The organism is Epilithonimonas sp., from assembly GCF_056329745.1.
Genome location: NZ_JBWEYV010000004.1, coordinates 1 through 115343 on the forward strand (window position 1 = coordinate 1; position 115343 = coordinate 115343).

General features: G+C 39.1%; 105 protein-coding genes, 3 tRNA genes, 2 pseudogenes and 1 riboswitch (1 of these 111 running past the window's edge). Of the genes and pseudogenes, 52 read left to right on the plus strand and 58 right to left on the minus strand.

Annotation, left to right across the window (positions count from 1 at the left end; translation table 11 throughout):
• The first annotated feature begins 97 nt into the window (after window positions 1-97).
• Window positions 98-1072: an EamA family transporter gene (locus AC00Y6_RS04205; protein ID WP_474489535.1), complete on the plus strand. Its 975-nt coding sequence runs from the start codon at window positions 98-100 to the stop codon at window positions 1070-1072.
• An 81-nt stretch (window positions 1073-1153) separates the two neighbouring features.
• Window positions 1154-2092: a glycosyltransferase family 2 protein gene (locus AC00Y6_RS04210; protein WP_474489370.1), complete on the plus strand. Its 939-nt coding sequence runs from the start codon at window positions 1154-1156 to the stop codon at window positions 2090-2092.
• Here AC00Y6_RS04210 and AC00Y6_RS04215 read toward each other — a convergent pair.
• A complete protein-coding gene (locus tag AC00Y6_RS04215; protein WP_474489371.1) occupies window positions 2089-3186 on the minus strand; it encodes a glycosyltransferase in 1098 nt (365 codons plus the stop codon). The two genes, AC00Y6_RS04210 and AC00Y6_RS04215, sit on opposite strands and share 4 nt — an antisense overlap.
• Window position 3187: 1 nt before the next feature.
• Here AC00Y6_RS04215 and AC00Y6_RS04220 point away from each other — a divergent pair, with 1 nt between their 5' ends.
• Window positions 3188-4084, plus strand: coding sequence for a glycosyltransferase (locus tag AC00Y6_RS04220; protein WP_474489372.1), 897 nt, complete (start codon window positions 3188-3190; stop codon window positions 4082-4084).
• Here AC00Y6_RS04220 and AC00Y6_RS04225 read toward each other — a convergent pair.
• The 4 genes from AC00Y6_RS04225 to AC00Y6_RS04240 all read right to left on the minus strand — a co-directional run bounded on the left by AC00Y6_RS04225 (window position 4075) and on the right by AC00Y6_RS04240 (window position 8123).
• Window positions 4075-4458: a sugar 3,4-ketoisomerase gene (locus AC00Y6_RS04225; RefSeq protein ID WP_474489373.1), complete on the minus strand. Its 384-nt coding sequence runs from the start codon at window positions 4456-4458 to the stop codon at window positions 4075-4077. The two genes, AC00Y6_RS04220 and AC00Y6_RS04225, sit on opposite strands and share 10 nt — an antisense overlap.
• A gap of 153 nt (window positions 4459-4611) precedes the next feature.
• Entirely contained in the window at window positions 4612-6048 is a 1437-nt protein-coding gene (locus AC00Y6_RS04230) for an oligosaccharide flippase family protein (protein WP_474489374.1), read from the minus strand.
• A complete protein-coding gene (locus tag AC00Y6_RS04235; RefSeq protein ID WP_474489375.1) occupies window positions 6049-7149 on the minus strand; it encodes a DegT/DnrJ/EryC1/StrS family aminotransferase in 1101 nt (366 codons plus the stop codon). It lies immediately after the preceding gene.
• Window positions 7146-8123: a GNAT family N-acetyltransferase gene (locus AC00Y6_RS04240; protein WP_474489376.1), complete on the minus strand. Its 978-nt coding sequence runs from the start codon at window positions 8121-8123 to the stop codon at window positions 7146-7148. Before AC00Y6_RS04240 ends, AC00Y6_RS04235 begins: the two co-directional genes overlap by 4 nt.
• A 185-nt stretch (window positions 8124-8308) precedes the next feature.
• Between AC00Y6_RS04240 and AC00Y6_RS04245 the strand changes: the two genes are divergently transcribed.
• On the plus strand, window positions 8309-8827 hold the full coding sequence (locus AC00Y6_RS04245) for a DUF4251 domain-containing protein (RefSeq protein ID WP_474489377.1): 519 nt from the start codon (window positions 8309-8311) through the stop codon (window positions 8825-8827).
• On the opposite strand, the gene meaB is transcribed toward AC00Y6_RS04245, so the two are convergent.
• The gene (meaB, locus tag AC00Y6_RS04250) at window positions 8824-9810 is read right to left on the minus strand and encodes a methylmalonyl Co-A mutase-associated GTPase MeaB (protein ID WP_474489378.1); all 987 of its coding nucleotides are present in this window, start codon (window positions 9808-9810) and stop codon (window positions 8824-8826) included. The two genes, AC00Y6_RS04245 and meaB, sit on opposite strands and share 4 nt — an antisense overlap.
• 88 nt (window positions 9811-9898) lie before the next feature.
• Between meaB and AC00Y6_RS04255 the strand changes: the two genes are divergently transcribed.
• Complete coding sequence (locus AC00Y6_RS04255; protein WP_474489379.1) at window positions 9899-10201, plus strand: hypothetical protein; 303 nt, start codon at window positions 9899-9901, stop codon at window positions 10199-10201.
• 20 nt (window positions 10202-10221) lie between these two features.
• On the opposite strand, the gene scpA is transcribed toward AC00Y6_RS04255, so the two are convergent.
• Window positions 10222-12345 (minus strand): methylmalonyl-CoA mutase, encoded by a 2124-nt coding sequence (scpA, locus tag AC00Y6_RS04260; protein WP_474489380.1) that lies wholly within the window; start codon window positions 12343-12345, stop codon window positions 10222-10224.
• A gap of 108 nt (window positions 12346-12453) precedes the next feature.
• Here scpA and AC00Y6_RS04265 point away from each other — a divergent pair, with 108 nt between their 5' ends.
• From AC00Y6_RS04265 to htpG, 3 genes are all read left to right on the plus strand, one after another.
• On the plus strand, window positions 12454-12918 hold the full coding sequence (locus tag AC00Y6_RS04265; protein ID WP_474489381.1) for a redoxin domain-containing protein: 465 nt from the start codon (window positions 12454-12456) through the stop codon (window positions 12916-12918).
• Window positions 12918-13442 carry a DsbA family protein gene (locus AC00Y6_RS04270; RefSeq protein ID WP_474489382.1) on the plus strand — a complete coding sequence of 175 codons (525 nt, stop codon included), beginning with the start codon at window positions 12918-12920 and terminating at the stop codon, window positions 13440-13442. Before AC00Y6_RS04265 ends, AC00Y6_RS04270 begins: the two co-directional genes overlap by 1 nt.
• 377 nt (window positions 13443-13819) lie before the next feature.
• Complete coding sequence (gene htpG / locus AC00Y6_RS04275; RefSeq protein ID WP_474489383.1) at window positions 13820-15709, plus strand: molecular chaperone HtpG; 1890 nt, start codon at window positions 13820-13822, stop codon at window positions 15707-15709.
• A 75-nt stretch (window positions 15710-15784) separates the two neighbouring features.
• Here the strand turns inward: htpG and AC00Y6_RS04280 are convergent.
• Window positions 15785-16984, minus strand: a pseudogene (locus tag AC00Y6_RS04280) (endonuclease/exonuclease/phosphatase family protein).
• Window positions 16985-17206: 222 nt separating this feature from the next.
• On the opposite strand from AC00Y6_RS04280, the gene AC00Y6_RS04285 reads away from it, so the two are divergent.
• Both AC00Y6_RS04285 and AC00Y6_RS04290 read left to right on the plus strand, forming a co-directional pair.
• Window positions 17207-20089: a carboxypeptidase regulatory-like domain-containing protein gene (locus AC00Y6_RS04285; protein ID WP_474489384.1), complete on the plus strand. Its 2883-nt coding sequence runs from the start codon at window positions 17207-17209 to the stop codon at window positions 20087-20089.
• Window positions 20090-20244: 155 nt separating this feature from the next.
• Window positions 20245-21546 (plus strand): annotated as a pseudogene (locus tag AC00Y6_RS04290) (DUF5689 domain-containing protein).
• Window positions 21547-21624: 78 nt separating this feature from the next.
• On the opposite strand, the gene AC00Y6_RS04295 reads toward AC00Y6_RS04290, so the two are convergent.
• Window positions 21625-22332, minus strand: a complete 708-nt coding sequence (locus tag AC00Y6_RS04295) for an ABC transporter ATP-binding protein (RefSeq protein ID WP_474489385.1) — start codon at window positions 22330-22332, stop codon at window positions 21625-21627.
• Window positions 22333-22397: 65 nt separating this feature from the next.
• Window positions 22398-23861: a DUF5687 family protein gene (locus AC00Y6_RS04300; RefSeq protein WP_474489386.1), complete on the minus strand. Its 1464-nt coding sequence runs from the start codon at window positions 23859-23861 to the stop codon at window positions 22398-22400.
• A gap of 184 nt (window positions 23862-24045) precedes the next feature.
• Between AC00Y6_RS04300 and dnaB the strand changes: the two genes are divergently transcribed.
• From dnaB to rnhA, 3 genes are read left to right on the plus strand one after another with little or no spacing between them, the layout of a single operon-like run.
• A complete protein-coding gene (gene dnaB, locus AC00Y6_RS04305) occupies window positions 24046-25620 on the plus strand; it encodes a replicative DNA helicase (RefSeq protein ID WP_474489387.1) in 1575 nt (524 codons plus the stop codon).
• Between the two features lie 11 nt (window positions 25621-25631).
• Window positions 25632-25982 (plus strand): hypothetical protein, encoded by a 351-nt coding sequence (locus AC00Y6_RS04310; protein ID WP_474489388.1) that lies wholly within the window; start codon window positions 25632-25634, stop codon window positions 25980-25982.
• A 3-nt stretch (window positions 25983-25985) separates the two neighbouring features.
• Window positions 25986-26462, plus strand: coding sequence for a ribonuclease HI (gene rnhA, locus AC00Y6_RS04315; protein ID WP_474489389.1), 477 nt, complete (start codon window positions 25986-25988; stop codon window positions 26460-26462).
• On the opposite strand, the gene AC00Y6_RS04320 is transcribed toward rnhA, so the two are convergent.
• From AC00Y6_RS04320 to AC00Y6_RS04330, 3 genes are all read right to left on the minus strand, one after another.
• Window positions 26459-27991 (minus strand): YifB family Mg chelatase-like AAA ATPase, encoded by a 1533-nt coding sequence (locus tag AC00Y6_RS04320; protein ID WP_474489390.1) that lies wholly within the window; start codon window positions 27989-27991, stop codon window positions 26459-26461. The genes rnhA and AC00Y6_RS04320 overlap by 4 nt on opposite strands.
• Window positions 27992-28078: 87 nt before the next feature.
• Entirely contained in the window at window positions 28079-29158 is a 1080-nt protein-coding gene (locus AC00Y6_RS04325; RefSeq protein ID WP_474489391.1) for a mannose-1-phosphate guanylyltransferase, read from the minus strand.
• Entirely contained in the window at window positions 29148-29750 is a 603-nt protein-coding gene (locus AC00Y6_RS04330; RefSeq protein ID WP_474489392.1) for a SprT-like domain-containing protein, read from the minus strand. The genes AC00Y6_RS04325 and AC00Y6_RS04330 overlap by 11 nt, the downstream gene beginning before the upstream one ends.
• Window positions 29751-29854: 104 nt before the next feature.
• On the opposite strand from AC00Y6_RS04330, the gene AC00Y6_RS04335 reads away from it, so the two are divergent.
• Complete coding sequence (locus AC00Y6_RS04335; RefSeq protein WP_474489393.1) at window positions 29855-31558, plus strand: tetratricopeptide repeat-containing sensor histidine kinase; 1704 nt, start codon at window positions 29855-29857, stop codon at window positions 31556-31558.
• A gap of 8 nt (window positions 31559-31566) precedes the next feature.
• Window positions 31567-32232 carry a response regulator gene (locus AC00Y6_RS04340; RefSeq protein ID WP_474489394.1) on the plus strand — a complete coding sequence of 222 codons (666 nt, stop codon included), beginning with the start codon at window positions 31567-31569 and terminating at the stop codon, window positions 32230-32232.
• 139 nt (window positions 32233-32371) lie between these two features.
• On the opposite strand, the gene AC00Y6_RS04345 is transcribed toward AC00Y6_RS04340, so the two are convergent.
• The 7 genes from AC00Y6_RS04345 to AC00Y6_RS04375 all read right to left on the minus strand — a co-directional run bounded on the left by AC00Y6_RS04345 (window position 32372) and on the right by AC00Y6_RS04375 (window position 38102).
• Complete coding sequence (locus AC00Y6_RS04345) at window positions 32372-32821, minus strand: GNAT family N-acetyltransferase (protein ID WP_474489395.1); 450 nt, start codon at window positions 32819-32821, stop codon at window positions 32372-32374.
• On the minus strand, window positions 32814-33437 hold the full coding sequence (yihA, locus tag AC00Y6_RS04350) for a ribosome biogenesis GTP-binding protein YihA/YsxC (RefSeq protein ID WP_474489536.1): 624 nt from the start codon (window positions 33435-33437) through the stop codon (window positions 32814-32816). The genes AC00Y6_RS04345 and yihA overlap by 8 nt, the downstream gene beginning before the upstream one ends.
• 88 nt (window positions 33438-33525) lie before the next feature.
• Window positions 33526-34287 carry an alpha/beta fold hydrolase gene (locus AC00Y6_RS04355; protein ID WP_474489396.1) on the minus strand — a complete coding sequence of 254 codons (762 nt, stop codon included), beginning with the start codon at window positions 34285-34287 and terminating at the stop codon, window positions 33526-33528.
• A 78-nt stretch (window positions 34288-34365) separates the two neighbouring features.
• Window positions 34366-34758 carry a hypothetical protein gene (locus tag AC00Y6_RS04360; protein WP_474489397.1) on the minus strand — a complete coding sequence of 131 codons (393 nt, stop codon included), beginning with the start codon at window positions 34756-34758 and terminating at the stop codon, window positions 34366-34368.
• A gap of 77 nt (window positions 34759-34835) precedes the next feature.
• On the minus strand, window positions 34836-36236 hold the full coding sequence (locus tag AC00Y6_RS04365) for a nucleoside recognition domain-containing protein (protein WP_474489398.1): 1401 nt from the start codon (window positions 36234-36236) through the stop codon (window positions 34836-34838).
• Window positions 36237-36329: 93 nt separating this feature from the next.
• Complete coding sequence (locus tag AC00Y6_RS04370; RefSeq protein ID WP_474489399.1) at window positions 36330-37343, minus strand: quinone-dependent dihydroorotate dehydrogenase; 1014 nt, start codon at window positions 37341-37343, stop codon at window positions 36330-36332.
• Between the two features lie 63 nt (window positions 37344-37406).
• A complete protein-coding gene (locus AC00Y6_RS04375; protein ID WP_474489400.1) occupies window positions 37407-38102 on the minus strand; it encodes a VIT1/CCC1 transporter family protein in 696 nt (231 codons plus the stop codon).
• A 188-nt stretch (window positions 38103-38290) separates the two neighbouring features.
• Between AC00Y6_RS04375 and AC00Y6_RS04380 the strand changes: the two genes are divergently transcribed.
• Entirely contained in the window at window positions 38291-39832 is a 1542-nt protein-coding gene (locus tag AC00Y6_RS04380) for a glycine--tRNA ligase (RefSeq protein ID WP_474489401.1), read from the plus strand.
• Between the two features lie 55 nt (window positions 39833-39887).
• Here the strand turns inward: AC00Y6_RS04380 and AC00Y6_RS04385 are convergent, their stop codons facing one another.
• The 10 genes from AC00Y6_RS04385 to AC00Y6_RS04430 all read right to left on the minus strand — a co-directional run bounded on the left by AC00Y6_RS04385 (window position 39888) and on the right by AC00Y6_RS04430 (window position 49155).
• A complete protein-coding gene (locus AC00Y6_RS04385) occupies window positions 39888-40319 on the minus strand; it encodes a hypothetical protein (protein ID WP_474489402.1) in 432 nt (143 codons plus the stop codon).
• Between the two features lie 100 nt (window positions 40320-40419).
• Window positions 40420-42540, minus strand: a complete 2121-nt coding sequence (locus AC00Y6_RS04390; protein WP_474489403.1) for a prolyl oligopeptidase family serine peptidase — start codon at window positions 42538-42540, stop codon at window positions 40420-40422.
• Between the two features lie 72 nt (window positions 42541-42612).
• Window positions 42613-43254: a tetratricopeptide repeat protein gene (locus AC00Y6_RS04395; RefSeq protein WP_474489404.1), complete on the minus strand. Its 642-nt coding sequence runs from the start codon at window positions 43252-43254 to the stop codon at window positions 42613-42615.
• Between the two features lie 115 nt (window positions 43255-43369).
• A complete protein-coding gene (locus AC00Y6_RS04400; RefSeq protein ID WP_474489405.1) occupies window positions 43370-43879 on the minus strand; it encodes a DUF6973 domain-containing protein in 510 nt (169 codons plus the stop codon).
• Between the two features lie 47 nt (window positions 43880-43926).
• Window positions 43927-44784 (minus strand): acetyl-CoA carboxylase, carboxyltransferase subunit beta, encoded by an 858-nt coding sequence (gene accD, locus AC00Y6_RS04405; protein ID WP_474489406.1) that lies wholly within the window; start codon window positions 44782-44784, stop codon window positions 43927-43929.
• An 84-nt stretch (window positions 44785-44868) separates the two neighbouring features.
• Complete coding sequence (gene fbaA / locus AC00Y6_RS04410; RefSeq protein WP_474489407.1) at window positions 44869-45936, minus strand: class II fructose-bisphosphate aldolase; 1068 nt, start codon at window positions 45934-45936, stop codon at window positions 44869-44871.
• A gap of 99 nt (window positions 45937-46035) precedes the next feature.
• On the minus strand, window positions 46036-46908 hold the full coding sequence (locus AC00Y6_RS04415) for an NAD kinase (RefSeq protein WP_474489408.1): 873 nt from the start codon (window positions 46906-46908) through the stop codon (window positions 46036-46038).
• Between the two features lie 3 nt (window positions 46909-46911).
• Window positions 46912-47565: a CBS domain-containing protein gene (locus AC00Y6_RS04420; protein ID WP_474489409.1), complete on the minus strand. Its 654-nt coding sequence runs from the start codon at window positions 47563-47565 to the stop codon at window positions 46912-46914.
• A 169-nt stretch (window positions 47566-47734) separates the two neighbouring features.
• Window positions 47735-48274, minus strand: a complete 540-nt coding sequence (locus tag AC00Y6_RS04425) for an RNA methyltransferase (protein WP_474489410.1) — start codon at window positions 48272-48274, stop codon at window positions 47735-47737.
• Window positions 48274-49155 (minus strand): bestrophin family protein, encoded by an 882-nt coding sequence (locus tag AC00Y6_RS04430; RefSeq protein WP_474489411.1) that lies wholly within the window; start codon window positions 49153-49155, stop codon window positions 48274-48276. Before AC00Y6_RS04430 ends, AC00Y6_RS04425 begins: the two co-directional genes overlap by 1 nt.
• A 260-nt stretch (window positions 49156-49415) precedes the next feature.
• Here AC00Y6_RS04430 and AC00Y6_RS04435 point away from each other — a divergent pair, with 260 nt between their 5' ends.
• The 5 genes from AC00Y6_RS04435 to AC00Y6_RS04455 all read left to right on the plus strand — a co-directional run bounded on the left by AC00Y6_RS04435 (window position 49416) and on the right by AC00Y6_RS04455 (window position 55287).
• Window positions 49416-50429, plus strand: coding sequence for a zinc-binding alcohol dehydrogenase family protein (locus tag AC00Y6_RS04435; protein ID WP_474489412.1), 1014 nt, complete (start codon window positions 49416-49418; stop codon window positions 50427-50429).
• Between the two features lie 123 nt (window positions 50430-50552).
• Window positions 50553-52091 (plus strand): helicase HerA-like domain-containing protein, encoded by a 1539-nt coding sequence (locus AC00Y6_RS04440; protein WP_474489413.1) that lies wholly within the window; start codon window positions 50553-50555, stop codon window positions 52089-52091.
• A 36-nt stretch (window positions 52092-52127) separates the two neighbouring features.
• The gene (locus tag AC00Y6_RS04445) at window positions 52128-53351 is read left to right on the plus strand and encodes a 3'-5' exonuclease (protein WP_474489414.1); all 1224 of its coding nucleotides are present in this window, start codon (window positions 52128-52130) and stop codon (window positions 53349-53351) included.
• Between the two features lie 223 nt (window positions 53352-53574).
• Window positions 53575-54774: a diaminopimelate decarboxylase gene (lysA, locus tag AC00Y6_RS04450; protein ID WP_474489415.1), complete on the plus strand. Its 1200-nt coding sequence runs from the start codon at window positions 53575-53577 to the stop codon at window positions 54772-54774.
• Between the two features lie 12 nt (window positions 54775-54786).
• Window positions 54787-55287 (plus strand): hypothetical protein, encoded by a 501-nt coding sequence (locus tag AC00Y6_RS04455; protein ID WP_474489416.1) that lies wholly within the window; start codon window positions 54787-54789, stop codon window positions 55285-55287.
• 154 nt (window positions 55288-55441) lie between these two features.
• On the opposite strand, the gene AC00Y6_RS04460 is transcribed toward AC00Y6_RS04455, so the two are convergent.
• Together AC00Y6_RS04460 and surE are read right to left on the minus strand one after the other, a co-directional pair.
• Window positions 55442-56011: a Crp/Fnr family transcriptional regulator gene (locus AC00Y6_RS04460; protein ID WP_474489417.1), complete on the minus strand. Its 570-nt coding sequence runs from the start codon at window positions 56009-56011 to the stop codon at window positions 55442-55444.
• 6 nt (window positions 56012-56017) lie between these two features.
• Window positions 56018-56782: a 5'/3'-nucleotidase SurE gene (gene surE, locus AC00Y6_RS04465; RefSeq protein ID WP_474489418.1), complete on the minus strand. Its 765-nt coding sequence runs from the start codon at window positions 56780-56782 to the stop codon at window positions 56018-56020.
• Window positions 56783-56952: 170 nt separating this feature from the next.
• Here surE and AC00Y6_RS04470 point away from each other — a divergent pair, with 170 nt between their 5' ends.
• Window positions 56953-59076: a carboxy terminal-processing peptidase gene (locus AC00Y6_RS04470; protein ID WP_474489419.1), complete on the plus strand. Its 2124-nt coding sequence runs from the start codon at window positions 56953-56955 to the stop codon at window positions 59074-59076.
• Between the two features lie 41 nt (window positions 59077-59117).
• Here AC00Y6_RS04470 and AC00Y6_RS04475 read toward each other — a convergent pair whose 3' ends face one another.
• Window positions 59118-59522: an OsmC family protein gene (locus AC00Y6_RS04475; protein WP_474489420.1), complete on the minus strand. Its 405-nt coding sequence runs from the start codon at window positions 59520-59522 to the stop codon at window positions 59118-59120.
• A 101-nt stretch (window positions 59523-59623) separates the two neighbouring features.
• The gene (locus tag AC00Y6_RS04480) at window positions 59624-60472 is read right to left on the minus strand and encodes a beta/alpha barrel domain-containing protein (RefSeq protein ID WP_474489421.1); all 849 of its coding nucleotides are present in this window, start codon (window positions 60470-60472) and stop codon (window positions 59624-59626) included.
• A 187-nt stretch (window positions 60473-60659) separates the two neighbouring features.
• On the opposite strand from AC00Y6_RS04480, the gene pepT reads away from it, so the two are divergent.
• The 4 genes from pepT to AC00Y6_RS04500 are packed head-to-tail and all read left to right on the plus strand — an operon-like array spanning window position 60660 to window position 64228.
• A complete protein-coding gene (gene pepT, locus AC00Y6_RS04485; RefSeq protein WP_474489422.1) occupies window positions 60660-61910 on the plus strand; it encodes a peptidase T in 1251 nt (416 codons plus the stop codon).
• Window positions 61911-61937: 27 nt separating this feature from the next.
• Window positions 61938-62357 carry a SufE family protein gene (locus AC00Y6_RS04490; RefSeq protein WP_474489423.1) on the plus strand — a complete coding sequence of 140 codons (420 nt, stop codon included), beginning with the start codon at window positions 61938-61940 and terminating at the stop codon, window positions 62355-62357.
• Entirely contained in the window at window positions 62358-63323 is a 966-nt protein-coding gene (locus tag AC00Y6_RS04495) for a glycosyltransferase family 9 protein (protein WP_474489424.1), read from the plus strand.
• Entirely contained in the window at window positions 63320-64228 is a 909-nt protein-coding gene (locus tag AC00Y6_RS04500; RefSeq protein WP_474489425.1) for a glycosyltransferase family 2 protein, read from the plus strand. Before AC00Y6_RS04495 ends, AC00Y6_RS04500 begins: the two co-directional genes overlap by 4 nt.
• 8 nt (window positions 64229-64236) lie before the next feature.
• Here AC00Y6_RS04500 and AC00Y6_RS04505 read toward each other — a convergent pair whose 3' ends face one another.
• Together AC00Y6_RS04505 and AC00Y6_RS04510 are read right to left on the minus strand one after the other, a co-directional pair.
• Window positions 64237-64704 carry a VanZ family protein gene (locus AC00Y6_RS04505; protein WP_474489426.1) on the minus strand — a complete coding sequence of 156 codons (468 nt, stop codon included), beginning with the start codon at window positions 64702-64704 and terminating at the stop codon, window positions 64237-64239.
• Window positions 64705-64887: 183 nt separating this feature from the next.
• Window positions 64888-64962: transfer RNA gene (locus tag AC00Y6_RS04510), tRNA-Val, on the minus strand.
• 103 nt (window positions 64963-65065) lie between these two features.
• Here AC00Y6_RS04510 and AC00Y6_RS04515 point away from each other — a divergent pair.
• The 7 genes from AC00Y6_RS04515 to AC00Y6_RS04545 all read left to right on the plus strand — a co-directional run bounded on the left by AC00Y6_RS04515 (window position 65066) and on the right by AC00Y6_RS04545 (window position 69565).
• Complete coding sequence (locus AC00Y6_RS04515) at window positions 65066-66307, plus strand: bifunctional folylpolyglutamate synthase/dihydrofolate synthase (protein ID WP_474489427.1); 1242 nt, start codon at window positions 65066-65068, stop codon at window positions 66305-66307.
• Window positions 66308-66345: 38 nt separating this feature from the next.
• Window positions 66346-66420 (plus strand) — tRNA-Val (locus AC00Y6_RS04520).
• 32 nt (window positions 66421-66452) lie between these two features.
• Window positions 66453-66527, plus strand: a tRNA-Val gene (locus tag AC00Y6_RS04525).
• A gap of 137 nt (window positions 66528-66664) precedes the next feature.
• Window positions 66665-67384, plus strand: coding sequence for a hypothetical protein (locus AC00Y6_RS04530; RefSeq protein WP_474489428.1), 720 nt, complete (start codon window positions 66665-66667; stop codon window positions 67382-67384).
• Between the two features lie 70 nt (window positions 67385-67454).
• Window positions 67455-68183 carry a beta-carotene 15,15'-monooxygenase gene (locus tag AC00Y6_RS04535; RefSeq protein WP_474489429.1) on the plus strand — a complete coding sequence of 243 codons (729 nt, stop codon included), beginning with the start codon at window positions 67455-67457 and terminating at the stop codon, window positions 68181-68183.
• A gap of 22 nt (window positions 68184-68205) precedes the next feature.
• Entirely contained in the window at window positions 68206-69297 is a 1092-nt protein-coding gene (locus AC00Y6_RS04540; RefSeq protein ID WP_474489430.1) for an AI-2E family transporter, read from the plus strand.
• A gap of 13 nt (window positions 69298-69310) precedes the next feature.
• Window positions 69311-69565 (plus strand): DUF3820 family protein, encoded by a 255-nt coding sequence (locus tag AC00Y6_RS04545; protein ID WP_474489537.1) that lies wholly within the window; start codon window positions 69311-69313, stop codon window positions 69563-69565.
• 39 nt (window positions 69566-69604) lie between these two features.
• On the opposite strand, the gene uvrB is transcribed toward AC00Y6_RS04545, so the two are convergent.
• From uvrB to AC00Y6_RS04560, 3 genes are all read right to left on the minus strand, one after another.
• A complete protein-coding gene (uvrB, locus tag AC00Y6_RS04550; protein WP_474489431.1) occupies window positions 69605-71596 on the minus strand; it encodes an excinuclease ABC subunit UvrB in 1992 nt (663 codons plus the stop codon).
• 61 nt (window positions 71597-71657) lie between these two features.
• Window positions 71658-72914 carry a M56 family metallopeptidase gene (locus AC00Y6_RS04555; RefSeq protein ID WP_474489432.1) on the minus strand — a complete coding sequence of 419 codons (1257 nt, stop codon included), beginning with the start codon at window positions 72912-72914 and terminating at the stop codon, window positions 71658-71660.
• An 82-nt stretch (window positions 72915-72996) separates the two neighbouring features.
• Window positions 72997-73368: a BlaI/MecI/CopY family transcriptional regulator gene (locus AC00Y6_RS04560; protein ID WP_474489433.1), complete on the minus strand. Its 372-nt coding sequence runs from the start codon at window positions 73366-73368 to the stop codon at window positions 72997-72999.
• A gap of 75 nt (window positions 73369-73443) precedes the next feature.
• Between AC00Y6_RS04560 and AC00Y6_RS04565 the strand changes: the two genes are divergently transcribed.
• Both AC00Y6_RS04565 and AC00Y6_RS04570 read left to right on the plus strand, forming a co-directional pair.
• Complete coding sequence (locus tag AC00Y6_RS04565; RefSeq protein WP_474489434.1) at window positions 73444-73902, plus strand: hypothetical protein; 459 nt, start codon at window positions 73444-73446, stop codon at window positions 73900-73902.
• Window positions 73903-73942: 40 nt separating this feature from the next.
• Window positions 73943-75142 carry a PQQ-dependent sugar dehydrogenase gene (locus AC00Y6_RS04570; RefSeq protein WP_474489435.1) on the plus strand — a complete coding sequence of 400 codons (1200 nt, stop codon included), beginning with the start codon at window positions 73943-73945 and terminating at the stop codon, window positions 75140-75142.
• A 15-nt stretch (window positions 75143-75157) separates the two neighbouring features.
• Here the strand turns inward: AC00Y6_RS04570 and AC00Y6_RS04575 are convergent, their stop codons facing one another.
• The 6 genes from AC00Y6_RS04575 to miaB are packed head-to-tail and all read right to left on the minus strand — an operon-like array spanning window position 75158 to window position 81681.
• Window positions 75158-77086 (minus strand): hypothetical protein, encoded by a 1929-nt coding sequence (locus AC00Y6_RS04575; protein WP_474489436.1) that lies wholly within the window; start codon window positions 77084-77086, stop codon window positions 75158-75160.
• 4 nt (window positions 77087-77090) lie between these two features.
• Complete coding sequence (locus tag AC00Y6_RS04580; RefSeq protein ID WP_474489437.1) at window positions 77091-77648, minus strand: LptE family protein; 558 nt, start codon at window positions 77646-77648, stop codon at window positions 77091-77093.
• A complete protein-coding gene (locus tag AC00Y6_RS04585) occupies window positions 77649-78923 on the minus strand; it encodes a sigma-54 interaction domain-containing protein (protein WP_474489438.1) in 1275 nt (424 codons plus the stop codon).
• Window positions 78924-78955: 32 nt separating this feature from the next.
• The gene (locus tag AC00Y6_RS04590) at window positions 78956-79756 is read right to left on the minus strand and encodes a tetratricopeptide repeat protein (protein WP_474489439.1); all 801 of its coding nucleotides are present in this window, start codon (window positions 79754-79756) and stop codon (window positions 78956-78958) included.
• Window positions 79728-80237 (minus strand): hypothetical protein, encoded by a 510-nt coding sequence (locus tag AC00Y6_RS04595; protein ID WP_474489440.1) that lies wholly within the window; start codon window positions 80235-80237, stop codon window positions 79728-79730. Before AC00Y6_RS04595 ends, AC00Y6_RS04590 begins: the two co-directional genes overlap by 29 nt.
• A 7-nt stretch (window positions 80238-80244) precedes the next feature.
• Complete coding sequence (gene miaB / locus AC00Y6_RS04600) at window positions 80245-81681, minus strand: tRNA (N6-isopentenyl adenosine(37)-C2)-methylthiotransferase MiaB (RefSeq protein ID WP_474489441.1); 1437 nt, start codon at window positions 81679-81681, stop codon at window positions 80245-80247.
• A gap of 315 nt (window positions 81682-81996) precedes the next feature.
• Between miaB and AC00Y6_RS04605 the strand changes: the two genes are divergently transcribed.
• Window positions 81997-82419, plus strand: coding sequence for an OsmC family protein (locus tag AC00Y6_RS04605; RefSeq protein ID WP_474489442.1), 423 nt, complete (start codon window positions 81997-81999; stop codon window positions 82417-82419).
• A gap of 60 nt (window positions 82420-82479) precedes the next feature.
• Here the strand turns inward: AC00Y6_RS04605 and AC00Y6_RS04610 are convergent, their stop codons facing one another.
• Both AC00Y6_RS04610 and AC00Y6_RS04615 read right to left on the minus strand, forming a co-directional pair.
• Window positions 82480-85086 (minus strand): MGH1-like glycoside hydrolase domain-containing protein, encoded by a 2607-nt coding sequence (locus AC00Y6_RS04610; protein ID WP_474489443.1) that lies wholly within the window; start codon window positions 85084-85086, stop codon window positions 82480-82482.
• Between the two features lie 277 nt (window positions 85087-85363).
• Window positions 85364-86170 carry a glucose 1-dehydrogenase gene (locus tag AC00Y6_RS04615; RefSeq protein WP_474489444.1) on the minus strand — a complete coding sequence of 269 codons (807 nt, stop codon included), beginning with the start codon at window positions 86168-86170 and terminating at the stop codon, window positions 85364-85366.
• A 171-nt stretch (window positions 86171-86341) separates the two neighbouring features.
• A riboswitch (SAM riboswitch) is annotated at window positions 86342-86446 on the plus strand.
• A 49-nt stretch (window positions 86447-86495) separates the two neighbouring features.
• Between AC00Y6_RS04615 and AC00Y6_RS04620 the strand changes: the two genes are divergently transcribed.
• From AC00Y6_RS04620 to AC00Y6_RS04660, 9 genes are all read left to right on the plus strand, one after another.
• Complete coding sequence (locus tag AC00Y6_RS04620; protein ID WP_474489445.1) at window positions 86496-87464, plus strand: alpha/beta fold hydrolase; 969 nt, start codon at window positions 86496-86498, stop codon at window positions 87462-87464.
• Window positions 87454-88992, plus strand: coding sequence for an ACT domain-containing protein (locus tag AC00Y6_RS04625; RefSeq protein ID WP_474489446.1), 1539 nt, complete (start codon window positions 87454-87456; stop codon window positions 88990-88992). Before AC00Y6_RS04620 ends, AC00Y6_RS04625 begins: the two co-directional genes overlap by 11 nt.
• An 81-nt stretch (window positions 88993-89073) precedes the next feature.
• Window positions 89074-90234, plus strand: coding sequence for an O-succinylhomoserine sulfhydrylase (locus AC00Y6_RS04630; RefSeq protein ID WP_474489447.1), 1161 nt, complete (start codon window positions 89074-89076; stop codon window positions 90232-90234).
• 273 nt (window positions 90235-90507) lie between these two features.
• Complete coding sequence (locus AC00Y6_RS04635; RefSeq protein ID WP_474489448.1) at window positions 90508-91518, plus strand: homocysteine S-methyltransferase family protein; 1011 nt, start codon at window positions 90508-90510, stop codon at window positions 91516-91518.
• Between the two features lie 98 nt (window positions 91519-91616).
• Entirely contained in the window at window positions 91617-94298 is a 2682-nt protein-coding gene (metH, locus tag AC00Y6_RS04640) for a methionine synthase (protein ID WP_474489449.1), read from the plus strand.
• A gap of 19 nt (window positions 94299-94317) precedes the next feature.
• Window positions 94318-95274 (plus strand): methylenetetrahydrofolate reductase [NAD(P)H], encoded by a 957-nt coding sequence (gene metF, locus AC00Y6_RS04645; protein ID WP_474489450.1) that lies wholly within the window; start codon window positions 94318-94320, stop codon window positions 95272-95274.
• A gap of 56 nt (window positions 95275-95330) precedes the next feature.
• The gene (hutI, locus tag AC00Y6_RS04650) at window positions 95331-96554 is read left to right on the plus strand and encodes an imidazolonepropionase (protein ID WP_474489451.1); all 1224 of its coding nucleotides are present in this window, start codon (window positions 95331-95333) and stop codon (window positions 96552-96554) included.
• Window positions 96555-96557: 3 nt separating this feature from the next.
• Complete coding sequence (gene hutG / locus AC00Y6_RS04655; RefSeq protein WP_474489452.1) at window positions 96558-97472, plus strand: formimidoylglutamase; 915 nt, start codon at window positions 96558-96560, stop codon at window positions 97470-97472.
• A 12-nt stretch (window positions 97473-97484) separates the two neighbouring features.
• On the plus strand, window positions 97485-98105 hold the full coding sequence (locus AC00Y6_RS04660; protein ID WP_474489453.1) for an HAD family hydrolase: 621 nt from the start codon (window positions 97485-97487) through the stop codon (window positions 98103-98105).
• A 177-nt stretch (window positions 98106-98282) separates the two neighbouring features.
• Here AC00Y6_RS04660 and AC00Y6_RS04665 read toward each other — a convergent pair whose 3' ends face one another.
• On the minus strand, window positions 98283-98849 hold the full coding sequence (locus AC00Y6_RS04665; protein WP_474489454.1) for a DUF2911 domain-containing protein: 567 nt from the start codon (window positions 98847-98849) through the stop codon (window positions 98283-98285).
• A 6-nt stretch (window positions 98850-98855) separates the two neighbouring features.
• Window positions 98856-100010, minus strand: a complete 1155-nt coding sequence (locus tag AC00Y6_RS04670) for a methionine aminotransferase (protein WP_474489455.1) — start codon at window positions 100008-100010, stop codon at window positions 98856-98858.
• Window positions 100011-100155: 145 nt separating this feature from the next.
• Here AC00Y6_RS04670 and miaA point away from each other — a divergent pair, with 145 nt between their 5' ends.
• Together miaA and AC00Y6_RS04680 are read left to right on the plus strand one after the other, a co-directional pair.
• Window positions 100156-101061: a tRNA (adenosine(37)-N6)-dimethylallyltransferase MiaA gene (gene miaA, locus AC00Y6_RS04675; RefSeq protein WP_474489456.1), complete on the plus strand. Its 906-nt coding sequence runs from the start codon at window positions 100156-100158 to the stop codon at window positions 101059-101061.
• 86 nt (window positions 101062-101147) lie between these two features.
• Entirely contained in the window at window positions 101148-101705 is a 558-nt protein-coding gene (locus tag AC00Y6_RS04680) for a thioredoxin family protein (RefSeq protein WP_474489457.1), read from the plus strand.
• A gap of 36 nt (window positions 101706-101741) precedes the next feature.
• On the opposite strand, the gene AC00Y6_RS04685 is transcribed toward AC00Y6_RS04680, so the two are convergent.
• From AC00Y6_RS04685 to AC00Y6_RS04700, 4 genes are read right to left on the minus strand one after another with little or no spacing between them, the layout of a single operon-like run.
• Window positions 101742-102251 carry an NUDIX hydrolase gene (locus tag AC00Y6_RS04685; protein WP_474489458.1) on the minus strand — a complete coding sequence of 170 codons (510 nt, stop codon included), beginning with the start codon at window positions 102249-102251 and terminating at the stop codon, window positions 101742-101744.
• A gap of 19 nt (window positions 102252-102270) precedes the next feature.
• Window positions 102271-103182 carry a site-specific tyrosine recombinase XerD gene (gene xerD, locus AC00Y6_RS04690; protein ID WP_474489459.1) on the minus strand — a complete coding sequence of 304 codons (912 nt, stop codon included), beginning with the start codon at window positions 103180-103182 and terminating at the stop codon, window positions 102271-102273.
• A 30-nt stretch (window positions 103183-103212) separates the two neighbouring features.
• The gene (locus AC00Y6_RS04695; protein ID WP_474489460.1) at window positions 103213-103644 is read right to left on the minus strand and encodes a deoxycytidylate deaminase; all 432 of its coding nucleotides are present in this window, start codon (window positions 103642-103644) and stop codon (window positions 103213-103215) included.
• Window positions 103645-103653: 9 nt separating this feature from the next.
• A complete protein-coding gene (locus tag AC00Y6_RS04700; protein ID WP_474489461.1) occupies window positions 103654-104421 on the minus strand; it encodes an enoyl-CoA hydratase-related protein in 768 nt (255 codons plus the stop codon).
• Between the two features lie 96 nt (window positions 104422-104517).
• Between AC00Y6_RS04700 and AC00Y6_RS04705 the strand changes: the two genes are divergently transcribed.
• The 5 genes from AC00Y6_RS04705 to ctlX all read left to right on the plus strand — a co-directional run bounded on the left by AC00Y6_RS04705 (window position 104518) and on the right by ctlX (window position 109894).
• Complete coding sequence (locus AC00Y6_RS04705) at window positions 104518-104937, plus strand: septal ring lytic transglycosylase RlpA family protein (RefSeq protein WP_474489462.1); 420 nt, start codon at window positions 104518-104520, stop codon at window positions 104935-104937.
• 130 nt (window positions 104938-105067) lie between these two features.
• Complete coding sequence (gene eno, locus AC00Y6_RS04710; protein WP_474489463.1) at window positions 105068-106360, plus strand: phosphopyruvate hydratase; 1293 nt, start codon at window positions 105068-105070, stop codon at window positions 106358-106360.
• 217 nt (window positions 106361-106577) lie between these two features.
• Window positions 106578-107864, plus strand: a complete 1287-nt coding sequence (locus tag AC00Y6_RS04715) for a citrate synthase (RefSeq protein WP_474489464.1) — start codon at window positions 106578-106580, stop codon at window positions 107862-107864.
• A gap of 177 nt (window positions 107865-108041) precedes the next feature.
• Window positions 108042-108956, plus strand: a complete 915-nt coding sequence (locus tag AC00Y6_RS04720; RefSeq protein ID WP_474489538.1) for a dimethylarginine dimethylaminohydrolase family protein — start codon at window positions 108042-108044, stop codon at window positions 108954-108956.
• A 20-nt stretch (window positions 108957-108976) separates the two neighbouring features.
• Complete coding sequence (ctlX, locus tag AC00Y6_RS04725; protein ID WP_474489465.1) at window positions 108977-109894, plus strand: citrulline utilization hydrolase CtlX; 918 nt, start codon at window positions 108977-108979, stop codon at window positions 109892-109894.
• 71 nt (window positions 109895-109965) lie between these two features.
• Here ctlX and AC00Y6_RS04730 read toward each other — a convergent pair whose 3' ends face one another.
• The 5 genes from AC00Y6_RS04730 to recJ form a co-directional block, all read right to left on the minus strand.
• On the minus strand, window positions 109966-112182 hold the full coding sequence (locus AC00Y6_RS04730) for a TonB-dependent receptor domain-containing protein (protein ID WP_474489466.1): 2217 nt from the start codon (window positions 112180-112182) through the stop codon (window positions 109966-109968).
• A 268-nt stretch (window positions 112183-112450) separates the two neighbouring features.
• Window positions 112451-113449, minus strand: a complete 999-nt coding sequence (locus tag AC00Y6_RS04735) for a 2-hydroxyacid dehydrogenase (RefSeq protein ID WP_474489467.1) — start codon at window positions 113447-113449, stop codon at window positions 112451-112453.
• A 51-nt stretch (window positions 113450-113500) separates the two neighbouring features.
• Entirely contained in the window at window positions 113501-113845 is a 345-nt protein-coding gene (locus AC00Y6_RS04740; RefSeq protein WP_474489468.1) for a DUF3817 domain-containing protein, read from the minus strand.
• 40 nt (window positions 113846-113885) lie between these two features.
• Window positions 113886-114467 (minus strand): nicotinate (nicotinamide) nucleotide adenylyltransferase, encoded by a 582-nt coding sequence (gene nadD, locus AC00Y6_RS04745; RefSeq protein ID WP_474489469.1) that lies wholly within the window; start codon window positions 114465-114467, stop codon window positions 113886-113888.
• Between the two features lie 3 nt (window positions 114468-114470).
• On the minus strand, window positions 114471-115343 hold the 3' portion of the coding sequence (recJ, locus tag AC00Y6_RS04750) for a single-stranded-DNA-specific exonuclease RecJ (RefSeq protein WP_474489470.1). The gene runs 840 nt beyond the window's last position; only the last 873 of its 1713 coding nucleotides appear in the window; the start codon falls outside the window, past its right edge; its stop codon occupies window positions 114471-114473.

Below are 115343 nucleotides of genomic sequence, written 5' to 3' on the forward strand. Positions count from 1 at the left end.
AAAGGCTTATTGTTGCTAATATTACAGGATTAGGTGATTAAACGGATAATCAGTATTTGGGATAAACTAAAAAAAGCTTGTTCGCTTGCTCAACATTATCATGGACAAAAATATATTAAAAGGAGTTCTTTTCGTAGGCCTTGGATCTGCAATTTACGGTATGCTGGCTACCTTTGTAAAGCTGTCTTACAAAGACGGTTTTACTACCTCAGAGGTTACGGTTTCTCAGTTTGTTTTGGGCTTCTTGGGATTGCTTATTTTGAATATCATCCAAAGTTCTGGCTCCAAAAAAAACCTGGCAAAACCGGATAACAAGCAGATTAGACAGTTATTGCTGGCAGGCACATCGTTGGGTTGCACCAGTCTGTTCTACTACATCTCTGTGCAATACATCAATGTTTCTATTGCAATTGTCCTTCTAATGCAGTCTGTTTGGCTAAGTGTATTGTTAGAGAGCATCATAACCCGAAAATTTCCTCAGTTAAGGAAAATTTTGGCGGTTTGTATCGTCATTATAGGGACATTATTAGCTACCAACATTATCAATATGGATATTCAGTTGGACTGGCGAGGCGTTTTATGGGGCTTGTTGGCAGCCTGTTCATTTACGGTAACAATGTTCACTTCTAACAGAATCGGGACAAATTTGCCAGTTTTGAGAAAAAGCATCATAATGGTTATAGGTGGCTCTGTGGTTGTGTTTTTATTTTTGTTTTTGATGCAAATTGGCCCTTTCTATTTTACTGGGATGAGAAATATTTACACTGATTTTGGGGGACAAACAGAACAATTAAGAGCCTTTGATTTCTCTATTTTTTGGTCATACGGTTTTGTTTTGGCTCTTTTCGGGACTATACTTCCTCCCATTTTGTTTAATCTGGGATTTCCTAAAGCAGGTCTGGGTTTAGGGAGTATTATTTCATCATTAGAATTGCCGGTTTCTGTAACGATGGCTCATATATTATTGGGAGAAAACGTACTTGTAATACAATGGGTTGGGATTTTACTAATCCTTATGGCTATTGTACTGATGAATATTTCCGTCCAAAATAAGAAGGCGCAAAATGGGTAGAAGCTTGTTGTAAATTTTTGTAAATATTGGCAATTCAAATCAATTATTAGTGTATTTTTAGCCTTAATTAAGCCTTGTAAAATGCCATTTTTCAGTATCATTATTCCGTTGTATAACAAATCTGCTTTTATTGGCAGTACATTGGAACATGTTTTGCATCAGACTTACTCGGATTACGAAATCATTATTGTGAATGACGGCTCAACAGATGACAGCCTGGAAAAAGCAAAAGAATTCTCGGATGAAAGAATACGGCTATTAAGCCAGGAGAATAAAGGCGTGTCCGCAGCAAGAAATTATGGAATGGCTGAAGCTAATGGACAATATTTTTGCTTTCTGGATGCGGATGATGAATGGACGCCGGATTATCTTGAGAATCTTTACAAGACCATTCAGAAATTCCCAAATGCAGGGATGTATTGTAGCCGGTACAAAACAAAAATTGGGAAAAACCATTTTACAGAATGCCAATTAACCGATTTGTCGGGGAATTATGAGGGTTATGTGCAGGATTTTTTCAAAAGCAGCTATGTAAACCGGGTTGCCCTCACCTCTGCCGTAACCATTGACAGGCAAGTTTTTCTGGAAATTGGTGGTTTTGACGTCGCTATTTCCAGCGGGCAAGATTTAGATTATTGGATTAGAATTGTGCTGAAGTATCCTGTAGCCATCTGCAAAGGCATTACCATGATTTATAATTATTTGCCAGATAACCAAAGTCTTTCCAAAACTAAAATTGGAAAAAAATCATTGCCAGATTTGAATCAATTCATCATGGAAGAAAAGGAGAATCCGAGTTTGAAGAAATTTCTTGACATTTATAGGGTAGAGTATGCACTGCACTTCCATATCAGTGGAGATCGTTTGCGGGCCAAACAATATTTAAAAAATGTGGATACTGAAAACAGAAGCTGCAAAACCGATATTCTTATGGCAACACCCCCTGCAATACTGCGTGTTTTCTTATTGGTTAAACGTTATTTAAAAAGGTTTGGCGTAGATTTCAGTGTTTACCATTAACTCTGTTTATCATCGTTGAAGAAAGATTTCCATTCGTTTTGAATTGCAGGGTTTGAGAACTTTTTAACTGAGTTTCGGCTATTGTTTTTCATTTTTTGATAAAGAATCTCGTCTTCTACAACTCGGTTCAAGGCTTTGATGAACGCTGTTTTGTTTTGATTTTCAACCAATAAGCCGTTATCTTCATTGTTTATAATTTCACGTGGTCCCGATTCGCAATCAAAAGAAATGACAGGTGTTCCGACCATTAGTGATTCGATTAAAATCATTCCGAGTCCTTCATATCTACTGGTAAGAACTGTGTAAAAAGCATTTTGAATGTAGTGGTAAGGATTAGCAACAAAACCTTTGAAAATCACATGCTGAGCAACCCTAAGCTCATCTGCATATTGTTTCATCTGCGGCAAACGTTCCCCGGAACCGATGATAATAAGTTGAAAACCTTTCGCCGGCAGTTTACTCTTGGAATAACACTCTAGGAGAATGTCTATTTGCTTCACGTTGCTACTGTCCATACGTGCAACAGAGAGGATGTAAGGCTGTTTTTCTGGAGTACCATTCTCAGGATTTAATTGAACAGGATTGTAAATTGTTTTGGTTTTAAGCTGCGGAAATTGGGACTTTAGTTTTTCTTCGATACCCTTCGATACACTTAGAAAGGTTCTTTGGCCAAATAAAAGTTGATTAAGCCAAGAACTTGGGAATAAATAATGGGTTATAAAAGAACTGTGGATATAATTAATTACATTTTGCCCTTTGTAAATAAAACGCTGCCAAAAAAATTCAGAAAAAAAATTCAGCCTGTAGCGATGATCTATAATGTGGTCAAAATGGCTTTCCTTAAGTGATTTTCTCAATTGGAAATATTGGCGGATTTTACCCAATTTACTACACTTGTCAATATGGTATTGATGCAAGGCTCCGGCAAAAGGGTAATCCAGCTCGGAGCGCAAAACGTACAGATGCACCTCATAGCCCATACCATGGAAAAGAATCGACATATTGGACACAACACGCTCTAGGCCACCAGAAGACAGGGTATAAACAACCAAGGCAATCTTAAGTTTTTTTTCTCTACTTTTGTTTTTTATCATTATGTCTGCTGAAAATTTACCTCTGGTAACGGTCATCTGCAATTGTTACAATCATGCGGCTTACCTAAGAGAAGCCCTTGATTCTGTCATTAATCAATCCTATACAAATATAGAACTTATTGTTATTAATAATGGCAGTACAGACCATTCGGGGGATGTTATTTGGGAATTTCTTAAACGACATCCTACTGTCGTTTTTTTGGATCTTCAGGTTTCTACCAGTCATAACAAGGCGTTCAACCAGGCATTTGCTATATCAAAAGGAGATTTTTTGATTGATCTCTCTGGTGATGATGTGCTTCTTCCCGATTGTATCACCAACCAGGTGGATTTTTTTCTGACCCAGCCAAAAGACGTAGGGATTATCTTTGGCAATGCCAAAATTATAGATGAAGAAGGAAGGTTTAAATATAATTATTTTGAGGTCGATGCTATTAATTCAAAGGTTTTGGATAAAAATCTTTTTGAAACATCGTATAAAAGCATCCTTGCCGGTGGCATGTGTATGTGCTCGGTCTCCGCTATGATGAGAAGGTCTCAGTTTGAGATGCTGAATGGTTATGATGAGCGGCTTATTTTTGAAGATCTGGATTATTGGCTACGGCTTTTATACCAATATAGGATTGTGTTCTTGGATAAATTTTTAGTAGAAAAAAGAGAACTAAGTAATTCTTTAGGCAGTTTTTTCCATCAGAAAACTGATTTTGCAAAAAAAATGAACAGATCTCTACAAATTATTTATCAGGATGCCATACTAAGAAATAATTTATCAGAGAACAGGTGTGTGCTGAAGAGAATACATTATAGCATGGAGCAATCTTATAAAAGCCGAAACTGGAAAGATCTTTTTAGGTTTTCTCTACTTGAGCTAAAATGCAGGAAAAGAATTTATTTTTGATACTTAAGAAATTCATCAAAATCACGGATATAATCATCCTCATCATATTCTGCAGGAGAAATCACCAGGCAAACCGCGCCAGAAGAAAAATTTTTAAGTTCTCGCCATCTCATTTTGGGAACATGAAGGCCTTGATTGGGCATATTAAGCCTAAATATTTGTTCTTCTTTGCCATCGTTAAGGATCACATCAAAACTACCAGAAACAGCAATTATAAAAGCGTCCTGCTCTTTATGAGCATGCCCGCCTCTTTGTGTTCCGCTTGGTACATCATACAAATAATATACGCGCCGGATTGGGAAAGGAATAGTGTCATTTTCTACAACAGAGAGATTGCCTCTCGGATCCTCTATCTTTGGTAAATTGATTATCATATCTTCTTAGTTGGAAATACGCAATGTTTCCCTTCTTTATTGAATTTATTGGCTTATAATTATAAGTTTATGATTGGTGCAATATAAGAATTTAAAATATTTTTTGAAAAAATTATTTAATTTTAACGTTATTAAAATTCTTTTGAATCTACCTTATTTTATCCATTTGAATATAAAATTGAGTTGTCTAAGTGTCCAAGCAGATGCGGTAATAGTAATCAAAGAGATGATGATTTTTTTTAGCATAAAATCTTCAATTGTAAAATTAAGAACAATGCACACAATAATTATCAAGCAACAGACGATAAAAGTTGTCATGTTTTTTGCTTCTATTTTCACACCAAAAAGCCGATTGGCCTGCCAATAATTCCCTAACAGGTAGATGAGAAAATAAACGGTATAACCTAATGCCAAACCTCTCAGCCCATCTGCAAAAAAACCACAGAAATGGCAAACCAGGAAAATACTGTTGTAAACGATACTGTTCTGGATAATCAGCCGCCTGCTTCCTTTTGCTAAAATTACAAAACTCACAGTCCAGGAAAAAAGTTTGAAAAAGATGCCCAGCATCGCAATTTGTAGATAGATTTCTGTTTCCAGAAACTCTTTTGTGTATATTAGGATTATAAATAGATGCGAAAGAAGAAGCATTAATAACAAAATTGGAAATAGGATAATGGTTCCTATAAAAAACTGTTGATTGACTTCTTCGTTAAGGCTATTTTTATCGATGTTACTTTTGGAGAGCCGTGGGAAATAATCAATACTCATTACCGTAAAAATGAGAGCAACATAAGAGTTAAGTATCGTAAAACCAGCAATGTATTGGCCCAATATTTTTAAACTCCCATAATTACTGATTAACATCTGGAGAAGGTAAGCAGCTAATAATTCGGCAAAACCACTCAGGTTATAAAAAAAACCGTCCCCCACCATTGTTCGGGATTGTGACAAAAACTCTGCTTTGTTCACTTTTTCCCTTTTTAAACGAAGTTTCTTAAAGTAGAAGTAAAAAACAACAGCCTCTACTGTTCCCACAGCAATGAGGTTGTAAACAATACCTTGCAAATGAAAATAATAATATAAAGGTACCGTAAAAAAAATTCCGACAATACTGGAGACAATATTGGCATTGGCAAGTTGGCTCAGTTTACCAGTACTTCGTAATATACTGGAGTAGATACTGGAAAATTGCTTAAAAAACACAGAAATGGCCAGTAGCCGGAACGCCCAGGTAAATTCAACAGTGTCAAATGTGGTGATGGACAACAGACGTGCAAAAATAAAACACAACACGGCACTAATAATGCCTGTGAGTATGGCAAGCAACTTTGTAACTTCCAGCTTTTTGGGTAAAGAACTCTCCGATGATCCGGACAGGTGCTTTACAACACTAGTGGGCATACCCAAGTTGAGCGCGCCAACAATAAGATTAAATGTAGTGAGAAGAAGACCCAGAAAACCAACACCCTGCGAGCCCAGCCAGATGGCAGTCACCTTCGACCGGAAAACGCCCGTTGCAAGGTTGATAAACTGCACGCCGCCAAAGGCCGTCATGTTTTTGATAATTTTTTGCTTCTTGTTGCTCACTTATTTATAATCGTTAATAATATTAATAATATAAGTAATTTCCTGATCTGTCATGATTTGGTTGCACGGCAAACTCAATATTTCTTTATGGATTTTGTCGGTGATAGGGAGATGAAGATGCGCAAATTCCTGCATGCATTGTTGGTGATGCACTGCAACAGGATAATGAATCAGCGTTTGGATTTCCTTTTCCTTAAGATAAGCCTGAAACTGGTCTCTTTTCTCTGTCCTTATGGCAAAAATATGGAAGTTTTGATTGTCTGATCTGTCCCAACATGGGAGGGTAATTGCATTATTATCAATTTCATCAAGAAAGCGTTTTGCTACAATGCGTCTTTTAAAGTTATCTTGATCCAGGTTTTTTAGCTTTTCTAATAATACAGCCGCCTGAATCTCATCTAATCTTGAGTTGATACCTTTATAAATATTATAATATTTTTTTTCGGAGCCATAATTTCTCAAGGCACGGATGCAGTCTGCAAGATCTTGATGATCAGTCGTTACAGCACCCCCATCACCCAGGCAACCCAGGTTTTTCCCCGGATAGAAACTGAATCCCGCAGCATGGCCTATGGAGCCGGCACGTTTGTTTCCGTCTTTTGCGCCATGCGCCTGTGCGGCATCTTCTACCAGCAAAAGCCCATTTTCATCTGCCAATTGTCTTATGGCCGCGCCATCTGTGATTTGCCCATAAAGATGAACCACCAGGATTCCTTTGGTGTTTTTATCCAGAGCTTTTTTTACAACTTCTATGTCCAGGTTGTAATTATCAAGATTGGTGTCAACTAATTTGGGCTTCAGTCCTGCTGTCATAAGTGCCAGAACCGTAGCAATATAAGTGTTGGCAGGAACAATAATCTCGTCTCCTTTTTGCAGTTTACCCAACTCGATATAAGCCCGGAAAATGAGAATCAGAGCATCGAGACCATTTCCTACGCCAATCGCATGTTTGGTTCCGCAGTAATCTGCAAAATTTTCCTCAAAATTTTTTACTTCATTGCCCAGAATATACCATCCGGAATCCAACAATTGCCTCGTTTTTTCGAGAAAAATTGCCTCGTAAGGGGCATTTATTTTTTTTAAATCAAGATACGGTATCATATATACATATTTTGTATCAGGTTATAGTTTTGGGTACTGATTTTATAAAAATCTTGAGAAATACCTCTGGCACCAAAGCCCTCTTTCCAATAGAGAAGTCCTTTATTCAGTTTTCGGCCGTTATTTTCATTTGATATCCCAAAATCGAAGTAATCTAAGTTGACAAATTCCTCTTTCAAAAGTTTATAAAATAATAAGTTTAAGGCCCTTGTCTGCTTATATTCAGTTTTTACACATATGTATTGGGCATGAGCAATATTTTTATCAGTAAAAACTACAGTTCCACCTATTATCGTATTACCTAGAAACACACCATATAAGTGGACGTTATCTTCAAATTTAGATTTCAGATCCTGGATTTCTTGTAGGGAGTGAACGGGCAAAACGTTATGACTGAGAAGTAATTCAGGTTCAAGAATGTTTTTCCAAAAGTCTTCCCAAAGACCACATTTTTTATAATAAATCCCCTCTTTTTCACTCGATTTCAAATACCTTTTCACAGATTTTGAAACATAATAATCTTTTCTCAAATCGATAACTGAGCACAAATCTCTACGATACATTTCAGCTTCTGTAATAAACATCAGGTATTTCCATTCTTCAGAGGGAAAACTATTATAGAAATAGGGAATCTCTTTCCAGTAAAGATGTGGGATATTTTTGTCATTTAAAAACTTTAAGACTTCGGTAAAGACTTCAAAAAAAACGGTCATCCTAAGATCCTGTTTTATAAGAATGCCGCCATAGGTTAGCCCCTGATGCGAAAAAAACTCATTATCCCGCAGGTGACCCGGCAGCAATGCAATCAATTCCGAATGGTGATAAATCATCAGAGAAAAATCCCGAAACCGCTCTTTGTGATAATCCATAAAATCCCTGTGGAAGAGAAACGTGCTATTCTTGGCTTCGGCTACAAAAGAGTTCCACTTATCAAAGTTCTTTTCTGTATAGATTTCTATATTAATATGATCCATTCGTAATGCGCACCAATATGTGGGAAAACAAATCTACAATTAATATAAGAAGCAAAAAAGGCTTTGTGTTCAAAAATTGGCTATTTATGCTACATTTTCTGCAAAAAATGTTAACTTTTGTAGCAATCGGTCATCTAATAGAATGATTGCATTATTTTTGATAATGATTACCTAAATTTACAATTATGAAAAAGTATTTTTTAATAATGATATCGATTTTCTCATTAGTCAGCTGCGGCTCACAGGTTTATGTACAACCAACAGTTTTATCAGCTGCTATCGAGAAAAAAGAATTTAATTTCAACGCAACAAGTGCTTACCCAACCAGCGGAGATGTTATTGGTGTAATGAATGCCATGCCGGGTGCCATGGCAAGCCGAATGCTGAGGTTGGATGCGGGCTATGGTTTCAATTTGAAAAAGGAGCTTTTTAGTGTTTATCTGCCTTATTTTGGACGGGCTTATAATGTTAACCCTGGCGATGCAGCGAATGGAGGATTTAGGTTTGAATCCAAGGATTTTGCTGTTAGAAAATCTTTAACCAAAAAGGGGAATACTTTGCTTAATATTATTCCCAATGATCAAAGGGCAAATTTTGTCTTTAACCTAGAGATTTTCAAAAACGGAAGTGCGTTTCTGTCCATTAGCTCCAATGACAGGCAACCCATCAGCTTTGATGGGAATATCTCTGTAGATAACTATTAACTACCTAATAATTGCCTTACAAAATCGCGCGCTTCGGAACTGGGATTAGACAACAGTTCCGAAGCGTTTTTTTTATGCAGCTGAAAGGATTTTTCCAGATGATGGTCTTTTTTAGCTTTTTCAAGAATATATTCCCTCACCCAAAATTCATATCGTTTCTGAGCCTGATTTTGTCGTGTTTCCAGGAAAGTTCCATTTCTAATTTTTAAAGAAATATAATCACTGATCTTATCAAAAACATCATTCAGACCGGTTTTTTCCAAAGCAGACCCTAGGATCACCGGGATTTTCCAATTCTTTTCTTTCGGAGTTATGAATTGCAAGGCTCTAGTCAGTTCAGTTTTTGTCATTTTGGCTTTGGAAAGGTTCTCTGCATTGACTTTATTAATGAAAATCAGATCTGCCATTTCCATAATCCCGCGTTTGATTCCTTGTAATTCATCGCCGGTTCCGATGACTTTTAGGAAAAGGAAAACATCCGTAATGTCATTCACCAAGGTTTCACTTTGCCCAACGCCAACGGTTTCGATTAAAATGTAGTCAAAACCAGCAGCTTCGCAAATTAAGAGGGTTTCAAAAGTGGTATTCGCAATGCCTCCCAAAAATCCGGAACTGGGACTTGGGCGGATAAAAGCATTTGGGTCTTTGGCAAGCTCTTCCATCCTTGTTTTATCACCAAGGATGCTTCCTTTGTTAATAGACGAACTTGGATCAATGGCCAAAACGGCCACCTTTTTTCCTTGCTCAATCGCCAATTTTCCAAAGCTTTCTATGAAGGTCGATTTGCCTGCTCCGGGAACTCCAGTAATCCCAATCCTTATTGATTTTCCTGTAAAAGGCAGAATTTCTTTCAGTAATTGATCGGCAATCTCCCTGTGCTCCGGTTTTTTACTTTCCATCAATGTAATCGCTTTTCCCAAAATCCTTTTGTCAGAAGATCTGATTCCGTTGATGTAATCTTGTAAAGTGATTGTTTTTGTCATTGGGAATTTGGAATAATTACAAATTAACTAAGGCCGATTTTATCTCCGCGTAAATTGACTATTTTTGATAAAATCAAATTCAAAAATAATGAAAAAATACTTATATAGTTTAGCATTTGTTGGAGCCATTGTCTATTCTTGTAAAACCCAATCTACACCACCCGTTCCGGCTCCTAAGGACTCTCCTGCCGTTGCTGCGAATGATATTGTCGCAAAAGGATCCGACTTATTTACACAAAGGTGTGGAAAATGCCACGAGCTGCCGTCAGCCGCAGAATTCACAAGCGAGCAGTGGAAGCCCATTATAGATAGAATGGCACCAAAGGCAAAATTAACAGAGGAAGAAACCAATTGGGTTTTGGCTTATGTGAATGCTAATGCGAAGAAGTAATTGGATACAAATTATCTGTTTTAAATCAAAAATTTCTCCAAAATCTCCACTGCGCACTTCGGTAAATTGGTTCCTGGACCGAAAATGAAATCGGCTCCGTTGGCATACAAAAATTCATAATCCTGTTGTGGGATAACACCTCCAACAACAATTGTAATATCATCTGCTCCCAATTTTTTTAGTTCTTCTACGACTTGGGGAACCAATGTTTTGTGACCGGCAGCCAAAGAGGAAACGCCTAAAATGTGGATGTCATTTTCAATAGCTTGTTTCGCCACTTCTTCTGGAGTTTGGAATAATGGTGCCACATCCACATCAAATCCCATATCCGCAAAAGCTGTCGCCACTACTTTTGCGCCGCGGTCATGACCGTCTTGTCCCATTTTGGCAACCATAATTCTTGGTCGTCGGCCTTCTTGGTCTTCAAATTTTTGGCTTAGGGAAACAGCTTTTTCAAAGTATTCGTTCTTTCCTGCATTCATAGCGTAAACTCCTGATATGGTTCTGATATTGGCTTTGTAACGCCCGAAACTTTCTTCCATCGCGTCACTCATTTCTCCAAGTGTTACTCTTCTTCTTGCCGCTTCAATGCATGATGCTAAAAGATTTCCACTTCCAGTTTTGGCGGTTTCTCGGATTTTGTTTAAAATTTCTTTGACAGATTCTGAGTTGCGGTTTGACTTAATTGAATTTAGTCTTTCAATTTGTTTTCTGCGGACTTCCGTATTATCAATGTCGAGTATGTCAATGTCTGGTTGTTTTAGGTTGGATTTGAAGGAATTAACGCCGATAATGAACTCTTCTCCACTATCGATTTTTGCCTGTTTTCTAGCGGCGGCTTCTTCAATTCTCATTTTCGGGATTCCGGCTTCGATGGCTTTTGTCATTCCGCCTTCTTTTTCTACCTCATTGATGTATTTCATTGCTTCATCAATCATTTGCTGCGTTAATGATTCGACCAAATGACTTCCGCCCATTGGGTCAACAACATCGCAAATACCACTTTCCTGTTGGAGAATAATTTGGGTATTTCTTGCGATTTTAGCGGAATAATCTGTTGGTAAAGCAATGGCTTCGTCCAAAGCATTTGTATGAAGAGACTGCGTGCCGCCTAAAGCAGAAGACAAGGCTTCAATAGCTGTTCGCGTGATATTATTGAAAGGTTCTTGTTCTGTTAAACTCCATCCGGACGTTTGAGAATGCGTTCTTAAGGCTAGAGATTTTTGGTTCTGAGGATTAAATTGTGTCAGGAGGTTTGCCCAGATATATCGTGCCGCGCGCATTTTGGCAATTTCCATAAAATGATTCATCCCGATAGCCCAGAAAAATGATAATCTCGGTGCAAAATCATCAATATTCATTCCCGCCTTGATTCCCGTTCTCACATATTCCAGTCCGTCTGCTAAGGTGTACGCCATTTCCAAAACAGGCGTGGCACCGGCTTCCTGCATATGATAGCCGGAAATTGAAATCGAATTGAATTTCGGGATGTTTTTGGACGTATATTCAAAAATATCGGCAATAATTTTCATTGATGGCGTTGGCGGATAGATGTAAGTGTTCCGAACCATAAATTCTTTCAGAATATCGTTCTGAATGGTTCCTGATAATTTATCCTGAGAAACGCCTTGTTCTTCTGCGGCTACAATATAAAAAGAGAGAATCGGCAAAACCGCACCGTTCATCGTCATTGAAACCGAAATCTCATCCAACGGAATCTGGTCGAACAAAATTTTCATATCCTCTACCGAATCAATCGCAACGCCGGCTTTCCCAACATCGCCTACAACACGCGGATGATCCGAATCGTAACCTCTGTGCGTTGCCAGATCAAACGCAACCGAAAGCCCTTTTTGCCCCGCTGCGAGATTTCGCCTGTAAAAGGCATTAGATTCTTCGGCTGTGGAAAAACCCGCGTATTGGCGGATTGTCCAGGGTTTTTGAACGTACATTGTAGAGTATGGGCCACGCAGGTAAGGCGCAATACCAGGAGAACCGGCCAGAATATTTTTATTTTTGACGTCTTCTGCAGTGTATTTTGATTTTAGTTCCAAACCGTCTTTTTCAAAAATATAGTTCTCTGAGTGGGAATCAAATTTAATATTTTGAAAATCAGGGTTTTGGTTATTGATTTTGCGACGCATCTTTTACAAGGTTGAGTTAGCTAAAGTTAATAATTTTTTAAACTTTCCGGTAAAATTGAGCATAAATCTTGCTGTGACTTCGTAACTTTAATATCTAAAAATAATATTATGTTAAACCCAGGTACGGTTGCGCCAGACTTCGAGCTGTTTGCAACACCCGATCAAAAGTTGAAACTTAGCGAACTGAAAGGTAAAAAGGTAATCCTAGTTTTTTATCCTGCGGACTGGAGCCCGGTTTGTAGTGATGAGCTTACTATTTATAACGAGGCTGCAAAACTCTTTGAAAAATACAATGCGCAGGTTGTGGGCATATCAGTAGACAGCAAATGGAGCCACACGGCTTTCTCCGAACAGCATCATTATCATTTTCCGCTCCTGGCAGATTTTGAGCCCAAAGGTAAGGTAGCTAAGCTTTATGAATCTTATGATGAGGAAGACGGCCTCTGCAAGCGCTCTATTTACCTGATAGACGAAGAGGGCAAAATTGCCTGGAATTACCTTTCACCCGTGGGTATTAATCCTGGTGTAGATGGTGTTTTGGATGCTTTGGAACAACTTAAAACCGAAAAATAATGAGTCAGTTACGACCACCTGTTAATAATCAGGATCATTTTGAAGGAAATGCCGACGAGGCAAAAGTTATTTTAACCGAATATGGTGACTACCAGTGCCCAAGCTGTGGTGAGGCTTACCCTATTGTCAAAAACCTTCAGCGCTATTTTGGGGACAAGCTTCTGTTTGTGTTCAGGAATTTTCCTTTGCAGGATTCCCATCCGGATGCTTTTGCAGCGGCGTTGGCGGCAGAAGCGGCAGGAAAGCAAGGGAAATTTTGGGAGATGCACGATGTCTTGTACGAAAACCAGCAAAGACTGGATAATGAAGCGCTGGATTATTACGCCGAGCAGATTGGGCTGGATACAGATCAATTTCAGGATGATATGCAAAGCGAGGAACTAAGGACAAAAGTGGAAAATGACATCGAGTCGGGATTGCGGAGTGGTGTAAACGGGACGCCGTCTTTCTATATTAACAATGACAAATATAATGAAGACTGGAGCGAGGATTTCTTAAAAGCCGTCCTCGAGCAGTTTTTGTAATTATTATTTGGAAGAATTGATCTTATAAATAAATGCGCTCTGTAGGAGCGCATTTTGTTTTCTGGACAGAAATTAATTTCCTGAGAAGTTGCATATTATGTGAAAACGACAATTTGTCAGTTCTCCCGGGGCTGGTATTTTTTTTGAGAAATGGTGAGTGGATGTCAAAGCCTGCGGCAGGGATGGTAGTGGTTATCCTTTTTGTTAGCAACGGCCTTGCAGCTTGGGAAACAAAAAGATATGAACGGACAGCCCAGTGACAAAACAGCTTAGGAATAGCTTTGGGTTTTGGCAGCCGCTCTAATTGTTTTGGAGGGTTTGAGAATGGAGCAGTTTGGGAGTTTGAGATTAAAAAATAACAAAAAAATAATAGCAATATGGCAACAGGAAGTATTAATGTATCGGTGGAGAATATTTTCCCGCTGATTAAAAAATTTCTTTACAGTGATCACGAGATTTTTCTGCGTGAGCTGATTTCTAACGCAACGGATGCGACAACGAAACTAAAACACCTGACAACAATTGGCGAAGCCAAAGTGGAATACGGCAACCCAATGATTGAAGTGAAAATTGATAAAGAAGCAAAAACGCTGACGATCAAGGATCAGGGAATTGGGATGACCGGCGAAGAAGTAGAAAAATACATCAACCAGGTGGCTTTTTCCGGTGCGGAAGAGTTTCTGGAAAAATATAAAGATTCTGCGAAAGATGCAGGAATCATCGGGCATTTTGGGCTTGGTTTTTATTCGGCTTTTATGGTGGCTGAGAAAGTAGAAATCCTTACCAAATCTTATAAAGACGATGCAAAAGCGGTACGATGGATCTGTGACGGAAGCCCGGAATATACGCTGGAAGATGCCGAAAAAGAAGACCGTGGAACTGAGATTATACTACACATTGCGGAAGATTCTACCGAGTTTTTGGAAGAATTCAGAATTCGTGAATTGTTGACGAAGTATAATAAATTCAACCAAATCCCAATTAAATTCGGGACCAAAAAAGAGCAGTTGCCTTTGCCTGAAGGCGAGGAAGAAGGCACAAAACCGGAAGAAGTAGAGGTGGATAACATCATCAATAATCCGCATCCTGCGTGGACGATTGCGCCAAGCGACCTTACCAAGGAGGATTATGTGAAATTCTACCACGAGCTTTATCCAATGCAGTTTGAGGAGCCGTTGTTCCATATTCATCTGAATGTTGATTATCCGTTCAATTTGACAGGGATTTTGTTCTTCCCGAAATTGGGTAACAACCTAAACATTGAGAAAGATAAAATCCAGTTGTACCAAAACCAGGTTTTTGTAACCGATGAGGTAAAAGGCATTGTCCCAGATTTTCTAATGTTGCTGAGAGGAGTGATTGATTCTCCGGATATTCCGCTCAATGTATCGCGATCTTACCTTCAGGCAGATGGTGCAGTGAAGAAAATCTCTTCTTACATCACCAAAAAAGTAGCGGACAAAATGGTTTCATTAATCAATGAAAACCGTGAAGATTACGAGAAAAAATGGAATGACATCAAAATTGTGATTGAATATGGAATGATCTCTGAAGAGAAATTCTATGAAAAATCTGACAAATTTGCATTGTATCCAACAACTGATAACCACTATTATCTTTGGAATGAACTGATTGACAAGATCAAACCAAACCAAACGGATAAGGATGGTAAAACGGTAATTCTTTACGCTTCTGACGCCAACGAGCAAGACAGCTACATCCAATCTGCAAAAGAAAAAGGATACGAAGTTCTTCTGTTGGATTCGCCTATCGTTCCGCACCTGATCCAGAAACTGGAAGGTTCTAAGGAAAACATTACGTTTGCAAGGGTAGATGCAGATCACGTTAATAACCTGATCAAAAAAGATGAGCCTAAAATCTCAAAACTGAATGATACAGAAAAAGAAACGCTGAAGAAAGATATTGAGGAATCTGTGAATGACCAGAAATTTACTGTTCAGTTGGAGGATCTTGATTCCACCGATGCGCCTTTCACCTTAACACAGCCAGAGTTTATCCGAAGAATGAAAGATATGCAGGCTACCGGAGGCGGTGGAATGTTTGCAATGGGCGGTTTCCCAGAGATGTATAACCTTGTGGTGAATGCCAACTCGCCTTTTGCAGAGGAATTATTGAAAAAGGATAATGCTGACGATAAAAAAGCGTTGGTAAACCAAGCTTTGGATTTGGCCAAACTATCGCAAAACCTTTTGAAAGGAAAAGAACTGACAGATTTTATCAAACGTAGTTTTGAGAGTTTGAAATAGAACATACTTTCGTATAATAAAAATAGCCACCTCAATGTTGAGGCGGCTATTTTTATTTTTAATTAACTCGGAAAATTAAGGTTCCTTCTGCAAAACAACAAATGCCGGGAAGTGATCCGAATAGCCTCCGGTAAAAGTATCGCCACTCCAGGAGCGGAAAGGATAACCTTTATAACTCCCTTCTTTGGTTACCAAGTAAGGCGGTGCATAAATCTCGGCTTTATAAACTGTATAATCCTTTCTTAATTCGTTATTAGGTGAATATAGATTAGCAGAAACAATAATTTGGTCAAATAAATTAGGCGCATCCTGATAGGCCAGGGAGGCCACGCCTTTTTTATAAAGCGGATACATTAGGTTGAGGTAATGGTTGTCTTCGTTAAGATCCTTTGGGTTACCCACGGCTTTTAGATAATTTTTAAGACTAGAGCTTACAGGGTCATCGTTAAAGTCTCCCATTGCAAAAAGTTTTGTGGCCGGATCCAATGCTTTTACGCTGTCCATCTGCTGTTTCAGAATGGCAGCGGCAGCATTACGTTTTGGCAGAGATGCCGCCTCACCACCTCTTCTAGAAGGCCAGTGGTTGAGGAAAAAAGCCACTTTCTCATTATCCAAAAAGCCTGTAAGGACGACAATATCTCTTGTATATTCTCTATTCCCGTTATCTCCAAATATCTTAACTTCCTTTTTCCAGGATTTGGAAGGTGTAAATCTTCTTTTCTGATAGATAAAGGCCACATCAATTCCTCTGTAATCATATGAATTGTAGTGTACGATCCCATAATCGTATTTGGCAATGGCAGGCTCTTTCACAAGATCTTCTATAACCTGGCGGTTCTCCACCTCTATAAGCCCTACAACTGCAGGCGCTGTATTGGTATAAGCGCGCCCAAGTTCTGAGATCACTTAGGCCTCGTTTTCCAATTTTTGCTTATAGACCTTATAAGTATAGTTTTTAGCACTCTTTGGGGTGAATTCTTCAGAACCACCTTGTATCCGCACTACTTTTTTACCTTTAAGGGCTTGGTCATTCCATGGTCCTGCATAATTCTTATCTGTCACTTCCAGATATTTTATAGAATCCAAAGGCACACTGCGGTGGAATGCAGGATTGCTAATGTCTTTTGTCCCATCGATGTAATCTGCAGAACGTACTGTATCCCATAGGTTTTCAACATTTAGAAAACCAACTGTTGCAGCACGCACCTGCCTTTTTTGCTGTGCAAATAAAAGGGAGATTCCCAATATTGCGATGAAGGTAAAACTGTTTTTCATTGTAAAATTGCTAATGCTACAAAAGTAATTTTTTTTACGCTCCTATAAAAACTAATGTGATATGATTTTAACAGCAACTGTTTGCTGATAATAATCGTAATATTGGCTTAAAATAAAAATAAAATGTTAATAAGTGCTAATTTGTAAAAAATTATTTACATTTGCCATCCGCGTATAACGCTCTGTATATTAGAATAAAAAGTAAACAAAACCTATAGATTTATGATTAAAAAATTATCATTAATCTCCTTATTTACAATGCTTCCTGCATCATTTTATTATGCACAGACCACGGTTTTTGCATATCTAAAAGATGCCGACGGAAAACCCGTTGAAAGGGCGCAAGTAGATCTTAAAGGAGAAGGTAATGATGTAACGGCAGACAAGATTGGATATTTCCAGTTTGTTGATCTGAAATCCGGACATTATCAGATTGTAGTAACCAAACCAAACTTTGAACCGAAAACTTTGGAGTTTGACATTACTACCGAGAAAAGAAAAGACTTGGGTGTCATTACACTTTATTCTTCATTAACAGGCGCAGACCAAGGTCTAGCTATTTTGGATAATGGCGATGACGAAGGTAGCGGACAAACTTCCACCGTAGGTTTGCTGCAGTCTTCGCAGAATGTCTTCAACAGGATTGCCAGTTATGATTTAGGGTTCTACTGGTTCAGACCAAGAGGGATTGACGGGAGAACTTCGGAAAATATGATGAATGGTGTTTCTATGGTGAAATCAGATAATGGTAATGTCGATTTTTCCAACTGGGGAGGCCTTAACGAAATTGTAAGGTATCCCGAGATTGCATCCAATCATTCTCCATCCGAATATGCGTTTGGCGGCGCAAGTGGCGTAATTTATAAAAACACAAAAGCCAGCGAATATAGAAAGGGTGTTCAGGCAACTTATTCTATTACCAACAGAAACTACAGACAGCGCGTCTCTTTGAGATATACCACAGGAATGTCTAAAAAAGGCTGGGCTTTTACGGTAATGGGAGCTAAACGATGGGCTGAAGAAGGTATCCAGGAAGGGACTTTCTATGACGCTTATGGTACTTACCTGGGTGTTGAGAAAAAACTGAGCGACAACCATACCATTACTTTTAATGCCTTTGCTTCCCCATCGCGGAGATCTACCGCAAGTCCAAATACTCAGGAAGTATTCGACTTACGAGGTGTTCATTACAATTCCTATTGGGGCTGGCAGAATGGCGAAAAAAGAAGTGAAAGGGTGAAAACCAGCTTCCAACCAATTTTCCAACTTCAGGATTTTTGGAAGATCAACAAAAGGTCTAACTTGTGGACATCTGTTTCTTATCAGTTTGGTAAAGAAAAGGGAGCAAGGCTTGACTGGCAAAATGTACCCAATCCTAACCCGACCTATTACAGAAACTTACCAAGTTATTATGCATCTTTAAACCCCGCTGCTTTGGTTGCAGATCCAAGCAATCCAGGGAATCTTATTACCGCAGTGGATGCTATAGGGCTTTCCACTCAATTGTGGCAAAATGCAGATCCAGCAGTTACTCAGATCAACTGGGACAACCTGTATGCTAAGAACATGAAGCAGCCCCCGGTTACAGCATATGGAGTAACAGGCAACAGGGCATTGTACTACCAGGTAAATGACGTGAGTGATGATAAAATCTGGAATGCCGCAACGCATTATACTTATAACTTTACAGAAACATCCAGGTTCTTACTCAATGTTTCTTATCAAAACTACAGGTCAGAATTATACAGAGAGGTAAAAGATCTACTAGGTGCCGATTTTGCATGGAACAAGGATCCTTTTGCTGCTACAAACAATCCTGGCAAATCAGGTCTTCTTAATGAGGGGGAGGGCAGTGTTGCAAAATATGTAGGGGATAAAATTGGTTATGATTATATCTTTAGAAGACAAGAAGTAAAGGTTAATCCAGGCTTTAAATTCTCTACAGGTAATTTTGATGTTTTTGTTTCTGGTATGTTGGGATACTCCACATCCAGCAGAGAAGGTCTGTTTAAACATTATTTATATGCAGATTCCTTCGGTAAAAGCGCAGACCAAAACTTTTGGAATTATGGGATCAAAGGGCAGGTGCTTTACAAGATTAATGGCCGTAATTTCTTGATCTACAATGGTAGTTTCTTTTCCCAGGCACCATTCTTGGATGATATTTATATCAACCCAAGGCTAAACGCATCAGTAGCACCTAAGTTGAAAAATACGATTGTTAATGCCAATGATTTAAGCTATGTTATCAACTCTCCACTTTACAAAATCAGGGCATCTGTCTTTTTAGTTGATACTCATAATGAGACCAGCGTTCAGCGGTTTTTTGCAGATGGTATTCAGATAGAAGACAACGGTCCTTCCGGTGGCAACGACAGCAATACTGGCGGGCAATATGTACAAAGTGCTTTTGTAACGCAGGTGATGTCTAATGTGGAAAAAAGAAACATGGGTGCCGAACTGGGAGCAGATATCAAGATCTTACCGACATTATCATTCCAGGGTGCAGCCAGCTATGGTCAGTATACCTATAAGAATGATCCCAATGTATATTTTGCATCGGATAATGTAGGGGTGTTTTCTAACGGGCTCTCTTATACCGAGTTTGGTAAATCATACATCAAAAACTACAGACAAGGTGGTACGCCGCAAACAGCATATTCTGCAGGGTTGCGATACAGCTCTCCAAAATATTGGTGGGTAGGAGCCAACTGGAATTATCTGGATAATAACTATTTGGATCCTTCTGCTTTGTTAAGATCAGAGTCTTTTGTGCAGAATGGTCAATCCCATACGCCATTTGCCAATATAGATGAAGGCAGGTTGAGACAACTTTTGGAACCTAACAAGTTACCATCTGCGTACTTCTTTAATGCCAACGTGGGCAAATCCTGGATCTTGGGTAAATATTATGTATTGATCTCTGCAAGTGTTAATAATATCTTAGATAATACCAAATATATTACCGGTGGTTTTGAGCAAACCCGTAATGGTAAGTATGACTCTTTCGGGAAAGATTTTGACAGATCTACAACGTTGTTTGCACCTAAATACTGGTATACGCAAGGACGTTCCTATTTTGTAAACTTACAGGTAAGATTTTAACTTCTAAATAACTAGCAATGAAAATAAATAACTTTTTAAAACTAACATTGGTGTCAGCCGTTATAATGACATCATTCAGCTCGTGTGTCAAGGAAGATGATTGGAACACACCAGAAATCCTTTGCAACAATAGGTTTGATGCAGCAACCACTACAATGGCAGATTTTGCGGCGTTGGCTCCTGCGCTTCCAGATGATAAAACTTACGATGCACCAACTTATAAAGTACCTGCCAATGGGGCACCGGTAATTTTTGACGGATATGTTGTGTCTTCTGATGAAAATGGTAACTTTTATAAAACAATATCTTTCCAGGATAAAAAAGAGAACCCAACAGTGGGGATGCAGATAGAAGTTGATAAGTCATCTAATTATGCAGATTATCCGGTGGGGGCACATATTCGTATCAAGGCCAATGGTCTTGTGCTTGGATGGGATAGGTCTACCCTTAAAATTGGTTCTATAGACAACAGTTATGCTATCGGAAGAATCCCAGGTGTTTTGCTAAATAGGTATGTTTCTGGTGTTTGTAATGGCAATAACAGATTAGATGTGGTACAGCTTGTTCCTACAGTACTGCCAAATCTAGGTAAAGCCTTAGACAAAAAGTATATCAATACCCTTGTGAAAGTGGCTAATGTGCAGTTTGATGAGAGTTTGGTAATTCCTACTCAAAAAACTTTCATAGACTATATCGTGGGTGTTGGATAGGATTCAGATAGAGCTATTGTAGATAAGAATAATAACAGCACCGTAATCAGAAGCTCAGGATATTCCACATTTGGGGCATCATTACTGCCAAAAGGTAGCGGAGATCTTACCTTTGTAGTAAGTAAATTTAAACAAAACTGGCAGATGCTGATCCGAGGCCTTAATGATGTTAATTTCAATAACCCTAGGTTTTCTCCAGGCGTTCCTGATAACCCAGCTGCAACTGCTGTAAAACTTTTTAATGGTTCCGATTTTGAGAGCTGGACTGACTTCTTGAGCAGTGTGAACAGTTTTGGATTGAAATCGTATGCAACACAAGGTGTAGGTCTTGGTTATAATAATACGAATTCTTTACAAATAAAAGGCACACCTACAGGTAACGATTATGTGTTTACTAGTTTGGCAACCAGTGGTTTACCAGCTACACCAAAAAGGATTACTTTTTATATCAAAGGTAAAGCCGCTTCAAAATCACTTTCCTTTAATGTTTACAGGGCAGCAGATAATACCAAGTATTATACATTTAACCTAGGAACTTTTAAAAATGGTGCAATATTAGGTTCTGTTGATGGGCAATCTAACAGTTATACTGGCTCTATAGATACAGGAGGTGAGTGGAAATTGGTTGAGCTAACGTTATCCGACCTTACCGATATCAACGTAGCAGCAGGTAAAAATATCTTTGCTATCAAAGTTGGTTCTGGTTCGCCTTATGATTTACAAATTGATAATATTACAATTGAATAATTAATCATCTGTAATAATTATAAAAACTCCCGCCAAAAAGCGGGAGTTTTTTTATAGTTACCATCAAAAAAGTTAAGGCTAGGCAAAAACCTCCCCTGCAAAATAATCTTCAAGATCTTGCAGCGTTTCAGGGGATGTGCGGATGTCTTTTACCAGCGTTCCTTTGTTAATCACTACAATTCTGTCACAGACTTCGGTGGTGTGAGCCAAGTCATGGCTGGAAATTAGGAATGTGGACTCCGAACTCTGTGACCAGTTGCGGATCAGGTTTTTCAGTTTGATTTGCGTGGTAGGATCTAGGTTGGCAAACGGCTCATCCAGGATGATGATGGGTGGCGTACCAATCAAAGCACCTACAATGCCCACTTTTTTCATGTTCCCTTTGGAAAGGTCGCGGATATATTTTTTGGCATTTAGGATTTCGCCGTTAAAAAAATCGGTGAAATTTTTCAAGAATTCGTCCACTTCCTGCTTTTTGAGCCCACGCAATTCCCCAAGAAAATAAAAATACTCTTCCGGCGTCAGGTAGCCTATCAGGAAGCTTTCGTCAATAAAAGCACCGACTTTATTTTTCCAGTTTTCGGACTCATTGACCTTTTCGCTATCAATGGAAACGTATCCTGTGGTGGGCTCTATAAGATCGAGGATGAGGCTGAATAAGGTAGTTTTTCCGGCGCCGTTGTTTCCAACCAGGCCAATGGTTTCACCTTTTTGGAAATCAAGGTTTTCTATGCTCAGGACTTTTTTGTTTTCGTAAAGTTTTGAGAGGTTATGGATTGTTATCATTTGATTTAAGAAATTAAAAATGAGAGTTTAGGATTGAGGTAAAAATAAGTTTTTAATCAGATGGATTAGTTGCCTTTAAAAGCTTTGAGGGTAGAATATTTTTCTTTTTTATATATTTTAACGATAAAAGCAAAGAACTTTTCCCTTAGCAGGAAGCCTATTAATCCCAACAAGGCAAGGATGACGACAGCTGCGGAAGTCCCTAGGAATTGTTTGGAAAGGGCAAAAACGGCCATCGGCAAAACCATCTGTGGCAGGATGAGCAATATATTCTTTAAACTGAAATTATTCTTTTTACCCATCGATTTGCTTCTTGAGTTGAGGTCAACCGGGTTTTTGTTAAAGGCTCCGGAGAACAATACAATCTGGGAATTGACGCCAATATTATATAGTCCCGCTGCCAGAAAAGTAAAATAGAGATCCCAGCTTACATACGCATAAGCCACGGCCAGAATCATACTGATAGCCACCGCGCTTACAATCAGCCACCATTTTGCTTTTAAATATTCGATATAGGGCACATTGCGGGTCATCATCAGCGGATAATAAGAACTGTCAAACGATGGCACGCGCTGGCCAAACAAAAACAGGAAACCTCCGGTGACAAATAATCCCATAAAAAACTGCATATATGATGTCCCATAGGTTTTTGAACTGAAGGTCAGCAAGCCGTAAAATAGAAACAAAAAGCTTCCCAATGCAATAGACTGTACCGCTTTGCTCCGTTTGATCATGCGGATGTCATTATTGATAAATGTCCCCAAGACACCGTATTTATCAAGGAAGCGAATGTTTTCGGTCCTCGCAACTTCTTTCTTCATCTCCAAGCCGCGGTCCAGGTAAAAATTCTTTTTGATGAACTGTTTGGTAATGGCGAAACCTGTAACAAGAAGCAAGATGGGAACTACAATTAGCCACCAATGGTGATAAAATAACATCATCATTTTACCCGATAAATGCGAAATCGAAATGATCCCATAATAATCCAACCCACCGGCAATGGCAACCACACCGGCAATTAGCCAGACCACCCAGTCTTTACCATTAAGAAGGATATTGAGGAAATTATTGCACAGGCCGAATAAAATTAAAGCAAATACCCAGGCGATACTGCCGTTTACCGAATGCCCGTTGGACAAAAGAATTCCTAAAAAAGGGATGTAAATAAAAAGGTTTCCCCAAGTGAAAAATGAACCTATGGTTTTGGCAATCAGGTAATTAACAAGGGTACTTTTTCGGATGTTCATCGTCAGAAATGGTTTGATATTCTGCGTGGGCATCTGCTGGAAAAAATACCGTACCAGCAAATCAAAAGTTAACCAGTATACCATAAAACGGCTAATGAAAGGTAACGGGTCTGTATGTAATTGTTTTTTGGTGACGTAATAAGCACCAAATGCTATGAAAACAAACATCGCAAGCATGTAGAGAATCCCGATAATCTGGAAAATCTTCATCACAATATTTGCGGCCAAAGCACTGGAGCGGAAAAAACTTTTGAATTCTAATTTGATAAAGCGTTGCAGCATAGCTAGAGTTTTATTTTTAATGGTCAGTAATAATCAGATTTTACAGTAAAGCTATATATTAAGTTGGTTCTTTGATTAAATTGTTACAATTTTTTTTTGTTTTATTAACAATCTGAATAAAAATTGTGGATGCTTTGCCAGTAACTAAAATAACAATGACTGCTAAAAATTCTATCTTTGCATAATGGCACAGAAGGACACATTATCATCGCTTATACATGGTAATTTTGCGAAGGAATTATCTATATCGGATGGCAAAATGCCACCCAACGCACTGGATTTTGAAAAAATAGTTATTGGTACTTTTCTGATAGACAGAAAAGGGCTGGATCATTCTATAGACCTGCTGACGCCGGATGTTTTTTATGATCCACGGCATCAGACCATTTTTACATCTATACTCAAACTCTACGAGAACAACTCGCCTATAGACCTGATGACGGTCATCCAAGATCTTAAGATAAACGAAAAGCTAAACCTTGCCGGCGGCGACCATTATATTATTGACCTCACCATGGGCGTAAGCTCTTCGGCGCATATCGAGTACCATGTTCGGGTGATATTGGAGAAGTTTATTCTCCGTTCGCTCATCAACGTCTCCGCTAATGTGATAGACAGCTCATACAAAGAAACCACCGATGTTTTCGAACTGCTGGACAAAGCCGAGCAGTCTTTCTTCGAGATTACCAACGGCACCATCAAAAAAGGATTCGATACTGCCAACTCATTGGTAAAAGAAGCCATTGACAAAATCAAATCCCTAAAAGATAAAGAAGGCCTTTCCGGTATCCCGTCTGGCTTTACCGCTTTGGACAAAGAAACCGGAGGTTGGCAAAACTCCGACCTTATCATCATTGCAGCAAGGCCGGCGATGGGTAAAACGGCTTTTATCCTTTCTATGGCCCGGAATATCTGTGTAGATCACCAGATCCCGATGGCACTATTCTCTCTGGAGATGGCCTCGGTACAGTTGATTACCAGGATGATTTCTTCCGAAACGGGGATTTCTTCTGAAAAACTAAGAAAAGGACAGATGGCAGATGAAGAATGGCAGCGCCTCTTCACCAATGTATCTGCGCTGGAGAATGCCCCACTTTATATAGACGAGACGCCATCGCTCTCTATCTTTGACTTCCGCGCCAAGTGCCGCCGTCTTGTGATGCAGCACGGCGTCAAGATTATTATGGTGGATTACCTGCAGCTGATGACGGCCAGTTCCGGGAAAGGGGCCGGCAACCGGGAGCAGGAGATTGCAATGATTTCCCGATCCCTGAAGGCGATTGCAAAGGAACTCAACGTTCCGGTGATTGCACTGTCCCAGCTATCCAGAAGTGTGGAGACAAGGCCGGGGAAACGCCCAATGCTGTCTGACCTTAGGGAATCCGGAGCCATCGAGCAGGATGCGGATATTGTGTCCTTTATATTCCGACCAGAGTATTACAAGATTGCCGTTTGGGATAATGATGAAGAAGGGATGGAAACCAGTACCGAGAACCAGGCAGAGATCATTATTGCCAAGCACAGGAACGGTGCAACGGCCGATGTTAGGCTGGCTTTCCATAAGAACATTGGTAAGTTTGCAGACCTTGGTACCAACTATGACTATACACCATCCAGTTTTGGGCAAAAGGATGAACCGTCCGGGTTTGATAAAATTAATATCACCATAGATCCTGGCGCAGCCTTTGGGATGCCAAGCAATAACCAAGTGTCGGGTTCTGCCATGAATAACGATGATGACGATGATATGCCTTTTTAATTTTTTGATATATGAGAACGACCAAAACAGCTGATTTTTTTATTGAAAAGGCAGATAACTATATCGCAGATATTAATTATTATTTACAAAATGATAGTTTAATTGATTTCCTAGACCGACGTTTATTAGAAGCTGACAAAAAAAATGAATTTAATAATTGCTTGTCTGAAATAAAAGAATTGAAGTTAAAAATTAGATTATTTTTTTCTGAATTTGAAAATGGAAATTTATTTACAAACAATTTAATGAATGATCCAAAAGATGCTCAAGGACTATTATCTATTAGTGAAAAAGATATTTTAAAATCTTACAAAAGAACTTTAGAGTTATTTATTGAACATTTGAAAGAATTCATATTATAAAAATTGAAAATCGAAATCTTTACAGATGGAGCCTGCAGTGGAAATCCCGGGAAGGGCGGATACGGGATCCTAATGCGCGTTCCGGGGAAAAACTATCAGAAAACCTACGCCAAGGGTTTCCGAAAAACCACCAATAACCGTATGGAACTGATGGCTGTGATTGTAGCGCTTAATCAGCTAAAAAGTAATGATAATGAGGTGCATATCTATACGGACAGTAAATATGTCTCCGATGCCATCAATCAAAAATGGATTTTTGGTTGGATAAAACGGGGCTGGAAAAATGTGAAAAACCCCGATCTGTGGCAGGTTTTTTATAAATTATACCAAGTTCACCAGCCTCAATTCCACTGGATAAAAGGCCATGCCGGCCATCCTGAAAACGAGTTGTGCGATCAGCTGGCTGTAGCGGCCGCAAAATCAGAAAACTTGGGGATTGACACTTTTTTTGAAAACCAGAATGATGGCGGGATGTTTTAAGCATTCCAGAAATCGCGGTCTAGGCTTCGGTATTGTATCGCTTCAGAAATATGCTCGCCCTGGATATTTTCAGAAGACTCTAGATCGGCAATGGTTCTTGCCACTTTCAGGATTCTGTCATAAGCCCTTGCAGAGAGATTGAGTTTTAGCATCGCTGCTTTGATGAGCAGTTGTGAGTACTCATCCAGAACACAATATTTTTCAATTTCCTTTGGTCCCATCTGGGCGTTGTAATTAATTTCCAGATCTTTGTATCGCTCAGTCTGTATATTTCTTGCATTAATCACCCTTTCCCTGATGCTGGCACTGCTTTCACCTTTGCGTTTTTCTGCCAACTGCTCATATTCTACCTTAGAAACTTCTATATGAATGTCGATTCTGTCCAATAGTGGGCCGGATAATTTGTTCATATACCGCTGCATTTCCAATGCTGAGGAGGTATTATTGGGATCGTCCGGGAAATAGCCACTTGGGCTGGGATTCATGCTTGCTACCAGCATAAAACTCGCCGGATATTCTATTGTGAATTTTGCTCTTGAGATGGTAACCACGCGATCTTCCAGCGGCTGGCGCATCACTTCCAAAACGGCTCTTTTAAACTCGGGCATCTCGTCGAGAAACAAAACACCATTATGTGCTAGAGAAATCTCACCAGGCTGCGGATAGCTGCCTCCGCCAACTAAGGCAACATCTGAAATGGTATGGTGGGGCGAACGAAAAGGACGGATGGTCATCAATGATGTCTCTGCGCCCATTTTTCCGGCAACGGAATGTATTTTTGTAGTTTCCAGAGCTTCTTTAAGGCTAAGTGGCGGTAGAATGCTGGGCAGCCGTTTTGCAATCATGGTCTTGCCACTGCCTGGAGATCCTATCAGTATAATATTATGTCCGCCGGCAGCCGCTACTTCCATGGCACGTTTTGCGGCTTCCTGCCCTTTGACTTCATCAAAATCAAAAGGGAAATGGTCTATTTTATCCTGAAATTCTTTTCTGGTATCAATCTCAAATTTGTCTAGTTCGGCATCTTTATTAAAGAAGTCAATCACTTGGCGTATATTTTGTACCCCGTAAACATCCAGGTTATTTACGATGGCCGCCTCTCTTGCATTTTGCCTTGGCAGAATGATGCCTTTGTATCCCATTTCGCGCGCTTTGATGGCAATCGGTAAAACACCTTTAATAGGTTGCAAACCGCCGTCTAGGGATAGTTCGCCCATGATTATGTAATCGCCCAGATGTTCGGATTTTATCAAGTCAGATGCTGCCAGAATGCCCAGAGCGATGCTCATATCATAGGCAGAACCTTCCTTCCGCAAATCGGCGGGAGCCATATTGATTGTAATCTTTTTACCCGGAATCTTGAACCCGGAATTTTTGAGGGCTGCTGAAATCCTATAACTGCTTTCTTTGATTGCATTATCCGGAAGACCCACCAAATGGTAGCCCACGCCCTGATCTACATTGACTTCAATAGTGATGATTTGAGCAGATACCCCATGGATGGCTGCTCCCGATACTTTTACCAACATAAGTCACTCGTTATTAGTTCTATAAAAATAAAAAAACTCTTTGATAAATACCAAAGAGTTAATATAATTTTGAAATTATTGAACTAATTACATAAATTTTTGACCATGTTTAAGATTCTTCAAATCCAATACATAGTCTTTGATTAACTGGTCATTGTCTCTTGGACAAATTAATAATGCCTTTTCTGTATCAACAACAATATAGTTTTTGAGACCATCAATTACGGCTGCTTTTTGTTGGTTCTTGATGCGGATTACATTGCCTTTGGCATTATAAGTAAGAATATTCTTGGAATTGATGGCATTGTTTTCATCATTTTTTTCGGCATTGGTATAGACCGATGTCCAAGTACCAAGATCGCTCCATCCAAGGTTGGCCGGGATCACATATACATTCTCTGCTTTTTCCAGGATACCATTGTCTATGGATATTTTACTTACAGTGGGATAGATAAGGTTGATGCATTCTTTCTCAGCATCGCAGTTATAATCGCAGCTGTTAAACTGATTGGTCATCTCCGGAAGGTATTTTTTAAATGCCGAAAGAATACTTTTGGCACTCCATATAAAAATTCCGGCGTTCCAAAGAAAATCTCCAGATTCTATAAAACTTTTAGCGATTTCAAGATTGGGTTTTTCTGTAAAGGTTTTAACCTTAGAAAAAGCCTCGTGTTTTTCGGGTATAAACTGGATATAACCATAACCGGTATCAGGCCTTGTTGGGGTAATGCCCAATGTGATCAGATAGTCATTGTTAGAGGTAAGATTAAATGCCAATTCTACCTTTTCCAGAAAAGTTTTTTCTTTTAGGATCAGATGATCCGCAGGCATCACGATGATATTGGCTTTAGGGTTTTTGTCTGCAATTTTTTTCGCCATGTAGAGGTTGCAGGCGGAGGTATTTTTCATAGCAGGCTCGCCAACAATGTTATCTTGAGGAATCTCAGGTAGCTGCTGATGTGTTAAATCGGCATACTCTTGATTGGTAATTACATAGATGTTCTCCTGAGGGATTAATTGATTAATCCGGTCAAAGGTCTGCTGAATCATCGTTCTTCCCGTACCTAAAATATCATGGAATTGCTTAGGGAATTTTTGGGTGCTCATGGGCCAAAACCGGCTTCCGATGCCACCAGCCATTATGACGCAATAATTATTACTGTTCATTAGTTTCTTTTTTCTCGACTTTAGCCAACGGGCGAAAGAGGTATTTTTTTGAATTGATCAAATTTAGGCAAAGATATAATTTTTTCTTCTTTTCGATCATTCTGTACAGGTCACCTTTATAATAGAACTCATCATTTGATGACAATTGTTCTACAAAAATTGATGATTCATCAGGATCGTCAATATGAAAATACCTTACTAACTCCGGACTTGCCATAAAGTTAGCTTTTGGATTTTTGGCAAACCGAAAGATGATAGGTTGCAAATCAGTAGTATAAATACCAATGCTTTCCAGCAACATCTCGCGGAATATAGATTTCCATTCCTGACCATGTGCGGCTATTCGACCACCAAATTTTTCAAAAGCAATCAGGTGAGCCAATTCGTGCGTGAGGACAAAGAAGAAAAGCTGACGCTCCAGAGTAGAATTGATACTGATTTCGTGTGACTTATCAGGCATTTTCCTATAATCGCCCAATTTGCTGTTCCGCTCTTTGGTAATCCTGATATGAATCTTGTGATCAGCAAACCATTTCGAGAGAAAAGGCTGAGTGTTAACCGGCAAATATTGTTCTAAGATGTTAATGGACATCAATTATTTTAAAGGCTCAAAAATAAGAATTATTGAATATTATCATTCATTAAAGCATGGATTAATATTAATTATTTTCTTAAATTTCGGATAAATTGTGAACCTTGCAAAAGTTATGGTGCTGCTTTATATTACTGCTTTCCTTGTCCTGCAAGGAGAAAAAACCGCAGCATAAAAATGCTTTGGAAGAGCACTCCAATTCGTTCTATAAAAAAGCTTTTCTATTTCTGGACAATAATGAGCAGGACAGTGCTTTTCTCTATCTTAATAAGGCTAAAGATGTTTTTCTGAGACACAATGACAATTTCGGTGTAGGGAAAAGCCTGATGAATATGGCACTTATCCAGGAAAATTATGGCGATAACTACGGCAGTATCGAAACCAGCCTTTTGGCAACCAAATACCTGAATGAGAAAGACCTCACGCAATATTCCATCATTTTTTGTAATTACAACAACCTGGGCATTACCTCCAACAATCTCAAAAATTATAATGATGCCAAAAGGTTTTACAACAAGGCACAGCATTTTATAGCGGATCCGATTGATAAAATGATGCTTCAAAATAATATTGCTATACTCTATCATCAGCAGAAAAAATATCAGGATGCGATAGCCATTTATAAAGAACTAATTGACAGTGTAGGCGTACGCAGCAAATATTATCCACGGCTTTTGCTTAATTACTCAAGGTCCAGATGGTGTTTGGATTCATCCTATAATCCTATTAATAATTATCTTTTAGCTGAAAAACTGAGCAAAAAGTATGATGACGATTGGACAAAAGATGCTGCTTACTCCTACCTTTCAACTTATTATTTGAAAAAAAATAAAGATTCTGCAAAGCTGTACGCGGAAAAGATGCTTGCGCTTTCTAAGAATCTTAATTATCCCGAAGACCAGCTGGAAGCACTTCAAAACCTGGTTAAATTATCAAATACTGAAAAATCTAAAAGCTATTTTGATAATTACATAAGGATCAATGACAGTCTTACTTCGGCAAAAAACCGCGCAAGAAATCAGTTTGCGCTTATCCGTTTTGAAAGTGAAAAAACCAAGGCGGATAATCTGAAACTTCAGAAAGAAAAAGACCTTAATGCCTATCAAGTAACGTTACAAAGAATCATTATCTGGATCATTGTGGTTACAACAGCCATCATTTGCATCATTGCATTTATCCTGATTAAAAAGCGGCGGCAAAAAATATTGATAGAAGCCCGCGAAAAGTTGCAAAAACAGCGGCTAGATTTTTCCAAAAAAGTACATGATGTAGTCGCCAACGGCATCTATGAAGTAATGGTAAGCCTGGAAACCCACACCGATATGCCTAAAGAAAAACTGCTGGACAAGTTGGAGCTGATGTACGAAAAATCAAGGGATTTGTCTTATAATCAGCAGGATAATGAACCTTTTAACGAAAAGATCACGGGTTTAATTCATACTTTTGATACTGCCGAAACACAAATTATAATCATTGGTAACGATTTTGATTTCTGGGAAGGTTTTTGTAACGAAGTTAAAGACAGTCTGTTACAGGTCATCCGTGAACTGCTGGTAAATATGAAGAAACATAGCCATGCAAAACAGGTCATTCTTAAGTTTTCCAAATCAGGTAAAGCTTATGAAATCAGTTACCGGGACAATGGCGTTGGGCTACCACAAGATTTTGAGGGAAACAATGGATTTACGAATATGAAATCCCGGTTGCAAAGTTTTGGGGCAGTAATGATTTTTCCCTCGGTAGAGCAGGGGACGCTCATTAATATAGAGTGGAATACAAATCTAGACAGAGCAATAATTAATAATTAATCATCATTATGTTTAGCAAAGTTTTGGTTGCGGAAGACCATGAGAGTAGTAATTTTTCTGTGTACAAAGTGCTAGAAGAGTGTGGAATCTATGGTGCAGATCAGGTTTATTATTGTGATGAAGCATTGAGTTGGATGAAAAAGTCTTTAGCTACAAATAATCCTTACCAGCTTTTGATTACCGATCTTTCTTTTGAGGATGATGAGCATCACCAAATCATCACTGATGGTCGCGAACTTATCCGTTGCTGTAAAGAAGTTTTGCCGGATCTTAAAATCATTGTTTTTTCCGGGGAGAGCAGGGCGGGTGTTATTGATATGCTTTTCAAAGAATTTGGTATTAATGCTTATGTCAAAAAGGCGAGGCTGGATTCTAAAGAATTGAAAAAGGCTATAAATGCTGTTTTTGGAGGAGAGGATTATCTATCGCAGAACCTCAAATTGCCAGTGAAAGGTGTCAACACTTTGGAATTCAGCAATTATGATGTCATGATTTTGCAACATTTATCGCAAGGAATCTTGCAGAAAAATATTCCTGAAGTTTTTCAAAAACTTGGTATTTGTCCCAATAGTTTGAGCAGTATAGAGAAGAGAATCAATAACTTAAAAGAATTGCTGGATGTCAAAAGCAATGAGCAGTTAATTGCACGATGCAAAGATTTAGGAATAATTTAAATTATTTTTCCATTTTACGGTTTCCCGTAAGGAAATGTGGTTTTTGCTTTATAATTTTGCAATCAGATTAATAACCGTAAAGACCAAGTTAAGAATAAATTCATTCGTAGAATGGCCCGAAGATCATCTTCGGGCTATTTTATTTTCTTACCATTTCTGTATGAGGGAGATTATCTTCCAGGTATTTTTTACCGGTGTCGCAAAATCCAAACTCGGAATAGAACCGGATAAGATAATCCTGTGCAGAAATCCTAATTTCAGTGGTTTTAAGGCGGTTTTCTATAATCTGAATAGCGTAAGAAATCATCTGCCTGCCCATTCCTGTGCCTCTGGCTTTTTGAGTAGTGAGAACCCGCCCAATACTGGTTTCAGGGTATTTAATTCCTTTGTCAAAAATTCGGCAATAAGCCCAAACCTCACCTTCTTTTTCTGCCCAGAGATGGATAGCCTTTTGGTCATAATCATCAAGGTCAGGATAAGGACAATTTTGTTCTACTACAAAAACATCCACCCGGGCCTTGATAATCTCATACAGCTCTGCCGTAGTTAATTCATTGAAAGTTTTGACTTTCCAGATCGTATCAGTCATCAAAACGGACTTTGTTTTTAGTCAAAAAATCATTGGTCTTTTGGATAAAATCCAAGATGAGGTCGCCTCCTTCCTTTTTCTCTGCCGAAGTGATGTAAAGATCCGGTAATTCCTCCCAACTCTGTAACAATTCATTTTTATAGGCAGCCACATTTTTCTCCGCAGCGCCAGGCTTAAGTTTATCAGCTTTAGTAAATACGATGGAAAACGGAACGCCGCTCTCGCCACACCATTGCATGAATTCGAGATCAATTTTCTGAGGTGTATGGCGGATATCTACCAGCACAAACAGGTTGACAAGGTTTTTTCTATTGAGGATATAGTTGGTGATCAATTTCTCAAAATCCTTTCTGATGCTTTTTGAAACCTTGGCATAGCCGTAACCTGGCAAATCTGTAAGATACCAGTTTTCATTAACGATGAAGTGATTGATAAGTTGGGTTTTACCTGGTGTTTGAGACGTTTTCGCAAGGTCTTTGTGGTTCATCATGGCATTGATGAGAGAGGATTTTCCCACATTGGACCGACCAATGAAAGCATATTCCGGCAAAGTTGGTTCCGGGCAATCCTGCCATTTTTGACTGCTTTTTACAAATTCCGCTGTTTTAATCTGCATATCTTTAGAATTAAGAATCAAATTAATTTTCATCAAAAATCCGATTTCATAATGGTTTTATAATTTTTATTATGGATTAACAGAGATTTTACATGACCTTTTGGAGCCATTTGTACAAAATCTCATTAAAATCATCCGGCTTTTCCATCATGGCTGCATGGCCACATTTGTCGATCCAGTGCAACTCGGAGTTGGGGATGTATTTGTGCATATCTTCTGCAACTTCTGGAGGTGTCACATTATCCTGTTTTCCCCAGATGATGCATGTTGGGCAAGTAATTTTTGGCAAATCTGCCAACATGTTGTGCTTGATGGCACTCCTTGCAAGCATCACGGTTTTGATACCTTTCATACGGTCATTCACCACACCAAAAACTTCGTCCACAAGTTCGTCTGTAGCTACATCAGGGTTATAAAAAACGTCTTGCGTTTTTCTCTTGATATATTCTTTGTCGCTTTTTCTTGGGAAACTGTCCCCAAAAGTTCTTTCATACAAGCCAGAACTTCCTGTCAAAACAAGATTTCTAACCAGTTCTGGTCTAGTTGTGGTAAGGATCAGTCCTATATGTCCGCCCATCGAGTTACCCACAATAGTTACCGGTTTCCCAATAACATCGTTGATAAACTTAGCAACGAATTTTGAAATGGATGCTAAATTAGTATTGAGAATAGGAAGGTCGTAGATTGGTAATTGCGGGACAAAAACCTGAAAACCTTTGTCCGAAAAAAAGTCAATCATTTTATCGAAGTTACTCAAACCACCCATTAATCCGTGCAAAAGCACCATTGGGTGACCTTCACCTGCTTCCACGTAGGTGTACTTCTTATTTTTCTTAGTTTTAAAAATCATAGTGCTTTATCGATAGCCCGCCAAAAATACGAATAAAACATTAATTTTTGTGCCAAGCTGTGTGAATCTGTATTTAAATTATTCAGTGACAGATTTCAGTTCTGCAATCCTGTTGATAATTGGCAGGGCAAAGATGCCGCTGGTCCGCAGGTATTGTTCGTAGAAGAATTTTGCTTTTTTGGCAAAATCAAGATTATTCTCGGTCCGATAGTGGAACATAAAGACATTACCGAGCATCTCGTAATAATCTGCATGGTCTTTTGGTTCTCTCTGTTTCACCATATCATCAATTTCTTCTACAGACTTTTTTGACAATTCTGCAAAATCAATTTTGAAGATATCTTTCATCAACGAGTCAAAATCCAGCTCTTTTTGCATAAGGCTTTCCTCAGGTTTTCCCAGGAGTAGTTTTTCCAAAGCCTGTGACAATTGCCTTATTAATCTTAATGTAAAATCTTTATCTTGAATCATTAGTAATTGTGTTAATATTCCAAACGTGCTGTACCACTTTGTGGAATTCTATTTTTTGTGAACACTTTAGCAAAATCTTATCCAAAGAACAAATAGGCCAAAATGATGGACGTAATGACACCCACCAGGTCTGCCAAAAGCATACAGCCCACGGTGTAACGCGTGTTTTTAATACCGACGGCGCCAAAATAAACGGCAATAACGTAAAAGGTAGTGTCTGAACTGCCCTGTAAAATAGCCGATAATTTCCCTGCAAAACTGTCTGCACCAAAGGTTTTCATCGTGTCCACCATCATTCCACGTGCTCCTGAACCTGATAGTGGTTTTATTAATGCGGTTGGTAATCCATCAACAAATCTAGTATCTAAATGCGATGCGCTGGCAACCCATTTCATGCCGTCTATAATCACATCAAAAACGCCGCTTGTTCTTAGTAATGATATTGCAATCAGCATCCCCACAAGATACGGGATAATCTTGACACAGACATTGAAGCCTTCTTTGGCGCCATCTATAAAAGCGTCAAAAATGTTGATTTTTTTATAAATAGCTCCGGCTACAATCGCAAAAAATATCAGTAGGATAATGCCGTTGCTCATCACTTTACTGAAATTATCCAATTCGTCTTTGCTCAGCTGAACCAGGTAAATGACCAATAATGCAATAATGGCAGATATTCCACCCACATAAGCCAGCACTACCGGCTGAAAAAGGTTGATCTTTTGCCGAACCGAAACAATTGTCATGGCAGCCAGGGTTGCACAAAATGTCGCAATCATGCAGGGTAAAAAGATGTCTGTGGGCGTTGCAGATCCCATAGATGACCGGATAGCGATGATAGAAACCGGAATCAAAGTCAGTCCGCTGGCATGCAGGCAGAGGAACATGATTTGTGCATTGCTGGCTTTATCTTTATTAGGATTCAGTGTTTGGAGGCTTTCCATCGCTTTTAGTCCGAACGGTGTTGCCGCATTATCAAGGCCTAGCAGATTGGCGCTGAAATTCAGCATCATATGTCCGAAAGAAGGGTGGTTTTTTGGGATTTCCGGAAAGAGTTTTGAGAAAAAAGGCTGAATCATCCGGCTTAGGAAATTGATGCCGCCGGCTTTTTCTGCAATGCTCATGAAGCCCATAAAAAGAGCCATGATGCCAATCAGCTTTAGGCAAATATTTACAGCTGTTTCACTGGTGCCAATCACGCCATCGGTCTCTTGAACTCTATAGGTATACACATTTTGCAAAGAATCCATTTTGTAATGGATGTGATTATCTTCCAATTCGGGATTCTTGGTCAATGACTGTTGTAAATCCGGCGAAATCTGCGCTAATGGCTGAGTCCCAATCTGAACAGTGTCGCCACCTTTACCGACCACCATGTCGTTAAAAATCTGACCATAATTATCAGAACTTAAATATTTTACAGATGCAACAACGATTGCAATAATTATAAAGGCGGACCAAATCCTGCTTAAAACCATTCTGACAATTAATTTTCAGTAAATGTATGAAAAAAGCAAAAAAATGATGTCGTTTTTAAAGGGAAGATAACGGACAAAGACAGAAATCGATTACTATTTTGATTCCCTTTCAAGAATGGCTTTGTTGATTTGATGAATCAGTTCCGGGCCTTCGTAGATAAAACCGGTGTAAAGCTGAACCAGGCTTGCGCCAGCATCCAGTTTATCCAAAGCATCCTGAGCGGAATGGATTCCACCCACTCCAATAATTGGAAAGGCTTTTCCACTTTTTTCTGATAAAAAACGGATAACTTCTGTAGAACGCTTTGTTAGAGGTTTTCCCGAAAGACCTCCGGTTTCAGTTCTTTTTTCTGAGACCAGACTGTCTCTTGACAAAGTTGTGTTCGTAGCAATAACGCCAGCAATTTTGGTTTCTTTAACAATGTCGATAATGTCGAGAAGCTGATCATTGGATAAGTCGGGCGCAATTTTAAGGAGGATTGGTTTGCTTTTAGGCTTTTGCAGGTTGAGTTGCTGTAGTTCTCCTAAAAGTTTCGTTAAAGGTTCTTTTTCCTGCAAGGCCCTCAAATTAGGAGTATTGGGCGAACTGACATTGACTACGAAATAATCGACGTAAGGAAATAATTTCTCGAAACAGATGATGTAATCGTTAATAGCTTCATCATTAGGTGTGATTTTGTTTTTCCCGATATTCCCACCAATCAGCACATTTTTATTGCTTTTAAGCCTTTCCACTGCCGCATCTACGCCACCGTTATTGAACCCCATTCTGTTGATAATTGCAGAATCTTCCTTTAAACGAAATAATCTTTTTTTATCATTTCCCGGTTGTGCTTTCGGTGTCAAAGTTCCAATTTCTATAAACCCGAAACCAAGCTGGGATAATTCATTGAATAATTTTGCATCCTTATCAAAACCAGCCGCTAATCCCACAGGGTTTTTAAACTTCAGTCCAAAAACTTCACGCTCAAGACGCGTGTCTTCAATGGGTTTTGGTAAAAATAATTTGGCAAGAAATCCAAAATTCTTCAGGACAGAAAATGTAAAATGATGAACTTCTTCGGGATCAAATTTGAAAAGTAGCGGGCGGATGAAGCTTTTGTACATTGGAGAAAAGTTTAGCAAAAATAGCGATATTTAATGGATAATAATGTGATTTGCCAATCTCTTTTAATGCACGTTAACACCAAATAGATGCCCGATCAATGCAGAAACAAACATGGCTACAGTTCCCCAAAAGCAAATTCTTAGCATTCCTTTCCCAATATTGGATCCACCTGTTTTTGCAGCAATGGCACCCAAAAACATCAGAAAAATAATAGAAAAACCATATTGCATGTAAACCATATCTGTAACAGGAGCAAAGATAGCGACCAAAAGTGGCAGTGCTGCGCCAGACAGAAAAGAAAAAAATGAGGCAACTGCCGCCTGCAACGGTTTTGCCACGGTAATCTCACTAATGCCTAACTCATCTTTGGCGTGAGCATCCAACGCATCATGGTCAGACAGTTCTTTAGCGACCAACAGAGCCGTTTCTTTGGAAACGCCTCGCTTCTCATATATTTTTGCCAACTCCAGCAACTCCTGTTCGGGCATCTCTTCCAGTTCTTTTTTTTCTCTTTGGATATCGGCACTTTCTGTATCTGCTTGTGAACTAACGGAGACATATTCCCCAGCAGCCATAGACATTGCACCGGCAATTGTACCGGCAAGCGCAGCCAAAAAAATAGAATGGCGCGTGGGATCTGCTGCGGCAACGCCAATCACGATGCTGGTGGTAGACAAAAGGCCATCATTAGCTCCCAGTACGGCAGCCCTCAGCCAGCCAACGCGATTAACGTAATGTTTTTCTAGTGGGTGTTTCATAGTGGAAACAAAGATAAGATATTGTTATTTTTTTGGATTCTTAATAAGGTTTTTGGTATTGGTTTATTCTGGAAGTGATTGGGTTGAATAGTTTTTAATACAACATTCCATTTGAACATAATGGGTTATCAATCCTTATTGAAAATCAATGTAAAATTTCCTACTTTTGCACATCAATTCAACACAATATGGCAAAGCAAGAAGATGTTTTCAAAAAAGTGGTTTCCCACGCAAAAGAGTATGGTTTTATTTTTCCAAGTTCTGAGATCTATGACGGTCTTTCGGCAATCTATGATTACGGGCAAAATGGTGCCGAACTGAAAAATAACATCAAGCAATACTGGTGGAAAGCCATGGTGCAGCTGAACGAAAATATCGTAGGGATAGATTCTGCGATCTTTATGCACCCAACTATTTGGAAAGCTTCTGGACACGTGGATGCGTTCAACGACCCGTTGATTGACAACAAAGATTCTAAAAAACGTTTCCGTGCTGATGTTTTGGTGGAAGATTACTGCGCCAAAATAGAAGACAAGGAAAATAAGGAAATAGAAAAAGCAGCCAAGCGTTTTGGTGATGCTTTTGACAAAGCCCAGTTTGAAGCCACCAACCCAAAAATCCTGGAATACCGGGAAAAAAGAGCGGCCATTATTTCAAGACTGGCAAAATCTCTTGAAAAAGAAGACCTTGCAGACGTTAAAGCCTTAATTGAAGAATTGGAAATTGCAGATCCTGAAACCGGTTCTAAAAACTGGACGGAAGTGAGACAATTCAACCTGATGTTCGGGACCAAATTGGGGGCTTCCGCAGATTCTGCGACAGATCTTTACCTAAGACCGGAGACAGCTCAAGGTATTTTTGTGAATTATCTTAATGTTCAGAAAACATCAAGGCATAAATTGCCTTTCGGGATTGCTCAGATTGGTAAAGCCTTTAGAAATGAGATTGTTGCGAGACAATTTATCTTCAGAATGAGGGAGTTTGAACAGATGGAAATGCAATATTTCGTTCCACCGGGAACCGAATTGGAATTCTATGAAAACTGGAAAAAAACACGTCTCAATTGGCATCTGGCACTTGGTTTGGGACAAGAGAATTATCGTTTTCATGATCATGATAAGTTGGCACATTATGCCAACGCTGCTGCGGACATCGAGTTTAATTTTCCATTTGGTTTCAAAGAATTGGAAGGAATCCACAGTAGAACGGACTTTGACCTTTCTGCTCACGAGAAATTCTCAGGTAGAAAAATCCAGTATTTTGACCCAGAGAGAAACGAAAATTATACGCCTTACGTGGTAGAAACGTCGGTTGGGCTAGACAGGTTATTCCTTGCGATTTTCTCACATTGCCTGAAAGATGAGGTTTTGGAAGACGGTTCCGAAAGAACTGTTCTCAATTTGCCACCCGCCTTGGCGCCAGTAAAAGCAGCCATTTTACCATTGGTTAAAAAAGATGGCTTGCCAGAATTTGCGGATAAGATTTTCAATGATCTGAAGTATGATTTCAATATTATTTTCGAAGAAAAAGACAGTATTGGTAAACGTTACAGAAGACAGGATGCTATTGGAACGCCTTTCTGTATCACTGTAGATCACGATTCTTTGAATGATAATACAGTTACCATCAGATACAGGGACACCATGCAGCAGGAACGGGTTCCGGTCGCTGAGCTGAGAAGGATCATTGATGAGAAGGTGAATTTTAAGACTTTGCTTTCTAAAATTTAAAATAAAGTCTACTTTATATAAACAAATCCCGATTTTTATAATCGGGATTTTTATTTTAATCTTTTATCTTAACTAAATGAATTACATTGTTACCCTGAGAAATCAATAAAGAATCGGCGGTGGCTTCCGCAGAAATACTGTTTCTTTCATACAATTCGCCTTTGGCTGTTGTCTTTAGAAAATCCAACACAAATTTGTGATTATTAGCTTCTATAGTGATAAGTTTTGACTTCCCGTCATTGGTGAAAGTAGCTTTGGCGCGGCTTCCGTCAATGGCTTTGTAAGGATAGGATACGCTGCTGGTTTTTTTACCGTCCACCTCTTTTTCAGACATTGTGGTGGTGGCACTGTCTATTTTACCATTGTTATCAACCACTTCGGTTTCTGTGGAAAATGTTTGGTTGACCATTTTGCTTTCTTCATTTTTTTTGCATGAGAAACTAATCACAGAAAGAAGAACAGAAGCGGAGAAAATATATTTTTTCATAATTTTATTTTAACTAATTGGGAAACTTTATATCAAATTGTTGTCCAAATTAAAAATCCTGAAAACTATTTTTCAGGATTTTATATTGGGAGTGAAGTATTTATTTTTTCAAAGATTTGATTCCCATTTCATAAAGTGCAAAGCTCAGGAGATCGGCATTTTCGCCAATGACTTGTTCTGTAGAACGTCCTGCGCCGTGCCCTGCGTTTTTCTCGATTCTCAACAGAATTGGATTGTTGCAAGCCTGTTTTTCCTGCAACTCAGCCCCGAATTTGAAAGAATGCGCCGGCACTACACGGTCGTCATGATCACTGGTGATAATCATGGTAGATGGGTAACAGGTTCCGGCTTTTACATTGTGGACAGGAGAATAAGATTTGAGGTATTCAAACATCTCTTTGTTGTCTTCCGCCGTTCCGTAATCATAAGACCAGCCCGCTCCGGCCGTAAACTTGTTATACCTCAGCATATCCAAAACGCCAACACCGGGGAAAGCTACTTTTGCCAAATCTGGGCGCATTGTCATCGTTGCGCCAACCAAAAGACCGCCGTTGGAACGGCCGGAAAGTGCCATATAATCTTTGGACGTGTAACCTTTTGCCTGCAAGTATTCTCCGGCAGCAATGAAGTCATCAAAGACATTTTTCTTTTGCTGTTTGGTTCCCGCGTCATGCCATTTTTTACCATACTCGCCACCACCACGGATGTTTGGGACTGCATAGATGCCGCCATTTTCCATCCAGATGGCATTCACAACAGAGAAAGAAGGCTGAAGGCTGATGTTGAAACCGCCGTAAGAATAAAGGATCGTTGGGTTTTTCCCATCCAGCTTGGTGCCTTTTTTATAGTTAATCATCATCGGGATTTTGGTTCCATCTTTTGAGGTATAAAAAACCTGCTCGGAAACATAATCATCCGGATTAAATTTGACATTCGGTTTCTGATAAACTTCGGATTTTCCCGAGTCTACATTATATTTGTAAATAGTTCCCGGGGTAATATAATTGGTGAATGAATAATAGATATCCTTTTCTTCTTTTTTACCACCAAATCCGGATACGGTGCCTTTTCCGGGCAATGCAATTTCACGGATTACTTTTCCTGTTTTGTCAAATTGCTTGACCAGGCTGATGGCATCCTTCATATACTTACCGAAAAAGTAGCCGCCGGCTTCGGAAATGCTGAGAACATTGTCCGTTTCCGGGATGACATTTTTCCAGTTTTCCGGGCTCGGGTTTTTGAAGCTGGTTTTTACCAAACGCATATTAGGAGCGTCTTTATCGGTAAAGATAAATAAGTCGTCACCTTCTGTGTCTACCACATCGGCATTGATGTCAAAACCTTTATTAATCTGGACAAAATCGCCACCATTTTTGAGGTCTTTAACGTAGAGTTCATTCCCGTTGGTAGCATTGGCAGCAGAGATAATCAGGAATCGCTGATCTTCGGAAACGCCTGCGGACAGGTATCTCCTTGGTGTTTTTTCACCTCCGAAAATCAATTGGTCTTCGGTCTGTTTTGTCCCCAGTTTGTGAAAATAAACTTTGTGCTTATCGGTCATTCCGGAAAGTACCGTTCCTTCTTTCGGTTTATCATAGCTGGAGTAGTAGAAGCCTTCATCGCCTCTCCAGGAAATACCACTGAATTTTACATCAACCAGCGTTTCATCAATTTTTTTCTTAGAAATAGCATCAATAATAATGATTTTGTTCCAGTCGCTTCCGCCTTCTGAGATGGAGTAAGCCGCAAGAGTCCCTTTTTTATTAAATGACAGGTTGGAAAGTGATGTTGTACCTTTGTCAGAAAAGGTGTTTGGATCTAGGAAAACCTCGATATTTCTGGTTTTGTTATTGGTTCTGTAAAGCACAGATTGCGCCTGCAAACCATTGTTTTTATAATAGTAGGTATAATTACCTTCTTTAAAGGGCGCTCCTATTTTCTCGTAATTCCAGATATCTCTCAACTGATTTTTGATCGATTCCCGAAACGGAATTTTTGAGAGGTAGTTTTGGCTGTACGCAACTTCTTCGTCCACCCATTTTTTAGTGGCTTGGGAGTCGTTCTCCAAATCGCGGAAAGGGTCTTCCACGGATGTCCCGAAATAGGTGTCGGTCTGGTTTCCTTTTTTGACTTTAGGATAATTGGTTTTTGTCATGGTTTGGGCATTGGAGCTCATATAGAAAACAACGGCCGCAGCAGTAAAAATTGAAGTTAGTTTCATACTAATATTGATTCTACCCAAAATTAATAAAAAATCCCGCGCGAGAGGCGTGGGATACAAACTATTTATATTCTATTTCTGACTGAGGAAATATTGCGCTTCTGCTTTTCCCCAATTAGGATCCAAGGTCGTTTTAGGTTTATAATTATTGAACTGGTCTATAGCTTTTTTAAACAGCTCTAGTCCTTTTGTTTTGCTACCACCAAACTGTTCGGGCGTATAGTAAGCATCTTCTGCCTGCAATATGGTGATTCGTGGATTGCTTGGGTCTAATTCCTGGGCTTTTTCCAAAGCCTGCTGCGCAATTGGCGACTCCTGCATGTAACGGGACATAGGATCTACCATCATACGTAGGCCGCTGGTCATTTTTTTCAGGATAAAAAGTTCTGCATTATTGGGGCTCAGAGCTTCTGCTTTTGCAATGTAACGCTCTGCATCCGCTGCCACAGGGTCTAATTCTGTTGTTTTGCCGCTCCGCATCAGAAGTCTTCCTTTGCGGATATTGGCTAGGGCTGCATAATAGTAAGGGAGCCATTGTGAGTTTTCTTTGGTCCCGATTCTGTCGAAGTCATTGGCGAGGGCTGTAAAATCTTCAGGTGTTTTTTGGTCTTCTACTTTAGCAATTTTTTCGGTCATTACTTTTTCATAGGAATTTTGTGCAAATGTGACTATTCCTACAAATGAGAAGATTAGGGGAAACAATAATTTTTTCATATAGCAAGTTTTAATTGGTTTATAAGCCAAAGATATTACAGTGCTTATCTGAACAAAATTTTATTCTCCTGAATGGTCGTTTTTATCTCCTGAATGGCAATTTTTACAAAAAGGCTTATTCTAAATACATCAAAATATCACTGTTGGTTTTTTGATCTAATGAAGTTATTAGAACCGCTTCTTCTGTCTTTTTCTGTAATTCTTTAATAAAAAAACTACTCTCGAAAAACTGCCTGTGGACTCCTGGCAAAAGACTCATGAAATAATCCATGCCCACCTTATTGTTATGGAGGTCCATCTTGGTTTCAAGAGGTTCGTTCGGGAATAGTTCCTCATGCATTTTGGTGAGTTTTTGGCACCATTTCAAGGATTTTTCAGGGGACGATACTTTGCAGAAGTACATCATAATCAGGCAACACCAATAAGCATGGCGGAAAGCGTTGCCTCTTCCGTTATTGGAATTACTTTTTGGATATAATTCGCGGGCTTTTGCAAATGCTTTAAAGCTGGCGTAAGTGTACAGTGTAGCAAACAATGGATGAAGTATGCCAATAGACAGCACTCTCACCAATTTTGTGAAAGTGAGTGTTCGCAGCGTCCGAAAAAATATGCCTATAAATCTCATAAAAAAACTCTCTCAGATTTGAGAGAGTAACTTTTTTTTTAATAAAATTAGTGATATTCGTGTACCAATAATTTTACAATCCTGCCAATTGATTTTTTGATGTCTGTTCTTTTTACAATAAAATCGACGAAGCCTTTTTCCTGTAAAAATTCTGAAGTTTGGAAACCTTCCGGCAAATCTTTACCGATTGTTTCGCGGATCACCCTAGGTCCCGCAAATCCTATAAGCGCGCCAGGCTCGGCAATAATTACATCGGCCGTCATGGCAAAAGATGCCGTAATGCCACCAAAAGTAGGATCTGTAAGGTAGGCGATGTATGGCAAACCTGCATCAGAAAGCTGTACCAGCTTGGCTTGCACCTTAGCCAGCTGCATGAGCGAGTAAGCTGCTTCCTGCATCCTGGCACCTCCGGACTGGCAGATAATCATATAAGGTAACTTATTTTTGATAGCATAATCTATTGCTCTTTTGATTTTTTCACCCATCACAGATCCTAATGATCCTCCAATAAATGCAAAATCCATACAAGAAACTACCATATCTACACCGTCAATTTTTCCGGTAGCGTTTCGGATTGAGTCGGTGAGTTTGGTTTTTGCCTTCACTTCCTTTAGACGGTCTGTGTAGGATTTAGTATCCTTAAATTTCAGGATATCGATGCTTTCTACATTGGCGTCTAATTCCGTAAATTTATGATCATCAAAGAGCATGTCAAAATACTCGCGGCTGCCAATCCTGACATGGAAACCATCCTCCGGCGATACAAAATTGTTGGCGCGGAGTTCTTCTGCTTCAATAATTTTGCCGGTAGGTGTCTTATGCCAGAGACCTTTGGGAACATCCTTTTTGTCTTCTGTAGAAGTTGTGATATTTTGGGTTTTCCTTTTAAACCAATCAAATGCCATAATCTGTTATTGATAAATGATAAATGATAATTGATGAACAAATGATTGGGTATCATTTATAAATCATCAATTATCATTTATAAATTAAAGTGTATTAATATTGTTCAGGTCTTCAAAAGCCTGTGTCAATCGTTTGATATACGTTTCTTCGCCTTTTCTCAACCAAACTCTTGGGTCGTAGAATTTTTTGTTTGGCGCATCAGCTCCGGTAGGGTTACCAATCTGATGTCTTAGGTAATCGATCTTTTCATTCATATAATCTCTTATACCTTCTGTATAACCAAATTGCAAATCGGTATCGATGTTCATTTTCACTACACCATAACCGATAGCTTCTCTGATTTCAAGCAAAGTAGAACCAGATCCACCATGGAAAACGAAGTTAACCGGCTTGTCAGCAGTTCCAAATTTTTCCTGAACATATTTTTGAGAATTGTCAAGGATTTTTGGTGTAAGCTGTACGTTACCTGGTTTATAAACGCCATGCACATTCCCGAATGCCGCAGCAATTGTAAAGTTAGGAGAAACCGCTTTAAGAGTTTCATAAGTCAATGCCACATCTTCTGGCTGTGTGTATAATAGGGAGTTATCTACGCTGGAGTTGTCTACACCGTCTTCCTCACCTCCTGTAACACCAATTTCTACTTCCAGAGTCATGTCCATCTTAGCCATTCTTTCAAAATATTTGGAAGATATTTCAAGGTTTTCTTCCAAAGGCTCTTCAGAAAGATCCAACATGTGAGAAGAGAAAAGCGGCTTACCTGTTAGCTTATAATGAGCTTCGCTGGCATCCAAAAGTCCGTCTACCCAAGGCAATAGTTTTTTTGCACAGTGGTCTGTATGCAATATAACAGTAGCACCGTAAGCTTCTGCCAATGTGTGGATATGTTTTGCGCCGGCAACAGCACCCAAGATAGATGCTTTTTGACCATCATTGCTAAGGCCTTTTCCTGCATTAAACGCAGCGCCACCATTAGAAAACTGGATAATAACTGGTGCATTAAGTTTTGCAGCAGTTTCCAAAGTTGCATTGATATTGCTGGATCCTACTACATTGGCAGCAGGAAGTGCAAATTGCTTCTCCTTGGCATATTCAAATATCTCTGTGACTTGGGAACCAGTGGCAACTCCGGCCGGAAATTTTCTGCTCATGTTGATGATTTTTTATTTTTTTGGATTGTAAAGTTACTAAATTATTAATAATTATATTTTCTATGTTGATAGTGGCTGTTAAGGATCATATAGCAATAATTAATTCCGTTTGTCATTTCCCCAAAGGAGTTTTTCGCGGATGGTCTCGTAGAAACTAAAATTCTTTGGTTTGATAAGGAAGAGTGAGAAACTTGCTTTTTCTATCACAATCTCGTTTCCCACCTGCATGTGGTACAGCCTAGAGTCTAGTGCCAGTGTAAATTCTTCTACCCGGCTTTTGACGGTAAGTTTAATTTTGGAGTCATCTTTAACGATCAACGGCCTTACATTAAGGTTGTGTGGCGCAATTGGCGTAATGACAAAGTTATCGTTGCTGGGTGATATAATGGGTCCGCCACAACTCAAAGAGTAAGCCGTAGAGCCTGTAGGTGTGGAAATAATCAAGCCGTCTCCCCAGAAAACATTTAGGAAATCATCATTAATATAAGACTCCACCGTAATCATAGATGTGGTTTCTTTTCTGGAAAGACTGACGTCGTTCAGGGCAAAAGGAAAATCGATGGCTGCATCATTATTGGTGGTGATTTGGATAACAGATCGTTTACTGATATTATAATTAGTGCCGGAAATGATGGAATCCAATTCCCCAAAAATCTCATCTTTCCTAAAATTGGCAAGAAAGCCCAACCTGCCCGTATTCACCCCGATAATAGGAATCTCCAGATCTTGGATAAACGTGAGCGCATTCAGGATTGTCCCGTCGCCACCAAAGCTGAAAACGATGCTCACTTCTTTTTCTCTAAGTTCTTCTTTCCCGGAAAAAGTATCGAATTCCTTAGCAAACTTAAGGCGCTCGGCCATTGCTGCATGCAGGACAACATCCACATCTCTAAGTGCCAGCTCAGAAATAAACTTGTTGAGATACAGGAATGTATCCAGGTCTTTTTTTTGAGAATAGATCGCTGCCTTCATATCTTAGATCTCCAGAAATTTTTGGAAAAAACCAAAACGGTCTTTCATCAGTTCATCTTTCTCGTCATCATAATGTTTGCTGACCACTGTATAGCCGTAGCGCTCAAAGGTTTCGTCGATAGAACTTAGGTTTTCGTTGCTTATTTTGAGCGTAATTTCTATCGCATCTTCTTTGATAGAATTGATAAACATCCCATAGATCTTGGCATTATTACTTTCCACAATCTGCGAAATCTCCGTCATAGAATAATGTGTGCCGCTGGTTTGAACCGTGAGTATCGCACCATTTTCCGAAAACAGTGGATATTTTGAAAACTCGTTAAAAATATCGTCGCAGGAGATGTATCCCAGGTATTTTTCTTCTTTGGAGATGACTGGGATCACATTGGCATTAAAGGTATGGAAAAGCTTTATACTGTCTAGGATGCTGCTGTCTTCTATAATGGCAAACCGCTCATAGTGCATGCTAAGGCTTTCCAGAGTTCCTTCGGGGCTGTCTTCCAAAAACGGTTGGCTCAAACAACCCTGGAAAATACCTTTTTTGATGATGAAAACATGAGAATATCCAAATTCTTTTGCAACCTCCGATGACTCTTCTATCGAGTCCCGGGAATTGAAAGCCGGATAATCCTTGGATATGTAATCTCTGATAAACATGATGCTAATGTACAAAAAATCCTTTGCGATAAATGATTTATGACTTTTTTTAAATTTTTACAACCAATCTATTGCGTTGTATTAGTTAAAAAATATATCTTTGTCGCCTTTCATTTTTACTTTTTATTAGATTTATTTCAAACTGCGGCACTTTTTGTGTTTGCAGTTTTTATTTTTTCAGGCCCATATTTTTGGCAAACTCCCAAATCACGATCCCGCCACAGACACTTACATTGAGAGAATGTTTGGTTCCCAACTGTGGTATTTCCAAAAAGGTATCAATATTAGGCAATGCCTCATCCGAGATGCCGTCTACCTCATTACCTAGGATTATGGCGTATTTTTTTTCTTGGTTAATGTCAAAATCAGAAATCAGCTGGCTATCAGAAGTTTGCTCTATCCCAATGATCTTAAAATTGTCCTTTCTCAGGTCATCAATGGCTTTATTGATGTCATTTTCGTAAATCCAGTCAACGCTTTCTGTAGCGCCCAATGCCGCTTTGTGAATCTCGCGATGGGGCGGTTGCGGCGTAATGCCACAGAGTACAATTTTCTCCACAAGAAAAGCATCTGCCGTACGGAAAACAGCGCCTACATTATGCATGCTCCTTACATTATCCAGCACTACTACCAATGGGATTTTGCTTGTTTTTTTGAAGGTTTCAACATCTATTCTTCCCAGTTCTTCCAGCTTCAGTTTTTTGGTCATCAGGCCTTATTTGAAATTAAATTGATACTTCGTTCTATATTTTGTGAGATCGATTCCATCGGGATATCATTCTCGTCATTATTAAAAGGATCCTCTATCTCTTCCGCAATCAGTTCCAGGCTCATCAATACATAATAGACAAACATAGTAATTGGAGCCATAAAGATTCCCAAGTTAACCACATTGGCCACCGGCAACGCCAATACATAAAACACGATGAACTTTTTGATAAACGATGAATAGGAATAAGGGATTGGGGTATTTTTGATTCTCTCGCAACCACCGCAGACATCCAGAAAGCCGGATAGCTGTGTGTCCAGAAACAACATTTCTGTATCCGATATTTTGTTCTCTTTTTTGAGTTGATACAGTTTCTTGGTCAGCAAAAATACCAGTTCAGCCGGTGGATGATGTTTCAGTTCTTTTTGCAAATCAGTAAAACTTTCGTCCAGCACCAGGCGTGTAGATTCTTTGGATAAATGGTTGGATAAAAAGTAAGGAAAAAACCGGACGTATTTTGCAATTTGATTTCGGTTCTTGGTATCGTTTTCCGGGAGGATACTGTTGATTTTGATGATAAAATTGCGGCTGTCATTCACCAGTTTTCCCCAGAGTTTTCGGCCTTCCCACCAGCGGTCATAGGCTGTATTGGTTCTGAAAACCAGTAAAAGTGATAATACAAACCCAAGAAGGGAGTGGATCATCCCGATGTTGCTGACGGATGATTTGGATGTCAAGTGCAGATATTCTACCTCTAGATAATACACGCCATAGGAATACAAACCTACAAGCAGGATCGAAGGGAACAGGATTTTGAGCGTGTCAGACTTGTGAAGGCTGACTAGGATTTTCAGAAAATTCTTGGTGTTGTAAACGCGCATACAATATATTCTGTACAAAGATAAAATATTATTTCCCGATAAAGATTCAAAAAAAGCAAAGGATACTTTTGCTGAAAATATTTAGAAATTATTGGTTTGTAAAACAAATACGCCGGCTGTCAAAAAGTTTTGAACTGATTTCAAAAAATGATTTTTAGACTTAAGCTTTAATGAATTAATTTGTAAAATTGCTACTAGATTATTGACATGCACATTCTGGTTATGTTAAAAATATATATTTAATCTAAAACTTAAAAAAAATGAAAGCAATTGGTTTTCGGACTTCACTTCCTATTAGTGATCAAAACAGTTTTATAGAATTTGATAAGGAAATACCGCAACCAAAAAATAGGGATTTATTGATTAAAATTGATGCAATTTCAGTAAACCCAGTTGATTATAAGGTTCGACAAGACAGCTTAAAAGACAAGACTCAAGAAATTCCCAAAATTATCGGTTGGGATGCGGTAGGCATTGTAGAAGCAGTGGGAGAACAGGCTCAATTATTTAAAAAAGGTGATCGCGTTTTTTATGCAGGTGATATTACTAGAGATGGGAGCAACCAACAATATCAGTTGGTTGACGAACGAATTGTGGGATTGGCTCCAAAAAAAATAACTTCTGAAGAAATAGCAGCCATGCCACTTACATCATTAACAGCTTATGAGTTATTAATCGATCGGCTAGAGCTTTCTTTCGAAAAGGACAAGGGCAAATCTATATTAATTATAGGAGGTGCGGGAGGTGTTGGCTCTGTAGCAATTCAATTAGCTAAAAAGCTACTGAATATGACCGTTATTACAACTGCATCACGAGATGTTACGATAAATTGGTGCCTAGAGATGGGCGCCGATTTTGTAGTGAATCATAATAACCTCATTGATAATGTGGGACAAGTTGGTTTTGAAAACGTGGATTATATCATTGATTTGGTAAATGTAAACCAGTATTGGGAGGCTTTTGTAGAATTAATAAAACCTCAGGGGAAAATAGGATCTATTAGTGACCCTACAGAAAATGTTAATCTGATTCAGTTGAAAAATAAGGCGGTAAGTTTTCACTGGGAATTAATGTTTACAAGGTCAATGTTTCAAACGGAAGACATGCAAAGACAGCATGATATTCTTAACCATATTTCTCAACTATTAGACGACGGGATTATAAAAAGTACGCTAAAACAAACTTTGGATGGATTTGATGTGGATAATGTAAAAGAAGCTCATGCTATTCTGGAAAGCCGTAAATCTGTTGGAAAAGTTGTCATCAAATTTTGATGGATAATGCAGTCAGGTTTGCAATCCATCGTAAAAGCGCACCTAACAACCTGTACCTGCCAAAAAGTTTTGACACAATTCCAAAAAATTATTTTTAAATTTAAGCGTTAAAAAAAGCATTCGATGTCAGATAAAGAAAAATTTATAACCGATCTTAACTCAAAATACAACCCCAAAGGAGACCATATAATTCTGGGAAAAGCCATGCTGGATGGCGAAGTGGTACCGGAAGTGAATGTTTCTATTCCTTTCAAAACAGTTAACAGGCACGGCCTGATAGCCGGCGCTACTGGAACCGGAAAAACCAAAACGCTTCAGGTTTTTGTAGAACAATTGTCCCACGCGGGCATCCCAACTCTTGTGATGGATGTTAAGGGCGATTTGTCCGGCATTGCAGAAGCGGGTTCCGAAAATGATATTATCAAGGAACGCTACGCCAAAACACAGTTGCCCTATTCTCCACAGAGTTTCCCGGTAGAACTGATGACGATTTCCGGAGCCAAAGGTGTCAAACTTCGTGCAACGGTTTTGGAGTTTGGTCCCATCTTGCTGAGCAAAATCCTCGGGCTGAATGACACGCAACAGAGCATCATGTCCATAGTTTTTAAATACTGTGATGATAAGGCTTTGCCGCTTGTAGATCTTCAGGATCTTAAAAAAGTGCTACAATATGTCACCGATAATCCTATTGGGAAAAAAGACTTGGCAGATAATTATGGCTCTATTGCCCCGGCATCGTTGGGTGCTATTTTGAGAAGTATTGTGGCCATGGAGCAGGAAGGTGCAGGCAGTTTCTTTGGCGAACCAAGTTTTGAAGTGAACGATTTACTACAAACCCGAGATGGTAAAGGTGTTGTGAATATCTTCCGTGTTGATGATATTCAGAACAAGCCTAATCTGTTCTCTACTTTTATGCTGTCGCTTTTTGCGGAAATCTACATGACGTTTCCGGAGGAAGGGGACACCGGAAGACCGAAATTAGTTTTGTTTATTGATGAAGCCCATTTGATTTTTAACGAGGCATCAAAAGTTTTGCTGTCTCAAATCGAAACCATGGTAAAACTGATCCGTTCCAAAGGGATTGGTATTTATTTTATCACGCAGATCCCCGGTGATGTCCCGGAAAATATCTTAAGCCAGCTAGGACTCAAAATTCAGCATGCTTTGAGAGGGTTTACGGCCAAAGACCGAAAAGAAATAGACAAAGCGGTAGAAAACTATCCTACAACAGAATACTACAAAGCGAATGAACTCATCCAAAATCTGGGGATTGGCGAAGCCTTTGTAACTGCTCTTGACGAAAAAGGTGTCCCAACACCACTGGTGCAGACTTACCTAATATCGCCGGAAAGCCGAATGGATGTTTTAACTGCTGCAGAAATTGATACACTTACAAGCAACTCTGCACTGGTGAAAAAATATGATCAAACAATTGATAGAGAAAGTGCTTACGAAATCCTTACCAAAAGGATAGAAGATTATTCCCAGACCACGATTCCCACGCCGCCAAAGGGCAGTGCTGCATCACAACCCAAAGTACAGCCCGGGATGCTGGAGCAAGTGATGGAAAGCCGTGCCGGAAAAACCTTTATGACTACCCTGGCCAGAGAAGGAGCCAAATTTGTAATGGGGATGTTTGGACTGAAAGGAGGTAGAAGGTAATAGTTTTGTCCTAAATTTGGGCTAATAATAATGTAGATGTACTCAGTAATAGATATAGAAAGTAACGGCGCACCATTCCGTAAAGAAGGCATTATAGAAATTGCAATTTATCGGTTTGACGGTCACGAGATTGTAGATCAGTTTATTTCACTCGTAAACCCGGAAGCGGAGATTACTTCTTTTGTGCAAAAGCTTACGGGAATCAGCCAAAAAATGGTCATCACGGCTCCAAAATTCCATGAGATTGCCAAGCGCGTGGTAGAGATTACCAAGGATTCTGTCCTCGTCGGTCATAATATCGATTTTGATTACCGCATGCTTCGCCAGTCATTCAAACGGCTTGGTTATGATTTCAAAATCAATACTTTAGATACAATTCCGTTAGCCAAGAAATTAATTCCCGAGGAGAAAAGTTATTCGTTGGGTAAACTTTGTAAGTCCATTGGTATTCCTTTGAGCGAGGCACACCGCGCAAGCGGCGATGCGCGTGCCACATTGGATTTGCTTAAGCTATTGATTATCAAAGATAAGGATAATGAAATCCTACAGACGCTTCAGGAAGAAAACCACACCAAATTATATATCAACAAAATCCGTCTGCTGACAGAAGATTTGCCTAACCAACGCGGCATTATGTACTTTCAGAACAGCGAAGGTAAAATTATCTATTCCGACGTTGTGGATGATTTGTACAAATCTGCTAAGAAAATCTTTGATTCTGATAAAACCAAATACAAAAAAATCCAGGACGATACCGAGAAAATTTCCTACGAACTGACAGGCACGGATCTCACCGCAAAACTGATGATGCAGAACAAAGGCATCCAAAAGAGGCTGAGTTTACCTTTCGGGTTGTTTTACCGGAAAAATAAATGGCTGGTAGAAAAAATCAGAAAAGAGCAGGGAGACAAGCCGCTGCTGAGGTTCAAAAGTTTTACCCAAGGATTAAAAGCCATCAGCTACATCAGAAGCCAAGACGACATGACCTATGAAGAACTTGCGCAAAAGATCAGCCTAAAAAACAGGGATGAGCTTTGGTCTGCGGCCGGCAGAACTCTTGGCGAAAGGTCTTTCTTGGTTTTGGAAAAAGGGAAATTGGTTGGTTTTGGCTTCTACGAATTGTTTCATCAGATCCAGACTTATGAGAAGATCAAAAAGCGCATGATGACGGTTCACCGCTTCAGCACAGAGTTGCAAAATGAACTGCAACTGTCACTTCTGAAGAATGAGTATGAGATCTCTCCGCTTCCGCAAAAATAAAAATCATTTCAAAACATTGCAGGATTTGCAGATAAATTCTAATTTTGCCCAGAAATTTTAACAAAGCACATGCAATATTTTAAACAAAGCAAAATCGGAAAAAAGGGAGCTGTAAGGTTCTCTAAGGTTTGGAATGTATAGAAGAGTTGCGTGCAAAAGATACCTATTGCGGCAGACTCTTTTTTATAAAGAATCTGCCTTTTTATTTTAAATACCCAAGATTATGACCAATCAGGACCTGCTGTCTATAGCAAAAGAATTCGGGACACCCGTGTATGTGTATGACGTTGACTCCATCCGCGAGCAATATGAAAAACTGACCTCGTCTTTCTCCAAGAATACGCGGTTTTTTTACGCGGCCAAAGCGCTAACCAACATTAATATCCTGAAGTATGTTGAGAAACTGGGTGCATCGTTGGATTGTGTGTCTATTAACGAGGTGAAACTAGGTCTTAAAGCCGGATTTTCTAACGAGAGAATTCTTTTCACGCCCAATTGTGTGGACTTGGCAGAGATAGAAGAAGCTATGTCTTATAAAGTTCATATCAACATTGATAATATCTCTATCCTAGAGCAGTTTGGGAATAAATTTGGTGGTTCTTACCCGATTTTTGTCAGGATCAATCCGCATATTTTTGCCGGGGGAAATTATAAAATCAGTACTGGTCACATCGATTCCAAATTTGGGATCTCCATTCATCAGCTTCGCCATATAGAAAGAGTGATGAAATCGACTAATCTGAATGTGGAAGGCCTTCACATGCACACCGGAAGTGAGATCAAGGATCCTGATGTTTTCATCCAGGGGCTTGATATTATGTTTGACCTTGTACAGAATTTTCCCAACCTGAAATACCTAGATATGGGAAGCGGTTTCAAAGTGCCTTATCAAGAAGGCGACTTGGAAACGGATGTGAAATCTCTGGGTAAAAAAGTGACCGCGGCCATCAAAAAATTCGAGGAAGAATCGGGTAATAAATTCCAACTTTGGTTTGAGCCTGGGAAATTTTTGGTAAGCAAAAGCGGGCATTTTCTTGTGAAATCAAATGTCATCAAACATACAACAGCAACTGTTTTTGTAGGGGTTAACTCCGGGTTTAACCACCTGATCCGCCCAATGTTCTACGATTCTTACCATATCATCGAAAATCTTTCTAATCCAAAAGGCCCGGAAAGAATCTACACCGTTGTGGGGAATATCTGTGAAACCGACACTTTTGCATGGGACAGAAAAATCCATGAAGTGCGTGAAGGCGACGTGATAGTGTTCCGCAATGCCGGTGCGTATGGTTTTGAGATGAGCTCCAACTTCAATTCCCGTTTGAAGCCTGCCGAAGTGATGTTCTTGGATGGTAAAGCGCATCTGATAAGAAAAAGGGATGAGTTTGAAGATTTATTGAAAAATCAGATAGAAGTTTTATAACTTTGGAGCTCTATGAAAACTATCCTTTTATTGTCTTGTCTGCTTATCGGTGGATTTCTTTTCGCTCAAAATGATGTTGAGGAGAGCATGGATAATTTGCCAATTATTGAGAACAGTTCCAGCGTTGTTACGTATAAATTGCGTGGTGTTTATCAGATAAAACCATCCGATTGTGATGGTGCTAGTTTCCAAAGCATGAGATTTCCCGGAGGTACAGATGTGTATATCAAGCAACTTAAAGAAAAGTTGCAGCAGAATGTTAACTGGAATAGTTATGTGATCAACGGGATGTTTTTTATCAAATTATCGATGGACAAAAATGGTAATGTCATTGGGGTTGAGGCAGGGCCTAAAGTGGCGAACAGTGATGCTTTGCTGAGGGATCTTAAATCTGCTGCTCAAAAAGTGACTGGTAAGTGGCTGCCTGCGACTTGCCATCATCAGCCCATAGAATCTAGGGCCATTGTAAAACTTGACTTTTCATCAATGACTTACGATAATTCTTTTAATTAAGAAAAGAGAAAAGAATCAATTAGCTACAGCAAAAATAAAAAAGCATTCAAGGTAAATACCACTGAATGCTTATTTTTTTTCCTCATTTGGATTCTTAATCACAATTGATGGTGCAAAACTACGGCTTAATTACATCAAATAAAATGAACCGCGGTTAACAAATTCTTTTACGGATGCGGCTGAGCGCCTGTGGTGTAATGCCCATGTAAGAGGCAATATATTTCAACGGTACAGCCTGAAAAAGTTCGGGTTGTTCCTTAAGGAGCTTAAGATACCTTTCCTCTGCACTTTCACTTAGAAAAGAAAATTCACGTTTCAGTTTTTCCACATACAAGTGCTCTATCATCAGCCGTCCAACCAGATTGCCAACCGATGATTGTTTATAAATCTCCTGCAAGTCATCATGGTGAATTTGCCATACTACCATATCGGTAAGGGCTTCTATATTGCACCGAGAAGGCGTCCGCTGTGTAAAGGAATCAAAGGCGGTAAGATACTGATGCCTAAATACAAACCTGATGGTGAGGTCTTTATTATCCTTCGCAAAGAAAAGCCTGGCTGTACCATGCTCTACAAAAGTAAGATAATTGTCGGTTTCACCGGTTTTTAGGATGACGTCTTTTTTTTGATATTCTTTTCGGAAATTTTTTTCTGCATACGGCAACCAGTCTTCATCAGGGATATTGATATTCCGGGACTTGAGGTATTGTCTTATAAACTCCATCCGCTATTACTTATAGATAGCATCAAGATCTGCCATATATTCATAAGCTGTTAAGTCAAATTTCACAGGGACAATGCTGATAAAGCCTTCTGCCAAAGCCGTCTCGTCTGCATCTTCGGATTCATCCATATTATTGAAGTAGCCGGTGAGCCAGTAGTATTTTCTGCCATGCGGGTTAACCCTTTCGTCAAAACTCTCTTCCCATTTGGCATCGGCTTGTTTACAAACCTTGATCCCTTTAATGTCCTCTTTTTTAAGATCAGGGATATTCACATTCAGTACAACACCTTTTGGCATCGGGTTTTCCAGTGTTTTTAGAATAATTTCCCGGATGTAATCTTCTGCTTGGTCAAAGTCGGCATCCCATTTAAGGTCAGAAAGTGAAAAGCCAATCGACTGTAAGCCTTCTACACCAGCCTCTACAGCAGCGCTCATGGTACCGGAGTAAATAACATTAATAGAGGAGTTTGAACCATGATTAATGCCTGATACTACCAAGTCTGGTCTTCGGGGAAGGATTTTGTCCAAAGCCATCTTGACACAATCGACCGGAGTGCCGGAACAAGAAAAGTCTTTTTGAGGGCCTTCCAGAGTGAGTTCTTCGTAGCTTAATGTAGAATTAATGGTAATGGCATGTCCCTTACCACTTTGTGGAGAGTTAGGGGCAACTACTATAACGTCACCGATTCCATTCACAATATTGATCAGTTTTCTAATCCCAGGTGCCGTAATCCCGTCATCATTGGTTACCAATATCAAAGGTCTGCTCATAATCTCTGTTTTTAATTCCTTTTAGTTTTGATGATTTTTTAAAAAATCTCTCAAAAATAACCATTTTATAGCAGGTAAAATAAAATAAGGTCTTAAATTTGGTTTCATTTTTGAAGTTTTACGTAACTTTCAAAAGAAAATATTTACTAATAGCAGTACACTTAAAAAATATGTTCAAAAAGATCAAGCTGAAGAAACTTTTGATGTTTGCGCCACTTATGACGCTGATGTTTTGTTTCAATTCCCCACAAAATGATGATGAAAAGATGCAGACCATTATGGTAAGCGTAAAAAATACGTTATCATATCTCCATTACAGTCCCAAACCTATTAACGATGCTTACTCCCAAGATGTTTATAATAAATATTTTGAGAGTGTAGATGCGTCAAAAAGGTATTTTTTGCAATCTGATATGGACGAATTCAAGAAGCATTATACCAAACTAGATGATTATCTTAATCAGGGAAACCTTATTTTCTATAAATTGACTGTAGACCGTCTTTACCAGCGTGTAGACGATATCGATAAAATGACTCAGGATATCTTTACCAAGCCCATTAATTTGGACGAAGATGATGAGCTTGTGCTTGAACCCAAAAAGAGAAAAAACCCTGCAAATGCCAAGGAGCAATATGCAGAATGGAAAAAATACATCAAGTACAATATCCTACAAGAGATAGAAACGCTCAACAGCAGAGAAGAATCTCAAAAAAAGAAAAAAGATTCGGTGGTGGTTAATAAGCTAAAAGACACCATAAAATATGAGCCCCTTTCTATGGAAAAAAAGAGGGAAAAGGCTACTGCGGAGGTAAAGGATCTGATAACAGATTCGTTTAAGAGATTTAAAAAGAGGAAGAAAACCGATTGGTTCACGGTTTATATGAATGCCTATACCGAGGTTTTTGATCCGCATACCAACTATTTTTCACCAAAAAATAAAGAAGACTTTGATATGCAGTTTACTGGAAAGGTGATTGGGATAGGCGCATTAATTCAGGAGAAAAAGGGTTACCTTTATCTTGGTGAGTTAACTATTGGAGCACCGGCCTGGAAATCCAAACAACTTACGGCAGGAGATAAAATCCTGAAAGTAAGATCCAAGCCTAATGAAGAGCCTGTAAACGTTGTTGGTATGCTGTCCGATGAGGCGGTTAGGTTAATCCGTGGCGAAAAGGGAACGCCTGTTACTCTTACGGTGGAGAAAAAAGATAAAACTATCAGAGATGTTACTATGATCCGTGAGGAAGTGAGTATAGAAGATACCTACGCACGAAGTATAGTAGTAGATTCTAAAAATGGTAAAAAGTATGGTTTTATCTACCTTCCGGGATTCAATGTAGAGTTTGACAAAGAAAACGGAGGCCGTAATGCTTCGGATGACGTAAAAGCCGAACTGATTAAACTCAAGAAGGAAAATGTGGAAGGCATCATCCTAGATCTTAGGAACAATGGTGGAGGATCCCTTACAGAAGTGGGTGATATTATGGGTCTTTTTATGAATGCCGGGCCTTATGTTCAGGTGAAGGACAGTCGGGGTAAACTTCAGGTATTATCTAATAAGACTAATGATCCTATATGGACTGGACCTCTCGTGATAATGCAGAATGAATTGTCTGCTTCAGCTTCAGAAATTCTTGCAGGTGCTATGCAGGATTATGGTAGGGCAGTGATTATTGGATCGCCAAGTTCTTTTGGAAAAGGGACGGTGCAGACTTTTGTAGAGCTTAACAGGTTTTTGAATACGACAGACGATTTTGGCGCACTAAAACTCACTATTCAGAAATTTTACAGAATCAGTGGGGAATCCACTCAAAGAAAAGGTGTGGAAGCTGATATCAAAATGAAGGACTTTTTCTCTTATGCTGAGGTAGGCGAAAGATTTGACCAGTATGCATTGCCATGGGATAAAATAGAAACGACGTCTTACAAAAAACTAACAACGCTTAACATTCCACAGCTACAGTCGGAAATTGATAAACAAATTGCCAATAACAACAGCTACAAATTGTTGCAGGAATCTGCAGAATGGAAGGAAGCTCTTGATAAAGAGGAGACCATTACACTGAATCAGGCAAAATTCAATGACGTTATGAAAAAGCGTAAAGCTCAGATTGAGAAGTTTAAAGCCTTGGATAAATTCAACAATGGCCTAAAGTTTACTCTGCATGCTGATGAAGCCGCGCGTATCAAAAAAGATGAAGCGTTTGCTAAGAAGACAGAAAACTGGAGAAAAAATTTGGAACGTGATTTTTATCTGGAAGAGACCGTAGATGCACTCTCTAAAATTAAATAAGAAAAAAGGAACTCAAAAAATGAGTTCCTTTTTTTTTCAATTTATTCTTGATATTTGAAAAGAAATATCTTTTTGATATCCTCGTTGAGGCTGAGGTAAACCGGGCAACTCTTAACCGTGGTTTCTATAAAATCTTTTTCTTCCAAAGAGTAATTGTGAGGAAAATGAAAGACGCAGAAGATTTCTCCAATCCTTCTCGGTTCAAAGTACATGGTTTTTTTCAACTCGCAGGTGGCTCCTGTGATATTGATATTTCTTTCGTTTCCCAAAACTACCAATGATGCAAAAGCGCTCTCTGCCAAAGCCGTTGCAAAAATGTCAGTTGGTGAAAAATGCTCTCTTACAGAAAAGTTATTAGAAGGAACATACGTGGAAAACACTTCCCCCGAAGCCTCGTGCACAGATTCTATTTTGGAGTCACCCAAATAAGTCGTTTTTGATGTCATAGCTTATATTTTTGATTGTTTTTCTGTACTAAAATTACATCTTTTTATCAATAATAATAACTTTTTATGATTATTATTGAGAATACATGACAAAACTTACGTCAAAAATGAAAAATATCTTTTGCCATGTTATAAGCACTTTCAAAGTGGAGGAGATTCTGCTTAATATCAATTTTTTCTGAGGACATAAAGGTGAAAACCTTCTCAGTAGGCATGTTGCCAACCAAATCATCCTTGGCCATTGGACAGCCACCCATGCCTTTGATGGCACTGTCAAACCTTCTGCAGCCTTCGTCATAAGCAGCTTTCAGTTTTTTATAAGAATCCTCGTAGCGGTTATGAAGATGCGCGCCAAAGTTGATTTCTGGGTATTTTGATGGGATTTTGTTGAAGAGAAGCGAGATTCTTTCCACATCTCCCACACCAGTGGTATCCGACAGCAGAATGTTTTGGATCCCGATTTCCGAAAAACGGTGTGCCCAAAAATCCACATCTTCCCATTTCCAACGTTCGCCGTAGGGATTTCCAAAAGCCATAGAAAAATAGAGGTTGAGCTGTCTGTTTTCTGATTTTGTAAGTTCTAGGATTTTCACCACTTCGGAGAAAGCTTCCTCCCGGTTTTTATTGGTATTCCTGTGCTGGAAAGTTTCTGAGATTGAAAAAGGAAAGCCCAGGATGTCCACCTGATCGTGACTCAAAGCTTTCTCGGCACCCCGAAGATTTGCCACCACCACAGACAATTTAGTATTAGAAAGAGATTTGTTGATCTCATCCACCACAATACCCGAATCTGCCATCTGTGGCATCGTGCGCGGATTTACAAAACTACCGCAATCGAGGACATCAAAGCCCACTTCCATCAGTCGGTTGATGTAATCTATTTTGGTTGGCGTAGGGATCATTTCTCCCCAACCTTGCATCGCATCGCGTGGGCATTCGGTTAAGAACATAAGACTCGGTTTTTATCTCGGTTTGATGTTCTAAATATAAAACTTTATAGAGATATGGCAAATGTGTGAATTTTATCGCAAAAACAGGAATTTTAAAAGTGATGGGATTAGTCATCAAATGATCAACCACATATTATTTGCCGTTAAGTCCATAAATATCTAACTTTGTGCGGATATAGAAATTGATATGGAAAACATCCAATTAGACGGAGTTTGGAGAGGAAAACTCCTTAACAGATTCTTGACTTACATTAAGATTTTCTCAACCAGCGACCCGGAAAGTGACACCACGCCTTCTACAAAAAGACAGTGGGACATGGCCAATTATCTTTATCAAGAATTGCAGGACCTCGGCTTAGAAGATGTGAGTATTGATGAAAAAGGTTATGTTTTTGGATTTATTCCTTCTAATAAAGAGGAAAAAGTTCCACAAGTTGGATTCATCGCGCATTACGATTCATCTCCGGATTTCAATGGTGAGAATGTGAATCCACAAATTTGGGAAAACTATGACGGCGAAGATTTGCTATTAAACAAAGAAACCGGATTTACCCTGTCTTCAACAAAATTTGAAACATTAAAAAAATACATCGGACAAACCATCATCACAACAGACGGAACAAGTTTGCTAAGTGCTGATGACAAAGCCGGCGTTGCAGAGATTGTAACGGCAGCAGAATTCCTATTGGCTAATCCACAAATCAAACACGGAAGAATTTCCATCGGATTCAATCCGGACGAAGAAATTGGTAGAGGTGCGCACCATTTTGATGTTAAAAAATTTGGGTCAGAGTGGGCTTATACGATGGACGGCGGAGAAATTGGCGAATTGGAATATGAGAACTTCAACGCAGCCGGAGCAGTGGTGAAAATCCACGGGTTGTCTGTACATCCGGGTTATTCATTCGGGAAAATGCTGAATGCCGGTTTGGTAGCTTCTGAGTTCATCAATTTACTACCGGCTAATGAAACGCCTGCAACCACGAAAGGTTTTGAAGGCTTTTTCCACCTGACAGATTTTGAAGGTGATGTTTCCGAAGCTAAACTTCAGTACATCATCCGAGACCATGATGATCAAAAATTTGAAGCCAGAAAGCAATTGATTGCCGAAAAAGTGGAGGAAATCAACAAAAAATATGGCGATAAAACGGCAGAAATCGAAATCAAGCCGCAATATCTCAACATGAAAAAACAGTTTGAAGGCAAAATGCATATTATTGACTTGGCAGAACAAGCCATGAAAGATTCTGGTATTGAACCGAAAATCAAAGCCATCAGAGGAGGTACCGATGGTGCGCAATTGTCTTACATGGGATTGCCTTGTCCCAATATTTTTGCCGGTGGACACAATTTCCACGGGCCTTATGAATTTGTACCTTTGGAAAGTATGTTAGCTGCCGTTAAAGTGATTGCTAATATTGCCCAATCGGTAAAATAATTTAATTTTAATTCAAATCAATTCTGAATGACAATCAAAGAAAAACAACAGGAGCTCATTGATGAATTTGCCTTTCTGGAGGATTGGGAACAGAAATACGAGTATATTATTGACCTTGGGAAAGAACTAAAGGGTCTTCCTGAGGATAAAAAGACAGACGAAAACCTCATCCGAGGCTGTCAGTCAAAAGTTTGGATTGATGCAGATTTCCGGGATGGGAAATTGTTTTTCAACGCAGATTCCGACGGGATTTTGCCAAAAGGTATAGTTTCGCTTTTGGTAAGCATCTACAGCGGACATACTACGCAGGAAATCCTCGACTCGGATTTTGACTTTATTGGCGTGATTGGCTTGCAGGAATTCTTGTCCCCTTCTAGGGCCAACGGACTCATGGCTATGACCAAGCAGATCAAATTTTACGCTGTTGCATTTCAACTAAAGAAATAGGTGAAAAGAATCCTTGCATATCGTTTTTCCGCATTTGGAGATGTGGCAATGGCTGTCCCCGTTTGCGTAGAGTTTCTGGAGCAGAATCCTGATGTGGAAATTGTCTTTGTAAGCCGCGATAATTTTAAGGATTTGTTTGATCAGCATCCGAGATTGAAGTTCCATGGTATTAGTTTCGATGATTATAAGGGTGTTCTCGGGATAAGAAGGTTGACAAAGATGTTAATAAAAACCTATCATCCGGATTATGTAGCTGACCTTCATGAGGTGATCCGCACCAAGATGGTCAACTCGATATTTAAAAGGCATGGTTACAAAGTTTTTCAGATTATTAAGGGCAAAGACGAAAAGGAAAAACTCACCAACATTTGGAATCTGGATAAATTCCCGCTCAAAAGGACAGTAGAACGCTATGCAGATGTTTTCCGTAAAATGGGATTTCCTCTGGAACTGTCATATCAGCTGCGCGGGCAATGCAATCTTAAGAAAGATATTGGTTTTGCGCCTTTTGCCCAGCACAAAGGCAAAATGATGCCTATAGAAAAGTCTTTTGAATTGGCGCGTATCTTAGCACAAACTCATAAAGTTTACTTTTTTGGTGGAGGCAAAGAGGAAAACGAAATCCTTAAACAATGGGAAACGCAAATTGCCAATACGCAAAGCCTCGCGGGGAAATTGACTTTGCGCGAAGAATTACAGAAAATTGCGGAACTCCAGGTCATGATCTCTATGGATTCTGCCAATATGCACCTGGCAAGCCTTATGGGTACGCGGTGCATCTCTGTGTGGGGCTCTACGCACCATTTCGCCGGATTTTTAGGTTATGGACAAAGCGAAGATGACATTGTGGAAGTCAAGGATTTAACCTGCAGGCCATGCTCGGTTTTTGGTGACAAAGAATGCTTCCGTGGCGATTATGCCTGCCAAGAAGAGCTGAATATCCAAAAAGTTATTGATAAGATATGAAGCTCTCAGTTTGTATTCCTGTTTATAATTTTGATGTGCTGGACCTGGTAAAGGCTCTGCAATTTGAAATCGAAAAAAATGGTCTGGATGCCGAGATCGTGTTGATAGATGATGCTTCTGATGAAACCTTCAAAAAAACCAATACAACGATTGAAAATCTTACAGATCAATTTATTTTTTTGGAGAAAAATGTGGGCAGATCTATCATAAGAAACCTGTTCCTACAGTTTGCAAAGGGCGATTATTTTCTTTTTCTGGATTGTGATTTTAGGATAACGAATCCTTCTTTCATCAGGGCTTATTTAAAAGCGATTGAACAGAATCCTGAAGTAGATCTTTTTTACGGTGGTTTTACGGTGGATAAAAACTTTAAAAACCTTAGGAACTATTATTCAATAAAAAGGGAAATTTCAACAAATTATAATAGCAAGGATTTCGATACTTTCAGGACCGCAAATTTTGTTATTAGGCAAACAGTCTTCATTGAATATCCTTTTAATGAGAATCTTGTGCAATATGGATATGAAGACTACGTTTTTGCAAAAACGCTGGAGCGTGATAAGGTAGGTTATCTTTTTATCAATAACCCGGCAATGCACGTTGATTATTCTCAAAATGACGTATTTTTAAAAAAGGCTGGCCAAGGTATGAGATCGCTATACATTTTATCCAAAGATCCCAAATATCAGGATAAAATAAAAGACACAAAAGTCTACAAAACAGCTCTTTTAATACAAAAATTGCGCTTGGAACTTGTGTTTCGGTATGTTTACGGATTGCTAGAAAAACATGTTATAAAAAACCTCACTTCTGAAACTCCCAGTATTTTTCTTTTTGATCTTTATAAACTTGGAACTTACATCAGTATAAATTATCATGAAGGAAAAATAGATAGTGAAGCATAATAAAGATATTACGATAATTTATAGGAGCTCATATCATCATAGTCAGGATCTAGCTCAAAACGAATATTCGCAAAATTAAATGTCTTCATTATTTTTAAACTAAAATAACCGATTAGCATGCCTAAAGTATTGAGGAAAACATCATCTATATCGGCCGTTCCACGGGCAGTGTAGAGCTGAGCCAATTCAATCATTGATATCCATGAGATAAATAGAAACAGAAGCAATGGGAGCTTATCCAATCGCTTATCTAAAATACCCAACCATCCAAAGGGAATAAACATAACGATGTTGCCAACAATATTTACAAGAAATGCTTGGGAAAAAAATTCGGAATCGTAAAGAAAATGTTTGATGCTTTGTAGAGGATTCAATTGCAGAATGCCAAATTCAGGATGCCTGCCGCAACCGTAAAACATCATATATAACAGAAAAAAAGTGTAGAAAAAAATTAACACCGCATAATATCTTTTCATAGGTTTCCTTTTTTGGAGGATTAGTAATCAAAAAGAAATTTACTTCATATGGTAGAACTATTGATTAACAGTTTTTCTTGGCATCAAAAATCTTTCCTTTTTTTGCATTGCTGTCTTAAAACGATTAACTTTATAATTAATTAACAGTTTTTGAAAGAGAAATCTTCAGAAATTAAAAAAAAGTGGGCGATACAGGATTCGAACCAGTGACCTCTGCGATGTCAACGCAACGCTCTAAACCAACTGAGCTAATCGCCCGCAATGAAGCCGCAATTTAGAAAAAATTTGCCAATCAATTTTTATATTCATTCATATTATCTTGTATTGGTTATTTTTAAATTTGCACTTTGATTAACCGATTATGACTTCTCAAGATTATCAGGATGCCGTAGAATGGCTGTTCATCCAAATGCCCAATTACCAAACCGATGGCGAAAAGGCCTATAAACCCGGCTTGGATAATATAAAAAACCTGTGTGCTTTTTTTGGTAATCCTCAGGATAAGATTAAAACCATCCATATTGGCGGGACCAACGGGAAAGGATCCACCAGCAATATGCTCGCATCTGTCCTGCAGGAGGCTGGTTACAGAATTGGGCTTTACAATTCTCCCCATTTAATCGATTTTACCGAGCGCATCAAAATTAATGGTAAGAACTGTGATAAGACATTTGTATATCAATTTATACAAAAACTAAAACTATTGCCAGAGGACATTCGTCCATCTTTCTTTGAGTTCACCACGATAATGGCATTCGAATATTTTTATCAGCAGAATGTGGACTTTGCTATTATAGAAGTTGGTTTGGGCGGCCGTTTGGATTCTACCAATGTTATTAGTCCAATAGTTTCTGCAATTACCAATGTCCAGCTGGATCACCAAAACATCCTTGGAAACACCATTGAAGCAATTGCAAAGGAAAAGGCCGGAATTATTAAAGAACGTACGCCAATAGTTTCCGGCGATGAGAACATCGTGGTGAAAGACATTATTAAAGAAAAAGCAGAACTGCTTCATGCGCAATATGTAGATGCAACGAGCATCAAAACCAATCTTTTATCTGATTTGAAAGGGAATTATCAGCAGAAAAACATTCGTGTGGTTGTTGCTTTGGTTGATGAATTGCGGAAAGCCGGTCTCGCTATTAGCGATGAAAACCTAAAATCTGGATTGCTGAATGTCTGCAAAAATACCAATTTTATAGGTCGGTGGTTTGAGTTCTCGGCAGATCCGCTAACGATATGCGATACAGGGCATAATCAGGCCGGTTTGGAAGAAGTTTTCCGTCAGCTAAAAGATTATTCGCAGCACAAACACATCATTTTAGGATTTGTAAATGATAAAAATATTGATGAAGTTATCCCGATGTTGCCCAAAGATGCCGATTTTTATTTTGTGAAACCCCATGTTAACCGAGGCAGGCATCCTAAAGATTACGAAGATTTGTTGAAAAAATCAGGGTTGCGTTATCATATTTTCGAATCGGTGCAGGAGGGCTATGTGGCTGCAAAAGAGAATTGTAGATCTGGGGAAATGATTTTCATTGGCGGGAGTAACTTTGTTGTAGGTGATTTTTTAGAAAAAAATTTGCTGATTTCGTAATAAGTTGTATATTTGCACCACTCTAAACGAGAATTAGAGGGTTCTTAGCTCAGTTGGTTCAGAGCATCTGGTTTACACCCAGAGGGTCGGGGGTTCGAATCCCTCAGGACCCACACAAAAGGAACGAAACCTTTTCAAAAAATTCGGGTTCTTAGCTCAGTTGGTTCAGAGCATCTGGTTTACACCCAGAGGGTCGGGGGTTCGAATCCCTCAGGACCCACACTCAAAATCTCAGATTTTTCTGAGATTTTTTGTTTTTATGGGGTTTATCCACCGGAAATAAAGATTGTCAGAATATTTCATTTTACAATCTTTTTCTCAGAACAATCTTCTATTTTTGCACAAAGTTTTTGAAAAATGAATACACAGACAAGACCCGAGATAGGAAAAGTGCTTACAGAAGCCTATCAATACTGGATGAGGACATTGCCTTACCAACTCCTTTTCTCGGTGATTTATTTTTCTTTCATCATGTTTGCTGGCGCGTATGCATTCCGGTATTATGGTTTGTTTGAAGAGGTTAATCAGTTTTCTCAATTGATGTACAACGATTTTCAAGCATTCATCAAAAAGTATGAAGCACTTATGCAGACTCAAAATGCCATCTATTTCACCATGGCTGTTGTGGTTATAAAAGCCGTCATCTTTCCTCTTAATATCGGTTTTCTAAAGATTTACAGAAAGTTAGATTTGGGAGAGCCTGTAGTTACCTCGGATTTATTTGCCGGTTTTAAAGGGTCTAACTTCTTCCTTTTCGGGATTTATGCCATGTTTTGGAATGTCATCAACAGTTATCTGCTTATATTTCCGCCGCTATGTTTGCTTTGGATTGGCTTGATGCTATTTGTGCCGGGACTGGTTTTTTACAAAGGGTTTAATTTTCTCCAGGCTTTTAAAATGAGCATGTCTGTATTCAGGCAAAATATCGGATTGGTTCTACTTGCAAGTCTTGCAGCTATTATCATTTCTTACTGCGGAGTGGTTATTTTCTTCTTTGGGATTTTTGTGTCCTTCCCTTTTTGGAATGCGATTATTTATGTTTTATACAAACATCTTGTGGCTGACTTTGGTGAATAATTTTTTTTGAGTTCATCTGTATCCTGTTTTTTTTGTGTAGATTTGGTTATCAACTACAAAAATAAACTCAATGGAAAATTTTAACGAATTTGATTCACAAGCAAAAGCACCAGCAAGAGAGGCAGGAAGCATTATTTCCCATGCATTAGAAATTTTTAAAAATACATTTCTTTATTGCTTTTTAGCTGTTGTGATCTATTTTATACTCAGCTATTCACTTCAGTTTTTGACTGGGTTTAATTCTCAGCTTTTGGTGGAGCAGATAAAGGATTCTAATGGGAATCTTGACTATAATGAGATATTGGCTACTCCCGGATTTGCAACATTTTATGGGGCAAGTTTTCTTGTCACGCTCCTGTTATCACCAATATTTGTCAGCTTAATTTATGTAGCCAATAAAGCTAATTTTAAGCAACGTATCAGCGTATCCGATATATTTTTCGCATACAAGCAAAATTTCATTAACATCGTGATTTATGCATTAATCACTCAGGTGGCGGGATCCATCTTACTAATAATGTGTGTTTTACCAGCTGTTTTCATCATGCCTTTCTTTTTCTTAGGCTACCCAATTCTGATTTTTGAGAAAGCGAGTGCTTTTGATGCACTTAAAAAATCCTTCAATATTGTGCAAAACAATTATGGCACGATTTTACTTACAGGAGTTTTAACTTTTCTAATAAGTATTGCCGGTATTGTACTATGTTGCGTAGGTATTTATCTTACATTTCCATTTGCATACATTGCTGCATATTCGGCGTACTGTGCATACTGTGGAGCGCCAAGGCAATTGGATTAATTAATAAACAACAAATATAAAAATGTCAGATTCGGGTAAACCAATAGATTCTGTGGTTATCAAGCAGATTTCATTAATTCTTATTATCTGTGTATTAGTAGGTCTTATTTGCTGGAATCTGGCATTGTTCATCCCTTCAGTTCTGGGGGCTGTGACGTTATACATTATTTGTCGCAAATATAATTTTTACCTGATAGAAGAGAAAAACTGGAAACCCTGGCTTTCGGCTACGGTTCTTATGTTGGCCTCATTGATTGTACTCATATTACCAGTTTATTTTACAGTAGATCAGTTAGTTTCAAAACTGGGGAACGCTCAGGCTTACATGCAAAAGTTCAATGTTTTTCTGGAGAAAATCCATCAGTTTGTCTATCAAAAAGTCGGGTTTGATATTCTGAGTAAAGAGAATATTACTAAAGTAACTAATTTTGCAGGAACCTTTTCTACTAAGGCTTTGGGAACAACATTTAATACGTTTACAGTCATTACATCAATGTACTTTATCCTGTATTTTATGTTTGTAAAAGCTAGAGTTTTTGAAAGGGTGGTTGCCAGGGCAATGCCTTTTAAGAGAACCAATACCCAAATGCTTGGTGATAAATTTATCAAGCTTGTAAAGGCTAATGCTATTGGTATTCCTGTAGTTGCTTTAGGACAGGGGCTTGTAGCGCTTATAGGCTATTATATTTTTGGTGCCCCTAGCCCGCTGTTACTTTTTGCGCTCACAGCACTGGCATCCATGCTACCTGTTGTTGGAGCTGCAATTGTGTATCTGCCTGTTGGTATTTTTATGATTGCAGAAGGACAAACCGGACCCGGAGTGGGGATTTTAATTTATGGACTTATCATTGTTGGTCTTACAGATAATCTTTTACGCTTTACGTTGCTTAAGAAATTAGAGGACATCCACCCACTGGTGACCGTCTTTGGAATTATTATGGGAATGAATGTTTTTGGTTTTATGGGGCTTATTTTTGGTCCTATTCTGATGTCGATTACAGTACTTCTAATACAGGTTTACAGAGATGAGTTTTCGGGAGATGATGTGCCTCCACCACTTGAGTTACCAGGAGAAAATACAAGTAGTGATAACGGTTCAAATCTTATTATCTAATATGGAAAATGGTATAACACCTGAGATATTAAAAGAAATCTGTGTCGTAAAAATGCCTTTTGGTAAATATAAAGAGACTGTTCTGGCAGATTTGCCCATCTCTTACCTCGAATGGTTTATGCGAAACGGTGGTTTCCCCAAAGGAAAACTAGGTATGCAACTCTCTACAATCTACGAAATCAAACTCAATGGATTGATGGATTTGCTAATCCCCATCCGTGGCAAAGTAGATTATCAAATGCCAAAGAACAAGACTTACAGGTTCTAAATACAAAATAGCAGATTATATATAATCTGCTATTTTTCTTTATGATTTAAGAGCTTCTATTTCGTCCCTTAATTTGGCAGCTTTTATAAAATCGAGGTTTTTGGCAGCTGCTTCCATTTCTTTCTGTTTTTTGGCAACGATTTTTAGAATATCCTCGGAGCCATAATGGGCTTTGGTCTCAGCCACTTCCTGCATGATCTCTTTGTGCGTGTATTTTTCATCAGGGAAATCTTTGCTTCTACCCACCAGGTTTTCACTAATTTTTTTGTTGAGGGCCTGTGGCACCTTGCCGTGTTCCTCGTTGTATTTCATCTGCTTTTCCCGGCGGTAGTTGGTCTCGTCAATGGTTGCCTGCATAGATTTGGTCATTTTATCGGCGTACATGATGGCTCGTCCATTCAGGTTTCTTGCAGCCCTACCTACGGTTTGTATCATAGATCTTCGGGAGCGCAACATGCCTTCTTTATCGGCATCCAGAATGGCAACCAAAGAAACTTCTGGCAAATCCAGACCTTCCCTCAACAGGTTGACGCCTACCAACACATCAAACAATCCCAAACGCAAATCCTGCATAATCTGAATCCTTTCCAAAGTTTCCACATCAGAATGAATGTATCGAGTTCTTATTCCAACTTTGGTGAAATACTTGGTGAGTTCTTCTGCCATTTTTTTGGTCAATGTGGTTACCAAAACACGTTCATCCAATTCCACTCTTTTGTGGATTTCTTCAATTAGATCATCAATTTGATTCATCGTTGGCCGAACTTCTATAATAGGATCCAAAAGCCCCGTTGGCCTGATAATCTGTTCAATGTAAGTTCCACCGGATTTTTCCATTTCGTAATCGGCAGGCGTTGCAGAAACGTAAATCACCTGATTTTGCATGCCTTCAAACTCTTCAAATTTTAAAGGACGGTTGTCCATAGCGGCCGGCAAACGGAAACCATGTTCTACCAAAACTTCTTTTCGGCTTCTGTCGCCGCCATACATGGCATGCACCTGAGGAATGGTGACGTGGCTCTCATCAATCACCATCAGGAAATCTTTTGGGAAATAATCCAGAAGGCAGAACGGTCTTGCTCCAGGCAATCGGCCATCCATATATCGGGAATAATTTTCGATACCGGAACAGTAGCCTAATTCTTTAATCATTTCCAGGTCAAGTTCCGTACGTTCTTCCAGACGTTTAGCTTCCAGAGGTTTTTCGATTTCCCTGAAGAAATCTACCTGCTTCACCATATCGTCCTGAATCTCCCGGATGGCTTTTTGCATCGTCTCCGGAGTGGTGACAAAGAGGTTAGCAGGATAAATGTTAATCGCATCAAAATTAGAAATCACATTTCCCGAAACCGGGTCAAAACTTTGGATTTTTTCAATTTCGTCACCAAAAAACTGTACCCTGATCGCGGTATCCGCATAAGCAGGATAAATATCGATGACATCACCTTTTACACGGAATGTACCTCTCTGGAACTCGTTCAAAGCCCTGGAATACAATGAACTAACCAAAGAATGTAAAATCTTGGTACGTGTTGTCTTTTCGTTTTTTTCTATGGAGATTACCGACTTGTGAAATTCTGTCGGGTTTCCGATACCATAGATGCAGGAAACCGAAGATACAATCAAAACATCTCGCCTGCCGGATAGCAAACTTGCCGACGCAGATAATCTCAGTTTCTCAACCTCTTCGTTGATGCTCAGATCTTTTTCGATATAAGTATTGGTGGATGCGATAAAAGCTTCGGGCTGATAATAGTCGTAATAGCTGACAAAGTATTCTACGGCATTATCTGGGAAAAACTCTTTGAACTCCATAAAAAGCTGAGCCGCCAAGGTCTTGTTGTGTGCCAAAACCAGCGTCGGTTTTTGCACTTGATTGACAACATTGGCAACGGTAAAGGTTTTCCCGGAACCGGTAACGCCCAGCAGGGTTTGGTATTTTTCGCCAACGTTGATGCCCTCTACCAGTTTTTCGATGGCTTTTGGCTGATCTCCAGTAGGTTGATATTCTGAATGAAGTTTAAAATCCATCTAACAAAAATACGAAATAAAAAACGTTCCGATAGTTGGAACGTTTTTGTAAGCAGTTAAATTATTTGGTAAAACTCATAGTAATAGGAAACTGAAAAACTGTTGCTGCTGCTTTTCCATCTTCTGTAGCTGGCTTCCAGGTGACGTTTTCTGTTGACTTTTTCATCGCTTTGATGCTTGCATTATTGAAGTCAGTATTAGGGCCGTCTGCTTTTACATCTGTTGTTTTACCGTTTTCATCTATTGAGATATAAAGCATGGTTTTTATTGTTCCCTTTCCGTTCAAAGTAGTTGCATCAAAATTATTTTGAAAATTAGTTCGTAATGTATTCATACCTTCCGGAAATTCTGCTGGTGTAATATCTTTTGCTGGCGGCGGCGGAGGAGGAATTTGTAATTCGTTTTCTTTTAATTCCTTTGGCGTTGGGGGTGTTTTTACTTTTTTAGAGTTTTTAAATGTTACATTGTTTTTTCCTTCAGTTCTTTGCGGAATAGTATCCAATTTTACAGAACTGCTTAATGGTACAGCTGTTTCAAGCTTACCTTCCGAAGCATAAACCTTTTGAACAAATAAAAGACTCAATCCTGCAAAAGCGGAAACTGCCATTGTTTTTTTGAGTTTTTCAAATTTTGATTTTTTAGTGGTCATCATAATAAATCGTTTTTTGGTGTTATTGTAATTGAATTGGTGTGTCAGGTTGAGGTTTTGTGATTGAAGAATCTCGGAAAGAATCAAACTTTGGTAATCTTTCACATTATCATTTTGTTGGATAATCGTTTCGTCTGCCAAAAATTCGTGGTTGTCTGTCATCGCTTTCTTATAAAAGTATAATGCAGGATTGAACCAAGAAATGGTTTTTAAGATTTCTATAAAAAGAATATCGAGAGAATGGTTTTGAGCAATATGTGTTCTCTCGTGAATGAAAATTTGGTTATCGATTTTTTGATTTTCATAATAGCGCTGGTTCAGATAGATTTTGTTCCAGAAACTGAATGGCGGAAGGTTTTGCTCAATTATTTTTACTTTCTGATTTTGATAATCAATCTCAAGTCCTTTCAAATTAATAATTTTCATAATTGAAATGATTAGTTTGATAATCAAAACAATCGAAATGATAATAGAAGCTACAAGAATTAAATTCATCCAATCAAATTGAGATGTGGAGTTAGCATTTTGAATTAATTGTTGTGTAGGATTATCATCAAAAATCAGTTGACTCTTCTCACGTGAAATTGCTGGAAGATTGATTTTCACAAACGGAATCACGTAAGAAAAAACTACAGCAAACAAAAGATAAAACCTATTAAAGCGGAACATCTTTTCCCGTTGTAAAAACAAGTAGTAAATCCCGATTAATATCGATGAGCAAAGGATTATTTTAAGAATTAAGCTTAGCATGTCAATCTTTGATTTCTCTGTCAATAATGGCTCGAAGTTCTTTCAATTGTCTCTGGGATAGTTTTGCATTGGATGTAAAAAATGATGCAAACTGGCTCACAGAATTGTTAAAAAAACGGTTAATCATAGAAGACATTTCTCCGCGGAAATAATCTTCCTTTCTCACCTTTGGGTAGTATTCTCTTGAGTTTCCAAAAGTATTGTAGGCCACCAGATCCTTATTCTGCATTCTCTTAAGAAGCGTTGCAATGGTAGTTGGCGCAGGTTTTGGTTCTTCATACTCGTCCATTATATCCTTCATAAAAGCTTTTTCATTTTTCCAAAGGATTTCCATCAGGACCATTTCTGTATCGGTTAATTTTTGTTCTTTCATTCTACAAACAATTATTTTGTTCTACAAATGTAGAATTAAATTTGAAACTTTTGTTATATTTGATAAAAATTTATCATGAAATATATTTTTTTCATTTTTATTCTGATTCTATTCTCTTGCAGGGGAAAGATCAATCAATACGAAAAGACACCGTCTCAGACTGTAGTTAAAACGGGAAAATGGATTGTGGAAGACGATTATCCGGGAGAAATGTATAGAAGTATTGGCCGTTATAAAAAAGGGGTTAAGATTGGCCATTGGAGGACATATCTCAATGGCAGAATCTTGCAGAAGGATCGCTACAAAGATAGCATGACGTTTACAAAAATCTATCATACAAATGGAAAATTAGCTCAAAAGGGGCAGTCTAAAACCATAGTGGGTTATCAATCAATTTTTTGGTTTTATGAAGGAAAGTGGTCGTATTATGATACCGCAGGACAACTAGATTATATAAAAATATTTCATCCAAATAAGGGATCTGATAGCATCAATTGTAAAATGAACAAGCCTAAATGTTTGATTATTCGTTAACTTCGGCATTATTTTTACATTGATAAAAAAAATTAATATTATGCTTCGTTCACTTGCTTTTTCATGTTTATGTCTGTTTTCTATTCTCGTATCCTGTCAAGAGAAGGATAATCTGAAAGAATCTGCTTCGCCCGAGACACATGCGCCAAATACAGATTATAAGCCTGCCTTCCCCGGGCAGACAAGAGCAAAAGCTTTTAAAACAAAAGCCGAGATTAAGGTTGATATCATTAATAATAATTTGGGCAAACCATGGGGAATGACCCAACTGCCAGATGGAAACTTTCTAATAACAGAAAAAACAGGTTTCATGAACCTCGTTTCTCAAGATGGAAAGAAGATTACAAAAATTACTGGAATACCCAAGGTTGACAGCAGGGGACAAGGCGGGTTACTTGATATTACCATAGATCCTGATTTTAAAAATAATAAAACCATTTTCTGGACCTTCTCAGAACCTTATGAAAAAGGAAATCTTACATCTGTTGCGAAAGGTATTCTAACCTCAGATAAAGTGGAAAATGTACAAGTGATTTTCCGGGCAACACCATCTTATGATGGAAGATTGCATTATGGCAGCAGACTTGTTTTTGATAAGCAGGGAAATCTTTTTGTAAGTACCGGTGAAAGGTCGGATTTGGAAACGCGACCTTTGGCTCAGGACCTTAAAGCTTATTTGGGAAAAATTATTAAGATTGATAAATACGGAAAACCCGCTGACGGCAATCCTTTTATTGGCAATAAAAATGCAAAGCCAGAAATTTATTCATACGGACACAGAAACCCACAAGGTCTTGCCATCCACCCAGTAACCGGAGAATTGTGGGAAACAGAATTTGGACCAAGAGGTGGCGACGAGATCAATTCTATAAAGGCTGGTAAAAACTACGGTTGGCCAATAATTACCTATGGTATTGAGTATTCTGGTGATAAAATTAATAATGGATTAACAAAAAAAGAGGGTCTAGAGCAACCTGTTTATTATTGGGATCCGGTGATTTCACCTAGTGGAATCACTTTTTACACTGGTAATATTGATGAGTGGAAAAATAACCTTTTCATTGCCTGTCTTAGTGGTGAAAAGATTGACCGCATTATCATAGAAAATGATAAAGTGATTGGTGAAGAATGGCTGTTAGAAGACCAGCACGAGAGATTTCGTGACGTTTTTAACGGAAGTGACGGAAATCTCTATGCGATTACAGACAGCGGCAAATTATATCGAATTTCTAAGAAATAGAAATAACACCAAGGTTTACGCTTTCTTGATGTCTTTAACTTCTTCTATTTTTTCTTGGAAATAAGCTTTTTTCTCGGGATGCTTGTTGGCTAGGATTTCGTAAGCTTTAATCGCTTTGGTATAAAGCTTTTGCTCGGTATATAGTTTTGCCAAAGTCTCGGTCATCAGGTGCGAGATGTCATCCTTTCGTTCTTTTACAACGTAAGCATTTTCTTCTTTTAACTGAGAAATCTTGGGATTGGTTTCGATAAAGTTGTCAATAATCTTCTCTTTCTTGGTGACCTTTTCTGTAGGTTGTTCAGCCCTGTCCAGTTTCAGCCAGCTTTGCCATGTATTGATAAAGTGACCGACATTACTGTCTTCTTTTGGTTGGTTTTCTTTAACGGAGATGACTTGTGCAACATCTTGGCGGTCTTCAATTTTTGAAACTTCATCACCAAAAAAAGAAACGTTAATAACGGGTAATTCTTCTTCAGGTAGTTCAGCTGATATGGCTTCATCGGGCTGTGTTGTTACCTTTTCTGGCTCTTCCTTTTCTTCTATTATTTCAGAAGGAGCTTCCTCAATGATATCAACTTTTATCGCCTCTTGCAAAACAGGTTCTTCTTTAGTTTGACCAATCAATGCATCCGGAATATTTCCCGCAAATTGCATTGGCTGCCAAGAATCATCGGTTACTGCTGGGCTTTCGTCAGTGATGATATTTTCTTCTAAAGTCTGTGTTTTTTCCTGCACTTCTGGTTCAGCAGTTTTTTCGACATTACTTAATTCAAAAGCTTGTGTCTCGGAGAAACTTATGCCATCATGATCCTCAATTTCCAAGCTCTTTGTTTCTGGCTCGATGTAAGTATCGTTTGAAGATGTCCAAACAACTTCTTTTTCAGCTAACGACTCAAATTTTGGTGGATTAAGATAATCGAAATGATTTTGTGGTACCGAAAATTTTACATCTGGCATAAAGTCCTGAATCCCGTTAAAACTAATATCGTTATCATCAGTGCTATGGTTTTCATCTTGATCAGAACCCAATTCAACCGGATCACGGCTAATGTCATCCTTTATCATAGATTCCTCTGAACGGTTTTCGTCAACAATGATTTGTATATCAACCAACTCTGATTCTGGTTGTAGGACCAGCTCACCCGTTTCATTAGTGGCCTCTAGATCCAGTTGTGGTGCTTTTTCTGACAAGAAGTTTTCCTCACCTTCGTAGAGCAACCTGTTTACTTCGCCTTCCACCACGATAAATTCGGGGTTTTCCTGAGTTTCAGATTCAATGATTTTCTCAATATCGAATTTGTTAAGCGATGGTGTTTCTTCCTGTTCTATTTCTTCGATAAGTTCTGCATTCGCGACCTCAGGATCCTCTTCAGGTTTCGTTTCTTCGTCGAAATTTTCCTGAGTAGCAACTTTAGGTATAGGGAATCCGGTTTTGTTATTGCTGTTATTGACCTGATAAACAATATTGTTGGCAGAAGTAAATGTTACCGATGGCGAAATGTTATAACTTGGCTTAACCTCTTGTTCAGCTTCTTGCTCTTTAGCTAAATCTTTAACACTGTCATCCTCTTCTTTGGTTTCCTTAGATTCAAGAGAATTTAATTCTGGTAAAACAACTTGCTCTTTTTGAGGTTCTTCAATTATATTAGTTTTCTGATTGTCAGGTTCTTTATAGTCGGTTTTGGCGATAGGCAAACTTTCTTTTTTACCTGCCTTTTCAGAATTGATAAATTGATAAAGTATTTTTTTATCCGTGGTATAAGCTGCCGTTTCCGATAGATTTTCTTTGTACTTTTCCGGCTGATAGAGGTTGATCCCGAAAAGGTAAAGCGCTCTGATACTCTGCGCATAAGGTGTTTTTTCTGATTCGGTTGCCAGGACGGCCAAATCAGATTCGGTGATAATTTTTGGATTTTTTATTAATTCTAAAACTCTCGTATTCATGTCTTTACCAGTTGGCTACAATGTCATTAAAAATTTTGTTAATGATTCTCTCATTTACAATTTTCACCTGCGAAGTTTCTATGGTATTCAGGTCAAGATCGCTGTTGAAAACAGCCTCGTCACTATAACTTCTGTCAAAATTAAGCTTTGGGTCTTTGGCGTTTTCATAATGTACTTTTACAGTAATCGTTAGTTTGTTCTGTTGTGCTTGAACAATATTTCCTGTAGTTGTGGTTGTAGAATTACCAATACTCGTGGGCGTAATGTTATAATCTGTAATTTCCCCCTCTATCAGCAGATCCGGGTTTTCTACAGCACCTTTCAGCGTAGTCCGTTGCAAAAAACGGTTCTGCATAGCTACTGTAAAATCCTGGCTCAGACTCGGGAGGTTGTTAGCAGCATTGTTGGGGAATGTATTGATCTTTACCGTTTTCATATCCTCTCCCAAAGACGACCCTGAGAAAGTGTAACAATCTGTAAGGGTAAAGAGCAAAGAGCAAAGAGCAAAGAAAAAATATCTTTTCAAACTTTTAACCGCGAATTTTGAATTTTGAATTGTCATTTACTCCTCCAGATTATATTGTTTGATTTTTCTATAAAGCGTCCTTTGCGAAATTCCCAGTTCATCTGCAGCCCTGTTTCTACGGCCTTTATGTTTTTCCAATGCTTTGATAATCAAATCTTTTTCGTTGTTTTGCAGAGATAAAGATTCTGGTTTAGCTTCCTCTATTTCCACATCTTCTACATCATTAAAATGATGATCCTCATTATCCGAAATGATGGTTGGACGATGGTTCTCATTCTCAAAGTACAGCAATGAATTGGGGTTTTGGTTATGCGTTTCAGGCGTATAAATCCTGTTAATCAAGTTTTTTTCCTGATTACTCAGGTCACCATTTCCTCTGTTCTTTATCAGCTCCGAAGTTAATGATTTTAAATCATTGATGTCACTTCGCATGTCAAACAGGATTTTGTACATAATTTCCCTCTCCGAACCAAAATCTGAACCGGTGTTACTACCAGTATTTTTTTGTACCACAGCCGGCAGGTTAGCATTCATGGGGATATATTCTGCCAATTTTATCGCATTAATTTCACGGTTTTGCTCCACCACAGTCATCTGCTCTACCAGGTTTCTGAGTTGCCTTACATTACCCGGAAACGAATAACCTTCAAGGTACGAAACGGCATCCCGTGTCAAAGTAAGTTCCGGCATCCTATACTTTTCCGCAAAATCTACCGCAAATTTCCGGAACAGCAGATGGATGTCACCTTTCCTGTCCCGCAACGGCGGCATGTCTATCTGCACGGTATTCAGACGGTAGTACAAATCCTCACGGAAACGGCCGTCTGTAATCGCCTTCATCATATTAACATTGGTTGCAGCTACGATTCTCACATTGGTTTTCTGTACTTGCGAGGAACCAACTTTCATAAACTCGCCACTTTCTAAGACTCTAAGTAGTCGAACCTGAGTCTGCAAAGGCAATTCCCCCACTTCATCTAGGAAAATTGTTCCACCGTCCGCGACTTCAAAATAACCTTTTCTGGTTGTAGTCGCTCCTGTAAATGCACCTTTTTCGTGCCCAAAAAGTTCGGAATCTATCGTTCCTTCCGGGATTGCACCGCAGTTTACGACAATATAAGGTTGATGTTTTCTACGGGATTCTGCATGAATGATTTTGGGGATAAATTCTTTCCCCACGCCACTTTCACCGATGACCAAAACCGAAATATCGGTTGGTGCCACTTGGATCGCCTTTTCCAAAGCGCGATTAAGCGCAGGATAATTCCCAATAATCCCAAAGCGGGTTTTTATAGATTGTAAATCTGCCATTTTTCTTGATTAAAATATTTAGAAATTAAATATTACAGTTCAGTAATTTCTGTTCTGTAGATTTTGTTGTAATGATGTGTGTAAACATCTTTCATGGTTTTGCCTTCATCATATGTTTTGAGGGCCAATTGTTTTAATTCTAAATAATCTTTGTTTCTAATCTTTGAAATTTTACTTTTAAAATAAATATTTTCAGCAAAATCATAGATCTTGCTTTGTTTTTCAAAATTTTCTAACGCTTTGTCATACTTTCCTGAATAAAAATATAACGACCCTAGTTGGTAATAATCGTAAAATCCAAAGTGGTAATCCTTTTGTGAAAATAGATTTTCCAGTAAATCTATTGCCTTATCTTTCTGTCCAAGTGCAAAGTAGCAAATCGCTTTGGCAACATATAAGTTGTAATCGCTATTTGCCGAATATCCGATGTCTCCTGGGTTGTATCGTTCCAATTCATCAAAGTCAGCAATAGCACCATTGTAATCTCTAAGAAACTGATATTTACACCAACCTCTGTATCCAAGATGCATTTTGGGGTTGAGGCTTACTGCTTTGTCAATTAAAACTTTCCATGTAACGAAATCGCCATTTTTAAGATACGGGACAGCTTTTTCAGAATAGAGTTCTGAAAATGATGGGCAAAGTTCTATGGCTTTGTCAAAAAGTTCCTGTGATTGCCTCGTTCCCTGTCCTACTTCCTCCAGAAAATTATAGATCTTGCAAGCTTGTTTGCAGTTTTGATCCTGCATAACATTGCAGTTGACCTGCGCCTGAAGATTAGAATAAATAACCAGTACTAAAAGGCTAAGGTAATATTTCTGAAACTTTTCCATGCTCTATTTTGTAGGTTAAATATTGGTAGTAATCTACTTTCTTGCCTTCTATTTCTTTTGAAATCCAACCATCTAATTGTTTTGTAAAAGAAAGAATTTTTGCAGAAAATTTCTGATCTTGTTCTTTCTCTAAGTATTGGTTATCCATTTGCTGCATCCTGAAAAGTCCTGTTTTTCCTTCACAGTTAACTAAAAAGCGAATGGTTATGTACCCATTGATATCTTTTGAAGACTTTATGTTTTGCTGTTCTAATTGTCTGATAATCGCTAATTTTTCACCCTTGTATTTGACTCCACTTCCACCATTATAATACTGATAAGCATAAGCTCCATCAGATAGACATTTTTTAAAGTTGGGGTCATCTATCTTTTCATCAAATTCAATATTTCCTACATGCGTGGGATATTTTGAAACAATTTTCTCTGTTTGGCAACTAATCAACAGGGGTAATACGGATAATATGAACAAGAAAGATTTCATGAATATTCTACTTCACCGTTTCCCCCAAAAGCGTTCCCTGCGTATTGCCGTGGACAAAAACGGACACAAGGTCACCAATTTTTTGCCCTTCCTGCATATCGAAAACACAAACAGCATTTTGGGAATTACGCCCTTTCCATTGGTTTTTGTTCTTTTTTGAAATGCCTTCAATTAAAATTTCATGCACTCTTCCAACGTAGCCAGCCATTCTTTTTCTGGATAATTCGCCTTGCAAAGCAATCACTTCTGCAAGTCTTCTTTGTTTGACATCTGCCGGAATATCGTCTTCCATTTTCTTATGAGCCGGCGTTCCCGGCCTTTCGGAGTAGGCAAACATATAACCGTAATCATATTCTACCTCTTTCATCAATGACAATGTATCCTGATGATCTTCTTCGGTTTCGGTACAGAAGCCTATAATCATATCTTGGGAAAAGGAAATATCCGGAACGATTTCCTTCGCTTTTTTAATGAGCGCCAAATATTCTGCTCTGGTGTGCTGGCGGTTCATCAATCCGAGAATTCTGTCGCTGCCGCTTTGTACCGGCAAGTGAACATATTTGCAGATGTTGTCATGTTTTGCCATCACTTCAAACACATTGATATTCATGTCCTGAGGATTGGATGTCGAGAAACGAATTCTCATTTCCGGGACTGCATCCGCTACTAAACCAAGGAGTTGTGCGAAATCCACAGCAGTTGCTTTCTGCATTTCAGATGCTTTGGCAAAATCTTTTTTCGGGCCGCCGCCGTACCAAAGATAAGAGTCCACGTTTTGCCCCAACAATGTGATTTCTTTGTAGCCATTGCTCCAAAGATCCTGGCATTCCTGAATAATAGAATGGGGGTCACGACTTCTCTCGCGGCCTCTGGTAAACGGAACAACACAGAACGTACACATATTATCGCAACCTCGGGTAATGGTTACAAAAGCGGTTACGCCATTGCCTCCCAAGCGGACAGGATTGATGTCGGCGTAAGTTTCTTCTTTTGAAAGGATTACGTTGATGGCATCTCTGCCGCCGTCTGTTTCTTTGAGAAGGTTGGGCAAATCTCTGTAAGCATCTGGGCCAACAACCAAATCTACCAAATGTTCTTCTTCCAAAAATTTGGTTTTTAAACGTTCTGCCATGCAACCGAGAACGCCCACAGTAAGATTGGGGTTTTCTTTTTTCTGAGTTTTAAACTGGGAAAGGCGCATCCGAACCGTCTGCTCCGCTTTTTCACGGATGGAACAGGTATTTAAAAGAATTAAATCTGCTTCTTTTACGTCTAAAGTCGTATTGTACCCCTGTTCGTTAAGAATAGATGCAACAATTTCAGAATCAGAAAAGTTCATCTGGCAGCCATAGCTCTCCAGAAACAATTTTTTACTGTTTTCCGGTTTTTCTGCAATGGCAAATGCTTCGCCCTGTTTGGTTTCGTCTATATATTTTTCCTGCACTTTGTAAATAGATATGGGTTTAAGCTTTAGATTTTAAACTAAATTCTAAACGTTGGATTAGTCCGCAAAGATACAAAATATTGTGACAGAATGGCAGGGATAAAGGATTGAGTGAAATACCAAGAATTTGCATTATTCTCGAACAATTTCAATATACAAATTTTGTTTATATCAACGCTTTTAAGAAGCTGTAAAGATTAAAATTTGACTTGGGTAGACTAAGAATACAAACTTTTTCATAATTGGTGGATTACAGAAAATCCTTTGATTTTAATTGCTGGAGAATATGTAATTTTGATAATTAATGTTTCAAAAATGAAAATTACACTTAACAGAATCAATGACGATTTTTTGTTCGAATGCTCCAACGAACAGGGAAATTCTATATTATTGGATAATACCACTTTGCCCGGGGCAAAAGGCGTGTCTCCAATGCAATCAGTTTTAATGGCCGTTGCGGGATGCAGCGGAATAGATCTGGTTTCCATTCTAAAAAAACAACGTCAAACCATTAAGGATTTCAAAGCGGAGGTAGAAGGCGAAAGAGTTCAGGTAGATGAAGCGAAACCTTTCAAAACCATCAAAGTTAAATTCTTTTTGCAAGGTGAGATAGATCCTAAAAAAGCCCAAAAAGCTGCAGAATTGTCTTTCGAAAAATATTGCTCCGTCTCTAAAACACTAGAGCCTAATGTGGAAATCACTTATGAAGTAAGCGTTAACGGTGAACTCTTATCTTAAAAGTAGAGCATACTAGAGTTTGAGAGAAAATAATATCCTCAAACTCTAACATTCTCAAGCCTATCTGTTAGCCAACCTCGGCTGAATCAACTTCGCCACGGTAGAGGTCCATCCCGTTTGGTGAGAAGCGCCAACGCCGCGGCCATTATCCCCGTGGAAATATTCGAAGAACATGATGTAATCTTTGAAATGCGGATCTTGGTTAAACTTGCTTATTCCTCCATTGAATGCTCTGTTTCCGGCATCATCTTTCAAAAATATGTTGCACAATCTGTTGCTGATGTCTTTGGAAACTTCATCCAGGTTTTTAAGTTCGCCACTGCCTTTTGGATATTCAATTTTAAGCGCATCGCCGTAAAAGAAATGGAACCGCTGCAAGCTTTCTACAATGAGGAAATTGATAGGAAACCAGATGGGCCCGCGCCAATTGCTGTTGCCGCCAAACATGCGGCTGTCACTCTCTGCCGGCGTGTAATAGACAATATGTTCCTGATCATGCACGGTAAACCGGAAAGGATCTTTTTCATAAATTTTGGACAAAGCACGGATGCCATAATCACTCAGGAATTCGGCTTCATCCACCAATCGGTTAAGGACTTTCGTTAATCGGTTTTTTCTGAGGATACTTAGGAGATGTTTGTTGCCTTCGCCTTCCACATACCATTGGGAAACCAGTTTGGTGAGATCCTGTTTATTCCTGAGCACCCATTCCATCCTTTTTTTGAAAGCCGGCAGTTTTTCCAGCAGGCTGTGTTCTACCACTTCTACAGCAAACATCGGGATCAAGCCAACAATACTCCTCAGTTTGAGGTTCACACTATCGCCATTGGAGAGCTGAAGCAAGTCATAGAAAAAGCCATCTTCCTCATTCCAAAGGCCCTGCTTGCCTTCGCCAATGTTTTCCATCGCTTCGGCAATGTAAAGGTAATGTTCAAAAAACTTGATGGCCATATCTTCGTACACGGGATTGTAAGTGGCGAGTTCCATGGCCATCCTCATCATATTGAGAGCATACATCGCCATCCAACTGGTTCCGTCAGCCTGTTCCAGATGCTCACCTTCGCTGAATTCCATATTCCGGTCAAACGCCCCAATGTTATCCAGTCCTAAAAATCCTCCTCCGAATATATTATTGCCATTATAATCTTTCCGGTTCACCCACCATGTAAAATTGAGCAGTAATTTTTGGAAAACCCGTTCTAGGAAAGCCAGATCAGGTTTGCCGTTATTTTTTTCATCGATTTTAAAAACCCGGAAAGTCGCCCAGGCATGTACCGGCGGGTTGACATCATCAAAATTCCATTCGTAGGCTGGTAACTGTCCGTTGGGATGCATGTACCATTCTTTGGTAAGAGTAACCAGCTGGTTTTTGGCAAATTCAGAATCAATCAAACTGAAACTTACGCAATGAAATGCCAAATCCCAGGTCGCATACCATGGGTATTCCCACTTATCGGGCATCGATATAATATCTTTGTTATGGAGGTGTGCCCAATTGCTATTTCTTACAAAGCCTTTTCTCTGAATGGGAAAATTTGGATCACCTTTTAGCCATTTGGCAACATTGTAATGGTAAAACTGCTTGTTCCACAAGAGGCCGGCAAAGGCTTGTCGCTGCACATTTTTTTCATCCTCGCTTTCAATATCTTTCTGGATATTTTGGTAGAATTCATCAGACTCCTGCTTTCTCCTGAAAAAAACATCATCAAAATCCATAAAGGCATCATCCATGACATGTGGAGATAGCCTAAATTCAAAAACGTGGTGGCTGTTGGCATCTATCATTTCCTCACAGCAGAACGCTGCCTTACTTCCTGTTTTTGATGGGTTTACAGTGTCAAGACCTTTGGTGACATATTGGTTGATACCATCTTTGTAAAAGCCTTCGGTTTTCGGCAGTTTATAAAGCCTGGCACGGTTGGTTTCGTTCTCACAAAACAAGGCTTCTTTATTCCGGTTTCTGGCGTATAATTTTTTGGTGCTCAGTGCATTGTGATGGATGTCGATTTCCCCTTCTCTGGTAAAATTGAGTTGCCCTTTATAATCATTATAGCCCCAAACCCAATTGTTGCGGAACCAAACGGTTGGCAGGACTATAATGGGAGCTGCCTGGTCACTTCTGTTATTCACATCTACACGTATCAGGATGTCATCTGTGCCGGCTTTGGCATATTCTATAAAAATATCAAAGTAGGCATCATTATCAAAAATCCCCGTGTCTATAATCTCATATTCCTGATCTTTGTTGGATCGGCTGGCGTTGGTAAGAACAAGGTCATCGTAAGGAAATGCATGGATGGGATACTTGTAAACCATCTTCATATAGCTGTGGGACGGCGTGTTGTCCAGATAATAAAAAATCTCCTTAATATCCTCCCCATGGTTGCCCTGGTAATTGCTCAGTCCAAAAAAACGTTCTTTGATTCTGACATCATTTTTATTCCAAAAGGATAGTGCAAAACACAACAGTTGCTTGTCATCCGAGATGCCGGCAATGCCTTCTTCTGCCCAGCGATAGGTCCAGGATTCGGCAGTGTCGTGACCCGTAAATCCCCATGCATCACCGTTGGTACTATAATCTTCGCGTACATTTCCCCACTGGCGGTGGCTAACGTATGGACCCCATTTTTTCCAGTTTGGATTTTTTAATTTTTCTTCTTCACTCATGCTTGTAATTATTTTTTTAGAATAATTATGTTGTTTTTTATCAGGAGCATCAGGCTTATACTGTGGTGTCACTTTTCATCCCGCTGTCCACTATCTCTTTTTCTCGGTGCCCGAGTGTAGCCCAAGTCAACCAAGAAAAAGGATGCCGTTCCCATCGGGGCTATGTTGAGGTTTAGTTATTCTTTCAACAAATAATGATAGTTGATAAATAATAGTTCTGAATTACAACTTTTTGGTTATCAGTAATCACTTATCACTTATCATTCATCATTTATAATTACCCGTTGTCCGAAAAGCTTTCCAAGCTAGTCATCCCGCCATCTACATAGATGCTGGCTCCGGTAATATAATCCGAATAATCACTCGCCAAAAATACGGCTAAATTTCCAATGTCTTCGGGTTTACCGATACGGTCATAAGGGATAAGCGTCATCAGCGCATCCAGTGATTTTTGATTGTCCCAAGCCGATTTGTTGATAGGTGTTTGGATGGCGCCGGGACAAATATTATTGACACGGATTCTGTTTTTACCATATTCCTGAGCCAATGTCTGCATCAGCATTCTTAGCGCGCCTTTGCTGGCAGCATAGTTGGCGTGCCCTGCCCAGGGTATAGTCTCGTGCACACTGCTGATATTGATGATTTTTCCCAAAGCGCAAGACTTATCGGTCATGCCGCGTTTCAAAAATTCTTTGATAGCTTCCTTCGAGCAGAGGAATTGCCCGGTAAGATTCACATCGATAACTTTTTGCCACTGCTCCAGTGTCATATCAATAAAGGCCGCATCCTGCTGCAATCCTGCGTTGTTCACAAGGATATCAACCGTTCCGTATTTATCAATAGTGGTTTTAAACATCGCCAACACTTCATCCTCTTTGCTAACGTCGCATTGGATAATAAAGCCTTCGCCTCCGTTTTCTTCTATGGTTTTCAAAGTATCTTCGGCCTCGGGCTTCGAATGCTCCGAAGAATGGTTGACAATAACAATGGCTCCTGATTGGGCAAGGCTGATCGCAATTCCTTTACCTATTCCGCTGCTAGATCCTGTAACAATGGCGACCTGTTTATTTAGATTAATATTCATAATTTATTTTGTGTGGTTTTTCCCAAGCAAATATTGTACACAAATGATGATATAAAATTCTTAAAATTGATTGTTAATAAAAAATTTATAATGACATTTTTCAATTTATTTGGAAAAACAGCATTTTCTTAACTATCTTTGCAGTCATATTTGTTCATTCACATATTGAAAATGTTATCGAGAAAGGTGGAGAGATTAGACTCTATGAAACCTTGGCAACCCTTTGGCAACGAAGAAGGTGCTAAATTCTACTCAGTTTTTTGAGGGAGATAACGTGCAGTTTATTCTACATTCCCGTAGCATTTTCAATTTTTTTACATCACAATTGGAAACCACGCTACAACATATTAACATTCATCAATTCAAGACTCAGAACGGAAAAGTTCTCGATATTCCATTAAGCTTTCAGCTTTTTGGGAAAGAGCTGCATTCGGCTCCCATTATATTGGTTAATCATGCCCTGACAGGGAATTCTGATGTGGCTGGCGGAAATGGCTGGTGGAAAAAAATGGTGGGTAAACAAAAAGTTATAGATACCGAGAAATATACGGTTATATGTTTTAATGTTCCTGGAAATGGATTTGATAATTATTTTGTAGAATCATACAAAGATTTTAGGGCATATGATATCGCTAAAATTTTTTTGGAAGGTCTTAAGGTATTAAATATCAAAGTTCTATTTGCGTTGATTGGTGGTTCCGTTGGCGGCGCCATTGGTTGGGAAATGTTGGCTCAAGAGCCTGACATCGCAAAGCATTTTATCCCTATTGCTACCGATTTTAAAACCACCGACTGGTTATACTCTCAATGTTTGGTGCAGGAGTTTTTATTGGAAAGTGAAGAGCAGCCGCTGCAGAAAGCCAGGACACACGCCATGCTATGTTACAGAACGCCAGAATCTCTTAATCTGAGATTTAATAGAGAGCTTTCCGAGACTGGATTTTGGAAATCTCGCGAATGGTTGGATTATCACGGTAATTCTTTAAACGAAAGATATAGTTTGAAGGCGTATCGGCTGATGAATCACTTGTTAATGACGATTGATGCAGATATAAGTAAACTGTCAAAAGATACAGCATCCATACATCTAATATCGGTAGATACAGATCTGTTTTTTCCAGCTTTTGAAATCAAAAAAACATTTCAAATATTGGTAAATCGGTGCAACGTGTCTTATCACGAGATAAAATCAATCCATGGCCATGATGCTTTCCTGATGGAGTATGAACAGCTCAACGATATTTTAAACCCAATTTTTAATTCAAAAAAATCTTCAATAAAAGATGACAAATAAAAACGCAATTAATATCTATCGAAACAAAGCCTTGGTAAATTTTGAAGGCAAAGATTTTCTGGGTCATATAGGTATTGACTCCCGAATTTTCAAGGCTTTGAATGGCGGCGGAATCAGCGTGGGCGTGATTTCACAGCAAGCGATAGAAAATGGGATTTCTGTTTTGGTAGATGACAGCGATGCAGAGGCCGCTGTATGCTTTCTTCTTGAAGAATTTAAGGAAGAAAAGGAAAAAGGTTTTGTAGAGAATATCCATAGTGTGAATAATCTCACAGTTATCGGCTTTGTCTCGGAAAATTACAGTAAGATTTTATCAGAACTTCAGCGAAACAAAATTTTCCCATTGTTGTTAAGCCAAATCGCTTCGGCTGGTAGGGTGAACATTGTTGTTACCGGAAACCAAACCGAAATTGCTAAAAATATCATCGAAACCGAAATCTACGGAAAACCCAAAACAGTGCATCTCGCTTTGATTGGCCATGGTAATGTTGGAGGTACGCTGATTGAGCAGATTCTGGACTCGGCCTACGATATCCTGAACCGCAAAAGAGTGGATTTGAAAATTGTTGCCATTGCCAACTCTAGGAAAGTGGCTTTCAATAAAGCAGGTTTCGGAAGCGACTGGCGGCAGAAAATCAAATATTCCCAAACCGAATCCAGCGTACAGTCCTTGGTGGATTTTGCAAACGAGCACCATTTGGAAAACCTCGTAATGGTGGATAATACGGCCAGCAAAGATTTTGTGAAAAATTATCCAACCTTTGTTGACAACGGATTTGACATTGTAGGGTCCAACAAGATCTATAACACATTGCCAATTGCAGAGTACCGAAGCTTTAGAAAATTATTAGAAAAAAATAAAAAGAAATACCTCTACGAAACCAATGTTGGCGCAGGTTTACCTTTAATTGATACAATTAAATTGCTGCATCTTTCCGGTGAAAACATCACAAGGATCAAAGGTGTTTTTTCCGGAACTTTGAGTTATGTTTTCAATAATTTTTCTTTGAGGAATGACCAATTTTCAACGATTATTAACGAAGCTTTGGAAAAAGGTTACACAGAACCGGACCCGCGCGAAGATTTGTCGGGTAATGATGTGGCGAGGAAACTGTTGATCCTGGCAAGAGAACTGGATTTGATTAATGAATTTGAGGATATCAATATTCAGAATCTAGTTCCGGCAAATCTCCTTTCGGTTTCAAAAGAAGAATTCCTTTCAAGATTAGGTGAGTTGGACGATGAGTATCAGAAAATCAAAGAAAATCAGAAACCTGACTACGTTTTGCGTTACGTAGGCGATTTGCACGGCGACCTTCATTCGGAAAAAGGCGAATTGGATGTTAAATTGATTTCTGTTCCTGCCAATTCAGCTTTGGGACAACTGAAAGGTTCAGATTCCATCTTCGAAATCTACACCGAAAGTTATGGTGAAAATCCTATCGTGATTATGGGCGCCGGAGCCGGAGCCAAAGTCACTGCCAGAGGTGTTTTCGGAGATATTTTAAGATTAAGCGAAACAAAATAAATTTAATATACCAATCTACCAATGTAAAATGTAACAATGACATTGGTAAATTGCTAAACCGATACATTGTTACGTTGCAATATGGAAAATTTCGAAACATTAGCCATCAGAACCCAAACCGAGCGTACTCAGTTTGACGAGCATTCTACACCTTTATACCTTACTTCCAGCTTCGTTTTCGAAGATGCAGAAGATATGCGTGCCAGCTTTGCCGAGGAAAAAGATAAAAACCTGTACAGCCGCTTCAGCAACCCCAACGTTACCGAATTTATCAACAAAATTGCCAAAATGGAAGGTGCCGAATCCGGTTACGCGTTTGCAACAGGAATGGCCGCAATTTATTCCGTTTTCGCAGCCTTGCTTAGCTCGGGAGATCACATCTTGAGCTGCCAATCGGTGTTTGGTTCTACGCATACGCTGTTTACCAAATATTTTCCAAAATGGAATATCAACACCACTTATTTCAAAGCCGAAGACGCTTCAACAGTAGAAGATTTAATTCAGCCCAATACAAAAGTCCTTTATCTGGAAACACCAACCAATCCTGCGATTGAAGTTTTGGATTTGGAATTTTTCGGTCAGGTTGCTAAAAAGCACAATCTGATTTTTATTGTAGATAACTGTTTTGCAACACCTTATTTACAGCAACCGAATAAATACGGTGCAGACATTGTGGTACATTCTGCCACCAAATTGATTGACGGGCAAGGTCGTGTTTTGGGTGGCGTGGCGGTCGGAAAAGCAGATTTGATCCGCGAGATTTATCTGTTTGCGAGAAACACAGGCCCTGCGATGTCGCCTTTCAATGCCTGGGTTTTGAGCAAAAGTTTGGAAACTTTGGCAATCCGGGTAGAGAAACATTGCGAAAACGCTGTTAAAGTAGCAGAGTTCCTAGAAAATCATCCGAATGTAGATTTGGTAAAATATCCATTCCTGAAATCGCATCCAAGCTACGAAATTGCTAAAAAACAAATGAAATTAGGCGGAAATATCGTGGCTTTCGAAATCAAAGGCGGAATCGAAGGCGGTCGGAATTTCTTAAACAGGATTAAAATGTGTTCTCTTTCCGCCAACTTGGGTGACACGCGGACGATTGTCACGCATCCCGCTTCCACAACGCATTCCAAGCTTTCCGACGAGGAGAGAAATGAGGTTGGAATTACCGCTGGATTGGTGCGTTGCTCCGTTGGATTGGAAAATGTTGATGATATAATTAACGATTTGAAACAAGCTTTAGACTAATGAAATAAAAGGGATTAGGAGCAACAAGGTTTCTTCTTCGAATAACGATTACAACCCGCTGTCCGCTATATCTTTTTTGTTTTTTACAACATTTGTCATTCTGAGTTTGTCGAAGAATCCAAAAAACAAAAAAGGATGCCGCTACCATCGGAGCTATGTTGAGGTTTTGTCTTTTAATCGATGATAAAGAGGATCCACCGAAAAACCTTATCAGGGTTTGAATCCCTGACAAGGTTAGTGAAAAAAATAAAGACTTTGCATTTAAAATGAATTATGAACAATTCAGAACAATTATATAAAGCGCTTAATGAGCGTATTCTCATCCTCGACGGAGCAATGGGAACGATGATTCAGCGTTACAATTTTACAGAAGAGGATTATCGCGGCGAGCGGTTCAAAGACTGGAAATCTCCCCTGAAAGGGAACAATGATTTGTTATCTTTAACACAACCGGAAGCGATTGCGGAGATTCACAAAAAATACCTTTTGGCAGGCGCAGATATCATAGAAACCAACACGTTTTCTGGAACTACCATTGCAATGGCGGATTATCATATGGAAGATTTGGTATACGAACTTAACTATGAATCAGCCAAAATCGCCAAAAAAGTCTGCGAAGAATTTACGGCTCAGAATCCTGACAAACCAAGATTTGTAGCAGGTTCTATGGGGCCAACCAACAGAACGGCAAGCCTAAGCCCTGATGTTAACGACCCAGGCTACAGAGCCATCACTTTTGATGAACTCAGAGTGGCGTATAAACAACAGGCAGAAGCTTTGCTGGACGGAGGTTCTGACATTCTTTTAGTAGAGACTATTTTCGATACTTTGAATGCAAAGGCCGCTCTTTTTGCGATTGACGAAATCCGGGAAGAACGACATATCACTATTCCAATTATGGTGTCCGGAACCATTACCGATGCGTCAGGAAGAACGTTGAGCGGGCAGACGGCGGATGCCTTTTTGATTTCTGTTTCCCATATGGATTTGATAAGCGTTGGTTTCAACTGCGCGTTAGGAGCAAAACAATTAACGCCTTACCTTGAGATTCTCGCCCATCATACCAATTTTGGGATTTCTGCATATCCCAACGCCGGTTTACCGAATGCTTTCGGTCAATATGATGAGTCGCCGGAATTTATGGCAGAACAAATCCGCGAATATGTAGAAAAAAGATTAATGAATATCATCGGTGGTTGTTGCGGAACAACGCCGGAACATATCAAAGCCATTGCCGATCTGGTAAAAGATTATGAACCGAGGAAACTCAATGTAACAATATAGAAATGTAGCAATTTACCAATTTTTAAAATGTGTCATTCTGAAAGAAGTGAAGAATCTCATTGTTGCATTGGTAAATTTTTACATTGATAAATTAATTTATGGAAACAGATTGTAAAAGAAGATATCTAAAACTCTCAGGCCTTGAGCCCTTAATCATAACACCAGAATCCAACTTTATCAATGTTGGAGAGAGAACCAATGTGGCTGGTTCCAAAAAATTTCTTCGGTTAATAAAAGAAGAAAAATATGCAGAAGCGCTGGATATTGCAAGAAATCAGGTAGAAGGCGGCGCTCAGATCTTGGACGTCAATATGGATGACGGCCTTTTGGATGGTAAATATGCAATGGTGAAATTCCTTAACCTTATTGCTTCAGAGCCGGATATTGCCCGAATCCCCATAATGATTGATTCTTCAAAATGGGAAATTCTGGAAGCTGGATTGCAGGTGGTTCAGGGAAAGCCTGTTGTCAATTCCATCAGTTTGAAAGGTGGCGAAGAAGATTTTATCAAACAAGCCAAATTAATCAAAAGATACGGAGCGGCAGCGATTGTAATGGCTTTCGATGAGGTGGGACAAGCCGATAATTACGAAAGAAGAATCGAAATTTCCAAAAGGTCTTACTATATTTTGGTGAACAAAGTCGGTTTCCCTTCCGAGGACATTATTTTCGACCTTAATATTTTTCCTGTGGCGACAGGGATGGACGAACACCGCAAAAACGCGATTGATTTCATCGAGGCAACAAGGTGGGTCCGTACCAATCTCCCGAATGCGTCGGTTAGTGGTGGTGTTTCCAATGTGTCGTTTTCGTTCCGTGGCAACGATTCGGTTCGCGAAGCAATGCACTCCGTTTTCCTTTACCACGCTATAAAAGCTGGGATGAATATGGGAATCGTAAATCCGACAATGTTGGAAGTGTATGACGAGATCCCAAAGGATTTGCTGGAATTGGTAGAAGATGTAATGCTCGACCGAAAAGAGGACGCCACAGAAAAATTACTCGATTATTCCGAAACGCATAAATCTACTAAAAGGGAAAAAACCGAGGATTTGTCCTGGCGGGAACAGTCTTTGCAGGAGCGGATTACTTATGCACTGGTAAAAGGAATCGACCGTTTTATCGAAGAAGATGCGGAAGAAGCAAGAAAAATGTCCAAACGACCGCTGGATGTTATCGAAATTAATCTGATGACTGGGATGGGGGTTGTTGGTGACCTTTTCGGAAGTGGGAAAATGTTCTTGCCTCAGGTGGTGAAATCCGCAAGGGTGATGAAAAAAGCGGTGGCCTATCTTCAGCCTTTCATCGAAGCAGAAAAAGACCAGACCCAAAAATCCAACGGAAAAGTGTTGATGGCAACAGTAAAAGGTGATGTTCACGATATTGGTAAAAATATTGTGAGCGTGGTTTTGGGTTGTAACAATTACGAAATTGTAGATCTCGGCGTGATGGTACCGGCAGAAAAAATTATCCAAACCGCGATTGATGAAAACGTCGATGTAATTGGATTGAGCGGACTAATTACGCCAAGTCTGGACGAGATGGTTCATATTGCAGATGAGTTGGAACGCAAAAATCTTGATTTTCCTCTGTTAATCGGTGGTGCAACCACTTCCAAAGCGCATACAGCCGTTAAAATCTCACCGAAATATTCAAATACCGTCGTTCACGTCAACGATGCTTCACGAGCGGTTGGTGTTGTAAGTTCACTTCTCAACAAAGATAAATCCAATGCTTATGCTTTGGAGATTAGGAAAGATTATGATGAATTCCGGGAAAAATTCCTGAATCGTCAAGTCGAAAAAGAATATGTCCCGATTGCAGAAGCACGTGAGAAAAAATTCAAAATCGATTGGGACAATGAGCTGATTCCGAAACCAAAAAAATTAGGAATTACCATTATCGAAGACCAAAACCTGGATGAATTGGTTGATTTTATTGACTGGTCTCCGTTTTTCAGAAGTTGGCAATTGTTTGGGAAATTCCCTGAAATTTTAACCGATAATGTGGTGGGAGAACAGGCTACGATTTTGTATAATGAAGCGCAGGCAATGCTAAAAAAAATCTTGGAAGAAAAGAGCTTCAAAGCGAAAGGTATTTTCGGGATTTTCCCGGCAAATGCTGATGAGCAAGATGATATTTTGGTTTATGATGACAATCAAAATGTTATTTCGACGTTCAGAACCCTGCGTCAGCAAAGCAAAAGGTCAGAAGGTAAAGAATATTTGGCTTTAAGTGATTTTATTGCGCCAAAAAATTCGGGAAAACAGGATTACATAGGAGCTTTCTGCGTTTGTACAGGCTTTGGAGCCGATGAACTGGCCAAAGAATATGAAGAACAAAATGACGATTACAACGCCATAATGGTGAAAGCCTTGGCAGACCGTTTTGCAGAAGCTTTTGCCGAATATCTTCACAAAAAAGTCCGAACCGAATATTGGGGTTATTCCCAAGATGAAACGTTGGACAACGAGGAATTGATCAAAGAAAAATACCTCGGAATCCGACCTGCTCCAGGTTATCCTGCTTGCCCGGATCATTTGGAAAAACTGACGATTTGGGATCTGCTAAAAGTGGATGAAAACATTGGTGTCACCTTAACCGAAAGTCTCGCAATGTGGCCGACTGCTGCGGTTTCCGGATATTATTTCGGGAATGAAAAATCAAAATATTTTGGCGTCGGGAAAATTGATGAAGACCAACTGAAAGATTACGCAGAACGGAAAAATATTGACTTGGATTACGCCCGAAAATGGCTCGCTCCAAACTTAGCGGATTAAAATTATTTAAAATTATTGAATGAAAATTACTGACCATATAAAAAACGCCAACGGCAAAACGCTTTTTTCTTTTGAGATTGTGCCTCCGCAAAAGGGCGTAGGGATTGCCGATTTGTATAAAAATATCGATCCGTTGATGGAGTTTAAGCCGCCGTTTATTGATGTCACCACTTCCCGGGAAGAATATATTTTCCTGGAAAGAGGAAATGGTCTGATGGAACGGAAAATCACCAGAATGCGCCCTGGGACTTTGGGGATTTGCTCAGCCATTCAGCACAAATATAATGTAGACACGGTGCCTCACGTGCTGTGTGGTGGTTTTACAAGAGAAGAAACCGAATATCTTTTGGTGGATTGTATGTATTTGGGAATCAATAATATTGTGGCACTGAGAGGTGATGCTATGAAGGGTGAAAAATATTTTGAACCTACCAAAGGTGGAAACCGCTATGCTTCTGACCTCGTGAAACAAATCCACGATTTGGGAATGGGCGAGTATCTCCACGGGAAAATAGAATGTAAGGATAACAGCAGCTTCTGCATTGGTGTTGCCGGCTATCCCGAAAAGCATATCGAGGCGCCGTCTATGAACTACGATTTGCAAATGCTGAAGAAAAAAGTGGATGCAGGTGCAGATTATATTGTGACACAAATGTTTTTTGACAATCAAAAATATTTTGATTTTGTGAAACATGCGCGCGAAATTGGCATTGATGTGCCGATTATCCCAGGAATCAAACCGATTGCCACCAAAACACATTTGCAGCTATTGCCACAGGTATTCAAAATCGATTTGCCGGAAACTTTAATCAATGAGGTTTTGAAATGCAGAACCAATACCGATGTTCGGGAAGTGGGAGTAGAATGGGCAATCCAGCAATGTAAGGAGCTTCTGGATTTTGGCGTTCCAGTCCTGCATTTTTACTCGATGGGTAAAAGTGATAATATCCTTAAAATAGGTCGCGAAGTTTTTTAACACAAAAGAGATGCAGTTTGTATCTCTTTTTTTAATTTTACCATTCAACAAAATTTATGAAGCTTACCGGACCTTTCAAACAAGTGATCACGCTCAACCACCTTCCCTTAAAAGGAAAATTGACGGATGAAGAATTAAAAATCACAACAGATGCAGGGATTTTAACCGCAGAAGGGAAAATCCTGCAAACAGGAAGTTTCAATTCTCTAAAACAAAAATTCCCCAATGCTGAGATTGATTTTGTTGAAGGTGATCAAATTGTGCTTCCGGCTTTTGTGGATGCCCACACGCATATTTGTTTCGGGGGAAACCGGGCGAATGACTTCGCAATGAGGAATGCCGGAAAATCATACCTCGAAATTGCGGAATCCGGCGGTGGAATCTGGAGTTCTGTTCAGCATACCAGAGATGCTTCAGAAGATGATTTGGTTAAAGGAATCCTAAAAAGGGTCGATGCTCTTCTCAAGCAGGGCATTACAACCATCGAAGTAAAAAGTGGTTATGGCCTTAATGCCAATGAGGAACTGAAAATGTTACGTGCCATCAAAAAAGCACAATCCAAAACAATGGCAACTTTGGTCCCGACTTGCCTCGCTGCGCACCTCAAACCAAAAGATTTCGAAGGTTCGTCCGAAGCTTATCTCAATTATATTTTACAAGAAATTCTTCCCAAAGTAAAAGCCGAAAATCTGGCTAATCGAGTTGATATCTTTATTGAAAAATCAGCATTTCAGTCGGAAGAAAGCAAAAATTTTCTATTGAAAGCAAAAGAATTAGGCTTTCAAATCACCGTCCACGCAGACCAGTTTACGCCGGGTAGTTCTCGGATTGCCGTGGAAGTAGGTGCCAAATCTGCTGACCATCTGGAAGCAACCATTGATAATGATATTGATTTTTTGGCGAATTCAAATACCGTTGCTATTGCTTTGCCGGGCGCAAGCCTTGGTCTAGGCGAGCCATTTTCCCCAGCCAGAAAAATATTGGACAAAGGTGGAATTTTAGCCATCGCCACAGACTGGAATCCGGGCTCTGCGCCAATGGGAAATCTCGTAACCCAAGCTTCGGTTTTGGCGACTTACCAGAAACTGACAACAGCCGAGGTTTTGGCAGCAATCACGTTTCGGGCGGCTTATGCTTTGGATTTGGAAGACAGAGGCATTTTGGCGGAAGGTAAAAAGGCAGATTTCATCACCTATGAAACCGATAATTTTCAGAATATCCTGTATCATCAGGGAAGTCTGAAACCGAAAAATGTTTACATTAACGGCGAAAAAATATAGAACATGTTTGAATGGGCAGGTCGCTTTGATGGCGAGGAAGAATCTTATCAAAGGATTTTTCAGAGAGTGGAAACAGAATCGGATTATGAGACGATTAATCCAAATGATTTTGCCTTACACGGATTCGCTGTGGATGAAGGTGTGAAACGTAACAAGGGTAGAGTCGGCGCGCAGAAAGCACCGGATCTGATCCGTAAAAATATGTGCAATTTTCCTGTGGTCAACTCAGGGTTTTCTTTGAAAGATTTTGGGAATATCCATTGCGATAATAATGATCTCGAAGGGACACAGAATCTGCTGTCTGAAAAAGTAACGAAAGTACTATCCAAACAAGGTAGATCTGTAGTTTTAGGCGGTGGCCACGAGCTTACTTTTGCGCATTATTCCGGCATCAGGAAAGCGTTTCCCCATCACAAAATCGGGATTATCAATTTCGATGCCCATTTTGATAACCGTGAACCGGAAAATGGTTTGGCAACGTCAGGAACAGGCTTTTGGCAGATTGCACAAGAAGGCGAGATCCATTCTTTGCATATTGGGATTCAGAAGAACAGTAATACTAGGAAATTGTTTGAATTAGCAGATCAGTGGGGAATGAAATACATCCTGGCAGACGAAATCTATCCAGAAAGTATCCCGAACCTGATGTTTAGTATCAATGCATTTTTGGATGATGTAGATGTGGTTTATGTCACGGTTTGTATGGATGTTTTCAATGCGGCTATTGCGCCTGGCGTAAGCGCCCCAGCTTATAATGGGATTTTTGCAGATCACAGTTTTATGCAGATGTTCCGCCATATTTTGAGTCAGGAAAAGACGAGAGCATTGGATGTTGCAGAAGTTAATCCTGATTTTGACATTCAGGAAAGAACGGCAAGGTTGGCGGCAAGCCTTGTGAATGACTGGTTTATGATTTAAGAAAATTATTTAATGAAATACGACAGCATAATTTTTGATCTGGACGGCACACTTTGGAACGCGTCCGAGACGATGTTTAAAGCCTTTAATGATGGCCTGCACGAGGTTGGCATCCAGGTCAGTATCACCTCTCAGACGGTTCGGGATTTTTCGGGGATGAAGATGGATGATATTTTTGCAAAGCATTTTAGCTTTGTTCCAAAAGAGAAACTAGCTGCTTTTGAGGCGGTTTATTCGCAGAGAGAAAAAGATTATATAGACAGGTTGGGTGGCGAACTGTATCCCAATGTCAAAGAAACTTTGGAAAAACTACAGCAAAATTACAGACTTTTCATCGTCAGCAATTGTATGAAAGGTTACATCGAAGCTTTTCTCAGGTTTTACCATTTTGAGCATCTTTTTGAGGATTTTGACTGCTTTGGCAATCAGGGTTTCCCAAAGGATAAAAATATTAGGTTGATAGTAGAACGCAATCATTTGGAAAACCCAGTCTATGTTGGCGATACCATTTGGGACAAAGAATCCTCAGAGAAAGCCGGGGTTGACTTCATCCATGCAGCTTATGGTTTTGGTAAAATTGAAAATCAGGGTGTTAAGATATATAAGTTTGAAGATTTGCTGTTACTACATTAAAATTTGGGCAGCTTTTCCGCGCTCCGTTCCCGCTATCCCGAGCCAACGCTTGTCCCTTCGCTATTCGGGATGAGCTCCACTCAGCTCGGGCTGCACAAGATTCCCTGTTTCAAAGTTAGAAACAAAAAAAGCCTTATCTATTTTTGATAAGGCTTTTAGAATTTTAATCAGAAAAGATTATTTAAACTCAATCGGGAATTTTACCTGAGCATTGTCCCAGCCGGCGTAAAGATCTGCACCGGTTTTGGTTTGTACAAATGTCACCGAAAAATATTCGATTGGCGAAGTCGTTTTTTCAACAGGAACTGTAAATCTTACAACGTCCTTGCTTTTGTCATAGGCATAAGCACCCCATTTATCTGTGTCAGAATTGAGGATAATTGTCCATTCTGTTTCATTGGGAACCGCAAAAAGGCTGTAAGTCCCGGCCGGAATTTCTTTTCCACCAATTTTAACAGGCGTATAAAACTTGATTTCGGTATCTTCATTGGCACCAAAACGCCAGATTTCTCCATACTTAACCAAATTTCCGAAAACCACACGGTTCTTTTTCTGCGGGCGCGAATAGATTACTTTCACTTTGGGCGTTTCCGTCTTCGATGATGTTACCTGAAGCGGATAATATACAGCATCCATCGGACTTACATCTACCGAAAAATAGTTCAGTTTTGTCGGGTCAATTTTAGCTTGTGAAAATGCGCTGGCTCCTATAAGCAAAGAAGCGGCAATGATTAGGTTTTTCATTATGATTTACTTTATTTTTAATAACTGTTCAATAGCCTGGTCCAATGTTTCCTGCTTCTTGGCAAAACAGAAGCGGATCACTTTTTCATCCGTTTTATCCTTATAAAATGCAGAAAACGGAATGGTAGCCACTTTATATTCTTTTGTCAGCCAATAGCAAAAATCTTTATCCTGCTCATCAGAAATTGCGCCAAATTGAGCCGAAAGAAAATAGGTACCTTCACAATCCAATAATTTGAAGGGTGTTTCGGCAAGCGCATTTTTTAGATAATCTCTTTTCTGTTGGAAAAATGTTGAGATTCCGGCAAAATCATCCATCGTCTGCAAATATTGAGCAATCGCAAACTGTGCCGGTGTGTTGACACTAAACACGTTGAACTGATGAACTTTGCGGAACTCCTCCATCAACGCCTTTGGTGCACAAACATAACCTACTTTCCAACCCGTGATGTGAAGCAATTTCCCAAAAGAACCGACCACAAAAGTCCTTTCTTTAAGTTCCGGGTATTTGGACAAAGTCAGGTGGGGCTTTCCGTCAAAGGTAATACTTTCATAAACTTCATCACTTAGGATAATGATGTCTGTATCTTTCACGATCGAGATCAGCACCTCTATATCAGCTTGTTTCAGGATTTTTCCCGAAGGGTTATTAGGGTTGTTGATGATTATCATTTTGGTCTTGTCAGAAACCAAAGGTTTGACTTCTTCCCAATTAATTTCGTAATCGGGATAATGCATTTTGACATTTTTTACGATGCCGCCATTCAGGATAATTGCCGGTTCATAGCAATCATAAGCCGGCTCAAAAATAATCACTTCATCACCTTTCCCTACCAATGCAGATATGATTGTGAAGATAGCCTGCGTGGCACCAGCCGTTAAATTAATCTCAAAATCAGGGTGATAATCTACCTGATATTGCAAACTAAATTTTCTGGAAATTTCTTCCCTAAGTTCTTTGATCCCCAACAAAGGCGCATATTGGTTATGACCTTGTTTTGCAAAATCGCCAAGATATTGGATGAGGTTGTCATCCGGCTGATAGTCCGGAAATCCCTGCGAAAGATCGACGGCATTTTCCTGCTGTGCGAGCAGGCTCATCTCTGTGAAAATAGTGGTTTTCACATCAGGAAGTTTGGATTGTGGTAATCTTAATGTCATTATGAGTGTAAAAGTAAGTAAATTGATGATTGAGCATGCGTTAAAAAATGTTATACTTTACTTCAAGTCAGGTAAATTGTAATGCTATATATGTTCTAAGTGTTTTTATTTAGAATGTGACATTTTGTAAATTTGTAAAAATTTTTTGTTGAAACAGCTTATCTCCATCATCGGCAGTACAGGAATTGGGAAAACCAGGTTGGCAATAGATCTGGCCAACCATCTAGATACTGAAATCTTGTCCTGTGATTCCCGCCAGTTTTATAAGGAACTGAAAATTGGTACCGCTATGCCAACGGATGAAGAATTGGCCGAAGCCACACATTATTTTGTTGGGAACCTCAGCATTCAGGATTATTATTCCATTGGTCAGTATGAGGTGGATGCTCTTAAGAAGTTGGATGAAATTTTCCATGAAAAAGATTTTGCCATAATGGTTGGCGGAAGTGGGATGTATGAGAAAGCCGTTGTGGAAGGGATGAATGATTTGCCCGAAGCTGACGAAGACAATCAGAAAAAATTATCAGCAATTTGGGAAAATGAAGGCATTGAAGCTTTGCAAAAACTGCTTCAGGAGTTGGATCCGGATTATTTTTCGGTTGTTGACAAAGATAACCCAAGGCGGCTATTGCGCGCGATAGACATTATTTGGCAAACCGGAAAATCCTATACCGAAAATCTTAGTATACCAAAAGATAAAAGAAATTTTGAAACCATTAGAATTGGTATAGATGCGCCAAGAGACGTGATTTATGACAGAATCAACCTACGTGTTGATAAAATGATGGAGAACGGATTGTTAAGGGAAGCTCGGGATTTATTGGTTAGTCGGGACAAAGTGGCTTTGCAAACTGTTGGATATACAGAATTGTTCAGATATTTTGACGGAGAATGGGATTTGGATTTTGCCATAGAAGAAATCAAGAAAAATTCCCGCCGGTATGCCAAGCGGCAAATAACCTGGAACAAGAAACTGACTGATGTTAATTGGGTGAATTATGATAATTCTTTGCAAGAAGCATTATCTTTGTTGCAGAAATTAAAAGATTAATTGATTCAGAGATTAAAGTGATTATTTTAAAATTTGTGAATCTAAAATCTTTTAGTAGTTAATTTTAATCATTTAATTTAAAAATAATGTCAAATACACCTTCTAATATGTTGGCTTTGGGAACCAAAGCGCCTGATTTTAAACTTCCGCAACCTTCTAAAAATAATGACCTACAAACTCTTGATTCTCTAAAAGGAAAAAAAGGGACACTTGTTATTTTCATGTGCAACCATTGCCCTTTTGTGCTTCATGTCATAGATAAGCTGGAAGAGTTATACGAAGATTACAAATCACGAGGCATAGAATTTATTGGGATAAATGCCAATGATGTTGACAAATATCCGGCAGATTCCCCGGAAAATATGGTTGATTTTGTAGAAGAAAAAGGAATCAGATTCCCTTATTTGTATGATGCTACACAAGAGGTTGCCAAATCTTATGATGCGGCTTGTACACCAGATTTTTACTTTTTTGATGAAAAGCTAAATTTGATTTACCGAGGTCAGATGGATGATTCGCGTCCGGGAAATCAAAAAGAAATTACCGGAGAAGACCTTATTATTGCTTTTGAAAATCTTTTGGCAGGCGCAGAGCAGGAGGAGTTCCAGAGGCCAAGCCTAGGATGTAATATCAAGTGGAAATAAAATTAAAAACCGGAATAACTTTCCGGTTTTTATTGTTTAAGTAAGATAGATTTTAAGAAATGACTTTTGAGATTCAAAAGCAATTTTGTCAAATTCAATTTCTGATTTTTTGATCCAGATTCCGGCAGATACTTCCGATTCCTGAAGGGTAATGTCAAATTTTTCATCCACTTCATATAGGAAAAACAAATCCATCGTATTATAAACAATATTCTTGTAAGGATAGATATTCGGCCGGCTTCCCAAGTAGCTGAATTTTTCCGTATCCGTTACAATGCCCAATTCTTCGTGAAGTTCCCTGTGGCAGGTTTCTTCGGCACTTTCTTTTGGATCACAAAAGCCTCCTGGCAGATCCAGTTTCCCTTTTCCGGGTTCGCGGTTTCTTACCGTAAAAAATAATTCGTTTTTACAGCTGATTATCACAGCTACAGCCGCCGCAGTATTGTGGAACAGCACAAAATCGCAATGGCTGCAACTCCACTTGACGGTGCCGTCCCATTGTAGGCTTTGATTCCCACATTTTGGACAATATTTCAAATCTTGCATGGGATAAATTTAGTAAAAATCAAACCGAATTTTTATTTCTTGGATGAAATTTTGTAATCACATCACGCAATTCCTCTGTTTTCAGATGGGTATAGATTTGTGTGGTTGTGATGCTGCTATGACCCAACATTTCTTGAATAAACCTAAGATCAGCACCGTTTTGTAGCAAATGGGTTGCAAAAGAATGACGGAATGTGTGTGGCGATATATTTTTGTTGATTCCCGCTTTCTGTGTTAGTTCTTTGATGATGAGAAAGACGATAACGCGGGACATATTGGTCCCTCGCGAATTGAGGAAAAGGCAGTCCTCATGCTTTTTATTGATTTTGTTAAAAGCACGAACCTCTTTCATATAATCTTTGATTAATTTTGCTGTGGACTGGGCCAGAGGAACAAGCCTTATTTTTTCGCCTTTGCCTTCTACAATGATGTAACTTTCTTTAAAATTAATATTAGAAATTTTAAGATCAACCAATTCCGAAACCCGAAGCCCGCAGCCATACAGCACTTCTAGGATGCATTGGTTTCTTTTTCCGATGTCGGTTTTTGTATCGACGCAGTCGATGATTCTGTTAATATCTTCTATGCTGAGCGTGTCTGGTAGGTAAAGCCCGAGTTTTGGACCTTCCAATAGGGAGGCAGGGTTGTCATCACGGTATTCTTCCTCCAAAAGAAATTTGAAAAATGCTTTTAATGAAGAAATCCCCCTTGCCTGCGACCGCTCACTGATTTTGTTTTTCGACATTTGGTAGATATATTCCTGCAATGTCTCGTACGAAATATCCTGTGGTGAAATATGATCTAGATGGTTGGCGGCAAAATTTTCCAGTTTTTTTATATCTCTTACGTAAGCATCCAGCGTATTTTCAGAGAAATTCTTCTCAAATTTCAGGAAATTTGAGAAATCTTCGATTTTTTCTGACCAGTTCATTATTTGTGTTTTTAATGGTAGTATTAGTTTTTACATTTTATATAATTCGTCTTCTGTAATATTTAAAATTTCAATGCCTGCATTTTTCAAAAATTCTAATCCGCTGTCATCGGAATAGCCTGCCATATAAACCACTTTTTCTATGCCGGACTGTAAAATCAGTTTGCTGCACTCTTTGCAAGGAGACATTGTAATGTAGAGCGTAGCACCTTTGCAAGATTGTGTGCTGCTGGCAATTTTTAATATAGCATTGGCTTCTGCATGCAGTACAAACCAATTGGTTTTCCCATTCTCGTCCTCACAATTATTTTCGAAGCCAGATGGTGTCCCGTTATATCCATCGGAGATAATCATCCGGTCTTTTACGATAAGCGCACCTACTTTTTTTCTTTTGCAATAAGACAGATTGGCCCATTCGGTTGCCATCTTGAGGTAGGCAATATCGAATTTGTTATAAGTCATAGTTACCGGTTAGTTAAACGATGGTTTTCTTTTTTCAAGGAATGCAGAAACACCTTCCTTGAAGTCGTCTTTAGCAAAAAGGTCTCCAAAACAGTCTATTTCGGCAGCCATGCCATTTTCTGTTTCGCTGGCGTTGACGGCTTTTATCGCCTGAGAAATCCCTTGTGGAGAATTTTTCACGATTTGGGCTGCCAGTTCATTGGCTTTCTGCAGTAATTCCTGCTGAGGAAAAACATCATTAACCAAGCCTATTTCTTTAGCTTTTTCTGCTGAGATCATTTTGGCAGAAAAAATTATTTCGTTAGCCAATCCTTTTCCCACAAGTTTTGGGAGCCGCTGTGTTCCGCCATAACCGGGAATAAGGCCAAGGGTTACTTCGGGCAAGCCTAGCTTAGCATTGTCTGACGCATAACGGATGTGGCAGGCCATTGCTAACTCCAGTCCGCCGCCTAGTGCAAATCCATTGATGGCAGCGATGACAGGCTTGTTGAGGTTTTCTATTTTATTGAAAATAATGTGACCTCGTTGAGACAATGCCTTCGCTTCTTCGGCGTTGAAAGATGAAAACTCTTTGATATCGGCGCCTGCAACAAAAGATTTTTCCCCGCTTCCCGTTACAATCACACAGCGCACGGCATGGTTGGCTGCTAGAGTATCGAAAACATGATCCAGATCCGAAAATACCTGAGCATTGAGTGCATTAAGGCTTTCGGGCCTATTAATAGTTACAGTGGCAATTTTATCGTCAATATTTAATTTTATACTTTCGTAATTCATTAAAAGTGATTTATGTTTTATAATCCGTTAATTATATTTTAAATATAAGTAATTAATCGAAAGTAAACAAAATATTGCCCCAATAAAAATATAGGTATGAATTATTGTTATGCTTGTCTTGGTACAAAAGAAAATAGCAAATTGTATAATGTCCTAAAACCGCTTGGTTTAATGTTCTTAGTTTTGTTAATCATAACCTCTTGCAGATCATCCAGAAATGCCGGTGATTATAATAACACAACGGTTTCTTACTACGCAGACCGGTTTTCTGGAAAGAAAACGGCTAGTGGAGAGGTATACAGGCATCATAAGATGACGGCATCCCACAGGAATTTGCCGTTTGGGGCCAGAGTGGAAATTATCAATTCCAATAATAATAAAAAAGTGCATGTTACCGTGAATGACCGCGGTACTCTGAAGCCTTCCCGGGCTTTTGATCTTAGCCAGGGTGCTTTTAAAAAAATTGCAGATCTTAATGAAGGCGTGGTTAAGGTACGTTACCGGGTTTTAAATTGATTGACGGTTTTATTTGGCTTTAATTGGTGTTAAGAATGATTCATAACATAATATTTTAAAATTTGTTTAAATTTGCAATGCTTTTGAAAAAAGCGATCATTAAAAAACCTATTAAAACAACATCAAGACAATGAGTTACATTTCATTTATCGAGGCAAGACAGATTTTGGATTCAAGAGGGAATCCTACTATAGAAGTAGATGTTTTTACAGAAAACGGTGCTATGGGCCGTGCAGCTGTACCTTCTGGCGCATCTACCGGTGAGCACGAAGCCGTTGAGCTGCGTGATGGCGCTACAGAATTTTTAGGAAAGGGTGTCCTGAAAGCGGTTGAAAACGTTAAAGAAATCATCGCGCCTGAGTTAATCGGTCTGCCAGTTTTTGAGCAAAATCTGATTGATGCGGTAATGATTGACCTTGATGCGACTTCTAATAAAGGAAAGCTGGGTGCAAATGCTATTTTGGGAGTTTCTTTGGCGGTTGCAAAGGCTGCTGCTGCAGAATTGAGAATGCCGCTTTACAAATATGTGGGTGGTGTAAACGCCAACACGCTTCCTGTACCGATGATGAATGTAATCAACGGTGGTTCACACTCCGATGCGCCAATTGCTTTCCAAGAATTTATGGTAATGCCGGTAAAAGCAGATTCTTTTTCCCACGCATTGAGAAAAGGAACTGAGATTTTCCATAACCTAAAATCAATTCTTCATGGCAGAGGATTATCTACTGCAGTAGGTGATGAAGGTGGTTTTGCACCAACTTTTAAAGGGACAGAAGATGCTTTGGATACATTGCTTCAGGCAATCGAAAAAGCAGGATACAAACCAGGAGACGATGTAATGATCGCTTTGGACTGTGCTGCTTCGGAATTCTACAAAGACGGAATCTACGATTACAGAAAATTCCAAACGCCTGATGCGCCACAATTCAGCAGAAGCGAGCAGGTTTCTTACCTTGCAGAATTGGCTAACAAATATCCAATTATCTCTATAGAAGACGGTATGCAGGAAGATGATTGGGAAGGTTGGAAAATGTTGACCGACAAAATTGGAGATAAAGTTCAGTTAGTTGGTGACGATTTATTTGTAACTAATGTTGAGAGACTTTCAAGAGGTATCAACGAAGGTATTGCCAACTCAATCCTTGTAAAAGTTAACCAAATCGGTTCGCTTTCCGAAACGATGGATGCGGTTCAAATGGCACAAAATAACAAGTACACAACTGTAATGTCTCACAGATCCGGTGAAACCGAAGATTCTACCATTGCAGATTTGGCAGTAGCACAAAACTGTGGACAGATCAAAACAGGTTCTGCTTCTAGATCGGACAGAATGGCGAAATACAATCAATTATTGAGGATAGAAGAAGCTCTTGGTGAAACTGCAATTTTCCCGGGATTAGACGCTTTCAAAATCAACAGATAATTACAATCGTATAATTATTATGCAAAGCATCTGAAATTTTTCAGATGCTTTCTTTTTTAAGTTGCTTATTTTCAATTATTTGACCAATCGAATTCAATAATCATTTTTATTTTTTTAATCAATCGTCATCATTAATAGTATCGAATGTAAGATATGACTTTTGTCAGTAATCATATTGTTCATTAATTCTTATATTTAGCAAATAAATATTTTAAAAATGTCAGATAATAAAGTTATATTAAATTACGACGGGAAAAGTTTTGAATACCCAATCGTAGATAGTACACTAGGCGACAGAGGAATTGATATTTCTAAATTAAGAGATCAGACAGGTCTGATAACTCTTGACCTTGGTTATAAAAATACAGGTGCAACAATTAGTGAAATTACTTATCTGGATGGTGATAAAGGGGAATTGTTCTACCGAGGTTATCCTATTGAGCAAATTGCAGAGAAATCCAATTTTAGCGAGGTAATGTATCTTTTGTTACATGGCGAATTGCCTACAAAAGATCAGTTTACATCATTTGAACATAATATCAAACAATATAATTTTGTGGCTGATGAGCTTAAGAAATTAATTGATGTTTTTCCACGTTCTGCGCATCCTATGGGTGTTCTTTCTTCTTTGACTTCTGCGCTTACAGCCTTTAATCCAAAAGCTGTAGATGTGAAGTCTAAGGATGAGCTAGATCATGCTGCAGAGCTAATGATTGCAAAATTTGCACATCTTTGTGCATGGACCTACAGAAAAACGCAGGGATTGCCAATCAACCATGGTGACAACAGTCTTAATTATGTAGAGAACTTTTACAAGATGGCATTCAGACTTCCAAATGAAGAGTTTGAACTAGATCCAGTTGTTGTTTCTGCATTGGATAAGTTGCTTATTCTACATGCAGATCACGAGCAAAACTGCTCAACATCTACTGTAAGAATGGTGGGTTCTGCACACACAGGATTATTCGCTTCTATCTCCGCAGGAGTTTCTGCACTTTGGGGGCCACTTCACGGCGGTGCCAACCAAGCAGTGATTGAGATGCTTGAATTAATTGATAACGATGGTGGCGATGTATCCAAATATATTGCAAAAGCTAAAGATAAAGAAGATTCTTTCCGTCTAATGGGCTTTGGTCATAGGGTTTATAAAAACTTTGACCCTAGAGCAAAAATCATCAAAAAGGCGGCTGATGATATCCTTGGTAAATTAGGTATCCAAGATAAAGCGCTTGATATTGCGATGCAACTAGAGAGAGTGGCTTTGGAAGACGACTATTTTGTAGAGAGAAAATTGTATCCAAACGTGGATTTCTACTCCGGCATTATCTACAGAGCTTTGGGCATCCCAACAGAAATGTTTACTGTGATGTTTGCTTTGGGAAGGTTACCAGGATGGATTTCTCAATGGAAAGAGATGAGATTGAAAGGCGATCCAATTGGAAGACCAAGACAGGTTTATCAAGGGGCTAAACAAAGAGATTATGTAGATATCGCCAACAGATAATCTCCTAGATCAAAAATAAAAATCCTCAAAATTATGGTTTTGAGGATTTTTTTTGTCCTGCTGTCTTGCTTTGGGTGGTAAAAATAGGCTCAGAAAAGTCGCTAATAGATATTATTTCTGATTCGGGGCAGATTAAAGGGCTTTATTTATATTTGCCATAGGAAAAAAAATATGGCAATTAATCTTAATATCAAAAATGAAACAGGTCGGTTAAAATCAGTCGTGCTGGGGCAACCCAAATCCAATGGACCGGTTCCTACACTTGCAGAAAGCTACGATGCCAAATCCTATCATTCTATTGAAAACAATATTTATCCTGATGAGAAGGATATTGTTTTTGAAATGACAGAATTTGAAAAAGTGCTTAAAAAGTACGATGTTGAGGTTTTTCGGCCCAAGATTATTAAAGATTACAATCAGGTTTTCGCAAGAGATGTGGCTTTTGTAATTGAGGATAAGATGATCATCTCTAATATCATCCCGGATAGAGCTGATGAACAGGAGGCTTATCGCCATATCATAGAAAAAGTGTCTTGGCGCAATGTCATCAATCTGCCCGAAATAGCGCATATAGAAGGTGGCGACGTGATTGTCTGGGACGAGTTCCTTTTTCTGGGAACCAGCTACAGCCCGGATTACCGAAACCTGAAAACAGCCAGAACCAATGAATATGCGATCGAAATATTGAAAGAATATTTTCCTAAAAAACGCATTATCGACCTCGATCTAAAGAAAAATGACACCAAACCTTACGAGGGCATTCTGCATCTAGACTGTACTTTTAATCCTATTGGCGAAGACAAATGCGTGATTTACAAAGATGGTTTTGTGGATGAAGATGATTACCAGCTGATTGTTGATATTTTTGGGAAAGAAAATTGTTTCGACATTACGGATGAAGAGATGTTCCACATGTTTCCCAATGTTTTTTCTATTTCGCCAGATGTGGTAGTTTCGGATCAAACATTTACAAGGATGAATGACCATTTCCGCAACGAGTGGGGAATCACCGTGGAAGAAATCCCTTACCGCGAGATTTCCAAAATGGGAGGACTTTTGAGATGTTCTACTTTGCCGCTTGTGAGGGAGTAATATTTTTTAGCTTAATAGAAATGCAGACTACCAATACAGTTTTAATGATAGAGCCGGTTGCTTTTGGATTCAATGAGCAAACAGCGGTTAATAACTTTTTTCAGGTTCAGCAGGAAGGCAATGTTCAGGACAAGGCATTGGCAGAATTCAATGCTTTTGTTGAAAAACTGCGAGCCAAAGGCATGAATGTCATCACTGTAAAAGATACTTTCAACCCAAAAACGCCGGATTCGATTTTCCCGAATAATTGGGTAAGTTTTCACCGCGACGGAAAAGTTGTCCTCTATCCAATGTTTGCCGAGAACAGACGCCTGGAAAGGCGAAATGACATTCTTGACCAAATCAAAGAACAATTCATCATCAACGAAATCATCGATTATTCTGAATTTGAGAAGGACAATCAATTCCTAGAAGGTACGGGAAGTATGATTTTCGACCACGATAACAAGATTGCTTACGGTTCTGTCTCCTTGAGGCTGGATGAAGATTTGTTCAAAAAATTCTGCAGTGAGTTTGGTTTCAGACCTGTCGTTTTTCATTCTTACCAAACTGCCGGCGAAGCGCGTTTGCCGATTTATCATACTAATGTGATGATGTGTGTGGCAGACAGATTTGTCGTGATTTGCCTGGATTGTATTGATAACGATCTGGAACGGGAAAAAGTCATCGAAACCATCAAAAATTCGGGTAAAGAATTGATAGAAATCTCCGAAGAACAAATGCAGAATTTTGCGGGAAATATGCTTCAGGTACAGAATAATTCCGGAGAAAAATTTCTGGTGATGAGTCAAAGCGCTTACAAATCCCTGGATCAGAAACAAATTTCCGCAATCGAAAAATATTGCGAAATCATCTATTCTGATTTGGAAACCATAGAAACCAACGGCGGCGGTAGCGCAAGGTGTATGCTGGCTGAGGTTTTTCTGCCACGGAAATAAATGTGGTAAAATAAAAAACTCCCGAATTACTCCGGGAGTTTCCTTTGAAAATTTGATTTAATATGATGATGTTATCTGGTGCGGTTTTTAATGGCATCTGCAGCATTGTCCAGTTCACGGATTTTCTTAACCTTGTTGTTACCAAAATTGTAAGTAATGGTAGCCGTATAGCTTCGGTTGTCGTATTGGATTTGGTATATATTGTTAAAGTTACCCGTGGTCTGTGTGTCGTTAATCTTAACGATATTGGTTCTCAGGATATCCCGAGCATCAGCGGCAAAGGTCCAGTTATTCCACACTTTTTTGATGGAAAGATCCAGACTTTGAAGTGGTTTTAACATGCCTATATCAATCTGCTGTTTCCCGATGTAGAAATAGTTAATACCAAAGAACCATGTTTTAGCTTTATCTAGTCTGATGTTGTTGTTAGCCTGGATTAACGGACTGTAAGTTGTTTTGTTCAAAATAAAAACTGGGAATATTTCACCGGTAATCGGATCTGTATCCAGCGTTCCGTTTACCCGGTTCATTTGGACTCCAATATTCAGGTTGGTTTGCAGATATTGTTTGAAAAAGCCCCTATTCATCCCAAGAATGTAGTTGATCTCATACTTCTTACCAAAATTGGTGCGGATGTATCTTAGGATATTAATTACTTCACCATTTACGGTCTCTTTTTTCTGAAGTGGCACCTGTGCTATATTATCATTAGTTTGGCTATAGCCGATATTAACGTAATAAGCACTTTTGAACATATAGTTAAACTCCTGATTATACACTGGGGAGGCTTTCACAAATGGATTATTCTGAGTGTAATTGGTGTTGGTGAGGTAATTTCTCACGGGGTTAATTTCCCAAAAACTAGGTCTCCTAACTCGGCTGGAGAAAGTGTAGGAAAAACTGTGATTTTCCGCCGGTGCGTAGCTGATACTAGCATAAGGAAGGATGTTACCATAGTTTCTCTCAATGCTTTGATTGTCGTTGAGAACGGTGCCTTTGCTGTCTGTATACTCATATCTTGTTCCTAGTTTTGCCGAAAATTTATCCGAGAATTTTTTACTAGCTGTCATGTAAAGTCCGAAGATATTTTCGTTATAAACAAAATGTTTTGATAGCGAAGGATTTAAGACGTAGCTACCATTCGACAGGGATTCTAGCAGCACATTATTATCCGTTTTAGTAAAATTATAATTACCGCCGGCCGCTAAAGAAAAATCGTGTTTAAAATTCTTGGTATAATCTCCCAAAAACGAAATGTTATTAACAACCTGAGGCGTATTTTGCCTGATACTGGATATCAAGTTTTCAGCAGCCATATAAGGCGGAGTATAGGTATCGTTTTGTGAATTGCCAAAACGTTTAAAATTAAGATAGGCGACATTTAGGTTAAGTTTGCTGCCCAGAGAATCTGTTTTCAGTTCATAATTTAGATTAAGGGAATTATTATATGACCTGCCATTGTCTACACTGTGCGTTTTCGAGTAAGAATCTGTGCCTTTGTTTGTAATGGTATTGTAAAGATTCGCTTCAGATCCATAACTCCTGTTATTCCAGTTGTTGTATTGCAAGGCCAGGTTGCTTTTATCATTCAATTCATAATCCATGTTAAGGTAACCTCCCAGATTTTTGTTGGGATCTTTGATGTAACCTTTAGACATGGTGCTGATCTGGTCATTGGTATTACCATTATTCAGCTCATAGTATTGCATTCTGATATTCTCGCTGGTGTTGACATTAGTACTTAATCCGAATTTCCCCTTTCTGTAGTTAAGACTGACGCCTGCCGAAGTATTGTTGTAATAATCATCGGAGTTCACCATTCTCAGGTTACCATTAAGTCCGTCAGACATTCGTTTTTTCAGGATGATATTGATGATCCCGTCAGACGACTCTACCTGAAACTCACTACCCGGTGTTGTGATAACTTCAATTTTCTGAATGTTTTCTGCCGGCGTATTTTTAAGGAATTCCACAAGCGAATCTGCATTCATATTTGATTTTCTTCCGTTGATGTAGATCACCGCATTGTTCTTACCAGCAATTTTCAGGGTTTTGTCATCTGTGGAAATCACCATCGGGGTTACCTTTAGCAGGCTGAAGGCATTGTTGCCTTTTGCAATGGGTGAGGCAGCCACGTCATATACTAGCCTGTCGCTTTGCCTTTTGAAAACTTGCTTGGTAAGTGTTACACTTTCTATCGTTTTTGTTTTGACAGTATCCTGTTTTGCTTGCTGCCCGAATGCAAATCCGGAGAAGAATAACGCAGCAATTAAAATTTGTGATTTCATAATGTTTATTTTTGGCAGTTGTTTGTTTGGTCTGATAATTTATATTGCAAAGATATATATTAAAATTAGTATTATGCAATACAAAGTAGTAAATAAAATTTTATTATTGATGTAAGTTATTGATTTACAATAGCAAATTTTTACAACTCTTTATATTAGACAACCAAAGTGAAGGTTTTGTTACATTGAATTCTAAAAAAAATAAAAAAACCTTTGCTGGGATTGGCAAAGGTTGGTTATAATTATGAAACTAAATTAGTTATACGCTCTAAATCAGAATAGCATTGGGATTTTCAAATTCTTCATTCTTTTCGAAGTGGGAAAGACCCGACAGCGTTGCGTTTGCAATTTCCTCCAGGGCTTCTTCGGTAAAAAAGGCCTGATGCGCCGTTACCAGGACATTGGGGAAACTCATCAGTCTTTGGATCGTATCATCTTCAATTATCGTTTGGGAAAGATCCCGGAAAAACAATTGCTCTTCCTGTTCATAGACATCAATTCCCAGATAACCGATATGCCGGGATTTTAAGCCTTCTATCACAGCTTTTGTGTCAACCAGGCCACCGCGGCTCGTGTTGATAATCATGACATTTTCCTTCATCTGCTGAATCGAGTTTTCGTTGACAAGATGCTTGGTAGATTCTAGCAGCGGGCAATGCAGGGATATAATGTTGGATTCTGCAAAAAGCTGATCCAGAGAACAATATTGGATGCCGAGGTTTTTAAGTTCTTGGTTTTCGTGGATGTCATAGGCTAATATTTTGACCCCAAATCCTTTCGCGATTTTTGCAAAAGCCACGCCGATATTTCCCGTTCCTACAACGCCAATCGTTTTCTGATAAAGGTTGAAACCCATTAGTCCGTTCAGGGAAAAATTTTGATCCCGAACTCTGTTAAAGGCTTTGTGGGTTTTCCTGTTCAGGGTGAGGATCATGGCCATGGAATGTTCTGCAACGGCTTCGGGGGAATAGGCTGGAACCCTGCAAACGCGCAAACCAAGCCTTTTTGCAGCCTGAAGATCTACATTGTTAAAACCGGCACATCGCAATGCGATATATCGCACGCCTTTGTTGGCAAGTGAAGTGAGGACTTCCTCGGTCAATTTATCGTTAACGAAGGCGCAGACAGCATCAGAATGGTCTATAAGACTCAAAACGTGAGGTCCGAGGTGCGTTTCAAAATAATCCAATTCAAAATTAAATTGTTGATTGGCTTTGTCAAAAGATGCTTTGTCGTAAGGCTTTGCGGAGAAGAAGGTCACTTTCATCCCATAAAGTTAAGGATTTCAGTCTCAGGAATAAGATAATTGACTGTGTTTTTAATCAACTTTTCTATCTAATTGCGCTAATTTTTTATCAACCCAAATCGTAGCAAAAGGGAAAAAGGCGGCCATTAATGCAAAAATAAATTCTTCATCATCCCAGCGGAAAATCTTTTTGGCAGGCAGAATAAGAAGCAGGTAAAGCGTAAAAAACAAACCGTGGATATTCCCAATAATAATGATGTAGATGGTGGGCAGGATGCTCTCTTTATCCTCGCGGATCCAGTACATGGCCGTAAATAACAAAAACCATGATATAGCTTCTGCAAGGCAAACCTGCTTAAACCATTTGATGATTTTATCTTCGGGGTATTTTGAGAAATATTTTTCTATGAAGTTCATTGCTGTAAAGATAAAAGAATAATTTTTTAGCAGATCACCCTTATTTATAAAAACTACTTCTGTCAAGATATTCAAAAACTTCGGGAGGCAACATTGGTCTTACGTTTTTGCCTTCTTTTATCATATTTCTGATTTCTGTTGCAGACAACTCGATAATAGGCGCTTTTATCTGATGGATATTTTCATGTTGCAATGCTTGTTTTTTTTCCTCAGCATAGATTCTTGGGTACACAATAATCTGATGATTTTTCAAAAGCAGTTCATAATTTTTCCATTTATGAAGGCTTCCCAAATTATCTTCTCCCATTATTAATGAAAAGTAGTAATCCGGATATTTTTCCTGCAGATAGGTGAGTGTATCAATGGTATAACTTGGTGTTGGCAAAGAAAACTCGACGTTTGAGGCGCGCATTTTCGGGTAATTTCTAATGGCAAGTTCCACCATATCCAGCCGATTGTGATCATTAAGCAATGATTTTTTGTCCTTAAATGGATTCTGGGGACTCACGACAAACCACAATTCCTGCATATCAGTATATTCCAAAATGTAGTTGGCCAAGATTAGATGACCGATGTGGATGGGGTTAAATGACCCAAAAAACAATCCGATTTTCTTATTCATAAGCTATTGGTGGAAACGCACATCGCGGATATTGAGAAAATGGGAGACATTGCCTTTCCAGTGGTTTTCTTCGATGGTAAAAGCCAAGTCAAAGGTTTTATCCTTAAAATCATGGACAAATTGCCCAAAACGGAAGCCCACACATTCTATATTCCTTCCCGTAGTCGGTTGCAGGATGTTGAATTTGAGGTGCGTACTTTCTTTTCCCATCAGCCTTACATATCCATTCACCTTGATATTCTTAAGAACCAGGATAGGTTTCATATTATGCGGGCCAAAAGGTGCCAATTTCCTGTGGAAATTGAAAAACTCACGGTTGAGGTCTTCCGGTTTTACAATACTGTCTACATTGATGGACGGTTCCTTTTGGTGATCCTGGATATTTTTTTTTACAAATTCTTCAAAACGGTTTTTGAATTCTTCAAAATGCTCTTTCTCCATAGAAAGCCCTGCTGCAGCCTGATGACCACCAAATTTCATAAAAAGGTCAGAGCAATATTCCAACGCTTTGTGAATATCAAAATCAGCTACAGATCTTGCAGAAGCTACCAGTTCCCCGTTGTTACCTTCGGTAAAAACCAAAGTCGGTTTATAATAATTTTCGATAAGGCGCGATGCAACAATCCCGATAACGCCCTTGTTCCAGCTTGGGTCATAAACTATGGTAGAGAAACGTTCTGTCTTTTGTAACTCTTCAACCTGGGTCATTGCAGAATGGGTAATGCTGATGTCCATCTCACGGCGTTCGTCATTCAGGTTTACAATTTCGTTTACAATCTGTTGAGCCTGTTTCAGGTTGTCCGAAATCATCAGTTCTACCGCAGCTTTAGCGTGCGAAATCCTACCTGCAGCATTGATTTTCGGTGCAATATCAAA

What these genes read in the sequence shown, in the direction of transcription:
- AC00Y6_RS04210 (WP_474489370.1), top strand. Translation starts at nt 1,154, where the DNA reads ATGCCATTTTTCAGTATCATTATTCCGTTGTATAACAAATCTGCTTTT.
- AC00Y6_RS04215 (WP_474489371.1), bottom strand. Translation starts at nt 3,186, where the DNA reads ATGATAAAAAACAAAAGTAGAGAAAAAAAACTTAAGATTGCCTTGGTT.
- AC00Y6_RS04220 (WP_474489372.1), top strand. Translation starts at nt 3,188, where the DNA reads ATGTCTGCTGAAAATTTACCTCTGGTAACGGTCATCTGCAATTGTTAC.
- AC00Y6_RS04225 (WP_474489373.1), bottom strand. Translation starts at nt 4,458, where the DNA reads ATGATAATCAATTTACCAAAGATAGAGGATCCGAGAGGCAATCTCTCT.
- AC00Y6_RS04235 (WP_474489375.1), bottom strand. Translation starts at nt 7,149, where the DNA reads ATGATACCGTATCTTGATTTAAAAAAAATAAATGCCCCTTACGAGGCA.
- AC00Y6_RS04240 (WP_474489376.1), bottom strand. Translation starts at nt 8,123, where the DNA reads ATGGATCATATTAATATAGAAATCTATACAGAAAAGAACTTTGATAAG.
- AC00Y6_RS04245 (WP_474489377.1), top strand. Translation starts at nt 8,309, where the DNA reads ATGAAAAAGTATTTTTTAATAATGATATCGATTTTCTCATTAGTCAGC.
- meaB (WP_474489378.1), bottom strand. Translation starts at nt 9,810, where the DNA reads ATGACAAAAACAATCACTTTACAAGATTACATCAACGGAATCAGATCT.
- AC00Y6_RS04255 (WP_474489379.1), top strand. Translation starts at nt 9,899, where the DNA reads ATGAAAAAATACTTATATAGTTTAGCATTTGTTGGAGCCATTGTCTAT.
- scpA (WP_474489380.1), bottom strand. Translation starts at nt 12,345, where the DNA reads ATGCGTCGCAAAATCAATAACCAAAACCCTGATTTTCAAAATATTAAA.
- AC00Y6_RS04265 (WP_474489381.1), top strand. Translation starts at nt 12,454, where the DNA reads ATGTTAAACCCAGGTACGGTTGCGCCAGACTTCGAGCTGTTTGCAACA.
- AC00Y6_RS04270 (WP_474489382.1), top strand. Translation starts at nt 12,918, where the DNA reads ATGAGTCAGTTACGACCACCTGTTAATAATCAGGATCATTTTGAAGGA.
- htpG (WP_474489383.1), top strand. Translation starts at nt 13,820, where the DNA reads ATGGCAACAGGAAGTATTAATGTATCGGTGGAGAATATTTTCCCGCTG.
- AC00Y6_RS04285 (WP_474489384.1), top strand. Translation starts at nt 17,207, where the DNA reads ATGATTAAAAAATTATCATTAATCTCCTTATTTACAATGCTTCCTGCA.
- AC00Y6_RS04295 (WP_474489385.1), bottom strand. Translation starts at nt 22,332, where the DNA reads ATGATAACAATCCATAACCTCTCAAAACTTTACGAAAACAAAAAAGTC.
- AC00Y6_RS04300 (WP_474489386.1), bottom strand. Translation starts at nt 23,861, where the DNA reads ATGCTGCAACGCTTTATCAAATTAGAATTCAAAAGTTTTTTCCGCTCC.
- dnaB (WP_474489387.1), top strand. Translation starts at nt 24,046, where the DNA reads ATGGCACAGAAGGACACATTATCATCGCTTATACATGGTAATTTTGCG.
- AC00Y6_RS04310 (WP_474489388.1), top strand. Translation starts at nt 25,632, where the DNA reads ATGAGAACGACCAAAACAGCTGATTTTTTTATTGAAAAGGCAGATAAC.
- AC00Y6_RS04320 (WP_474489390.1), bottom strand. Translation starts at nt 27,991, where the DNA reads ATGTTGGTAAAAGTATCGGGAGCAGCCATCCATGGGGTATCTGCTCAA.
- AC00Y6_RS04325 (WP_474489391.1), bottom strand. Translation starts at nt 29,158, where the DNA reads ATGAACAGTAATAATTATTGCGTCATAATGGCTGGTGGCATCGGAAGC.
- AC00Y6_RS04330 (WP_474489392.1), bottom strand. Translation starts at nt 29,750, where the DNA reads ATGTCCATTAACATCTTAGAACAATATTTGCCGGTTAACACTCAGCCT.
- AC00Y6_RS04340 (WP_474489394.1), top strand. Translation starts at nt 31,567, where the DNA reads ATGTTTAGCAAAGTTTTGGTTGCGGAAGACCATGAGAGTAGTAATTTT.
- AC00Y6_RS04345 (WP_474489395.1), bottom strand. Translation starts at nt 32,821, where the DNA reads ATGACTGATACGATCTGGAAAGTCAAAACTTTCAATGAATTAACTACG.
- yihA (WP_474489536.1), bottom strand. Translation starts at nt 33,437, where the DNA reads ATGCAGATTAAAACAGCGGAATTTGTAAAAAGCAGTCAAAAATGGCAG.
- AC00Y6_RS04355 (WP_474489396.1), bottom strand. Translation starts at nt 34,287, where the DNA reads ATGATTTTTAAAACTAAGAAAAATAAGAAGTACACCTACGTGGAAGCA.
- AC00Y6_RS04360 (WP_474489397.1), bottom strand. Translation starts at nt 34,758, where the DNA reads ATGATTCAAGATAAAGATTTTACATTAAGATTAATAAGGCAATTGTCA.
- AC00Y6_RS04365 (WP_474489398.1), bottom strand. Translation starts at nt 36,236, where the DNA reads ATGGTTTTAAGCAGGATTTGGTCCGCCTTTATAATTATTGCAATCGTT.
- AC00Y6_RS04370 (WP_474489399.1), bottom strand. Translation starts at nt 37,343, where the DNA reads ATGTACAAAAGCTTCATCCGCCCGCTACTTTTCAAATTTGATCCCGAA.
- AC00Y6_RS04375 (WP_474489400.1), bottom strand. Translation starts at nt 38,102, where the DNA reads ATGAAACACCCACTAGAAAAACATTACGTTAATCGCGTTGGCTGGCTG.
- AC00Y6_RS04380 (WP_474489401.1), top strand. Translation starts at nt 38,291, where the DNA reads ATGGCAAAGCAAGAAGATGTTTTCAAAAAAGTGGTTTCCCACGCAAAA.
- AC00Y6_RS04385 (WP_474489402.1), bottom strand. Translation starts at nt 40,319, where the DNA reads ATGAAAAAATATATTTTCTCCGCTTCTGTTCTTCTTTCTGTGATTAGT.
- AC00Y6_RS04390 (WP_474489403.1), bottom strand. Translation starts at nt 42,540, where the DNA reads ATGAAACTAACTTCAATTTTTACTGCTGCGGCCGTTGTTTTCTATATG.
- AC00Y6_RS04395 (WP_474489404.1), bottom strand. Translation starts at nt 43,254, where the DNA reads ATGAAAAAATTATTGTTTCCCCTAATCTTCTCATTTGTAGGAATAGTC.
- AC00Y6_RS04400 (WP_474489405.1), bottom strand. Translation starts at nt 43,879, where the DNA reads ATGAGATTTATAGGCATATTTTTTCGGACGCTGCGAACACTCACTTTC.
- accD (WP_474489406.1), bottom strand. Translation starts at nt 44,784, where the DNA reads ATGGCATTTGATTGGTTTAAAAGGAAAACCCAAAATATCACAACTTCT.
- fbaA (WP_474489407.1), bottom strand. Translation starts at nt 45,936, where the DNA reads ATGAGCAGAAAATTTCCGGCCGGAGTTGCCACTGGTTCCCAAGTCACA.
- AC00Y6_RS04415 (WP_474489408.1), bottom strand. Translation starts at nt 46,908, where the DNA reads ATGAAGGCAGCGATCTATTCTCAAAAAAAAGACCTGGATACATTCCTG.
- AC00Y6_RS04420 (WP_474489409.1), bottom strand. Translation starts at nt 47,565, where the DNA reads ATGTTTATCAGAGATTACATATCCAAGGATTATCCGGCTTTCAATTCC.
- AC00Y6_RS04425 (WP_474489410.1), bottom strand. Translation starts at nt 48,274, where the DNA reads ATGACCAAAAAACTGAAGCTGGAAGAACTGGGAAGAATAGATGTTGAA.
- AC00Y6_RS04430 (WP_474489411.1), bottom strand. Translation starts at nt 49,155, where the DNA reads ATGCGCGTTTACAACACCAAGAATTTTCTGAAAATCCTAGTCAGCCTT.
- AC00Y6_RS04435 (WP_474489412.1), top strand. Translation starts at nt 49,416, where the DNA reads ATGAAAGCAATTGGTTTTCGGACTTCACTTCCTATTAGTGATCAAAAC.
- AC00Y6_RS04440 (WP_474489413.1), top strand. Translation starts at nt 50,553, where the DNA reads ATGTCAGATAAAGAAAAATTTATAACCGATCTTAACTCAAAATACAAC.
- AC00Y6_RS04445 (WP_474489414.1), top strand. Translation starts at nt 52,128, where the DNA reads ATGTACTCAGTAATAGATATAGAAAGTAACGGCGCACCATTCCGTAAA.
- lysA (WP_474489415.1), top strand. Translation starts at nt 53,575, where the DNA reads ATGACCAATCAGGACCTGCTGTCTATAGCAAAAGAATTCGGGACACCC.
- AC00Y6_RS04455 (WP_474489416.1), top strand. Translation starts at nt 54,787, where the DNA reads ATGAAAACTATCCTTTTATTGTCTTGTCTGCTTATCGGTGGATTTCTT.
- AC00Y6_RS04460 (WP_474489417.1), bottom strand. Translation starts at nt 56,011, where the DNA reads ATGGAGTTTATAAGACAATACCTCAAGTCCCGGAATATCAATATCCCT.
- surE (WP_474489418.1), bottom strand. Translation starts at nt 56,782, where the DNA reads ATGAGCAGACCTTTGATATTGGTAACCAATGATGACGGGATTACGGCA.
- AC00Y6_RS04470 (WP_474489419.1), top strand. Translation starts at nt 56,953, where the DNA reads ATGTTCAAAAAGATCAAGCTGAAGAAACTTTTGATGTTTGCGCCACTT.
- AC00Y6_RS04475 (WP_474489420.1), bottom strand. Translation starts at nt 59,522, where the DNA reads ATGACATCAAAAACGACTTATTTGGGTGACTCCAAAATAGAATCTGTG.
- AC00Y6_RS04480 (WP_474489421.1), bottom strand. Translation starts at nt 60,472, where the DNA reads ATGTTCTTAACCGAATGCCCACGCGATGCGATGCAAGGTTGGGGAGAA.
- pepT (WP_474489422.1), top strand. Translation starts at nt 60,660, where the DNA reads ATGGAAAACATCCAATTAGACGGAGTTTGGAGAGGAAAACTCCTTAAC.
- AC00Y6_RS04490 (WP_474489423.1), top strand. Translation starts at nt 61,938, where the DNA reads ATGACAATCAAAGAAAAACAACAGGAGCTCATTGATGAATTTGCCTTT.
- AC00Y6_RS04500 (WP_474489425.1), top strand. Translation starts at nt 63,320, where the DNA reads ATGAAGCTCTCAGTTTGTATTCCTGTTTATAATTTTGATGTGCTGGAC.
- AC00Y6_RS04505 (WP_474489426.1), bottom strand. Translation starts at nt 64,704, where the DNA reads ATGAAAAGATATTATGCGGTGTTAATTTTTTTCTACACTTTTTTTCTG.
- AC00Y6_RS04515 (WP_474489427.1), top strand. Translation starts at nt 65,066, where the DNA reads ATGACTTCTCAAGATTATCAGGATGCCGTAGAATGGCTGTTCATCCAA.
- AC00Y6_RS04530 (WP_474489428.1), top strand. Translation starts at nt 66,665, where the DNA reads ATGAATACACAGACAAGACCCGAGATAGGAAAAGTGCTTACAGAAGCC.
- AC00Y6_RS04535 (WP_474489429.1), top strand. Translation starts at nt 67,455, where the DNA reads ATGGAAAATTTTAACGAATTTGATTCACAAGCAAAAGCACCAGCAAGA.
- AC00Y6_RS04540 (WP_474489430.1), top strand. Translation starts at nt 68,206, where the DNA reads ATGTCAGATTCGGGTAAACCAATAGATTCTGTGGTTATCAAGCAGATT.
- uvrB (WP_474489431.1), bottom strand. Translation starts at nt 71,596, where the DNA reads ATGGATTTTAAACTTCATTCAGAATATCAACCTACTGGAGATCAGCCA.
- AC00Y6_RS04555 (WP_474489432.1), bottom strand. Translation starts at nt 72,914, where the DNA reads ATGTTCCGCTTTAATAGGTTTTATCTTTTGTTTGCTGTAGTTTTTTCT.
- AC00Y6_RS04560 (WP_474489433.1), bottom strand. Translation starts at nt 73,368, where the DNA reads ATGAAAGAACAAAAATTAACCGATACAGAAATGGTCCTGATGGAAATC.
- AC00Y6_RS04565 (WP_474489434.1), top strand. Translation starts at nt 73,444, where the DNA reads ATGAAATATATTTTTTTCATTTTTATTCTGATTCTATTCTCTTGCAGG.
- AC00Y6_RS04570 (WP_474489435.1), top strand. Translation starts at nt 73,943, where the DNA reads ATGCTTCGTTCACTTGCTTTTTCATGTTTATGTCTGTTTTCTATTCTC.
- AC00Y6_RS04575 (WP_474489436.1), bottom strand. Translation starts at nt 77,086, where the DNA reads ATGAATACGAGAGTTTTAGAATTAATAAAAAATCCAAAAATTATCACC.
- AC00Y6_RS04580 (WP_474489437.1), bottom strand. Translation starts at nt 77,648, where the DNA reads ATGACAATTCAAAATTCAAAATTCGCGGTTAAAAGTTTGAAAAGATAT.
- AC00Y6_RS04585 (WP_474489438.1), bottom strand. Translation starts at nt 78,923, where the DNA reads ATGGCAGATTTACAATCTATAAAAACCCGCTTTGGGATTATTGGGAAT.
- AC00Y6_RS04590 (WP_474489439.1), bottom strand. Translation starts at nt 79,756, where the DNA reads ATGGAAAAGTTTCAGAAATATTACCTTAGCCTTTTAGTACTGGTTATT.
- AC00Y6_RS04595 (WP_474489440.1), bottom strand. Translation starts at nt 80,237, where the DNA reads ATGAAATCTTTCTTGTTCATATTATCCGTATTACCCCTGTTGATTAGT.
- AC00Y6_RS04605 (WP_474489442.1), top strand. Translation starts at nt 81,997, where the DNA reads ATGAAAATTACACTTAACAGAATCAATGACGATTTTTTGTTCGAATGC.
- AC00Y6_RS04610 (WP_474489443.1), bottom strand. Translation starts at nt 85,086, where the DNA reads ATGAGTGAAGAAGAAAAATTAAAAAATCCAAACTGGAAAAAATGGGGT.
- AC00Y6_RS04615 (WP_474489444.1), bottom strand. Translation starts at nt 86,170, where the DNA reads ATGAATATTAATCTAAATAAACAGGTCGCCATTGTTACAGGATCTAGC.
- AC00Y6_RS04625 (WP_474489446.1), top strand. Translation starts at nt 87,454, where the DNA reads ATGACAAATAAAAACGCAATTAATATCTATCGAAACAAAGCCTTGGTA.
- AC00Y6_RS04630 (WP_474489447.1), top strand. Translation starts at nt 89,074, where the DNA reads ATGGAAAATTTCGAAACATTAGCCATCAGAACCCAAACCGAGCGTACT.
- AC00Y6_RS04635 (WP_474489448.1), top strand. Translation starts at nt 90,508, where the DNA reads ATGAACAATTCAGAACAATTATATAAAGCGCTTAATGAGCGTATTCTC.
- metH (WP_474489449.1), top strand. Translation starts at nt 91,617, where the DNA reads ATGGAAACAGATTGTAAAAGAAGATATCTAAAACTCTCAGGCCTTGAG.
- metF (WP_474489450.1), top strand. Translation starts at nt 94,318, where the DNA reads ATGAAAATTACTGACCATATAAAAAACGCCAACGGCAAAACGCTTTTT.
- hutI (WP_474489451.1), top strand. Translation starts at nt 95,331, where the DNA reads ATGAAGCTTACCGGACCTTTCAAACAAGTGATCACGCTCAACCACCTT.
- hutG (WP_474489452.1), top strand. Translation starts at nt 96,558, where the DNA reads ATGTTTGAATGGGCAGGTCGCTTTGATGGCGAGGAAGAATCTTATCAA.
- AC00Y6_RS04660 (WP_474489453.1), top strand. Translation starts at nt 97,485, where the DNA reads ATGAAATACGACAGCATAATTTTTGATCTGGACGGCACACTTTGGAAC.
- AC00Y6_RS04665 (WP_474489454.1), bottom strand. Translation starts at nt 98,849, where the DNA reads ATGAAAAACCTAATCATTGCCGCTTCTTTGCTTATAGGAGCCAGCGCA.
- AC00Y6_RS04670 (WP_474489455.1), bottom strand. Translation starts at nt 100,010, where the DNA reads ATGACATTAAGATTACCACAATCCAAACTTCCTGATGTGAAAACCACT.
- AC00Y6_RS04680 (WP_474489457.1), top strand. Translation starts at nt 101,148, where the DNA reads ATGTCAAATACACCTTCTAATATGTTGGCTTTGGGAACCAAAGCGCCT.
- AC00Y6_RS04685 (WP_474489458.1), bottom strand. Translation starts at nt 102,251, where the DNA reads ATGCAAGATTTGAAATATTGTCCAAAATGTGGGAATCAAAGCCTACAA.
- xerD (WP_474489459.1), bottom strand. Translation starts at nt 103,182, where the DNA reads ATGAACTGGTCAGAAAAAATCGAAGATTTCTCAAATTTCCTGAAATTT.
- AC00Y6_RS04695 (WP_474489460.1), bottom strand. Translation starts at nt 103,644, where the DNA reads ATGACTTATAACAAATTCGATATTGCCTACCTCAAGATGGCAACCGAA.
- AC00Y6_RS04700 (WP_474489461.1), bottom strand. Translation starts at nt 104,421, where the DNA reads ATGAATTACGAAAGTATAAAATTAAATATTGACGATAAAATTGCCACT.
- AC00Y6_RS04705 (WP_474489462.1), top strand. Translation starts at nt 104,518, where the DNA reads ATGAATTATTGTTATGCTTGTCTTGGTACAAAAGAAAATAGCAAATTG.
- eno (WP_474489463.1), top strand. Translation starts at nt 105,068, where the DNA reads ATGAGTTACATTTCATTTATCGAGGCAAGACAGATTTTGGATTCAAGA.
- AC00Y6_RS04715 (WP_474489464.1), top strand. Translation starts at nt 106,578, where the DNA reads ATGTCAGATAATAAAGTTATATTAAATTACGACGGGAAAAGTTTTGAA.
- ctlX (WP_474489465.1), top strand. Translation starts at nt 108,977, where the DNA reads ATGCAGACTACCAATACAGTTTTAATGATAGAGCCGGTTGCTTTTGGA.
- AC00Y6_RS04730 (WP_474489466.1), bottom strand. Translation starts at nt 112,182, where the DNA reads ATGAAATCACAAATTTTAATTGCTGCGTTATTCTTCTCCGGATTTGCA.
- AC00Y6_RS04735 (WP_474489467.1), bottom strand. Translation starts at nt 113,449, where the DNA reads ATGAAAGTGACCTTCTTCTCCGCAAAGCCTTACGACAAAGCATCTTTT.
- AC00Y6_RS04740 (WP_474489468.1), bottom strand. Translation starts at nt 113,845, where the DNA reads ATGAACTTCATAGAAAAATATTTCTCAAAATACCCCGAAGATAAAATC.
- nadD (WP_474489469.1), bottom strand. Translation starts at nt 114,467, where the DNA reads ATGAATAAGAAAATCGGATTGTTTTTTGGGTCATTTAACCCCATCCAC.